Source organism: Blautia sp. HCP3S3_C4 (genome assembly GCF_052064095.1).
Taxonomy (GTDB): Bacteria; Bacillota; Clostridia; order Lachnospirales; family Lachnospiraceae; genus Blautia_A.
This window is the reverse complement of the sequence record NZ_JBQHWF010000003.1, coordinates 229586-312913: the sequence shown is the minus strand read 5'-3', so window position 1 is coordinate 312913 and position 83328 is coordinate 229586. Positions and strand designations below refer to the sequence as shown.

Genomic DNA, 83328 nt, shown 5'->3' with positions numbered 1-83328 from the left:
CATGAAATGCTCACGATTGCAGTCAAGTAAGAGTCTGCCGCCTGGAAACAGGCGGCGAACTCGCTGTTACCGATGACAAGAACTTAAGCAAACCGGTGACAATTCGTGTGAGCAGTCTGGTGACAGCTCATGAGATCAGTAACACTTCATCTCTGATCAGAACATCCCACTCATCAATAATTATAATAAATTTCTGTCCAACAATATTTTTAATACGCGAAAGACTTTCCGACAAACTTATCTCTTCTTCAGGCAGAACACCAGGGTAAATCTCTCTCAATTCAGCCTGTACGGATTTCGTAATAAACGCTACAACATTATCCACATTATCACAATTTGCCAGAAACCACTGAATATCAAGATGAATCACATCATACTTATTAAGATGCGTCTTAAAATCGGATTCCCTGCTTATATCCAGCCCTGAAAACATTTCTTCGGAATTACAGCCTTTACTATAATAAGCGGCCAGCATATTTGCAGCATATGATTTTCCAAACCTGCGTGGTCTGCTGTTACAGATATAAGCTTCTGTTGTATTAAGTACGCTGTTTGTATATTCCAACAATCCGGTTTTATCCACATATATCGGAGAATTCAGTGCCACCTGAAATGCACTGTTATCAGGATTTACAAATCTACCCATTCCTTACACCCCACAATCAAAAAACAGCTTCACGTTACCAAAATTTTTAGTAAAATAATGATAGCATGAAACTATTTTAACGTAAAGCTGAAAAAAGCTGTTATATATCCAGACACCCGGGCTATATCGGGATTCTATAAAATAATCTCAGTTATTTTGCGTAAATAGAACCAACAATCTTTCCCCGTAATGTACATGGCAGAATTTTACATAAGAATCTCAGAATCTTATACTTCACACCCGCCACACAAATTGGTGCGCAGTTCTTTTTTTGTGCAATCCGCGCAATATATGTACCAATAACCTCCGGCGACATCCCACTCAGTTCATCTTTCTCCATCTGACTGACACCGTGTGAAATACGGCCGCCGTATTCATCATCACCCAAAACTGTCTTTTGTCTGGCCTGGGTAAAACCGGTATGAATATCTCCAAGTTCTACTGCTGTTACCCTGACACCATAAGGACTTACTTCATTATCAAGCGCGCAGGAATAAGAAGACACTGCTGCTTTACTGGCAGAATAAAATGCCTGAAACGGAATGTGTGCCACCGCTGCCACAGAACTGATATTGACAATATGTCCACTGTGCTGTCTGCGCATAGATGGAAGAACAGCTCTGCTTACATTGACAGTTCCAAAAAAATTCACATTAAACTGCGCTTTCGCCTGTTCTGATTCTGTAAATTCCACCGCACCTGAGATACCAAAGCCTGCACAGTTTACAAGAATCTCGATCCTTTCTCTTTCCGAAAGGATCTGCTCAACAGCTTCCTGCACGGAAGCCTCATCTGTCACATCTACGCACATATGCTTCACGCCTTCTACCGGAACATCCCGGCGACTGAACTCATAGACTATGTAGCCAGCCTTACTCAATGCTGCTGCAGTACATCGTCCGATTCCGGAACTTCCGCCGGTGACAAGAGCTGTTCTTTTCTGTTTTGATTCCATATTGTCGCTTACCTCATTCCATTTTTTCTTCTTACCACACGGGTAAATTCCTGTCGTATTTCCTCATTCTTGATAACTGCCTGCACCATTCGTCCTGTGCCATAACATCACCACAAATCATATTGTTTCATAGTTTCTGCGTTTCGATATTCATGTTTTTCATAATATCCTATCAGTCTTCCCTCTTCTCTGAGTGCCACCATATAAACATCTTTATTTTGCTTCTCATTATGGAAAGTATAGACAAGGTTATGGCTCTCATCTGCCGCAAACCAGTCCACTACCTTCTGTATTTTATCCCTGGATTCCTGATTATGACAATCTAACAGACTTCTTCCAATAAGTTTATCACCGCCTCGCTTCGCATAGCTGTTAACAGCTGCCGGATTCATGTAGATAATCTCATGCTTAAGATTGCATATAACAATCGAAGCCCTGTCCTGGTCAATAATACTCTTATAAAAACTAATCATATATTTTTTTATGTCCTTTCATTTTTTTTCTTTCGTCTAATAGTTTACTATCCACATCAAATATCTTTAAATATCTGTTGGCATACATACAGACACCATCAATGGTATTTGTAATAAATCATTACAAAATTTTCGAAATAAAATAATCTGCCTCAATAATATGCCTTACATTCTTCTCCCTGGAGTCAACAATACTCACACGTCCATTCTCCGCTGTCAAAGTCACACTGGAACCATCATTCCGATAAACAGTCATATGTTCCACTGGGCGTTCCAATGTCTCTATTGGATCCTTCATCTTTTTTAATCGCCGATACTCATATTCCGGAATAAAAAATTCAAGTTTTGAAATAGCTCTTTTTTTCTTTAATGGTGTTTTTCTTAATGAACCATTTTTATTCATAAAACGATCCGCAAATTCAACATTTTCCGTCATTTTATCAATTACATCCGAAATCCCGTGAATTAAAAACTTTATCCTCACACGACTGAAGTCGCGTGCTTCCAGACGCTTTAGGCGTCAGACTAAATATCGGCGGATACGCCTGTAACTTAGGTCAGCGCAGTTATGCGCATTTTTCCATGCCAGATATGGCAGGTTCCCACATTGCAGGTAGTCCACTGTATATCTGCCTGCATTTATGCTGCCTTTAAGATTTCCATTTGTAAATGAAGTTCTTTCAGATCTGCATAAACACATGAGGTTCTACGCTTTACCGGAGGGACTTTTGCCTCCAGCAAAGACCTTTCCGTTACCGGAAGGGATTTTAAAAGTTCTCTGATAAAATATCTTGCTCCGATATTATACGATGCCGACAGGTCACAGTTATATCTTTTTCCTGTCTGGAATACACAAAGACTGTGATTTTTCAGGTCACGGGACACACTTCCGGAGCCATCGTATGCAAGCCTGCTCGTATTCCATGCGCAGACTCTGGATACCCGCATTCCTTTTCTGTGTGCCTGATGCTCACAGCGTTTCTGGATATCCCGTTTTCTCCACAGATGCAGTTTCTGTTTTTTCTTTCCGGATATCTTTCCCTGCATTTCCAGATACTCGAATACGATCACATCTGCATGGTTCTTTTCTGCATTTTTTACGATCGCACCTGCAATTTTTCTTCCCAGCTCTATGTTCAGGCGTTTCGTATATGCCCATCTTCCCCGTGACTGCGCAGAGCCGTGTTCCCTCTGGAATCTTCGGATCCGGCCCAGTGTGCGGTACATCCGGTCTTTTTCACTGGGATGATTGATAAATTTTCTCCCCAGGACAGTTCCGTCTGCCCGCATAATGGTACAGACCGCATCGGTATTGATTCCCAAGTCCACACTACAGATGATCTGTTCTTTTACCGGTGTTTTCGTAAGTGTCACTTCTTCCGTATAAGAAAAACGCAGGAAATATTTATGGTGCCTTTTCTCCAGTGTCGGGGCTGATGCCTTTTTCCCCGACCAGTTCTTGCGCAGATATTCCATATCTGTGTGATTTAAACGCACACAAAACCATTTCCAGTCATGACCATCATACAGTTTCAGGTATGCTTCGTCTTTTCCTTCTTTTTCCTCTCTGTACATGACATCACGATAAAAAACAGGCATGGCATGATTCTCATACGCCAGTCTGGGTTTCCCTGCTTTTTCTCCTGACTTTTCCCACAGTTCCATCCGTGTTTCGTAAGAAGATACACTTCCCAATGCATGCTGGATTGCGGCTCGCCTCAGGTAGGACGGCATCTTCGGAAAGCGAAGATCAAAATCAAAGCGTGCAGGATTCTTTTTTGTAGTATGCACCAGATGCTCTGCAGCATTAAACCGCCTTTTGGCATCCGGTATCTCTGCCAGTTCTTCCCACACCTGCTCATATATTTCTGTCAGGTAACTGACCACAGACCGGTAGATTTCCAGTGTCTGGCGGACTGGGATATTCTGTTTTCGTAATTCTACGCCATAGCTGGATACGGTCTGCATCTCTTTTCCTCCAACAAATCATTTCTTCTGTCAGGCTTTTTTCTTTTCTTTTTCCTTTTGTCCTTCGATGTAGGCAAGCACCTGGTCTCTGCTCCTGTCACTGACCGTTATGGCACAGTAAGACGGATTCCACAGATGCCCACCCCACAGTTCCTTTTTTAACTCCGGATGCGCAAGAAACATCTGGCGTGCAAGATTTCCTTTCATGATCTTGATCATATCTGAAATATAAAACTGAGGTTTACAGTCCACAAGCAGATGGATATGATCCGGCATCACCTCCATTGCCAGGATCTGAAATTTATATTCTTCTGCAAGATTCTGTAACATTTCTTCGCATTCTGTATCGATTCCGTTTTTTAAAACCTTTTTTCTGTATTTTGTACACCAGACAAGATGATACTGCAAGGAATAGACATATCCCCTACCATATGAAAGTTTGTTTTTATCTATATTAAATATATCTTTTTCCATATAAATATTATACCATATGTATTGGTTTATGTAAACATTTGTTCTGTTGTTTTGCAAAAAAATTTGCGCGTCTAACTCATCACTGGAAGTAACGAGAATGCGACGCGCAGTTATTCAATCTGATCAATCGATCTTTCCTGTAATACTCCTGTTATAATTTTCTTATAGTCTTCTTTTGAAATTTCTACTGACAGCTCATTTCTTCGTCTGTCATAAGTTTCCCCTGATTCATAAGTAATTTTATAGCAATAATTAAAGTTCAAATCTTCCATGCCTCCAATCAAAAATAGCTTCATGCCATCAAAATTTTCAACTAAAATAATGATAGCATGAAACCATTTTAGCGTAAAGCAACATTCTCCATAAAGAATTCAATAATTTTTTAGCCAATTTATTATGAAGACTATTGCTAAATTCATCAATGATCAGCATTCCGGCATTTTCTATTACCCTGATCAGATGAGGCAGCAAATCGGCAAATACCTGGTTTCCCTGCGATTCGCCCTTGTTGCCATAGAGCAATTCCACTTCTTCGTTTCAGGATTAATCCTTAATAACTGACAACTTCTAATATTAATATATTTATGAAAGAATTCTTCCAACGATTCAAGCGATCCACAATATTCGAACTCTATTGCGCTAAACTCCAATGTCACATTACATTTATAGACTTTTCATCAACTTTTTACTAATTCATTATTTTATTTATCGGTTAGTTAGATGGTCAGACCCTCAGTATATTCATAAAAAAGCATCATTGACTGGATTAATTTAAGTCTTAAACTCTTTTTATACAAAAATATTGTTAGTATTGATTTATACCGATTATAGACGCTAACCAAATCTTGTTATCCAATCATTTATTTTTCTATATTATACAATTTCATTTTGCAGTTGGATATCCGAAATTTTGTATTGAATCACCCTGAGGCATATTTCCATCAATTCTGCCACAGCAATATCTATTTTTAAGAGTTTTTCATTTTCTTTTCCAGAGTCACCATGAAAATAGTGATTTCTCAAATCAATTAACTTTTGCATACTTCCTTTATCGATTGCTACTTCATTACCGCACTCCTGAAGATTACATATTTTCAGTCTGTTCAATATATTTGCTAGTTTTTGTGCACGTCCAATATCCGTCATTCTGCTCAAATTTCCCTTTAGTGTACTCAAAATTTGTTTGGATTTATCAGCCTCAGAATGAAGTTTTCCTTTAATTTCCTGTAGCACTTCATTCACATTCTCAACAGAGAGCATTTTATTAGCACCAGCCAATCCAGCATATTCTTTTTCTATGAATTCAATAATAGCAAATAAATGAAAAAATTTGCTGTTCATATTCTCGGAACCAAGTGCAATAAAATATTCCTCAATAAGAAATTTCAATTTTTCATCTATTTCCAAATTTAATAGAGATAAAAACTCATTCTTATCCAAATATCCATATAATATACAGGACGTGCTTACTTTCATTTCTATTTTAGATTGAACCTGAATGCAAATATGTTTCATTCCATTCTGATCTACATATTCCACAGGCTCACTTAACTTATCCAGTAAGCTTTCATATGGTTCATACGGCTTAACACTCCAGTTTATACTATCATTCTCCCATTGCACCTTTGGCTGAAAACTTTGTTTATTGCAATTATGTATATTCAACTGAAGGCTAAGCGTTCTGCATATATCCAATAAACTATTTTCAATTTTTCCCCAGGCTTCCGTTTTTTCATGCGCTACAATATTTTCTACCCTTAAAGAAAAATATTTTTCTGGTAATGTTCTCTCTTCATTCTGCCAGCCACAACTTAAACAAAATTGCATTTCCTCTTGAGCTATTATGCTGTTTCCTGGATAATCTTCCAATGGCTCATTTATAGTGTAAGCTTTCTTCCAAAAAATGTTTTCTTTTACCCCCATTATAAATTCGGAGGAATCTTCTTCGTTACCATTCAAGTCTCTACTGTTATATCGTAAAATAATATCAGCTGAAAAACATCCCAATCTTCCCATTCTTGTATTCCTCAAAGAATCAATTGTGAGCCCGTTATTTATTCACAAAATTGCCACTTTATAAATCCTGCTATTCTTTTGTACTTTCTTCAAAATCTGTAAACTTCAAAAGGTATTCTTCAATTATTTGATACTGAAATTTTCTAATCAACTGTGTTTCATTTTCTTTACAATGCTTCATTGCAAGGCATAATTTTTTTCTTTCTTCGTTATCTTCAATAAAAGCATTTGGATTATATTGTAGTGGATATACTAAACGAAGAACAGAAGCAAATTTTTGCAAATTTTCTCCATTCGAAGTTTCAAGCTTTCTAATAAGTGTCTTCACATCCAAAGCCTTAAGAAATGGAGATAATTTTTTTGTGTAATCCTCCTGTTTTTGGGGATGTTTCACATTTAAACAATAATCATATATTTTTTGTGCCCAATTATCTTCTTTCAAAAAAATATTTAAATCATCTTCTGATTTTTTCTCCATGGATTTATTATAAACTTCCTGTAATTTTCGAATATACTGTTTATACAATTGTTCAGTTTTCTTTGATTCCCAGGACATTGTACCTATACAATCTAAAATTCCAGTGGCACTTTTGGTTTCAATTCCTTCACACATTGCTTTAATTAATCGATCTACATATTCAATATCGAATCCAGCCGTGTAAATTTGTAAAAAAATTTGTAAAATTTTGTCGTAGGAGCCAATATCATACATTCCGTTTCGCGCGTTTTCTATTACAGCATTCATATTATTCACTATAAAATCATCACTATCTGCTCTATACCATTTATCTTGTAATAAATTAACAGGATCATTTTTGAGTAATTTTGTTCTGGTTTCCTCCACATCAAACTTTTTAAAAACTATCTTTCCTTTTTCAACATTCAACCAACTATACTTTATATAATCTTCTATGACTCGAACCCGAAATTTCACTCCTTCTATATATTCAGCATCGTTCCAATCATCCTTTAATTTTCCTGTTTTAAATAAAATGCAGCTATCCCAGCATGACAGGATAACCCGTTTATAGATAAAATCTTTATTTTCGTAATCCTCACCGTCCAATACCTGAAGCAACTTATCCATTTTTTGTAAAAAAAATTGGAAGGTACGGAAATTAACATGTTTCGCTTTTTCCATACTTTCAGCCAGATAATTAATATTTTTTTCAAGCTGTCTTCTGTCATTCGTATTATATGTAAAGTTTTTTTGAATTAAATTGCTCATAACTTTTTTAGTATCAGGATTATAGTGAAATACAGTACCAACAATTTTTTCCCGAATATGCTCATATTCTGATTCCACACCAAATACTCTGGCAACACGCTCTTTTGCCACATTTAAAGATACCTTTTTTATTTTTTCATTTTCAGGCTGTTTATTTTGCATGGACATAAGATATTTTACAAGTTGTCCATTTCCAGGTTCTGTAAAATCAAGTGTTTCATCCTTCCCAATAACTGCACGAATCTGCAATGCTAATGTCTGTGCATCTATCTTTTTTCTGAGTTCTTCTTGATTGGCAATTATAATAACTTTCATTCCAGCCTGTTCAACAAATCCATTAATATATCCGAGAATATCCTGTATGGAACAATCGCATCTTTCCAGATCATCAAATATCAGAACACAATTTTTCATTGGACAAATATGTTTAACGGTATTTTGAACTATGTTTTTAATTTTCTTTTCTTTTATATCAATATCGCCCAGTTTTCCCATAAAGGGAGATCCAATATCAATTATTGTTCCAATTACATTTTCAACCAGTTCTGTATGTTCTGTCACAAGTTTACTTTTATCCTTAAGCAGATAATCTAAATATAGCTTTTTTCCTAGCTCCTGAATATTAGAAATGCCATACAAAGATACATACAGTACTCTCTTCTCGTTAGATTCAATTTTCTTCAATAACACATTCTTCACGAAATATGTTTTTCCACTTCCCCATGCTCCATCAATCATAACAGCATAATTATAGAAATTGGTATCTATATAATACTTAATTTCTTTTAGAATACTGCTCTCACTTAAGTACCGCTCATCCATCTCTTGTCTTCCCCTTCCTATAATCCTCTCACCTACAGCATTAGCATTCTGCACAATACTGTAGCTTATGCCAATCTTCTATTTGAAATTTATTATTTCTTTCTTTTCTATGGAAAAGGAAAAATTCTTTGCCAATTATCATCGGGATTAAAAATATCTTCCGTATCATCTTCATTTTTAGCCCAAGCACCAAAAAAGTCTTCTGCCATTCCCTCTGTAATTGTACTAATAATCGCTTGAGGATATTTACAATGTCTCGCAACCCGATAAAAATCATCCCAGTCAACCACTTCCAAAACCTTATTTTTCTCAGAATTTATAAAATATGTAAAAGTATATTTCATAATATCTTCATCCAATATCATCCAATCACCATTAGAATTTGAAAGAATCTTTTTTTTATATACCTTCTCAATCTGCTCCGACTCTAATTCAGTAAGTTCTGCCAATATTGCACAATATGTCACCACATCTTCATAATCCACTAATTCTTGAAGTCCTGTAGCTGGAAATTTATATGAAAACAATTCTCTTTGTCCCTTAAGTGTGAATAGCATCTTTTCTATTTTTTCTGCCAACTTCTTATTTAAATGATTTTTAATTTCATTGTATGTTGTCTTCAGAACTTTTTCATGAGATGTTACCATCAAGTTGGGAATATCACTTGTATTTCTATATGGACAAACATATAAAAATGCTCTTGCAGCGCAAAACATTGCATAGTATTGAAGATATGGTACAGTAATTAACAGATTTTTTTCTATAGAATACTCTGCCGAATTTAAAAGCAATGTAGCTGCCATTATCATTTTAGATGCACAATACGTTCTCAACATCCACTCAGAATTCAAAAGAGAATTCATTTCAATTATTCCGTCTTCATTTTTACAGAGTTTTACAAATTCTCTATATGTTGCATCTTGGAATTTCTGTATCTCTTCATCCTCTACATACCAATTCGATAAATAAGGAAAATCCATTAATTTACTCTCACCCTTCATATTCCAGCCCCCTATGCTTTTTACAATCATCTATTTTCGTCTATAACTTTTTTCAAGTATTACCCGTTACTAACCTTTTTTATAAGTCTATTATACATTTTAATTATCTTTTTTTCCATAAAAAAGGAACTCCAGCTGTATCACCGTTACTGTTCAAGGGTTAGCTGGACTTGAGAAAACCGATGGTGTAGACTGATAACAGTCAAAGCCATCGGTTTTCTTTATCCAAATATTCTGGACACTCTGTCATATATATTGGCCGGATCTTCAAGGCGCATCAAAACAAGCATGCTCATGCATTGGCAGAGATAATCGATGTTTTCGAAACTTCTGAATGTCACGGCCTGCGCCTGTTTCCGCTTATAATTCCTTAGAAGCCTTTCGGCTTCATTATTCGTGGCAGGTACCCGGATATCATGCAGGAACAACAGATGGTTGTGCATGTATTTCTCCATTCTCAGGAATAAATTGTACCCGTCTTTATAATAATCATTTGCCGGAATGTTTTCATATTCTTTCCGGGCAGTTTCCAGTATCTCACGGTATCGTTTTTCGAATCCGGAGACTATTTCCGGATCTGGTCCGTGTGGCTGCCGGCATCCATTTCGGAAGTGGACCATTTCCTGCACCAATGCATGCATTTTTTTATTCCAGGTACGGTCTGGTTCGTTCTCTATGCTGGCTTTCAGATACCGCAGTACATGGGCAAGGCATTCCTGATGATCTGCTCCATAATTATAAAAGGTAATATCATGGTCATGGACAAGGATCCCCTGATAGTCTTCTGTAACCGTACCCTTTACTCCTTCGTGTCCCTTTTTCTCGCGGGCAAAGTACAGGGCTTTTCCGTCCGGTGTTGCACAGACATATACCTGGCAGCTCTTTCCGTTTTCCCTGGCATTTGTACAATCCGTATGCATAACAGGGGAAAGCAGCATATCTGCATAGGCAGACCTGCGTTCAGGCTCAGTTTTTAAAGCAAACTCCCGGTTTAGTCTGCTTATCATGCCTTTGGAAATATTCAGTTTTCCACCCGTCAGGTCGGACAGAAATGCCCTGCTCTTATCAATGGATGTACAGCAGTCATTGTTCAGAAGGAACAGAAATGCCCGTATGCTGCCATCATAATTCACATCATCGATAACTCCGTCTGGAAATGCTGCATGTGCACGTTCTCCCGTATGACTGTTATAATAAACATCTGCATGATATTCCGTTACATTCAGGACCATACGGATACTTACCATCTGCTTTACGATGGTCCTGGCAGTCTTTTTAAAAGCACAGTCTTCGAGCACTTCTTCAGGTAGAGGAAGAAGAATAACTGGCTGTGTAGGCTCCTGTCTTTTCCGGCAGTGCCCTTTGTGGCCGGGCTGCCCGCCTGGTCTTCTGCCTGTTTTTTTCCTGTTGTTTGTGATCTTTTTACATCGTACTGCTTTTGAAGAAGGAATAGAAGAGTTTTCATAATCACGGTTGATCTGTGCCCGTAGTTTCAGATTCTTTCCCTGTTCTTCTTCCAGTCTGGATGCCGCTTCATAAAACTGATGTCTGAAAACGGCTGCTTTATCCAGTGCATCATCTCTTTGTTTTTCTGCATTCAGTGCACGAATCTCTATTTTTCGGAGTTCCTGCGCGGACCTTTTTTGTGCCTTTTCAAACTCCCGGAGCATATCCTCCAGTACCTGAAACCAGTAATTGCGCACACGGATCGTTTCTTTGTGCGCATCTGCAAGTTCTTTTTTCAGCTTCTCAATCTTATGTTCATAAACGTTGTACTCTTTCTGATGAAGTTCTTCTAACTGGATATATCTTTCACCAGATTCCAGTTCTTTGTTTCTGCGTTGTGCAGCTTTCAGCCGACACATGAGAGTGATATGATCATAAAAGTATCAGGCATACGTTTTCCTCCGGTACAGTCCTGCTAAACACTGCTGACGATATCTGTAATCTTTGAGATATGATTCTCGAGATATTCGATCAGCTCTTTCTGTTTCTGGATGAATTCCTCCTGGATCTCGATCTGCCTGAGATAGCCGTCAAGAAGTTCATCACATTTTTTTAGTTCCTGTATAAAATCAATTTCCATAAAAACAACCTCTCTTTCTTGAAAAAAGTATAGCAGAAATGCAGGAAAAAAGCGAATTTCCGGAAATGACCCATTGGGCAATCTGACTGTGGATAAATCTCCATTATAAGATTGGAAATGAGTAGATATAAGGCCTCTGTCTGAAAGAATGGATAGGATTCGGTGTATAACTTTTGTGAAAAAGAACAGCAGAAAAAACTATAAATACAGTTTTTTCTGCTGAAGATAATTATCCACAAAATAGAGAAAATAATTTCGTCACTTTTTACAATGACTTATACATACCTTTGAACAGTAACCTGGGAGTAACGTTTTAATTCTTTGTCATCAATGATAATGGAATGATTCACAAATAAATCTTCAAATGTACGAAAGAACTCTTTGTAGTTTTCCGGGTCTTTCTGACTGCTGAACCGATAATTCCATTCTATTCCTGAGGTCAGCGCACTTCTGGAAATATTGGAAGAACCGATATAAAGTTCACTGTGATCTGTATAATGGAAAATGTAAGACTTTGGGTGAAAGGAACGTCCTTTTTCGCAATAAAATCTAAGATCAACTCTGTCACCAAGTTTTCTTTTGATCAGATATAGTGCTGATGGCTGTGTAATTCCAAGGTAGTTTCCTGTCAGGATTCGGATTTTGGCTCCACGTTTCAAAGTATGTTCCAGTTCTTTCAGCAGCATTCTCACTCCGGATTCCATAAGAAAAGAAACAATGATATCAACGCTTTCCGCTTTTTTCATACTCCGGATCAGCTGATAATATAGCTGTCTTCTTTTATCCGGTCCGCCGGTCATTGCATCTGTGGAATATTCGTTTTCATACCCGATGTTTACTTTTTCTGCAGAAGTAAATTCAGCCATTTTTCCTCACCTCTTCCCGGTCGGACATCTCCTGTAATCCATTGTTCTTCTATTTTAAGGCCATGCATGTCATGTATGAAATCTTTAAATGTATCTGTCGTAAAATCGGTAAAATATCTTCCGTTCCGTTCACCTTCAAATTCTCCGTATTTAAAAGAGGTATAAATCCATCCTTTCGATTTCAATGCTGCATACATATTTTTCAAAACTTCACGCAGTTGTTTTTTCGGCAAATGGAGAATAGATGCACAAGCCCATATGCCATCATATTTTTCTTTTTCATCCAATTCCTGAAACAACATCTGCCTGACTTTGATTCCCGTATATTCACTTGCAATCCGACACAATTGTTCTGAACCATCAACTGCATCCACCTGATATCCACGACTCAGAAAGTACTTTGTATCTCTACCTGCACCGCAGCCAAAGTCAAGAATATACGCATCTGGGTTAAGTTTCTCCAGAAATTTATCTTGCACTTCTGTAAACTTTACCGAAACAGTCCCAGAGGCAAAAGACTGCGCATTTTCGTTGTAATATTTTAATGTTTTATCTATATCTGCCATATATTCACTCACCAAATGCCATCCAGCACTGATTTCACTCCTGTTTTATCTGCAAAATACCTGTTTTGTTTCTTATGACTTAATTTTTCTGATAAATCTAACTTCTTTGTGACATATTATACAATTTTTTGACATAAACAGCAACAATTTTCGTCAGACATTTTTTATTATATTCACCTATCTATAATACGCAAAAACTGTTGCATATTTCTTTTTTGATATCTTTTCTCTTTCATCAACTTCCATATAAAAAAGAGAACCAGACTGCGCATAGGTTTCTTCCCCTACATACAGTCTGGTTTTCTGATTCCATCATTCATTTCTGGTAATAAGTCAATAAATCAGACATTCTATTACTCTTCCGCATCCATCTCCGCCTTAATCTCATCCTCGCAGTCTGCCATTGCCTGTAATGTCATAGTGAGCAGCTTCTGCAGTTCCCAGCCGAGTTGTTCGGCGCCGCGCTCGATGACTTCTCTGGAGCATCCTGCTGCGAAGCCTTTACTTTTATATTTCTTCTTGAGGGATTTGAGTTCCATGTCTTTTGTACTTTTGGATGGTCTCATAAGTGCTGCTGCCCAGATAAGTCCTGTAAGTTCGTCAGCCGCAAAAAGTACTTTTTCCATTTCGTGTTCCGGTGCTACGTCAATAGTTGCGCCACATCCTACTGTGATGCCATAGCCATGGGATACAACTGAATGGATCAAGTCTTCGCCTACGCCTGCTTCGCGGAGCATTTCCGGAGCTTTCAGACAGTGTTCTTCCGGATACAATTCAAAGTCGATATCGTGGAGGAGTCCTACAATTCCCCAGTATTCTGCATCTTCACCATAGCCAAGTTCACTGGCATACCATTTCATTACTGCTTCTACAGTCAGGGCATGCTGAATGTGGAAGGGATCCTTGTTGTATTTCTTTAATAATGTGAATGCCTCATCTCGTGTAATTGTTTTCATTATTTTGTCACTCCTCATATCTGAATTGTCAAGCGGATAAAATATCTGCTTTGCTGCTTGCTCATAACTGAATAACTGCTCTGCAGTTTATCTGTCAATCTGAATCTGGCATACTTCCATTGCTTTCAGTGCATTCTCATGGCTTTCCGGTGTTACGCCTGCGCAGCATTTAGCGTCTACGATGATCGGAACTTCCGGGAGAGATGCTTTTGCCAGAAGTGCATTGGAAATAACACAGATGTCTGTGCATAAACCTACAAATGTGATACTTTCGATTTCATTATCCTCATTCATTGCCACCAGTTCTCCTGCAAGATCTGTGGAACCAAAGGTTTCTTTATCAATGGGTTCTGTTTTTCTGAGTGCATCTAATTCGCTTCGGATCTGCCATCCTTCGGTGTCACGGATACAGTGCGGTACAGGAAGCTTCTTTCCTTCCTGGGTGTCAAGATAGTAAGTCTCATGGGTGTCTCTGGTAAAAAGAACAACTCCATCAAAGTTTTTGATTTTCTCTTTTACGCCAGGTACAATGGCAACTGCTTCTTTTGTTCCAAGAGCTCCGTCGATGAAGTCATTCTGCATGTCTACAACTACTAATACCTTCTGCATATTTCCTTTCCTTTCGTTCTTTCTGCACATTTTTTCAGATAATCCTATAAAATCTCTGGAAACGTGTGCTGTTATTATTTGTTATTACTATACAACGACAAAGTGTTTTTGTACAGGCAAAAGTGCCTGTTTTACTATAGCAATTCCATAAAATATCAATCATCTATTTTTCAGTATATTTTTCAAATCTGTACTTCTGTTTAATATCCGGATATTTGTCTCTGTCCACTTCACTCATAAACATATCATAGGGTCTGGCGCAGATTTTGAAAGGTGCGTAAAGTGCCTGATAGATCATCAGTTTTTCACCGTTTTCTGTATGATGGGCTACTGCAAGGACTTTATAGAGATATTCAGAAGTATCCGGGGATACCCATTCTCTTTTGAAATGCTGTACAATGTCGCCTGCATGGATATCGTGTTCCGGTGGTTCCGATGTGTTTTCATTTTCTGCACTGTCAGGTTCTTCCGATTCTGTGTTGAGTTCCATATATTCTTCTTTATCAAGGGAAACCGGGATTCCGGAACGGCCATTGATGTGGACGCCGCCATACCAGGTGCCTGTGACCTCACAAATATCACCTACTTCGTATTCCATGCTGCAGTCATTATTTTTCTTTATGATTCTGATCTTTGCCATTTTTTCTCCTCGTTATATATATATCTATTTCTTCCTGCCTGATAATCATGTATGTTTCAAATAAGACCTGCATACACAGGCATTATTATCACCATGATTATCATCATACCACAGTACATTAAAAACACGTCCTGTCATGTATCCATAAAGTCTGTGACTACCAGTAAGTCGTAGTGATATCAGTGATTCTGCTTCAATATATTTTGATGCCAGTCGATCTTGTGCACTCTTATTAAGATCATTTACAATAATCGAATGGTTTTGTTTCTTATCTTTAACCAGAATTTCACTCCACGTCTGACTTTCAAAAGCTCTCAGTCGAGGAATTATTTCTGTCCAAATCGTATTTCCTATATGTTTTTGTGAAAATGACCACATTTCCTGATCTGAACTGGCAAAAGACCAGGCTGGATTTTCCGAATAATATTGCTCAGGGTTTCCGCCCTGAGCAATATTTTTTCCCTTAGGAATTTCTCTCTGTCTGACTTGTTTATATTTCTTAGAGGCCGCCATAATATAATGCCATACTTTCTTTTGTAATTATATTGTTGCATCCCATTCCCGAAGGAACTCCTTTTCTGGCTTTCAACCAGGGATCTTCCATATGTGTTAACTGGCTCAGCCACTGTGCATCATGGCCTCCATAATATTCCAGTACTTTGCCAATTGTATCTTTTTGGTCATCTGTAAGATTCTCTTCCCCACCGGTTTCATCTTTTGCACTGACAGAATACATTCCCTTTGTCTTGAAAAATAATTCCGGACATACCGGTCCATTTGCCCATGCCTGAAAATCTTCATCAAATAAAGGAGCATCATCCCAGACAAGTGCCCATGCCTGAGAATAATAGCATAACTTCTGAAGTTTCATGGTTGACATTTTACCCGACTTCTCCAGAATATATTTTGCTGTATCAAATACATTTGCCATTCTGTTTCCTCCTCTTTTTTTACTAATATAGCACTGTATTTCATTTCTGAACAGTATATATATTATGAAATTTTCATAAACACTCTGACATCCATTTCTTTACCATGAAAAAAATTTATTTCCAATTTTTCCAAATCTCCGGCTGATATCCCACTGTCGCCTGTTTTCCGTTTCTTACCACAGGGACTTTGATGATGCTCTGGTTTTCGAGGATTTTCTCTGCTTTGTCTTCCTCTGCAATATAGGTAATCAATGCCAGCAGGTCTTTATCCTTGCAGTCAGTATCTATCAGCTTGTTATAACCACCAATTGCCTGGCAGACAGATTGGAATTCTCCTTTACTTAATCCTTTTTCTTTCATATCTATAAACTGATATTTAATTCCCCGTTCTTTGAAATAGCGTTCTGCTTTCTTGCTGTCAAAGTTTTTCTTTGTACCAAAAATCTGTATATTCATAGTCTAATGCTTTCTCCCATTTTTTTTAGAATTATTGTTCCTGCTATATTTTCTCTTTTCCTGCCTGTTCATTTTAAATTTCCATCCATTTCACATTTTTTTCAAATTCTCACCACATATTTCTCACATTTTCCGGTTATATTATTACCTGTACAGAGCAAAGAGTAACTGCAAATAAAACTTTTTCTTTTTCATACTTTTGCCGGGAATCAATAAGGTTCCCGGCCTCCTTCTTTTATTCCGTTATTTTTTATTCCGTTAGATTTTCTTTTTAATATGGTTATAGATGTTCAGTCCTTTTGTCTGTCCGTATTTGGAAATGATAGATCTGTAAATCTGCTGCTTTCTGTTTTTGTCTTCTGCATTTTTCTCCACAGTTGTAGAAACATAGTTTACCACTTCCTTTGGCATGCCTGCCTTGTCGAGAACCAATATCAATTCCTGCTGCAATCTCTTTGTTCCGGCTTTCATGTCAATTATCTTTTGTTTTGGCTTTTTTGTATTCTGATTCTCTGATTGTTTGGCCGACTGCTTTTCAGGTTGTTCAATCAACTGTTTTTCTGTTTTCTGATCAGTTTGTTCTGCTACCTGTCTGTCTTTTTCTTTACCGGTCTGTTTTTTTACCTGTTTTCTTGTCTGTACCTGTTTTCCGGAAATCTTTTCGTTTCTGGAGATTTTCACATTTTCTTCTGCTTTCCAGAATTCTATAATATGGTCAAAGCCTGTATCTTTGCTGATTACAACAATTTTGCATTCTTCATCCTGACCTGTGCATTCTTTTCCTATCAGATATCCCAGATAAGAGCCCAGATGCATATCTGCAGACTGATTTCCTGTCGGTACTTTATGTGTGACCAGCTTTGCTTCTCCGTGATCATTAATAATATCAAGATCTATTTTTCTGCTGTTGTCTGTATAAAAAAGATGGATAATATCTGTTTCCCGTAATTTACCACATCCTTTGAAGCCTTCACTTCCTACATTTTCATAATCAATTAAATAATAAGTTTTGATAATCTTCATCCTCTCTTTATTTTTCTCTGCTGTATAATACTCTGTCATTTTTCAGCCGGATAATTCTTTCCTATTTTAACATGCATCTTTCTTCGGCACAACCACATAGTGGCAACTCTCCTGGTTAGTATTTCCTGGTTGTCTTTCCTGCCTGTTCCAGTCAGACAGAATATTATCATATCCACGAATAGTATTCCCATATTGCCACCATAATAAATTTACATACCTTTTGTGAAAAATGACGGTTTTTTCATCAAATTTAAGTTGATAAATCTTTAACAAATTTCAAAAAAAGGCAAAAATCCTGTTGATTTTAAGCGTTAAATATGTATAATAATAAAAGAGAAGCGATACCCATTCGCTTTTATGGTAAGGTATCTTAAGCCTGTTTAAACAGGCGCTTTCATTAACGAAGAAAAGAGGTTAAACGTAAGATGGCAAAAATCGATTTAAGCAAGTATGGCATTACCGGAACTACAGAAATTGTCTACAATCCTTCTTATGAAGTATTATTTGAAGAAGAAACCAAACCGGAACTGGAAGGCTTTGAAAAAGGTCAGGTCAGCGAACTTGGTGCAGTTAACGTTATGACAGGTATCTACACAGGACGTTCTCCTAAAGATAAATACATCGTTATGGATGAGAACTCCAAAGATACAGTATGGTGGACAACAGACGAATACAAAAACGATAACCATCCTGCAACTCAGGAAGCATGGAATGCAGTAAAAGAAATCGCTAAAAAAGAGCTCTCCAACAAGAGACTTTTCGTAGTAGATGCATTCTGCGGTGCTAACAAAGATACTCGTATGGCTATCCGTTTCATCGTTGAAGTTGCTTGGCAGGCACATTTCGTAACAAATATGTTCATCCAGCCAACAGCTGAAGAACTTGAAAACTTCGAGCCAGATTTCGTTGTATACAACGCTTCCAAAGCTAAAGTTGAAAACTATAAAGAATTAGGCCTTAACTCTGAAACAGCTGTAATGTTCAACATCACAACTAAAGAGCAGGTTATCGTAAACACATGGTACGGCGGAGAAATGAAGAAAGGTATGTTCTCTATGATGAACTACTTCCTTCCACTGAAAGGCATGGCTTCCATGCACTGCTCTGCAAACACAGATATGAACGGCGAAAACACAGCTATCTTCTTCGGTCTTTCCGGAACAGGTAAAACAACTCTTTCCACAGACCCGAAACGTCTCCTGATTGGTGATGACGAGCATGGCTGGGATGACAACGGCGTATTCAACTTCGAAGGCGGATGCTACGCTAAAGTTATCAACCTTGACAAAGAATCTGAGCCAGACATCTACAATGCGATCAAACGTAACGCTCTTCTTGAGAACGTAACACTTGATGCTGAAGGCAAGATTGATTTCGCAGATAAGAGCGTAACAGAGAATACTCGTGTATCTTATCCGATCAACCACATTGAAAACATCGTTCGCCCGATTTCTTCTGCACCGGCAGCTAAGAACGTAATCTTCCTGTCCGCAGATGCTTTCGGAGTACTTCCTCCGGTATCTATCCTGACAGAAGCTCAGACTCAGTACTATTTCCTGTCTGGATTCACAGCTAAACTTGCTGGTACAGAGCGTGGAATCACAGAGCCTACACCTACATTCTCTGCTTGCTTCGGACAGGCATTCCTTGAACTGCATCCGACAAAATACGCAGAAGAACTTGTTAAGAAAATGGAAAAGAGCGGAGCAAAAGCTTACCTGGTTAACACAGGATGGAACGGAACAGGAAAACGTATCTCCATCAAAGATACTCGTGGTATCATCGATGCAATCCTTAACGGAGATATCCTTAACGCTCCTACTAAGAAGATTCCATTCTTCGATTTCGAAGTTCCTACAGAGCTTAACGGCGTAGACACAGGTATCCTTGATCCTCGTGACACATATGCTAACGCTTCTGAATGGGAAGAAAAAGCAAAAGATCTTGCCGGAAGATTCATCAAGAACTTTGCTAAATACGAAGGAAACGCTGCTGGTAAAGCACTTGTTGCAGCTGGTCCTCAGTTATAATTTAAATTGTCCAGATAATTATGAAAGGGATGCGAATCATTCGCATCCCTTTTGTTTTTTACTTTTTCACGGATTTTCTTCTCTTCTTCTTCTCTTCATAAAGAGCCTTATCTGCATCCTTAAATGCCTCGGAGATTATCAGATCGCCACCGCAACGGATCACATGATATCCTACAGACAGTTCCACATAATATGGCTTTTCTGATTTCATATTAAATGCAAGATTTTCCTCCTGGATCCGTTCTCTGAGCTTCTGCCCATCCTGCGCATTTCCAGGAATCATTGCGCAGAATTCGTCTCCACCTATTCTTCCGGTGATACTCTGTTTTCCTGCTGCTGATTTCAATACCTCCGCACATCGCCTGATGGCAAAATCCCCTTCTATATGTCCAAAGCAGTCATTAATCTCTTTCAGGTGATCCAGATCTGCAAAAAGAATTACAACCTCTTTCCCCTCGTACTCCCGGTTCATCTGTACTGCTTTTTCCATAAACCCTCTTCTGTTCAGACATCCGGTCAGGGCATCTGATTCAGAAAGGAAATTTAAAACTTCATTCTTCTCCTCAATCTCTCTGACAAGGGTCTCCAGCTTCTGCTGCATCTTTTTCTGTTCTCTGGACATCTGATACATACGAAGCATATTTCCGATCTGTCTGCTGATCAGATAAAACAATGACAGATTTGCAGGATCAATTTCTGTCACCAGAATCCCATATTGCATTTCTCCTGAAAAAAGGCAAAGAACGGTTGCAACATAATTACTGTCATCCTTCTTGTTACATCTAATCTTTCCATCAGCGGAAAACCCACTGAAAACTTCCGAACGTTCTCCCTCTTTATAAGCTATGACCTCGCCGCCAATCTGGCGCGCAACCAAATACATTTTCTCCGGACATTTCCATTCATCATTCCTGTAATGGGCTACAGGTTTCTCAAAAATATAAAGATATGAAGCCTTGGCATTTAATGCATTTAATTTTACAAGTGCCCGCCTGTACATTTCCCGCTCATCATTCATATGAGATAACATATCCTTGGAAATCAACGGTACAAACCAGCTCTCCTGCTGAAAGGTACTGAAACGTTCTTTCTCTTTTTTGATATTATATGCCATAATTTTATCATTCAGCAGCCTTTTCCGCAGAAGCAGATTCCTGATATTTTCCCTGTCCGGTTTTTCTTTGTTTAATTCTATTCGAATACATTCATCAACAAACTGATCCAGAGCTTTCATCAAAGAATGCATGCTGATCAGATTTCCTGTTTTGCTGAGAAATAAACTTTGCAGCCCTCTCTTTAGATTGTCTTCGCTCTCTGTAATTCTGAAATCTACTTTTAAAATAGTTCTCAGATACTCCTGCACTTCATCTTTTAATACCTGGTTCGAATTTTCTGAAAGAATCTCCTTCATTATATCATTCAGGCATCTCTCTGTAATATCTGACCATTGTATTTTTTCTTCAGAAATCAAATTTTTTTTATGAAATTTTTTTCGTGCAGAGCATCCACAGGATTCACGTATCTTCACTTCTGCCGGAATTACGATAGAGTGATTTTTCCCACCTTTACACAATTCTAAGGCATCAAGTACTGCCATATCCCCCATGTCAAAGGCATTCTGTAATACAGTTGTCAGTGGCGGATTCATTGTTTTTGCAAGTTCCCAGTCATCAAAACCGGTAATGGCAATATCTTTTCCTACTACCAAGCCTCTTTTTCCGCATTCCCTGTATGCAGTCTCTGCCATCACATCATTTGCACAGATCATTGCTTCCATGTCCGGATAGGCATCCAAAAGTTGATTGACCTGCCTATGTACACAGGATGAATAATCTCCATAGGCAATCCGCTCCGGTCCGAAAGGAATCTCATATTTTTTCATCACATCATAGACTGCCTGTCTGCGTTCTCTGGCATCTGTATTTCCATGGGGACCTGCAAGATAGGTGAAATTGCTAAAACCATGATCCCTTATCAGATGTTCTGTAATTGTGTACATTCCATTGTAATTATCAGCAATAATAGAAGTGGCTTCTCCGGTCTGGTCTCTTTCTTCAAGAAGAACCCTTGGCTTATCTTTGTATTTTTTCAAAAATATACTGCTCTCATTTTCATCCAGAAAAATACAGAGTGATCCATAGGCAATGATCAGTGCATCTATATCTGCAAATGCCTGATAATCATATACAACATTAAACTGATAATCGTAGTCATCCTCTATATCTTCTCCAAAATAAGATTTATAATAATAACTGCTGTGAATTCCAAGAAAAAATATAATATTAACATCTATAGATTGAGCTGTATGAAAAATCCCCTGCATCAGATCCATCGTATGCGGAGAATTTGCATTTCCCACCATTACACCAATCGTATATCTTTTTTCCACAAATTGCGCTTCCTTTCCAAAAGCTTAACTTTCGTTTTATTTTACAATAATTTTATGTGTACTTCAATATATTTTGTCTATTTTTATTTAGTTATCAAACAATCCTCTTTGGTAGAATCATCATATTATTATATTTTTATTATTAAAAAAGGAACAAGATTGTCGTATATATAATCTAATATACTTTTTATACAATAATCCTGTTTCATTAATCTATTCTTTTTTTCAGACAGATAAGATTCCCCTCTTAAATACTATTCATAACTGAATATCTGATCCAAAAAAACTTCTTTATTCAGTTAAATCTGATACCACTTAATCTCATTTGTCTCCAGATGTAACCGAAAGCTGCTTCCGTCTTCTCTGTAAACAGTAGTATCCTGTGGCTCATAAGTATTATTTACTACGCAATATTTACCATTCTTTACATAAGCATGTACTTCTACATTGTAGTTAGTGGAATACCAACAGTAAAGTTCTTCCTTAGCAGATGCTGACCAGAGAACTGCTCTGTAGAATATACGGCTGTTTTTAAAGCTGTATGGAAGTCCACTGATATAAACGCCTCTTCCTTTTCCGAATTTCTTTACAGCCATCTGTACTTCCTGTTCTTTCTGGATCAGGATTTCTGTCTCCGTCAATGCATAAATATTCTTCTTGCCTTCTCCAAAATCAACATCTCCCTCTGCATCCTGCAGGATAAAATGATCTCTGTGTTCTTCCCAGTTATATTTATCAGTGTTCAGATTGAATCCATGCTCCTCTTCCACACCAAGAATATCATCCAGCTGGAAGAATTTGCCCTGCCACTGATGTTTTTCCCCAACAGTTCAGAACTGCCACACGTTTCACGCAATAGGGAGTTGTTCCCTGAATATTATCATACAGAGTACGGAATTCCTCACATGCTTCTTTGATATACTGTACAAAGTCCGGGAATTCAAGGGCAAGTTTCAGATATCCGCCGTAACCTATTCTCTGGATCGGGCTTCTTAAGATTGCTCTTCTTGCTGTTACCCAGTTCACCTTTGCCTCTTTTACAGGATCTCCTCCTTCATGGAAGGTATCCGGGAAGAAATATGGCGGGAATCTTCCTTCTGTATATTTCACATTCTTAATGTCACTGAATAAACGTAAGGTTGCTCCGTTTCCAACACTTCCCACTACAGCCTCCAGTCTGATAGATGCAAATTCATCCATAAAAGGTTCCATGCCAATCCAGTGATCTCCCATGAACATCATGGCCTCTTTTCCGTATTCATGTACGATATCTACCATCTGTTTGGCAAGTTTCGCAACTTCACGTCTCTGAAATGCCTGGAAATCTTTGAATTCTTTTGAAGGAATCCGATAGGTATTGTTCATATATCCCTGATCAATGATATATTCCGGTCTGAAAGGATAGCCCACTTCTTTCTCAAACTGCTCCAGAATATATGGGCTGACAGATGCAGAATAGCCAAACCAGTCTACATATTTCTCTCTTGCAAGTTCATCAAATACAAGCGTAAACTGATGGAAAAAAGTAGTAAATCTTACAACATTTACATACTCATGAGTATCCAGAAATCTGCGCAGACGTTCCAGAGAGTGTGCTCTTGTTTTCGGCTGACGCACATCAAATGTAATCTGCGGTTCTACGTCTTTCCAGTCATTTACTACTGCATTGTACATATGTACAGGATCCCACATAATATATGTCAGGAAACTTCAGTATATTCATGGAAGCGTTTCGTAGATAAGATCACTACATTTCCTGTCTCTTCTTCATATGACCACTGATCTGTCGGTACCGGCTCTCCTGTGGTACGATCCATTACTTCCCACCATCTGCGGACATCATCTCTTGTGTTGACTGCAAGCATATCCGGATAGAGGTGATCCATCAGATGAATCTCCAGTGTATCTGCAACCGCTGTGTGGAAAGATGTCATAATATACATCTGCTGGATTTCTTCCGGATGTGCTTTCGCCCAGGCATTGTCCTTACGGGTTGTATAGTAGGTTGCATAAATTTTGGCACCTGTGTCTTTTAATTTCTGCGGAAATTCTGTTCCGTCACAGTCACGTATAGCATCAGCGCCCCACTCTTCTATCATTTCCAGTGTCTGTGGAACTACATCCAGGTCAGTTGGTATGGTTACACGACCTTTTCCCATTTTCTGTTACCTCCTTCATTTTGCTGACAAGCGGATAATTACTGTCCGTTCACTTCTGTAATCACATTATTTTCAGTCTATCTGTTTATAAAATACTTTCTTTCAAAATTTTTTTCAATTCACTTTTTGCTTTGTTTTTTAGAAATCTTGCTCTTACAAAAAAATTATGGTATTATAGAAAACACTGTCATTCAGAATCCACAAACAAAATTGCTACAAATATACTCATCTGCCGTAAACCGAAGAAAGGAGAATCTGCCATGAGCTCACAATCATTTCGTTTCAGCCCCGAACACCCAACAGCTCAGAATATTACACTTTTAAATACCTCTTCTTCCCGCTACGAGGGTGACTGGCCCAGTATTCCTCACTCTCATGCCTTTACAGAATTGTTCTATGTACGTGGCGGTCAGGGAGATTTTCTGATCGAGGATCAGATCTTCCCAATCTCAAAGGACGATCTGGTCATCATTAATCCACATATCAATCACACTGAAATCTCCAAAGGGAGTCCTCCTCTGAGTTATTTTACTGTAGGTGTGGACGGACTGTGTTTTTCCTTTAACGGTCATAAAGAGTATCGCATTTTTAACTGTCGTGAAAAGAAAACAGATTTGTTATTTTACTTTAATTCTCTGTTTCAGGAGCTGGACAGACAGTCTGAAGGATATGAAACCATCTGCAGTCATATGCTGGATATTCTGATCCTGCAGCTTCGGCGCATTACGGATTCACCATTTGAACTGATCACCACCCAGCATCCAAGTAAAGAGTGCGCTCATATTAAGCGTTATCTTGACTCCAATTACGGGGAAAATATTACTCTGGATCACCTCTCAGAACTCAGTCATCTTAATAAGTATTATCTGAGTCATGAATTTACAAAATATTATGGGATTTCTCCTATCAATTATCTGAACCGGAAACGCATCGAAGTGTGCAAGGAACTTCTGGAAAATACTGATTATGGGATTTCAGATATTGCACATCTCACAGGATTCTCCTCTCAAAGCTATCTCTCTCAGAGCTTCCGCAAATCCTGTGGAATGACTGCAGGAAATTACCGCAAACTCAAGAAAAAACGAAAGGAAGCAATGTGATACCATGCAATTTACATTTCCAGATTACTATAAAGAATTTTCCTGCATTGCAGGAGCCTGTCCGGATACCTGCTGCGCAGGATGGCAGATCGTGATTGACGATCAGACACTGAAGAAGTACCAGCACTTTAAAGGTCCGTTCCGCAATCGCCTGCACAATGATATTGACTGGAAACATCATGTTTTCCGCCAGTATAACAGACGCTGTGCTTTTCTCAACGAAGAGAACCTGTGTGATATCCACACAGAAGCAGGACCGGAAATGTTCTGCAGAACCTGCAGAAATTATCCTAGACATATTGAAGAATTTGAAGGTCTGCGTGAGATTTCCCTGTCGCTCTCCTGTCCTGAGGCAGCAAGGATTTTACTTTCCCAAAAAGAAAAGGTACACTTTATCACAAAAGAAAAAAAGACAAAAGAAGAAGTCTATGATGACTTTGATTATTTCCTGTTCACTGCACTTATGGACACCCGTGATATGCTTATAGATATCATCCAGGACAGAGCTGTACCCATGCAGAAACGTCTGTGGAAACTTCTGGCTGCTGCACATGATTTCCAGTTATGTGTAAATAAAAATGAACTCTTTAAATGGGAAGAAATGCGAAAACGACATGAAGATTCCGGATACGGAGATAGATTTTGCAGTAAAATTTACTCTCGTATAAATGCAGATAACATAGAAAACAGTTCTGCTGCATCTGCCTGCGTAAATACACCAGAACAATTATTTAAAAAAATGTGGAAAACTGTTGTTCCGGAAATGGAGGTTCTGCGCCCAGGATGGCAGGAATACTTAAAGAATTGTCTGACTCCACTGTATAATGGAAATACAGATCCGCAGTCTGACTCCGGAAATCTTTATTCCTGGCAGAAAAGTGAATTTGATTTCTCCTATCCTGACTGGCAGATTCAGGGGGAACAGCTTCTTGTTTACTGGATCTATACCTATTTCTGTGGTGCAGTTTATGATGATGAGATCTTCGCCAAGGTGAAAATGGCAGTTGTGTGCACCCTGTTTATCCATGAATTAAATGTGGGAACCTATCTGAAAAACAACCGGCAGTTTAAGCTGGATGACCAGATCCGTATCTGTTATCAGTTTTCAAGAGAACTGGAACACTCAGATCTTAACCTGAACAGATTTGAAGAATTAATGTCTGAAAAAGAGATTTTCTCCTTTGAAAATCTACTGAAAATCTGCTGATGCAAATAAAAAATCCAGTTATTATGAGCATTAAATCAATCGGAAGGCCTCTGATGGTCTTCCGATTGATTTTAATAATTAATATTGTCCTCTCATTACTGTGTTTTCAGCATATGCCAGAATTCTATCTGTTTTCATTTAGAGCGTGTTTGAAAAATCATTTCAACAATCTGTACGCTCTAATCTACGGATCATAGATACCAGATGTCCGGCACAATTTCGGATTTCTTCTTCTGTAAGTTTACCTTCTTTATATGCCTGGCGAATATTCTTATCATCATCCGGATTTCCAGGCATGATAATGTCATTGCCTGCTGCCACACATTTCCATGGAATGCTTCCATTTTCCGGAACTGTTGTGTTCCAGTCTGACATAATTGCTCCGTCAAATCCCCATTCTTTTCTGGCAACTGTCATGCACAGATCTTTGCTGTTCGCCGCATGAATACCGTTGATAAGATTATAGGAAGTCATAATAGAAACAGGATTTCCTTCTTTTACTGCAATTTCAAATCCGCGAAGATAGATTTCTCTGAGCGCACGTTCGGATACACAGGAGTCAACACCCATGCGGTTATCTTCCTGATTATTGCATGCAAAATGCTTGATTGTTACGCCACATCCTGACTTGCTCTGAACACCCCGGGTCACTGCTGCTGCCAGCATCCCTGACAGATATGGATCTTCTGAATAATATTCATAATTTCTTCCACATAATGGATTTCTGTGGATATTCATGCCTGGTGCAAGCCACAGATTCACATGAAATTCTTCCATTTCTTCTGCGATTGCTTTTCCAAACTCTGTCATAAGATCTGTATCCCAGGTCTGTGCCAGTGCTGTTCCTACCGGAAAAGCAGTACAGTACTGATAATAAGTATCTGCATTCTCATGATGCACACCAGGTTCCAGAATTCCATTTTCCAGTGAACCAAGAACTCCCATTTCATAGATGCTGTCTGTCTCTTTATCTACTTCATACCACTGTCTGAGGCGGATTCCTGCCGGACCGTCTGCCATAACAAGAGAGGGTATTCCATACTCTTCCAAAGTACCGCAGGTTTCACCTGCTGATCCCGGCACTCGAATCCCTGCTGCACCAAGAGTACTGATATTCTCTGAAATCTTTCCATAAAGCAGAGGAATCAGCTCTTCTGTAGTTCTGTCTTCCAGAACAGAAACAAATCTTTTTTCTTCCTCTGTCAGATTTTCCTGATTTTTTCTGACATCTTCCGATTTTGCCGGTATCATCGCAGGTTTAAAATAATATTCCGGAACCTGCGCTGTTATCAGTTTTTCCTGTCTCTGCACAGATCTTTTATTTTGATTAATCCTGTTCTTTTTTCAGTTCCGACTCTGATGCGACACAAAGTTCTTTTTCTATATCCCAGTGTATCATATAATGTTCATCCCTGTATTTGCCCGGTGTCATTCCCGTAACTTCCCTAAACTGCTGGATGAAATGACTCTGGGAAGAAAAGGAAAGACGGTTTGCAATCTCAATGATCGGATAATCACTGTACTGCAAAAGATTTTTCGCCATTTCTATCTTCTGTCTGCGGATATAGGCACTGACCGATATTCCTGTTTCTTTTTTAAATAATCTGGAGAGATAGCTCGCAGATACTCCAAGTGAATCTGCAAGATCTTCTATTGTAATTCGTTCTTTGATATGAGAATAAATGTATTCTTTACTTGCGTTGATATGTTTAGAATAAGTGTTGTCTTTGAAATATCTGCGCATTTTTTCAGTATAATCCATCACCATCTCATCATGAAGGCTCTGAACCTCTTCTACTGTATGAATGTCATCCAGCTTTTGAATATAAAAATCACTCAAATGAAATGCCTGTTCCATCTCCATTCCATTTTGTTTACAGAGTCTGGTTATCATTGCGGTAGTGATAACAAAATGATATTTCATATTTGTGACCGCATTCTTTGACAGTACTCCCACACCATCACACTCTGTAAATCTCTGCCGTTCACAATTCTTCTTAACAGTTTTTATATCTCCACTTGCAACTGCACGATAGAACAATAATTCCTCTGTCGGTTCTCTGTGCTTAATTTCATCAAACTCATCTTCTGCCTCAAAAAGAAGCCATTCGTTCTGATAACTCATATGTCTCTCCTACGCCAGTGCCAGCAATTCTTTTCCTTCTTTCAGTCTCTCATAAAACTGTATGTAGAAATCCTGATTTTGATCATATGGTTTGAGATAGAATCTGTTCACCACAAAGAGGTTCAGATTTCTGATCAGATCTGGATCCTCAGCATTGTATAGTACTTCCTGCACATCCAGCAGAAAATAATGCCAGTCATTGACAAATTTCTCATAATTTTTCAGATCCGGTGTGTCGATCCATTTTTTTACCTTGATCTTATTTCTGTTTGTTTTGGGACATTCATGGATCTGAAGAATATATTTAAATCCCCCGTCTTCATAAAGTCTTCCCAGAGGAAACAGCCTGCAGAAGCCTGGTCTGACAGCATGAATACTGCAGCGGCCCTCTTTATTCAAAAATACGCATTGTTCCTTCTCACCTGTCATCCGGAGATGAGGCAGGATATTTCCGTCTGATACTCCCAGTTCCAGGCACTCCTGCAGAAGCTGCTCTACAGGCTTCTTAAGTCCCACAGATAATCTGTGTACATCATATGGATCCAGGATCACAGAATCTCCCATTCCCTGACAGCAGTCACAGCATCCCTCACAGTCATGACAGTCTGCCTTTACCATGTCATTGGAATCATATAACTTTCCGTCGGAAATCTCTTCCAGTGTCTGTTCTCTTCGCATCAGAAAGTCTCCAGTCCTGTAACGCCCCAGTCTGAAGCAAGATCTTTCATACCTTCCAGAACTTCCTCCCTGGAATAATCATTATCGTCCAGAAAATCTCCGTCCATATCATTCAGATACAGATAAAAGGTCAGTGCCAGTTCCAGATAATCTGCATCATCTTCTACCATACCCATGTATAATTCGTTTTCTGCTTCATTGATTTTTCCTTCTTCTGCCAGCTTCATAACAGTTGAAAAAAGCTTATCTGCCTCTGTGTAATCTTCCTTGTTCTCAGGAAGTCTGTAATCCGGCTGCTGCTCATGAAGCAGAAGCTTTGCGATCAGTCTTCCTACATCCTGAATATTTCTTATCATATGATCATCCTGTACTGCCATAACTTTTTCTTCCTTTCTAATTTTATCTCATTAGGAAAGTAACTTCCTTACCATCTCACCGTCAAAGACCACACCTGTCAAATGATCAACCTCAATCTGATACAGTGCATTGGCCGCAATATGCTCTGCTGTCTGCTCCAAATCACGAATACCACTTGTGTTTTTGTGTTTTTCAACAACAGCTTCCAGTCCTTCCTCTGTCACTACACATTCCTCTGCCTTCAAGCTCATTCGTTTCAGTACCTTTGGCAGAACATATTCTGAAAAAATAATTTTCTTTTCTTCAGATGTGTAATCTGGAATATCAATGACCGCAAAACGGGACATTAACGGTGCACTGATCTGGTCTTTCTCGTTGGCTGTGGCAATAGGATAAACGCCAACTGTAGGCACCATACATTCCATATAGTTATCTGTAAATCCAAGATTATCAAGAAGTGTCAGAAGCACATCTGCAGGATTTCCGTTTCCTTTTCCGGAAGCTGCTTTGTCCAGCTCATTGATAATAAATACCAGGTTGGACTCTCCTGCTGCCGAAAATGCTTCCATAATAATTCCAGGCTTTGCATTTGCATAGATCCTGGAGCTTCCTGTAAGCTGTTCAGGGTCATTAATAGAACTCATATCCAGAGTTGTCCACGGAAGCTTCAGGATGCGGGCAACTGCATAGGCAATCTGAGACTTACCGGTACCTGCCGGTCCTACAAGAAGCAATCCATAGGCAGGCAGTGTATGGGTACGGTTGATCTGGATGATCGTCTCAATAATACGCTGTTTTACAGATTCCATTCCATAGAGTTCTTCATCAAGAATTCTGCGGGCTTCCTGAGGGTCAATTGCTTCAAAATAATTATTTTTCCATTGAATGTTCATCATAATGGACAATGCTCTCTGTGCATGTCTTCTCTCCTCAGGAGATACTTCATGAGAGCGGGCAACTGCAAGGTTTCTTCGTGCCCACAGACGAATATTATCCGGCAAGGTTCTGCCTGCGCAGGTCATAAAATCAGTAATGCTCTGAATACTTGTCAGCTTCATCTCATCACCGATTTCCTCGTCCTCTTCTTCCTCTGTGGTTTCTATGGGTGCACTGCTTGCCAGAAGTCTCTCAATCATAAACTGGAGAAATCCATCTTCTGCAGAAAGCTTTGTTCCACCTCCAAATGCAGTCTCCCGAATCTTATAAACTGCATAACCATTCTCCTGATTTTCTCCTGAGAGGCGCACATTGATATGATTCTCTCCCAGCCATTTCAGAAGGCTTACAAATCTGGAATCAATACTAAGGATATCTGCGCTGAAAACACCATCCTCTTCTTTAAATTCAAAAGAAGTGCGTTTGATAGGGTTTGTAAAAATGCCGCAGGAATGATGCTTCCACCTGCGTCGGCTGTTATCCAGGACCATAATCGGCTGTTCTGGAGATGTTTCGTTTCTATCAGACTTAAAAGTAGTATAAGTACATTCAGACTGTACATCTGTTTTCTTGTCTGAAGCACCACTGAAATCAAATACTGGCATAATAAATACTCCTTTTATTTTATCTTTCACCTGTATAAAACAGTAACTTTCCGTATTTTTTTATTCTAGCAGAATCTTTCCTTTTAATCAATTCCGGAAATGAAATCCTTTCCCAAAAATGTTGACGGTATCCGTCACAGGCTTTATAATAGTGATAACTTAGAATTTCCAGAACTCTCTGGGAAATCGAAATTCACTTTTAGGAGAGCAAAATGAGCAAAATTATTTTAACCGGTGACCGTCCAACCGGCCGCCTTCATGTTGGACATTATGTTGGTTCATTGTCTGAGCGTGTTCGTTTACAGAACTCTGGCTTATATGATGAAATTTATATTATGATCGCAGATGCGCAGGCATTAACAGATAATGCGGAACACCCTGAGAAAGTTCGTCAGAATATCCTTCAGGTTGCCCTTGATTATCTTTCATGCGGCATTGATCCTGAGAAATCCACTATCTTTATCCAGTCTATGGTTCCGGAGCTTACAGAGCTTACTTTTTATTATATGAACCTTGTTACTGTAGCACGTGTACAGCGTAATCCTACAGTTAAATCCGAAATCAAGATGCGTAATTTCGAAGCAAGTATCCCTGTTGGATTCTTCTGTTATCCCATCAGCCAGGCTGCAGATATTACGGCATTCCGGGCTACTACTGTTCCGGTTGGTGAGGACCAGCTTCCAATGCTTGAGCAGTGCAAGGAGATCGTGCACAAATTCAATACGGTATACGGCGAAACCTTAACAGAGCCGGAGATCATCCTGCCATCCAATAAAGCCTGTTTACGTCTTCCAGGTACCGATGGAAAAGCAAAAATGAGCAAATCTCTTGGAAACTGCATCTATCTTTCAGATGAAGAAGCAGATGTGAAAAAGAAAGTTATGTCTATGTTCACAGACCCTAACCATCTTCGCGTGGAAGACCCGGGTCGTGTAGAAGGAAACCCGGTATTTATTTATCTGGATGCTTTCTGCAAACCGGAATACTTCCCGGAATTCCTGCCTGAATATCAGAATCTGGATGAACTGAAAGCTCACTATACACGCGGCGGTCTTGGTGACGTTAAAGTCAAAAAATTCCTGAACAAAGTGCTTCAGGCAGAGCTTTCTCCGATCCGTGAGAGACGTAAATACTGGGAACAGCATCTGGATGACGTATATGAAATCCTCAAAGAAGGAAGTAAGACAGCCGAAGCAAAGGCTGCACAGACACTTCATGATGTACGTTCTGCAATGCAGATCAATTATTTCGATGACAACAGCCTGATCAAATAATTGAGCAGTAATAATTTTTCATTTAAAACTTCTTGAGACGATAAAGAGCCTGTAAAAAACATCTCTTATTTTTTACAGGCTCTTTTTATCATTTATTTATATGATTTCTCTCTTCTGTCAGCAGATGGCAACTGCCAGGATTATGTATACCAGAATAGAAACCAGACAATACATGGAATTGGTTGTTGATACATAAGCGCTGCCTTCTTCATCCTTCATAAAGGTCTGCATACTAAAGGTAGCCGGTGATGACATATAGGTAATAATGGCCAGATTTACAATCTGAGAATCCCCAACCAGAGAATGTACTGCAAAAAGTACTCCAGCCATCATCACTCCCTGCAGAATCATCCTGATCAGGATGGTGGTAATACAGGGTTTCAGCAAATTGGCATTTAGTTCCATACTATAGCCCACCACAAGAAGAATGATAGCAGTTACAGATGTGGTGAGAATATTCTCCACACTCTGATATACACCGCCAAAAGGGCTGTCCAGAAGTATTATAATAATATTTGACAAACCTGCTATAATTCCCAGAACGCTGGCAATAAATGCAGGCGTTCTTATTGCACTGCTGAAGAGTTTTTTTACATCTATTTTTCCACCGTCTTCTACCTGTCCCAGCATTCCCATATAAATACTGAATCCAAAGAGAAGTCCCGCAATATCCAGCACTGCCACATGTGACAGATTTTCGCTGCCACACAGACTGGTATACAAAGGATATGCCATCAGACCGCCCTCATATACACTTACCATAAAAGGCAGATACCTCTGATATTTTCCCTTGAGAAAGGGCTTCAGCACAAATCCAAGGCTGAAGGAAACAATCAGCATGATCAGCATGATCAGTATGAGAATTCCTGTTTCTTTATTATATTCTGCTGTTGCCAATGCATGAAAAATAGCAACCGGCAGCATAACATTCGTTACCAGGACCTTCATGTTGGCGACTCCCTCACCCGTGAGAATCTTCCATTTACGGCATAGCATACCAAGAATGATCATTACCAGAACCGGCATGACAATTTGCAAAACATCCAATTTTTTCACTCCTTCTGATCAAATTTGAAAAATAACTGCTTTCTGCTTATATTAACTTATCCAGAATAGAGTGTCCAATTGTTCCTTCCGGCATTTTGACATGGAAATTGTCTGCAACAGTTGCACCGATAATCGCAAATGTATTCTCTTCCTCTAAACAGCCTCCCTCAGCCATTGCAGGTGACCAGGAAATAAAAGGAACATATTCTCTGGTATGGTCGGTACCTGTATATGTGGGATCATTGCCGTGATCTGCAGTGATGATCAGCAGGTCATCGGATGTCATCTCTTCCATCAGAACTCCCAGATTCTTATCAAATTTTTCGATTTCCTGTCCATAACCTTCCGGATTTCTGCGGTGTCCCCATAATGCATCAAAATCTACCAGATTCGTAAAACACAATCCATGAAAATCTCTCTTTCCAATTTCAATAGTCTGTTCCATTCCATGTACAGAGCTATTGGAATGCAGAGCCTCTGTCACTCCTTCCCCACAGAAAATATCATTGATCTTTCCTACACTGATCACATCATATCCTGCATCCTTCAATACATTCATAGCTGTCAGTCCAGTAGGTTTCAGCGCATAATCATGTCTGTTACTTGTACGCCTGAACTCCCCTTTTTTCTTGCCCACATATGGACGCGCAATAATACGTCCCACACGCCACTGGTCTTTCATGGTAATCTCACGGGCAATCTCACAGCAGCGATACAGGTTCTGGAGATCAAAGGTCTCCTCATTTCCGCAAATCTGCAGCACTGAATCAGCAGATGTATATACGATCATAGCTCCTGTGTTGATTTCTTCCTCACCCAGCTCCTCAATAATCTCAGTACCGCTGGCACTCTTATTGCCAATCACGCGTTTCCCGCAGCGCTTCTCCAGCTCTGCGATCAGTTCCTGCGGAAACCCTGTTTCTGTGAATGTTTTAAATGGCTTATCTGTCCTGATTCCCATCATTTCCCAGTGTCCGGTCATAGTATCCTTGCCGTTGCTCGCTTCACTGACACGCATAAATCGTCCCATGGGTTTCTCCACAGGAGTCATATTTCCGGCCTGATGAAGATTGATCATTCCCAGTTTCTGCAGATTGGGAATGTCCAGTGTTCCCATACGTTCCAGAATGTGCCCAAAGGTATCTACCCCTTTGTCACCAAATTTCTCAGAATCCGGCATTGCCCCAATTCCCAGTGAATCCAGTACGATCACAAATATTCTTTTATATTTTTCCATATATCATTTCCCCCATTCTTGGTATCATCTTGTTTTTAATCAGTTATTTATTTGTCCCTTTAATCCTGCCAGCGCCTGTGCAAATGCATTGTTCACCGGCTCTTTGGCTTCTTTCTGTTGCTGCCTCATATATTTCTGAACATCACGTTTATTCACTCCTGCCCCTTCTTTGGCTCTTCGCGCCTGAAAAGCAGAAAGTTTTTCTTTATATCCGCAACCGCAGATAAAGGTCTCTTCTTTGCCTTTGACATACATTTCCATTCGTTTATGGCACTTGGGACAACGGGCATTTGTTGTTCTGGATACCGTTTCTCTGTAACCACATTCTCTGTCCTGGCATACCAGCATCTTTGCATTCTTTCCGCTCACTGCCAATAGCTTCTTTCCACAGTTGGGACAAATCTTGTTTGTAAGATTATCATGGCGGAAAGTTCCCTGTCCTGTTTTAATCTCTTCCACAATATCACAGGTATAATTTCGGATTTCTTTGAGAAATACCTCCTGCTTTATCCTGCCTTTGGCGATATTTCCAAGTTTCATCTCCCAGTCTGCTGTCAGTTCCGGCTTGCGCAGTTCCTCCGGTACCAGCTCCAGAAGCTGTTTTGCCTTGGAGGTCAGGTAGATTTCATTTCCTTTCCTTTCCATCAGGAAACTGTTAAAAAGCTTCTCTATGATATCCGCCCTTGTTGCAACTGTTCCAAGTCCGCCTGTTTCCCCAAGCGTCTTGGCCGCTTTCGCATCATGGCTTTCCATATACCGCACCGGATTCTCCATTGCAGCAAGAAGTGTAGCTTCTGTAAATCTTGCAGGCGGTTTTGTCTTACCTGTATTCATAGATACATTTTCAATATACAGCTTCTCACCTTTTTTCATCTTAGGAAGCTTCTGGTCCTTCAAAAGCTTTCCTTCCTCTGCCGGGTCAAGATCTTCCTCCTCTGCATCCGTATTTTCATATACTTCTTTCCAGCCCGCACTTTTCACAACTTTTCCGCTGGCCGCAAACATTTCTCCTGCAGCCATTCCTTCCATGCTTACCTGCTCATAAACAAAGGGTGGATACAGTACACTTAAAAATCTGCGAACTACCATATCATAGATTTTCCGTTCTTCATTTGTCATATGATCAAGCTGGACAAACTGCTCCGTAGGAATAATTGCATGATGGTCACTGACCTTTTTATCATCCACAAAACTTCCATTTGCACGGATTGGCTGATTCATCAAAACACCTGCCAGTTTTCTGTAGGGTCCCACTGCACAGGCCTTCAGGCGTTCTTTGATCGTAGGAACAATATCCTTTCCGATATATCTGGAATCTGTTCTCGGATAAGTGAGAACTTTATGATTTTCATACAAACGCTGCATAATATTCAGTGTCTGCTTTGCCGAATATCCATATCTCTGATTTGCTTCTCTCTGCAGCGTAGTAAGATCATATAATCCCGGTGCAAAAGTTTTCTTTTCTTTACTGGTTACTGAGTTCACTTCCAGAAACTGATTTCTGAGAACATTGGAAAGCTCCTCCGCACGTTCTTTATTAAAGGTTCTGAAGCTCTTACTCTTTGGCTCTTTCCAGGTCCAGGTCGCCTCTCCTGCCTTCAGAGTAAGTCCGTAATATTCCTTTGGCTTAAATGCACGGATCTCTTCTTCCCGTTTCGCGATCATTGCCAGAGTAGGAGTCTGCACACGCCCACAGGAAAGCTGGGCATTATATTTACAGGTAAGTGCTCTGGTACCATTCATCCCTACCAGCCAGTCTGCTTCTGCTCTGGCTACAGCAGCCCTGTACAGGTTATCGTACTCATGTCCGTTTTTCAGATTTGCAAATCCTTCTTTGATGGCCTTATCAGTAACAGAAGATATCCACAGTCTGCGAATAGATTTATGACAATCCGCCTTATCCAGAATCCATCTTGCCACCAGTTCTCCCTCTCTGCCGGCATCTGTGGCAATAATAATGTCTTTGATATCTTTGCGATAAAGCTGGGTTTTGACTGCATTATATTGTTTACCGGTCTGACGGATTACTACCAGCTTCATTTTATCCGGCAGCATAGGGAGAGCTGACATTTCCCACTTTGTATATTTTTTATCGTATTCCTCCGGATCTGCCAGGGTGACCAGATGTCCCAGTGCCCAGGTAACTACGTATTCCTTTCCTTCCAACGTTCCGTTACCTTTTTGTGTACAATGAAGCACTCTGGCTATATCCCTGGCCACAGAAGGTTTCTCTGCGATGACTAATGATTTCATTTTTTCACTCCTTATTCCGCCATTTTCAACTCAAAGTATAGCATAGAACCTGCTTACATTCTACCTTTTATTTTTATGATAAATAAAGTCAGGGACAAAGCAAATTTCATCCCTGACTTCATATATGTAAAGCGGACATTCGCGATCTGCGTTCAATATATTGCTATGCGTGAAGTGCGCAGTAATCAATTTTATATCCAACACCGCGTACTGTCTCTATCAGATCCCCGGCAGTTCCCAGTTTTTGTCGAAGAGTCCGGATATGTACATCCACAGTCCTGCTTTCTCCGTCAAACTCATATCCCCAGACCTGATTCAACAGCTGGGTTCTGGAGAGTACAGTACCACTGTTTTTCAGAAGAAGACACAATACCTCATATTCCTTAAGAGTCAGATTTACATTCTGTCTGTCCACAGTTACCACATGCCTGGAAGGACATACATACAAATTTGCCGCCTGATACTCCTCAGCACCTGCATCCTCACTTCTGCGGAGAAGTGCACGGATCCTGGAAATCAGCTCCATCATACGGAAAGGTTTGGGAATATAATCATCTGCCCCGCTGTCCAGTCCGATCACTGTGTCATACTCACTGCCTCTGGCTGTCAGCATGATAACCGGAAGTCTCCGCGTATTCGGCCGTACACGTAATTTCTTCAGAATGGTAATTCCATCCTCCTCCGGAAGCATCACATCCAAAAGCAGCAGAGACGGCAGCTCTTTTTCCAGTTCTTTCCAAAATAAAGAAGGACGTTCAAAACCCTTTGCTTCATATCCCTGGCTTTTCAAAGTATAAATTACAAGTTCACGGATGCTTTCATCATCTTCTAACAGATATATCATAATAATTCCTTTCTGAATTCATATTTCTTTGATTATTTTTTACTATTCTTTCGAATATATTCAGTATAAAGAAGCTACGTAAATTCTTACCCCTTCTTTGTGTTAAAATTTCGTAAAATCTACCATGTTTTTAAGATTTTTTTTATAAAAATTTTATGTATTGATCCTAAAAATTTATTTGTAAAAGTATTTCAGAAATGTTATGATTGTTTTGAAAAAAACTGTGATGTAAATTTAATCCCATTTGAAGAAGGTGAAATTTTGAAACAATTTTTATCCAAATACCGTCACGGCCTGGTAATCGGGATTTACAGTATTCTGTATATTCTGGCTTTTCATTATCTGGAATCCCGGCCCATTCACAGTTACCATATTGTACATACTGTTTTTGATGATCTGATTCCGTTCTGTGAATTTTTTATTATACCTTATTTGCTATGGTTTCCTTATATGGTCCTGGCAGTGGTATATTTTATCTTTTTCAACAAAAACAGACATGAATATTATCAGCTGATATTTAACCTGATGATGGGGATGACAATTTTCCTTATTGTATCCTATGCTTATCCCAATGCACAGCATCTCCGCCCTGTTGAATTCCCCAGGGACAACATTTTTACAGATGTAGTCAGATGGCTGTATAAAACGGATACACCTACTAATATTCTTCCCAGCATCCATGTTTTTAATTCCCTGGCCATCCATATGTCACTGACCAATTGCCAGGCCCTTCGTGGAAAGAAGAACGTACGAATTGTTTCTTTTATTCTTACAATGCTTATTATTATGTCCACTATGTTCCTGAAGCAGCATTCTGTGATTGATGTCTGTATGGGAGCTACCCTTGCTCTTTTCGGTCATCTTCTTTTCTATCCGGAAAGATTCCTGTCTTTTTCCAGGAACGCCTATTACAACGAAAGAAAACGTAAAAAAAGCGAAAATTAAAAAGTTGTACAGAAATGCAAACACATTTCTGTACAACTTTTTTATTTCTATCCTATAACTGCCTTACAGTTTATCAAATCAAGCGGATATTCGCAATCCGCTTCGCTACTTGCTTGATTCAGTTAAATCCATAAAATTTCTGGCTGATTTTGTAAGCTGCCACAGACATCTTTCTGCCTCCGGGACCCGGCAGATTCATTACCCTTCCAAAAAGGCTGTGTCGAAGTTTATTGTATACAGCCCTATTCTCACTCTTAATATATTCCAGAAGCTCTTTCTTTTTCTGCAGAGATTCCTCTGTATTTGCCCTGATAAGCATGATAGATGAGATTGTTGTAATAATATCCAGATAACTAAACATATATGCTTTCAGACGTCGGTTTGTATTGCCACATTTAATATATGCATCCACCATCAGCTTATTCACACGAATCTGTTGGTCAATACGTTTGATCATTACCTTTTCATTAACTGACTGATCATCTCTGCCTATAAAATAGCGGTAAAAATTCACATCCAGATAATAAAGATTCTTTACATATGGCAACGGTTCAAAAGCAAACAGATTGTCCACATAGAAGGTATGCTTCGGCAGCTCCAGACCGCAGTCATGAAGCAGCTGTGTACGATAGATCATAGAATGCATAAGAAGATATTTGCCCTTTGGCATATGTCTTACTTCATCCCAGCCAAATATTTTGTTCTGAGGAAGGCATCTGCGGTACTGCATGACTTTTTTGCGTGTTGCTCCCTGTTTCTCATATACAAAATTGCTGATAAGAAGGTCTACTGTTTCAGGTCCACGCAACAGCTCATACAAAGTTTTCAAAATGCTGATATAGGCTTCCTTATTTACCCAGTCATCACTGTCCACAACTTTAAAATACAAACCTGTAGCATTCCTGATTCCTGCATTTACGGCCTCTCCATGTCCACCATTCTCCTGATGAATTGCTTTCACAATAGTAGGATATTTTTCCGCATAGGCATCTGCAATCTCTGCAGTTCTATCTGAAGATCCGTCATCCACCACAAGGATTTCTACCTCTTCTCCGCCTACGAGCAGTGATTCAATACACTTTTCCATATAATCCTGAGAATTATAACATGGAATGGTAATACTTAACAGTTTCATCTCTTTTCCTCCTTAATATATCTGGCATACGCCCCAAATGCAGATGGTATGGCGTATCTTTTTCCTGTCTGTTCTTTGTCTGCAAAAATAAGATCTTTATCTTTTGCTTTTTCCAGGGATGATACTCTGATTCTGTATGCCTCCATCCTCCATTCAATGTGGGAAAAAATATGTCTGGAAGAAGGCATTTCTTCTATATAAAGAGGATCCAGTCCCAGTTTTCTCACATACTCCAGAGCCCTCTCCCTGTCTATATGTCCAGGGACATTGGGCAACTCATACAGGCCTGCCAGAAGCCCCTTGGACGGTCGCTTTCGAAGTGCTGTTGCTTCTCCGTCCTGAATGATAAAAACTGTTTTATCCTCTTGTCTTCGTTCCTTTTTCGCTGCTTTTACAGGGAAACGATCCACAGTACCATGGCAATATGCCTGACAGAGCGAAGCTACCGGACATTCCTCACATTTTGCCATTCCATTGGGTATACACACTACAGCTCCCAATTCCATCAGGGCCTGATTGAAATCTCCCGGCTTGTCTTCAGGCATAATTTCAGACAGCTCCTCTTCTATTACTCTGCGGACTGACTGTCTGCTGATATCTCCGTTATTCTCTGTAATTCTGGTGATCACCCTGAGTACATTTCCATCTACTGCAGGAACCGATTTATGATAGGCAATGGATGCGATTGCCCCTGCCGTATAGCTCCCTATACCTTTTAACGATAAAAGTGTCTGATAATCTTCAGGAATTATTCCCTGATGTTCAGAAACCACCTGTCTGGCTGCTTCCTGCATATTCCGTACCCGGTTATAATATCCAAGCCCTTCCCAAAGCTTCAACAACTGTTCCTGAGGGCACTGAGCCAGAGCCTGTACATCCGGAAGCGCTGTGATGAATCTCTGAAAATACGGCTTTACCGCCTCCACCCTGGTCTGCTGCAGCATAATCTCAGACACCCAGGTATAATAAGCATTATTTCTGTCCCTCCAGGGTAGAATACGCTTATTTATATTGTACCATTGAAGTAATGGTATGACAATTTTTTTTAACATTTTCTTTATTTCCTTTATTCTCCCAAGATTTCAACAAAACCTTCCATGCAGCAGATCAGTTCCGTCAGTTCTCTGCACCTACGCTATAAAACGACGAGGGCGGTCAATAAAAACCGCCCTTTCTGCCTTACTGTATTTCTTTTCAATTGTTTTCCTTTTCATGAGAGATACTGTCATTTTTTACATTTTACTCTCAGATAATATACCAGTGCAATTATAATGATCAGAACCGCTACAATATATCCGATCTCTGCTGCCAAGCTTGTCGTAAACATGTCCACTGCAGATACCACTCCGATTGCGATCAGAGCCCATCCACAGCCCTTCTCCATTTTCTTTTCGTCATAAAGCTTTTTACGAACATCTGCATTTCCACCCTTCATGAAAATCTCTCCGTGTCCTGTAAGAAGCATAATTCCCACGATAAATGCAGCAGCTGTTAAAATAAGGCTTAATGAATCCATGTTCATAATTGTTTCTCCTTTGTAAATAATCAGGCTGCCTGACAGACAGCCCTTTTAATCATTCATTTTTTAATAGAAGCATACGATAGGAACACCATACTGAATAATATCATAAAGTTCTCCTGCTTTATCCGGTGGCATATTAATACATCCGTGGGAACCACCCTCAAGATATCTGTCACCGCCAAAATATGGCTGCCATGAAGCATCATGAAATCCGATTCCTCCGTTAAACGGCATCCAGTATGTGACAGGCTGTTCATATTCATATTTTCCATTTGGAAGCTGCTTTCCCCTCAAAACATCCGGACTCTTTTTATAATAGAGTGTAAAAATTCCAGCCGGGGTCTGACGGTCTGCATAGCTCATGTTTCCGGATACAATATCTGATTCAAAGATATCTTCTCCGTTCTGGTAATAATACATATGCTGCTCCGAAAGATCTACCTCAATATAAGTATTTCCAAGGTCATTCACACCATATGAATTGGCAGTCATAGAATAAACCGGATCTCTGACTGTCTGAGTACCGGACTGGATCTCCTGGGTAAGCTGAGCCACCTCAGATGCCTGGTCTATCTGCCAGCCGTAAGCAGAGCCGTATACATAAACGGTTCTTCCACTGGTAGTATGGAATTCACGTTCAGTACCTACTGTATCATGTGATGCAGCAAGCTGCGCTACATAATCTGCAATATGCTGCTGGAAGGATGCATCATCTCTGATCAACTGACCCTTCTCATCAAAATTCAGCCAGTCCTTGATCGTACTGCCATCCAAAGTCACTGTCTCATCTCCAAAAGTATAGGTGATGCTTGCTTTGGTAAAATTATTGCATGCATCCAGAGATGCCTGAAGATCTGCATTATCACTTGTCACTGCAGCCTTTGCATATACATCCGGATCACTGTTAAAATCTACCGCATCCTTATTGTCGGACACAGCTTCCGAAAGAGCATTATATGCTTCCTTTAATATCAGCTGACTTCCCTCAGTCTCAGGAACAATTTCAAACTGAGACTCCCCATAAGCTACATAAGCATCCTCAGGTGCAACCTGATTCTCCTCTTGTGCACAATTCAGTGTTTTCACCTGTGCTTTCAGCTTTTCCTTGTCAAAAGTCGTATTTTCATCTGTACTGTAAATTCTGTTCTCAGTAAACCCGGTAATCCACTCATAGGGCTTCTGAGCCTTCAAAAGCTTAAGGACACTTCCGTCAGATACATATTTATAACCAATCTGGTCTCCTGATATGGTCTGGGGATCCAGGTTTCTGGAATCTACTTCAATAGAGTAATTCTCCACTTTCTTTGCAATCAGCTGCTCTACCTGATAGGCAGTCTTACCGGAACAATCTATTCCATTAATCGTTGTTCCTTCAAAAAATTTATCTGAATAATAATATGATATTCCTGCATAAGCCGTACCTGCTGCAACAAGCAGCATTCCCAACGTAATACCGGTAATTTTTAATACTTTGTGTTTATTCTTAACCGGAGGCTCATAAGGTGCAAGATCCTCATCATTAATAGGCACATAGGCGATCTTGTCCGGTCTTGCAGATTTGCGTGCTTTCATTCTTGCACCGCCGCTGCCGTCATCTGCCCTTTTCTTCTTCTCCTCTTGGTTACCCATTTATTATCTCCTCAAAATAAGTATTACAGTTAAATATACCGAAATATTTTCAGTCTCTTTATTATAACATACTTCTTCTAATTTGCATCTGTTATTCAGATTTTTTTCAAAAAAATGCAAAACCATGCACTTTTTTTACAAGTGCATGGCTGCATATATCATGATCATTCTTTATTTCGAATCTTATTTTTCAATCAGAAGGCTTTTTCCTGTCATCTCTGCAGGCTGTTCCATTCCCATAAGCTGGATCATTGTAGGAACAATATCTGCCAGGCATCCACCCTCGCGGAGAGTATATTTCGGATCTGCATTTACAAGAATAAATGGTACAGGGTTTGTAGTATGAGCAGTCCATGGTTCACCTGTCTCATAATCGATCAGCTGTTCTGCATTACCATGATCCGCACAAATAAACATCTGTCCGTCAACTTCTTTCAGTGCCTTTACAGCTTTACCTACGCATTCATCTACAGTCTCAACAGCCTTGATCGCAGCTGCCTCCACACCTGTATGTCCAACCATATCCGGATTTGCAAAATTGATCACGATCACATCATATTTATCAGCTTTGATGGCCTCAACCAGTTTTTCGCATACCTGAGGAGCACTCATCTCAGGCTGAAGATCATAGGTTGCAACCTTCGGAGATTTCACGAGGATTCTGTCCTCACCTTTGTTTGGCTCTTCTACACCACCGTTAAAGAAGAAGGTTACATGGGCATATTTCTCTGTCTCAGCAATACGGGCCTGAGTCATATTATGTGCTGCCAGATATTCTCCAAATGTGTTCTTCAGCTGAACCTTATGGAAAGCTACCAGCTTGTTCTGGATGGTATCATCATAATCTGTAAAGCATACAAAAGTTACATGAGGTCTTGTTTTTCTCTCAAAGCCTTTAAACTCATCATCACAGAATGCTCTTGTGATCTCACGGGCACGGTCAGGACGGAAATTAAAGAACACTACTGAATCTTTATCAGATATCACTGCAACCGGTTTTCCCTCTTTCTCGATCACTGTAGGAAGAACAAATTCATCTGTCTTATCATTGTCATAAGAAGCCTGAACTGCCTCAGGTGCAGCAGTTCCCTTAACACCTTCTCCAGAAGTAAGAGCATTATATGCAAGCTCTACACGATCCCAGCGATTGTCACGATCCATTGCATAATAACGTCCGGATACAGAAGCAATCTCACCTACACCGATTTTCTTCATCTCAGCTTCCAGCTGTTCTACAAATTCCTTGCCTGATGCAGGAGGTGTATCACGTCCATCCAGGAAGCAGTGTACATAAACTTTGCTGACTCCCTCTCTTTTTGCCATCTCCAAAAGTCCATACAGATGTGTATTATGGCTGTGTACACCACCATCAGAAAGCAGTCCCATAAAATGAACTGCGGAATCATTTTCCCTTGCATTTTTCATTGCTGCCAGAAGAGCTTCATTCTTAAAGAAATCTCCATCCTGAATCTCTTTGGTGATTCTTGTAAGCTCCTGATATACAATACGGCCGGCACCCATATTCATGTGACCTACCTCTGAGTTACCCATCTGTCCGTCCGGAAGGCCGACTGCCAGTCCGGAAGCATTCCCCTTTACAAAAGGATACTCTGCCATCAGCTTGTCCATTACAGGTGTTTTCGCTTCATAAACAGCATTGCCTTCTTTTCTGTCATTTAATCCATAACCATCAAGGATCATTAATACAGTTGGTTTTTTACTCATAATATTCTCCTTTATATTGTGACTTTATAACTGTATCCTGCATTTTAACTTTGTAGGATATACAGTCTATATCTTTTTCATGTTTCCTACTATATAGTATCAAAAATAGAAAATTTTTCAATTCTTTTCTTTATAAAATCTTTCCGGATTTTTTTACATTATTTACCATACACCCGGATAATCGTGGAAATCTTACGAACAGAGTCTCTGTTCCGGATTTCTTCTATAGCAGTACGGAAATCGCCTTCTCTTACCTTTTCCGTAATCACAACAACCTCCGCGCATCCCTCAACTTTGGTATCTTTCTGGATGATCTGGGCTACACTGACCTGATATTTTGCAAAAATCGCTGTCATTTCCGCCAGCACACCACAACGATCCTCTACCTTCAGGCGAAGGAAATAACGGTTATGAGTATCCTCCATCTTCTTCACCGGAATCTGCTTGTAACAGGTACAGCCAATCCGACCACTGCAGCCTGCCAGTATGTTGCGCACAACATCAAAAACATCTCCTACAACAGCACTGGCTGTAGGAAGCTCTCCTGCTCCCCGTCCAAAGAACATAGCATCCTCTACTGCATCTCCGTGTACAAATACGGCATTATAAGAATCGTTTACTGTAGCAAGAGGATGAGTGCTTGGAATCAGCATCGGGCAGACATATGCTTCAATACCGTCTTCCGTATTTCTGGCAACTCCCAAAAGCTTAATAGCCCTGCCCATTTCTTTTGCATAATGGATATCCTTGGATGTGATCTTTGCAATCCCCTCTGTGTAAACATCATTAAACACTACTCTGGAATTAAACGCTACAGAAGCAAGAATAGCGACCTTACGTCCGGCATCCAGTCCCTCAATGTCAGCAGTGGGATCTGCCTCCGCATATCCCAGCTCTGTAGCCAGAGCAAGAGCATCCTTAAACTCCATTCCTTCCTGAGACATCTTGGTCAGAATAAAGTTTGTCGTACCATTTACAATTCCCATAACCTCTGTCATATGGTTTCCTGCAAGACACTGTTTCAGCGGACGGATGATAGGAATTCCTCCGGCAACTGCCGCTTCAAACAGGAAATCAACCTTCTTCGCATGTGCAGCATCCAGAAGCTCATGTCCATGGACAGCAATCAGATCTTTGTTGGCAGTTACCACATGCTTTCCTGCCTTTAATGCCTGAAGAATATATTCTCTGGCAGGATTGATTCCGCCGATCAGTTCTATTACGATTTCAATTTCCGGATCCTCTAAAATACTTTCCCAACTGTTAGTGAGTACGGAAGGATCCTTTACCTTTGCAGCAGCTTTCTCTATATTTCTGACAAGAATTCTGGTGATTTCTACCTTACAGCCAACTTTGGCTGACATTTCCTCTTCCTGGCTTTTTAGTACCTTGTACACACCGGTTCCTACTGTTCCCAGTCCCAACAGTGCGGCTTTGATGACTCTATCACTCATTTTCCGGAGTTCCCCTTTCTGCCTGTATCTTCTTTCATTTTTTTAATGGATATTCTCAATCCGCTTTGATTAAGTAAAGCTGTTTTTTATAGTAGGGCAGAATCCGTCATTTGTCAAGTTCGTCTGCGTTTTTCAGCAATTTATCTGTGCCTCCAATTCCCGGAGTTTTTTCTCCTGCCACCTGATATACATTCCTCCCCCCACAAGCAGTCCTGTCAGGCATAGCACAACCCCCACTGCCAGACCAATATATTGCATCTTCCCTTTCTTCTGAACCGGTGCACCAGTGATCAGACACCGAAGCATGCATCCGTCAAAAAGCGCAGTAATTCCTGCTGTCATTACACATTTCCATTTGTTCATGAATGCCTCTCCTTCCCATAGTGTCTTTAAAAAGACACTATTCTATCTCTTATTTTACCGTGATAATAAGACTATATCAAGAACAAAACGGACGGTTTATACAAATGATAAGCTATGACAGATTTTGGGAAACGCTAAAAAAGCGGGGGCTGACCCAGTATGACCTGTATACCACCTACGGTATACATCGTTCACTTCTGGACAGGCTCCGCCATAATCAGAATATCGAAATCCTTACTCTGGATCATCTGTGTGCTATTCTCGATTGTAATTTCAGTGACATCGTAGAGCACCTTCCAGATGATGATGAAAAAAATAAAACCTATTACACCCTCTGATGGATTTCTTTTTTATATTTTTATTTCATTAAAAGTTTGTTATTCAAAAGAACATTTTGTACTTTACAAACCATCTGCATCGTTCTTTTCATCTGTTTTTGTTTTCTGAAATGCCATCCATCCGTTTTTTCCCTGCATTTCAAAGGTTCCGCAATAACTGAACCCACATTTTTTCAAAAGTCTCTGCATAGGATAATTATCCTTATAAGTATCTATCCTCACATTCGGAAACTGTTGATATGCCCAGTTCAGGCAAAAGGCTGCTGCCCCCTTTACAATTCCTGTGGAAGCAATTCTGTGAACCACTGCATAAGGACTTTCATTCAGCCATTTTCCCTCAATGTTGCTATAGCATTCCTCGTTCTCAACTGCATAATAAAAAACGCAGGCCAGCTGGTCTCCTTCCATGCATAAATAGGTTTTATCCAGCGTTCTTTCTACCAGTTCCCGAGGTGGGTAGGATTCTCCCCACTGATCTCCATTATTATGAGTTCTCATAAATTCTCTGGCATTATTATAAACATCCAATACTTTTTTCAAATCTGCTGAAGTTGCTTTTTGTATTCTCATCTTTTCTATCTATAGCAATCCTCGTAAATAATGCATTATTTTAGAGGATTGCTATAGTACTTGTCCTTTCTGTAAATTGCTTTGTAAGAAGGCAAACGACTTCACAATGTTCTGTGAAGCTGAACATGTCTACCGGCTGTATTTTCCGAGTCACATATCCATGCTTTGTGAGAAATTCCAGATCCCTGGCCAAAGTATCAGGTCCGCAGGAAATATAAACGATCCTGGAAGGTCCCAGTTTTACCATAGATGTCAGGAACTTTTCCGTGCTGCCGGTACGGGGCGGATCCATAAATACCACATCTGCCCTTTCCCCCTCTGACACCATTCCTTCCATAAATTCTCCTGCATCTCCCTGATAGAATCTGGCGTTTGTAATTTTGTTTTCCCTGGCATTTACGATTGCATCCCGAACAGCATTTTTATTCAGCTCTATGCCAATCACTTCCCTGGCTTTTCCTGCTGCCACCAGACCAATAGTTCCAATTCCGCAATAAGCATCGATGACCCGTTCTTTCCTGCCCAGACCAGCATATTCAATAGCTGTTTTATAGAGTAGTTCTGTCTGCACAGGATTTACCTGATAAAAGGATTGGGGTGAAATGCGGAAAGTACAGCCGCAAAGTCTGTCTCTGATAAAACCTTTTCCATAGAGCACGATATCACGTTCCCCCAGAACCATACTGGTTTTTTTATCATTTACATTCAGAACTACTGTAGATATCTGTGGGAACTTCTTACGCAGAGCCTTTACAAAATTATTCTTGGATGGAAAAATCGGAGAGGCCACAACCAGAACCACCATAATTTCATCTGTTGAAAACCCTCTCCTGACCAGTACATGGCGAAGCAACCCATATCCTGTATCCTCATCGTAGGTTTTGATTCTGAAAGATTTCAACATATCTCTGATCGCCCGGATAATTTCCTGGCTGGTTTTATCTTCAATCATGCACTCCTCAACAGGAACCACTCTGTGTGTTCCTGCCTCATAGGTTCCGCAGATGATGTTTCCTTTTTTATCTCTGTCAAATACAGCATGTACTTTATTTCTGTAATAAAAGGGGTTCTCCATTCCAATAATCGGTTTCACATTGCCATATTTCTTCAAAAGCTTATTCATATTTTTCTGTTTGATTTTGATCTGCTCTGTATAGGGGACTCCCTGAAACTGACAGCCGCCGCATTTTTTCCATACCTTACATTTCTCAGGTAACTGTGGTTTTTCTCTCTTTTCTTCCATTTATAACAACCTTTCCTATTTGCAATAAGGCGGACCCAAGCGGATATTCGCCTATAATCTCTGCATCATTATAGCAAGTCCTTCAAATATTCGCAATCCACATTCTCGCTATTTTCCAGATGTTTTCCAGGCATCAAAGTCGAATATTGTATATTTTTGTCGAAATGTTTTTGGAAGAATTATGTTGTAATCCGTAGACCAATGTAGAAAAATATGTTATACTTTGTACATACCAAAGAGAAATATCGTTACTGTTCACTCCGTTCTCAGTAACGTTGCCAAAATTCATTTCAAATTGCCTACGGCAATGGAATTTTGGCTTGTATGTCTCGGGATTTTGGCATATTCATGCCAAAACACCTCGCGGGATAATAGCATGTGAACAGCAACGAAATATCAACAGCGCAAAGGATAAACAGTTCAAATTACAAATGACAGCAACTCACCAGTACAAAGGATAAAATTTTCAGAAATCTGAAAATTACAGAACTGCAGATACACTTTCCAAAATACTAATGATAAAACTTAAGGCTTCCGGCATAATAACCGGAAGCCTTTTTCTGTCATTTTTTATCTCAAAAATGTATCAGTATATTATTTCTCGTTTGGACACATTAGCTAAATCTAGCTATTTATTTATAATTTACGATCTGACCGAATTCTTCTTTCAGAGAAGCACCACCAACAAGACCACCATCAATGTCTGCCTGAGCAAACAGATCTGCTGCTGTCTTGGAGTTTACAGAACCGCCGTACTGGATACGGATAGCTGCTGCTGTAGCATCATCATAGATCTCAGCGATGCATTTACGGATTTCACCGCAAACTTCCTGAGCCTGCTCAGTTGTAGCTGTTTTGCCTGTTCCGATTGCCCAGATTGGCTCATAAGCGATAACTGCTGTCTTAGCCTGATCTGCTGTAACACCCTGGAATCCAACTTTAACCTGCTGACGGATGAAGTCCATTGTCACGCCCTGCTCTCTCTGAGTAAGAGTTTCGCCGCAGCACATGATAGGTGTGATTCCGTGTTCAAAAGCTTTGAGGATTTTCTTGTTAACATCTTCGTTTGTTTCTCCGAAGTATTCTCTTCTTTCGGAATGTCCGAGAACAACATATTTTACACCAGCATCTACCAACATGTTCGGAGAGATTTCTCCTGTATATGCACCTTTCTCTTCAAAGTACATATTCTCAGCACCAACCTGGATGTTTGTTCCTTTAGCAGCTTCTACAACCGGGATAATATCGATTGCAGGTACGCAGAATACTACATCAACTTCTTCGTTAGCTACTAATGGTTTTAATGTTTCTACTAATTTAACTGCCTCGCTTGGTGTCATGTTCATTTTCCAGTTACCAGCGATAATTTTCTTTCTTGCCATGATAATTTATCTCCTTAATTAAACGTTCAATGTTTATTTATCATTTGCTGCTGCAACACCAGGAAGTTCTTTTCCTTCCAGGAATTCAAGAGATGCACCGCCACCTGTGGAGATGTGTGTCATCTTATCGCCATAGCCAAGGATATTAACGGCTGCTGCAGAATCACCACCACCGATGATAGTTGTAGCATCTGTATCAGCAAGTGCTTTGGCAACAGCTTCTGTACCATGAGCAAAATTCGGCATTTCGAAGCAACCCATCGGTCCGTTCCATACAACTGTCTTAGCATCTTTTACAGCATCAGCAAAAAGCTTCTCTGTTTCCGGTCCGATATCCATTCCTTCCCATCCGTCCGGAATCTCGCCACGTTTTACAACCTGAATATTGCAGTCATTGGAGAAGCTGTCACCAATTCTGTTATCTACAGGAAGAAGAAGTTTTACGCCTTTTTCTTCTGCTTTCTTCATCATGTCTAATGCATACTGAAGATAGTCATCCTCACAGAGAGACAAACCGATATGTCCGCCCATAGCTTTGGAGAATGTATAAGACATACCACCACCAATAATAAGAGTATCTACTTTATCAAGAAGGTTATTGATTACAGAGATCTTGCTGGAAACCTTAGCTCCACCAAGGATAGCAACGAATGGTCTCTCAGGATTGTTTACTGCGTTTCCAAGGAAATCGATTTCTTTCTGCATTAAGTAACCAACAACTGCTGTATCAACATATTTAGTTACACCAACGTTAGAGCAGTGTGCTCTGTGTGCTGTACCAAATGCATCATTTACAAATACATCACAAAGAGAAGCGAGTTCTTTGCTGAATTCGTCTCCGTTCTTTGTTTCTTCTGCACGGTAACGTGTATTCTCAAGTAAGATAACGTCTCCGTCTTTCATTTCAGCTACTGCTGCTTTTGCGTTTGGTCCTACTACTTCCGGGTCTGCTGCAAATTTAACTTCCTGTCCTAATAATTCAGAAAGACGTACTGCAACCGGTGCAAGAGATAATTCCGGTTTCGGTTCTCCCTTCGGTTTTCCAAGGTGAGAGCAAAGAATGATCTTTCCACCGTCAGCGATCAGTTTCTTGATTGTAGGAAGAGCTGCAACCAGACGGTTCTCATCTGTAATCTTACCATCCTGAAGTGGAACATTGAAGTCACATCTTACAAGAACTTTTTTACCTTTTACGTTGATATCATCAACAGATTTTTTATTCAGCATTTGTGGTGCCTCCTTAATAATATTCTTTAACTGTTACAACGCGAAAAAGGTCCGGTCCTAATCAGACCGGACCCTTCGTTGGAGTCTATTCCTTTACACTTACTGAAAATTAAGCGTTCAGTAATTTACCAAAATGTTTGATTGTACGAACCATCTGGCTTGTGTAAGAGTTCTCATTGTCATACCAGGAAACTACCTGTACTTCTGTTGTGCCATTCTCAAGTGGAAGAACCATTGTCTGAGTAGCATCGAACAGAGAACCAAATCTCATACCAACGATATCGCTGGATACGATTTCATCTTCGTTGTATCCGAAGGATTCGTTAGAAGCTGCTTTCATAGCTGCGTTGATCTGTTCTTTTGTTACATTACCTTCAACAACTGCTGTTAAGATTGTTGTAGAACCTGTTGGGGTAGGAACACGCTGAGCAGATCCGATTAATTTGCCGTTCAGTTCTGGGATAACAAGACCGATAGCTTTAGCAGCACCTGTGCTGTTAGGAACGATGTTAACTGCAGCTGCACGGGATCTTCTCAGATCGCCTTTTCTCTGTGGTCCATCAAGTGTCATCTGATCGCCTGTGTAAGCGTGGATTGTGCACATGATACCAGATTTGATTGCAGCAAGGTCATTTAATGCTTTAGCCATTGGAGCTAAGCAGTTTGTTGTACAAGAAGCTGCGGAAATGATGTGGTCTTCTTTTGTAAGAGTTTCATGGTTTACATTGTAAACGATTGTCTTAAGGTCGTTTCCAGCCGGAGCGGAAATGATAACGTGTTTAGCACCTGCATCGATATGAGCCTGAGCTTTGTCTTTGGATGTGTAGAATCCTGTACACTCAAGAACTACGTCTACGCCGATTTCTCCCCATGGAAGTTCAGCAGCGTTAGCCTTTGCATAAATTTTGATTTCTTTTCCGTCAACTGTGATGGAATCTTCTCCAGCCTGAACTGTGTCTGCAAGAGCATATCTTCCCTGTGTTGAGTCATATTTTAATAAGTGAGCAAGCATTTTAGGAGATGTTAAGTCGTTGATTGCTACGATTTCAAATCCTTCTGCTCCAAACATCTGACGGAATGCAAGACGTCCAATACGTCCAAAACCATTGATTGCAACTTTTACTGCCATGATAAAATTCCTCCTATGAATTAAGTGGTTAATCATAATAATTCTTTTGTTTGTTAAAGAATCATCAACCTATATTGTATTGTACATAATTCCAAACAAAAATTCAAGGGGATTTTATAAAAAACAATTAAAAATAAGTAAAAATTCCCATAACCTATGTTATACTGAATAATATTTTAATATACTATGGTAGATTTTCTCTACTGTTTAACAGGAGGTACAGCATGAAAAAAGGTATATTATGGGACTGTCATATGCATTCTTCTTTTTCTGCAGATTCTGACACTCCAATGGAAAACATGGTTCTGAAAGCCCTTTCTCTTGGGCTGAAGGGTGTCACTTTTACGGAACATCTGGATCCCGATTATCCTTCCACCCCGGAATCTCTTGATTTTTCTCTGGATCTATTTTCCTATAGGAAAGAGCTGCTCCGGCTGCAGGAAATCTATAAGGATAAAATACAGCTTCGTTTCGGCATTGAGCTTGGGCTCCAGCCCCAGCTTGAAAAATATTTCCGCAAGCTGACAAAGGATACGCCCTTTGACTTTGTGATCGGATCCTCCCATGTAGTCCATGGGTATGACCCTTATTATCCTGATTTTTTTGAAGGCCGCAAAGAATTCCGATGTTATATGGAATATTTTGAATCTATCCTGGAGAATCTGTCTGCTTACGATGGTTTTGATGTCTATGGACACCTTGACTATGTTGTCAGATACGGTCCTAATAAAAACCATGAATATTCCTATGGGCGATACAAGGATATCCTGGATGAAATCCTGAAGAAGCTTGTCTCCATGAATAAAGGAATTGAACTGAATGCCGGCGGATACCATTATGGTCTGGGAGAGCCAAATCCCTGCATCGACGTCATTCGCCGATACAGAGAGCTAGGCGGTGAAATCATCACTGTTGGTGCCGATGCCCACACCCCGGATAAAATCGCCTGGGAATTTGTCAAAGCCGCAAACGTATTAAACGACTGCGGATTCCGTTATTATACAATTTTCAAAAACCGTAGTCCTGAATTTCTTCCTCTGTAATTTATTTTTGTACTCTGTCAAGGAATCTGGCAAAAAAGCCTTTTTCTGCATCTTCCTTATCCAGAGACTTTGCATAAATTTTTCTGATCCATTCAGTGAGCGCATCAATGACGATAGGAGAAAATGTCATCAGCAGAAATACAAGAATGATCATTCCAAATTCCAAGGATCCAAGGGTCAGAAGATTCTGCAGGATGACTGCACTTCCGAAAAATATAAACTGCATTCCATATATAATCGTCTTTCTATAGGTATTCAGCGGAGAATATACCGTACGCAGAGCAGACATATAATTCCATCCGGTTACCAGCACACATGCTGTATTAAGCATTACAGTTGAATGATAAACATTCTGGCAGACCAGCATAATGGTAAATACACACCCTGTAATCGTAACTGCAGCAGGAAATGCATTCATAAATACATGTCTCAGGAAGGTATGATCAATCTTATTGTAATTATTCTCCTGCGTCAGCAAAAAGGTAGGAATTCCCACTGCACAGGCACTGATCAGCGACATCTGTATAGGTTCAAATGGATATGCACTTCCAAAAAAGATAGTAATCAGTGCAAGCATTACAGAGAACATTGTCTTGATCAGAAACATGGACGCTGCACTTCGGATATTATTTACTACCCTGCGTCCCTGATTTACAATATGAGGCATGGCCGCAAAATTGGAATCCAACAGTACCACATTGGCAATATTCTTGGCTGCATCACTTCCTGCTGCCATGGCAATACTGCAGTCTGCTTCCTTCAATGCCAGAACATCATTTACACCATCACCGGTCATGGCAACTGTATGCTTCTGGGATTGTAGTGCCTGTACCATCTGCTTTTTCTGTTGAGGAGTAACACGTCCAAAGACACTGTACTCAGCCACAGCCTTCTGCATTTCCTCCGGAGTAGTGATCGTTGTTGCATCAATATAACGATCCCCATTCTTAAGGCCTGCTCTCTTTGCAATTGCAGCTACCGTAACCGGATCATCACCGGAGATCACTTTCAGATCCACACCCTGGCTGTCAAAAAAGGCAAGAGTATCCGGCGCTTCCTGTCTGATCACATCTGTAATAAGAATGAAAGCTATAGGCTGCAGTCCCTCCGGAAGCTTCATTTCCTGTGCCTGTTGTTCGCTGTGAGCCAGCACAAGTACACGCATTCCAGACTGGGCATAGCCGGCACAGGCTGCTGTAAGCTGTTCATTTCCCTCCGGAAACAGGAACTGGACAGCACCCATCAGATAAGTTCCCTGTCCTTCAAAAACAGCACCACTGTATTTCCTGTCCGATGAAAACGGAATAGCATGTACCGGCTTCATATCCTTTCTGACAGGAAAGCGCTGACGCAGAGCATCCGCTGTAGCATTCTGGTCTGTTAATACATTCATCAGATTTCCCATAACATAATCCACATTTTTCAATGCTGCCTGATCTTCTTCGGAAATCTGTTCTGTATTTTCTGTATTTTCTGCAGCTTCCGTCTCTTCTGAAATCCTCTCAGAATTCTCTTCTGTTTTATATAATTTCACACTGTCCACGCACATGGTACCTTCTGTGATGGTTCCTGTTTTGTCCAGACACAAAGTATCTACCCTGGCCAGAGTCTCAATACAATAAAGCTCCTGAACCAGTGTTTTTTTTGTTGCCAGCACCAGAGATCCCAAAGTCAGAGCCACACTGGTAAGAAGCACCAGTCCTTCCGGTATCATACCCAAAACTGCCGCTACCATATTGACCACTGAATCCTTCAGGCTGTCCCCAACAATATAATATTGCTTATAAAACAGTAATGCACCCAAGGGAACAATAATAATACTGATTACCTTCAGAATCGCATTCAGAGAATTACGAAGTTCTGAATTATGGCGTTTAAATTCCTTGGCTTCACTGGTGATCTTCGATGCATAGTTGTCCTTGCCCACATGAATCACCTGGCAACAGGCCTCTCCTGACGTCACAAAGCTGCCTGAATACAGCTCATCTCCTGTATTTTTTAACAGGTTATCTGACTCCCCGGTAAGAAGTGACTCATTTACCTCCAGAGTTCCTTCCAGCATTTTTGCGTCTGCCGGAATCTGATCTCCTGTTTTTAAAAATATCAGATCATCCTGTACCAGCTTCTCTGTAGAAATACTCCACTTTTTGCCATCACGCAGCACCACCGTTTTACTTTCGGTGAGAATCGCCAGCTTGTCAATGGTTTTCTTTGCACGTACCTCCTGAATAATACCGATTACAGTATTGATCAGAATAATTCCCACAAACATGGAATTTTTATACGACCTTACACACAATACCAGCACCAGAAGCACAAGGTTCAAAAAGTTAAAAAAAGTTAAGGTGTTTTCCCTTATGATCTGTTTATATGTTCTGGTATTAGGATTTTCATTGGCATTGACCAGCCCCTGTTCAATTCTTTCCTGTACCTGTTCACTTGTAAGTCCTGTCATTTTTACCTCCAGCCTTATTCTTATATCTTTTATAATAACACAGGGCAGATGATAATAATCACCCGCCCCACTTTTTTCACTCTATATAACGAACAAAATCCTTTTATGGATTCAGGCTGCCGGAAGTTTATCTGATCAATATTCTTCCTCTTCAGCTTCTTCGCCTTCATGAATATCAGATTTCGGTTTTTTCAGGCCCTCAATCTCAATATGATGCTTCTGTGCATAGTCCCACAGTGCAGCATGAATTGCTTCCTCTGCAAGCAGAGAGCAATGAACTTTTACAGGTGGAAGTCCATCCAGAGCTTCCATAACTGCTTTGTTTGTAACCTGCATAGCTTCTTCGATTGTCTTACCCTTTACCATCTCTGTAGCCATACTGCTGGTTGCAACCGCTGCACCGCATCCAAAGGTTTTGAATTTACAGTCTTTGATAATATGTGTTTCATCATCAATATCAAGAAAAATTCTCATGATATCTCCACATTTTGCATTACCTACTGTACCTACACCACTTGCGTCTTCTATTTCTCCAACATTACGGGGATGCTGGAAATGATCCATTACTTTCTCACTATAAGCCATTGTTCTTCCTCCTGACAAGTACTTTTATAATTATTTATGTTTTTTTACAAAATCTTCATATAATGGAGACATATTTCTCAGATGCTCTACGATTTCTTTCAGTCTGTCAATAACAAAATCCACGTCTTCCATGGTTGTCTCTTCGCTGAGTGTCATACGCAGAGAACCATGTGCAATCTCATGAGGCAGGCCAATTGCCAGCAGTACATGGGATGGATCCAGAGATCCTGATGTACATGCAGAGCCGCTGGATGCACAGATGCCGTAATTATCAAGCATCAGAAGCAGGGATTCCCCCTCTACAAACTGAAAGCTCACATTAACATTATTCGGAAGTCTCTTTACACGATCTCCGTTTACCTTTACATACGGAATTTCCGTTTCAATCCTCTGGATCATATGATCTCTGATCTGAATTTCCTTATCTGTACGTTCTTTCATGGATGCATTTGCTCTGGCAGCAGCTGCACCATAACCTACGATTCCCGGAACATTCTCTGTACCTGCACGACGCTTACGTTCCTGTGCTCCGCCATGTACAAAGGAACGGATTTTCACACCCTTGCGGATATAGAGGAAACCGATTCCTTTTGGTCCGTTGATCTTATGTCCGCTGGAGCTTAACATATCAATGTTACACTCATCCACATTGATCGGAACCTGGCAGAATGCCTGAACTGCATCTGTATGGAAAAGAATTCCGTGTTCCTTTGCAATACGGCCAATCTCTTTGATCGGCTGGATAGTTCCGATCTCGTTGTTTGCAAACATCACAGAAATCAGAATTGTCTCCGGTGTGATTGCTTTTTCAAGCTCATCAAGCTTTACAACACCATTCTCATCAACATCCAGATATGTGATCTTTGCTCCACGTTCTTTTTCCAGATACTCGCAGGTATGCAGGATAGCATGATGCTCAATCTTAGTTGTGATAATGTGATTTCCCTTGGATTTATATGCTTCAAAAGCAGCTTTCAGTGCCCAGTTGTCAGACTCTGAACCTCCTGCCGTAAAATAGATTTCCTCTTTTTTTGCACCAAGAACCTCTGCAATCTGTTCTCTTCCTCTGGTAATAGCTTCTTTACTCTTTCCGGCAAAATCGTAGATGCTGGATGGGTTTCCGTAATATTCTGAAAAATACGGCATCATTGCCTGAACAACTTCAGGCGCTGTCTTTGTTGTCGCAGCATTATCCAGATAGATCATTTTTCCCATTTTCTTATCCTCCTGATTTATTCATAGTATATTCGTAACTGTAAAGTATCTTCACTGTTACGAATCCTTTACCCTTTTTTCTCATGTGCTATTCGGCTTTCTTCGATCAGTTCGCCAAGCATCAGAGTATCTACTGCATTTGTAATACTGTCATTAATTCTCTTCCAGACATTCTTTGCCACACATACATCACTTCCGTGGCAGGTTCCGTCATTCTCAATCCCCGGGCAGACCGCAGCCTCCAGACCACCTTCCAGTACACGAAGAATATCACCTACTGAGATTTCCTCTGCCGGTCTGCCAAGGCGGTAACCTCCATATGCTCCTCTGCTGCTTGTCACAAGCCCCGCTTTTTTCAGCATGGCCATGAGCTGCTCCAGATAGCTTACAGATATGTCCTGTCTTTCTGCAATACTCTGTAATGACACGGTTTCATTTTCACTGTGCAGTCCCAGATCTATTAACGCTTTCAAGCCATATCTGGCTCTTGTTGACAGTTTCATTTTTTCACCTCATTTAATTCCCAGTGTTTCCCTCGGATTTCATGATTACTTTATCAAAAACAAATTGTTCTGTCAAGGCTGTTTTTCACATATATTGACAAAAAAAGGAATTGTTCCTGAATATGTCCAAAAAGCTCTTTATCCGAGGAACCCTGCTACTTACCTTCAGTGGATTACTGAGCAGGCTGGCAGGCTTCTTTTACAGAATATTCCTTTCCCATACCATTGGTGCGCAGGGGCTGGGAATTTTTCAGCTTACAGTTCCCCTGCAGCTTCTGTTTATGTCCCTGTGTGCTTCCGGAATCCAGACAGGAATTTCCCGTCTTACCGCTTCTGCCAAAGCACAAAATCACAGCCATCAAAAAGGAGACTACTTTGTCTGCGGTGCAGTTTTTTCTGTTGTGCTGTCTGTTATTCTGGCCTGTCAGCTCTGTTTCTTCGGAGATTTCTGGGCAAAAGAAATATTAAAAGAACCTGAGACTCTCGGCCTGCTTCGGCTGCTTGCTTTTTCCCTTCCTCCGGCCACTCTTCATGTCTGCATAAACAGCTATTATTTCGGTATTAAAAAAGCCGGGATTCCATCTGCCATCCAGCTCCTGGAACAGTTTTCCAGAATTGGCGGCTGTTATCTCATATATTGGATCCTTCTCTCACAGAACCGTCCTGTAACCCCGCTGATTGCAGCCGGCGGAAACCTGATCGGAGAAGCTGTGGCCGCATTTCTCTCATTATTTCTTATCAGTATGCATTTTCACCTTAATAAATATACTTTTTTCTGCCAATCCCAAAAAGCAGGTCTGCTGTTGAAGAAATTTTTTAATACTTTAAAAAAACTTTTTCCCATATCTGTTCCCCTTACCCTAAACAAAGTTCTGCTCACAGTCCTTGCAGGCATAGAGGTTCTGTTAATTCCTGACAGGCTGCGTTTATCCGGTTTAAGCAGATCCGGTTCTCTTGAAATATATGGAATTTTTACAGGTATGGCACTGCCACTGATTTTATTTCCCTCTACCCTTACAAACTCCGTATCTGTAATGCTGCTGCCCTCCATTGCCGAACTTCAGGCACTGGGCTGTCAAAAGCGGATCCGTTATGTAATCCGCCGTATCCTTGGATGCTGTACAGTACTGGGAATCGGATGTATGTTTCTGTTTTTTATTATGGGGCAATTTTTAGGAATTTTTTTATTTCACAACACCACCGCCGGCATCTGCATTCAGGCTCTGTCCTTTGTCTGCCCTTTTTTGTACCTGAACGCAACGCTCACCAGCATTCTGAACGGTCTGGGAAAATCCGGTCTCTGCCTGCTCTACAGCAGTATCAGTATTTGCATTCGCGTTACCTTTGTTCTGCTTGTCATACCCCTTCTTGGAATCCGGGGATATTTCTGCGGACTTCTTTTAAGTGAAATGCTTCTGACTATTTTACTTTTGGTATCGACATTCCGGACGTAATGGTTTATACTTCTGAATGCCGACAAAAGATTTAAAGGAGATACAAACCATGGGATTCGATTTCATAAAAAAATTACCAACTCCTGAAGAAATCCGCAATCAATTTCCTATTGATGCAGAACTTCAGGCAATCAAAGATGCCCGCGACAAAGAACTTAAAGATGTTTTTACAGGCAAATCTGATAAATTTCTCGCAATCATTGGTCCATGTTCCGCAGACAATGAAGATGCAGTGCTGGACTATCTGACCAGACTTCGCAAAGTCCAGGAGAAAATTGCTGATAAAGTTATCATTGTGCCCCGCGTCTATACCAATAAGCCGCGTACCACAGGCGAAGGATACAAAGGTATGGTACATCAGCCAGATCCGGAAAAACAGCCAAATCTCCTTGCAGGTCTTATTGCGATCCGCAAAATGCATATCCACGCTATTCGGACCAGTGGAATGACCTGCGCAGACGAAATGTTATACCCTGAGAATTACCGTTATCTTTCAGACCTTCTTTCCTATGTTGCTGTAGGTGCACGTTCCGTAGAGGATCAGCAGCACCGCCTGACTGTCAGCGGCATGGAAGTCCCTGCAGGTATGAAAAATCCTACAAGCGGCGATTTATCTGTTATGCTCAACTCTGTGGTAGCAGCACAGGGTGGACATCGTTTTATTTACAGAAGCTGGGAAGTGGAAACCACAGGCAATGAACTTGCTCATACCATTCTCCGGGGTGCAGTCAATAAACACGGAGAAGCTATTCCCAATTATCATTACGAAGACCTCCGACTCCTCCTGGAAAAATATCAGCAGAAAAACCTGAAAAACCCTGCAGTAATCGTAGATACCAATCATTCCAATTCCAACAAGCAGTATGAGCAGCAGGTACGAATTGCAAAAGAGGTTCTTCACAGCCGTCTCGTTGACCCGGAAATCCATACTCTGGTAAAAGGACTTATGATTGAAAGCTATATCGAACCAGGCAACCAGAAGATCGGCTGCAATCACATATATGGCAAATCTATTACCGATCCTTGTCTGGGATGGGAAGAATCAGAAAAACTTCTGTATACTATCGCAGAAATGTGCTGATTCAAAAAAAGATCCACCAGTTAACCTGGCGGATCTTTTTTAATGACGGGGATGAGATTTCATATATACATCCCGCATTTTATTTACACTCATTCCCAGATAAATCTGGGTCGTAGAAATATCCGAATGTCCCAGCATTTCCTGCACACTGCGGATATCAGCACCATTTTGAAGCATATGAACTGCAAAAGAATGTCTCAATGTATGGGGAGTAATATCCCCCCTAATCCCTGCAGCATCTGCATACCCCTTCAGTACCTTCCAGAATCCCTGTCTGCTCATCGTTTTACCTGAACAATTGGTAAACAAAGCTGTTTCTTCTTTGTTCTCAACGAAGGCAGGTCTGGACACTGCCATATATTTCTCCAGTGCCTTTTTGCAGGGAATTCCTATGGGTATAATTCTCTCTTTTTCATGATCATGACAAATCACATAGCCCAGCTGCAGGTTTACATCCGAAATCTGCAAATGAAGCATCTCACTCACTCTCATTCCTGTGGCATATAAAAGTTCCAGCATCGCACTGTCTCTGATGCCTTTTACATTTTCACGGTCAGGCTTCTGCAATAATCTGTCTACTTCCTCCACAGTAAGAATCTCCGGTGCCTTTTTTTCTACCTTTGGAGGTTTCAGATTCTCTGCCGGATCGCTGGTGATCACTCCTTCTTTCCAGAGAAATTGAAAAAATGCCCTGATGGATGCCACACTTCTGGATATAGAGGAGGCTGCAAATTTCTCCCTCTCCATATAGCTTATATATCCTTCCAGTTCCAGCTCTTTTACCTCTGACACAGACATAACGCCACGATTTTTCAGAAAATCCCACATTTTTTTCAGATCACGCTGATAAGACATTTCTGTATTTATTGATGTTTTCTTTATATCATGCAAATATGCAATAAATTCTCTAATTTCCAGTTCCATAGTATGCTACTTCCCGCTCCTGGTTTTGTTTCTCAATATTGCATATGTATTATACTGTTAATTTGACATAAAATCAAACCTTTTTTTATTCCGAAATCCAGTAAAATCAAGGCTTTTCGGGGAATTCTACCACATATCGTATATTTTATGACAACCCGCACAAAATATTGTAATTTTTTTATATCTGACGAATATTGCCTGATTCCTGTGATTATTTCAGATAATCCAGAATTTTTTCTGCGATCCAGGGATTCAGATAACATTCTGCCAGAATTCCTCCGGACAGAAGCAGTACAGATATGCCTGTTTTTCCCAAATAACGTCTTTTGTTCACAGGAAATAATTCTCTGTGTTTCCAGATGTCCATGGACTGTTCCCATATCTGTTCCATCAAAAAAATCCATCCCGGAACATATAAAAGATATTGTGGGAACAGAAGCCCTGTTCCGATCAGACCACCCAGTAATCCAAACTCCAGAATCGAGACAGCAATCACCATCCCCATTCGGCATCCCAGGATCAGAATCCCTGTCACTGCCAATGGTGCCCCAAAAACAGAAAATCCACAAATCATACATAAACCCCAAAGGCTTCCCCTGAGCTTTATAATCTCTTTCAGATATTCTACCTCTGACACACTTCCTGATGCAGTGAATGATGTCAGATAATAGATTGCTTCCAGAGTTCCCTGATGCCACTCTGTTTTCCAGATCAGATTAGGTATAAAACTGCCCAGCAGAAAACCACACATATACAAGACCAGTCCCGGAAATCTCTTTTTTTCTTCCATAACTTCACCCTGTACCAGTCTACTCCCTGCTCAGGAAAATTATGCGTGGCATCTGTTATTTTCCAAACCATCTGTCATCAGATTCACACAGCACAATAAAAGCCCTGCAGACTGTTTTCACACAATCTGCAGGGCTTATATCTGCAAAGAACTATTTATTTAGCGTAGTCTATGGCTCTGCTTTCGCGGATTACATTGACTTTAATCTGACCAGGATATTCAAGCTCTGATTCAATCTGTTTCGCAATATCATGTGCCAAAAGAACCATATCTGCATCGTTTACATGTTCCGGTACAACCATTACACGTATCTCTCTGCCTGCCTGAATAGCAAAAGATTTATCAACGCCCTTGAACTGGTTTGTAATATCCTCCAACTGCTGCAGACGGTTTGTATATGTCTCCAGCGTCTCACGTCTTGCACCAGGTCTGGCTGCTGAAATAGCATCCGCTGCCTGTACAATACATGCAATCAGTGATTCCGGTTCTACATCTCCATGATGGGATGCAACTGTATTGATGACAATGGGGGATTCCTTATATTTCTTACAAAGATCCACACCGATCTGAATATGTGAGCCTTCCACTTCATGGTCAATCGACTTACCGATATCATGAAGAAGACCTGCACGTTTTGCCATCCGGACATCCACTCCAACCTCTCCTGCCAGCATTCCTGACAGCTGTGCTACTTCAATGGAATGCTTAAGTGCATTCTGACCATAGCTTGACCGGAATTTCATTCGTCCCAGAAGCTTCAGCAATTCCGGATGAACACCATGAACTCCCACATCCATTGCAGCAGTTTCACCGTCTTCACGAATCTGGGTTTCTACTTCCTTCTGCGCCTTCTCAACCATTTCCTCGATTCTGGCCGGATGAATTCTGCCATCTACGATCAGCTTCTCTAAAGCTACTCTGGCCACTTCACGCCGAATCGGGTCAAAGGCTGACAACACAACTGCCTCCGGTGTATCATCGATAATAAGATCCACCCCTGTCAAAGTCTCCAGTGTACGGATGTTTCGACCTTCACGTCCGATGATTCTGCCCTTCATCTCATCACTTGGAAGCTGCACTACAGAAATAGTAGTCTCGGAGACATGATCCACTGCACACTTCTGAATGGCATTTACCACATACTCCTTGGCTTTCTTTCCTGCTTCTTCCTTTGCTCTGCCTTCCAATTCTCTGTAAAGCTTGGCTACATCTACTTTTACATCATCTTCAACAGATTTGAGCAGTTCCTCTTTTGCCTGTTCGGAGGTCAGACCTGAAACTCGTTCCAGTTCCTGTACTCCTTTTTGCTCAAGTTCTTCTACTCGTTTCTCTTTTTTCTGCACCTCAGCTGCTCTCGCTGTGCATTCCGCTTCACGCTTCTCCACTGCATCTGCTTTTTTGTCCACCGCAGATTCCTTAGCTAATACACGGTTTTCATACTTCTGCAGTTCGTTTCTTCGTTCCTTGGTTTCTTTCTCCAGTTCATTTTTAGTACGGAGAGATTCTTCCTTCACTTCCAATAAAGCTTCTCTTTTTTTAGTTTCTGCTGTTTTCAGAGCTTCATCTATGATGCTTCTTGCTTTGTCTTCTGCTGTTCCAACTGTTTCAGCATCCTTCTGAATTTTGTTGTTCACAGCAATTTTGCAAGTAACAGGAACCGCAATAAGTAGCGCGACTACCACAGCGACAATTGCAACAATAATTGTTGTTGTCACAGGAGCACCTCCTTATTTAGTTTTCATTGTACAAATACAACAATACAAGTTTATCTTTTTTTGATACTTATGTCAAGTTTTTCAGAAAATTTCTGCTAAATTTTATCTCCAGTTCCTCCAAAACATGCGATATATCAGAACCCTGAAAGCCCCGACGTATAAGATAACCATAAAGGCGGCGCATTTCCCTCTCATTCAGCTCTGAACCAGGGGCAATTTTTTTCTCCACTGTTTTTATTAAAAGCATATGCTCATCCGGTGCATTAAGAGCTGCCTCCGCTTCCCAGGCAGCCACAGCAATGTCTCTGTCTACTCCTTTTCCTATCAGTTCCTGCAGAATCTTCTGACGGCTCTTGCTATCCATCCGATATGCTATATAGGTTCTGGCATAGCGTTCATCGTTAATATATCCATAGGATTTCACATACTCCATAGCAGCCTCAATGGCCGTCTGTGAAAATCCATTCTGCCCCAGCCTGTCCCGCAGCCCCTTTTCTGTACGGTCCATATGCTCCAGAAGCTGCATTGCTTTACGTGTCGCTTTTTTATGTTCCTCTTCCAAAAGCTCCATGCTTATTCCTCAGTTTCCCCAACCGGGTCTGACTGGGCTTCCGCATTTTCCCCCGGAAGCAGATTATAATGGATCCTGACCTGCTTTTCAATTTCATCGCAGATATCTGTATGCTCCTTCAGGAATATCTTGGCATTCTCACGTCCCTGTCCGATCTTGTCACCATTATATGCATACCATGCACCACTTTTATTTACAATTCCGCAGTCAGCTGCCAGATCCAGGATATCTCCCTCTTTAGAAATACCTGTTCCAAACATAATATCAAATTCTGCCTGCTTAAAAGGTGGCGCCACCTTATTCTTCACTACCTTAATCCTGGTATGATTACCAACCATCTCGCCGCCCTGTTTCAGTGTCTCAACTCTGCGGACATCCAGACGGATAGAAGAATAAAATTTCAGCGCGCGACCGCCGGTAGTAGTCTCCGGATTACCGAACATAACCCCAACCTTTTCACGAAGCTGATTAATAAAAATAACCACGCAGTTGGATTTACTGATAACTGCAGTAAGCTTACGGAGAGCCTGTGACATCAGTCTGGCTTGCAGACCTACATGACTGTCACCCATGTCTCCATCTATCTCTGCCTTTGGAACCAGTGCAGCTACAGAATCCACAATTACAATATCCACTGCACCTGATCGTACCATAGTCTCTGTGATCTCCAATGCCTGTTCTCCGTTATCCGGCTGTGATATGTATAAATTGTCAATATCCACACCAATATTCTTGGCATATACCGGGTCCAGAGCATGCTCAGCATCAATAAATCCAGCAATTCCGCCTCTCTTTTGGACCTCTGCCACCATATGCAGGGCAACTGTAGTCTTACCACTGGACTCCGGTCCATAAATCTCTATAATACGTCCCTTAGGCACACCACCTACTCCTAATGCAATATCAAGGCTTAAGGAGCCTGTGGGAACAGTTTCGACCTGCATATTTGCCCCGGATTCTCCCAGCTTCATCACTGATCCCTTACCATACTGCTTTTCAATATGTCCAAGCGCTGCCTCCAGCGCTTTCTGCTTTTCTTCATTAATCATCTATTTGATCTCCTTGAGCGTATTTCGAACCTATGTTCGTATTCCTGTTAATATAGTATTATACTTTTTCCAGTCTGTCAAGCATTTCCTTCTGACAATATCCGATAAAAGAAACAGGAAACATGTTTCTATCCACACATTTCCTGTTTTATCTTTCAGTATCGCTCTTTTTTATTTTTCTCCGATCAGCCAGTTATACATTTCTTCATACTGACATGCAGAATTATTCCATGAGAAATCTGTTGCCATAGCACGGTCAACCATCTTGTTCCATTCCCGCTTTTTGTCGTAGAAAATACGTTCTGCATTCCGGACTGTATTCAACATCTCATGAGCATTATAATTGCGGAAAGAAAATCCTGTTCCAGTTCCCTCATACTCATTGTATGGTTCCACCGTATCTTTCAGGCCGCCGGTCTCACGAACGATAGGAAGCGTACCATATCGAAGACTGATCAGCTGGCTTAAGCCACATGGTTCAAACAATGACGGCATAAGGAACGCATCAGACGCTGCATAAATTCGATGCGAAAGTGCTTCATCATAATAAATCTGTGCAGATACCTTGCCATGATATTTCCAGTCAAAATGACGGAACATGTTTTCATATCTCTCATCACCGGTTCCCAGTGCCACAATCTGAACTGCATCCTGGCAGAGCTCATCCATCACATAAGCGATCAGGTCAAATCCCTTCTGATCTGTAAGACGGGAAACGATTCCGATCATCATTGCTTTCGGATTCTCCTCCAGTCCCAGTTCTCTCTGGAGCTGAATCTTATTCTTCACTTTTTCCTTACGGAAGGTTGTGGCATTATAATTCTGTGCAATACAGGAATCTGTCTCCGGATTGAAAATATCGTAATCAATTCCGTTTACAATACCTCTGAGACTGTTGGCACGGGCACACATCAGTCCGTCCAGACGTTCTCCGTAGAACGGTGTCTTGATTTCCTCAGCATAAGTGTTGCTGACTGTAGTCACCGCATCTGCAAATACAATACCGCCCTTCAGGAAATTGGCATCCTTATAAGCTTCCAGCTTATCTGCTGCAAAGTAATAATCAGAAAGGCCTGTGATATCCTGTACAGTCTTAACATCCCAAACACCCTGGAATTTCAGGTTATGTATGGTCATAACAGTTTTTATATTCCAGAAAAACTCATTCTGCTGGAAGCTGTCATGAAGATATACAGGAACCAGTCCTGTCTGCCAGTCATGACAGTGAATCACATCCGGCCGGAAGCCAATCACCGGAAGAACTGATAAAACTGCCTTGGAGAAAAAAGCAAATTTCTCCAAATCCCACGGTGCACCGTCGTAAGGTTTCGGACCGCTGAAATAGTATTCATTATCTATGAAATAAAACTGAATCCCCTCATATTCCATATGCATAATTCCTACATAGCAGTTCTTATACCCCAGATCCATGTAGAAATGTGTGACATAATCCATTTTATCTTTCCATTCCTGCTTCATACAGGCATATTTCGGTAAAATCACACGTACATCAAAATATTTTTTGTCAAAACATTTCGGCAGCGCACCTGCTACATCGGCAAGTCCTCCCGTTTTAATAAACGGCACTGCTTCAGATGTTGCAAATAAGATATTTTTCATGCGTATACCCCTCCTTGGTAGCCTTTGTTAAAATAATTATACCCCAATTTTTGACTATTGAAAAGAGCGATTTTTATATTCCAGTCTGATTTTATCCGCTATCAGTGCTATAAATTCTGAATTTGTAGGTTTTCCTTTTCCTGTGCTTACCGTATAGCCAAACAGTGCATCTATCGTATCCATTTTTCCTCTGCTCCAGGCCACCTCAATAGCATGACGAATTGCCCGTTCTACCCGGCTGGAAGTAGTCTGATGTTTCTTTGCAATGGTCGGATACAGGATCTTTGTGATAGAATTTAACATTTCCATATCATTTACTGACAAAATAATCGCATCCCGCAGATACTGATACCCCTTAATATGAGCCGGTACGCCAATCTCATGGATAATATTTGTCACATCTGTCTCCAGGTTTCCCATAGCCACACTGCTTTCCTCCTGTTTTGCCGGCTGTCTGTTGATTTCTCTGTATTTCTTTTCTCCTATACTTCGTACATGCTTAATCCGGTTAAGCAGCATTCGGTTATCAAAAGGCTTCAATACATAATAATCCGCCCCCAGACTGAACGCATCCTCTGTGATCCTTTCTTTTCCCACTGCCGAAACCACAATAAACGCCGGGATTTTCTTCAGATTACTGCTATGTACAAATTGCTCCATAACTGCCAGCCCATCCATCTTCGGCATAATAATATCCAATACTACAACATCCGGTTCTTTCTCCCGTATAATCTTGCAGATTTCTTCACCATTGTGAGCTTTTCCCACCAATTCCAGGTCTTTATCTTCTTCTATGATTTGACCAAGTACTTCCACCATTTTCTCATTATCATCCGCAACTGCCACATTTAATTTTTCCATGAGGCCTGTCTCCTCCCTGCTTAAAAATCCTGTCAATTAGTTTCTTTTTTTTGGCACATCAACTATTATAGTGGAATAAGAAGGGAGAAATCAAGCCGAAACAGGGCAGTACAGGCCATTTTCCATCGAGCTGTTTTGCCTTTTTCATACCGAAATCTTCAGGATTCGATATGATAAGTTTACCTTCGACAGCAATTGTATCATCTATGTCATTTTATAGTTTTCATGTTCCATCATAGTCTCAGCAAAAATCCCATATCCGCTGGTAGAATCCTGTACAAACACATGAGTCACCGCTCCTGCCAGCTTTCCATTCTGTATGACCGGAGATCCGCTCATCCCCTGTACTACTCCTCCTGTTTTCTCCAGCAGCTCTTCGTCTGTTACCTGCAGGATAAAGCTTTTATTGGAATCCTCATGATTCAGATCGATCCGTTTGATCTGTGCTTCATATTCTTTTACCTGTCCATCCACACTGCATCTAATTAGTGCCGGTCCGGTCTCTATCTCCTGCTTGTGAGCTACCGGCATCTTCACCAGACTAAGCTTCTGTGCATCAGACAAATCCATCTGTCCATATATTCCGTTTTTACAGTTTTCCTGTATACTTCCCAGCACATTACTGTTATCATAACGGATCATTCCGGCAAGTTCGCCTGGATTTCCCCTGCTGCCTCTGGATACTGCCAGAATCTGGGCTTTATATAAAGTTCCTTCCTGAATATCCAGAAGTCCTGCTGTATCCACATCACTGATTCCATGTCCCAGAGCTCCGTACTTTCCCTGCTCATCCACATAAGTGAGGGTTCCGATTCCCTGAGTATCATCTCTCACCCAAAGTCCCAGCTTATAAGCGCCCTCGGAATCTTTCACCGGAGTTACAGAAACCGGAAGGATTTCTCCCTCTCTGTTTAACTCCAGCTGTACCTGGGTTCCATCCAGTTCATCCAGATCACGGATCAGTTCCTTTTTATCTTTTATCTGCTCTTCATTCATGGACAAAATATAATCTCCCGGTTTGACAATACCTTTGGAGGGTTCTTTCGTCTCTCCACTCTGAGACTGGATTTCTCCGGTATCCACCACAAGAACGCCCCTGGTTCTGAGATAAATTCCCACTGTGCTGCCACTGACATATACAGCTTTATCATCCACAGGAGTGACCTTTATGCTTTTAAAAGGAATATACCCCAGAATTTTACAGGGAAGGGTATAGCTTCCGTCTGCTGATACCTCTATGGCTTCTTCAAAGCTTACCAGCGGATGATCCAGCAACGCAGATACACTCACAGTTTCTCCCCTGGAAATCTGGAGTTCATCGGGAATCTGTCTGTCCAGGTACCTATATCCCAGCCACGCCATAGTCATCAGATCCAAAGCCAGCCAGCACAGGATAAAAATTTTGTATTTTTTTCTTCTGTTCATCTCTATCCATCCTTTCTTTCGGATTTTGGGTACAAAAAATAAGAGAGAATGCCTTTTCTCAAAGGTTATCCTCTCTTAGTATATGGTTTCCTGATTTATTTCAATCTTGTATTTTTTTGTTTCTGTGCCAATTCTTTCATTTCTTTGGCATTTTCAAAAACTGCCGGTGTAATCTCCGCCCCGCCAAGGAGACGAGCCAGTTCCCGGATGGAATCCTCTTCCTGAAGCACATGGATCTGTGTGATGGTCTCTGTTCCTCTTAAATGCTTTTCAATTTCAAAATGACTGTCTGCCATTGCAGCGATCTGGGGCAGATGGGTAATGCAGATTACCTGATGATTTCTTCCGATCACCGCCATTTTCTCAGATACCTTCTGTGCTGTCCTACCACTGATTCCTGTATCAATCTCATCAAAAATCAAGGTCTCGATCTGGTCTCTGTCTGCCAGAATTGCTTTCAGTGCAAGCATAATTCTGGAAAGCTCACCGCCGGATACGATCTGTCCCAAAGGCTTCAGGCTCTCCCCGGGATTAGTGGAGATTAGATACTGGATATCATCCAGTCCGTTATCTGTATAATTCTTTTTTTTCTGAAAATCAATGGCAAAATTTACATCCAGGAAATTAAGATCCTTCAATCCCTGAATAACTGTCTTTTCCAACTGTTCACTATATTCTTTGCGGATTTTGGATAATTCATTCGAATTCTTCAGTAAAACAGCTTCCAGCTTTTCCAGTCTGTTTTTCTGTTCCTGTAAATTTTCTTCATATCTGTGTAATTTTTCCAGTTTTTCCTTCTGTTGATCTCTGTAAACAAAAATATCCTTTATTTCACGTCCATACTTTGCTTTCAGACCATTGATCAGATCCAGACGTCTTTCTGTCTCATAGAACTCACCTTCATCAAAGGTCAGCTCTTCCAGATATGCAGACAACTCCCTGTTAAAATCATTCAGCAGACCATCCACAGAAGTAAGAGTTTCCTCCAGAGTATTCAATTCAGGATCATACTGTTTCACACGGGCAAGCTCACGCAAAGCTTCCCCCACAGTCTCACCGGCTCCCTCCTTCGCCTCGTAGCCTGTGAGATTATGTACAATCTGAATAGAATCTACAATCTGCTTTCCATTATTCATTTTCCGGTATATATGCTCCAGTTCCTCGTCCTCTCCAGGTCTGAGGTTGGCTTTTTCAATCTCTTTGATTTCAAATTCAAGGAAAGCAAGCTCACGGTTTCTCTGCTCTTCATCCATATCCATGGATTTCAGTTCTACCCTGCATGCACTGTATTGACGGAAAGCCTCCTGAACCTTTTCTTTTACCGGTAAAATTTTTTCTCTTCCATAAGCATCCAGAATAGAAAGCTGCTTATCCTGATATAACAGGGACTGATGCTCATGCTGTCCATGAATATCCAAAAGACAGGCTGCTGCTGCCTTCATCTGACTTACTGTACTTGTCTCACCGTTAATTTTATTGATACTTCTTCCCTCCATAATTTTTCTGGAAAGAAGAACCTGTCCATCCTCCGGATAAATATCAAGTGTTTTCAATGCCTGGGCCACTTTCTCATTCTCTATCTGAAAAAGCAGTTCCACCAGTGCATAGGGCGCATTTTCTCTTATCATGTTCTTTGATGTCTTGGCTCCCAGTATTAGCTGCATGGAACCCAGCAGAATGGATTTTCCGGCACCGGTCTCACCTGTAAGGATATTAAGACCCGGACCAAATTCTACTTCTATTTCTTCTATCAGTGCAAGATTTTTTACGTGGAGATGAGATAACATTTCCTGCCTCCTGTTACTGTTCTCATAACTGTTATCGGTAAAAACCTATTATTACATGTTCAGACGCACAAAGCTTCTCAGCTTCTCTGCCGCACCCAGAGCCATATCAGAATTCTTGGCAGCACACATGATGGTATCATCCCCGGCAATACAGCCAAGAATCTCCGGCCAATGCAGTGCATCCAGCGCTGCTGCTACTCCCATGGCCATTCCTGAAACGGTCTTGATCACAATAATATTCTGCCCTACATCAATAGAAAGCAGAGTGTCTTCCAATACTCTTGTATATTTTGCCCCCAAGCTTCCGGAATCATTATTGATAATGGCATATCTGGATCTTCCATCCTTTCCTGCCACCTTTGTAAGCTTCAGTGCGCGGATATCTCTGGACACCGTAGCCTGTGTAACCTTAAATCCGGCTTCATTCAATCTGGAAGCCAGCTCCTCCTGTGTATCTATCTCATATTGATGAATCAGTTCTATAATTTTTTCATGTCTTGCTACCTTCATGACCTTTCCTCCTTAACTGTCACGCATTTTTCTTCGAAGAACTTCCACAAAGCTTAAATGGTTCAGCTTCAGGATTCTGGTTTTCGCATCAGCCCGCCGTATAATGATACAGTCCCCGGTAACCATGGGGATCGTAGTATCACCGTCAAAAGAAGCCAGTCCTTTTTCACAGTCATTGTGTCTTCCCTTGCCGATTTCTACAGTGATCACATCCTCCGCCGGAAAAATGATACTCCTGGTATTCAGTGTATGAGGTGCAACCGGAGTCATAATGGTCATTTCAGCGCTTGGAGACACAATAGGACCTCCCGCCGAAAGGCTGTAGCCTGTAGAACCTGTAGGAGTAGAAATAATGATGCCATCTGCATTGTAGGAATTCAGATAGACATCATTTACATAGTTTTTAAAACGCACTACTCTCAGATGTCCATCTCTGCCGATCACAATATCATTCAGGGCAATATCCCTGCCTATGAGCTTTTGTCCCCGATAGACAGATCCCTCCAGCATCATTCTCTCTTCAATCTCATAATCTCCAGCCATCAGCTTATCCAGTGCGCTGTACAAAGACTGTTGGTCAACCTCTGCCAGAAATCCCAAATGTCCCAGATTAATACCCAGAAGCGGAATGTCTTTGTGCACCATATCTCTGGCAGCCTGAAGCAGTGTTCCGTCTCCTCCCAGAACAATAATGCATTCTGTATCCTCCGGAATTTTAGAGGGATCCGTATAGTGAAAATTTCCCTCCTGCTTTCTGGATGCCCGCTGCACAGTACAGCTTTTATGAAATTTTTCCAGGTATTCTACAATCCTGCCTGTAAACGCAAATTCCGGATCCTTGTCATTGTTTGTAATAATATAAAACCTGTCCATAATATTCGTTCCTGTTAATTCTTTTCTCCGGATTATTATTTATCCAGCTCCCCATGGGCAGCTGCAACAACTTCCTCCACTGATACCTGCAGACTGTCAGTGATCTCACTGCCCTCCGGATGCTTTTTCAAATGGAGCAGATACTCAATATTGCCCTCCGGTCCTTTGATGGGGGAGAATGAAAGATGACAGGGTTCCATGAAAATACTCATGGCATAGTCCCGTACCTTCTCGATCACTTCTCTGTGAACTGCCGGATCCCGAACAACCCCTTTTTTACCTACTTTCTCACGACCTGCCTCAAACTGAGGTTTGATCAGACACACAATTTCTCCCTCTTCTGTGAGAAGATTTCTCACAGGCAGAAGTACTTTGGTAAGAGAAATAAAAGAAACATCAATGGATGAAAAATCTGCCGGACCTTCCAGATTTTCCGGAAGCACATAGCGGATATTGGTTTTCTCCATACAGACTACCCTTGGATCATTGCGAAGTTTCCAGTCCAACTGTCCATATCCTACATCAATAGAATATACCTTCACAGCCCCGTTCTGGAGCATGCAGTCTGTAAATCCCCCTGTGGACGCTCCCACATCCATGCAGACTTTACCATCCAGAGTCACATCAAAATTCTTCATTGCCTTTTCCAGCTTCAGGCCGCCCCTGCTTACATAGGGAAGTGTATTTCCCCTTACTTCTATTTTTACGGTCTCCGGAAACATTGTTCCTGCCTTGTCTTCCTTCTGACCATCTACATATACATCTCCTGCCATGATATACGCTTTTGCCTTTTCCCTGGAAGGTGCAAGGGCGCGGTCCATCATGAGCATATCCAATCGCTTTTTCATTTTTTCTTCAAAACCTCACTGTTTTCTATGGACTCCCGGATATCTTCCACTCCCAGTCCGATTTTTGTACGCAGGCTTTCCACTTTACCTTGAGGTACAAAGTGATCCCACACAGAAGCAGTAAGTACCCGGCTTTTCGGGTGGCATGCCTCCATATAGGCAGCTACATGCTCTCCATATCCACCGCTTTTTACATTCTCCTCAACAGTCACAAACAGACTGTGGTCTCCTGCAAGACAGTCCAGAAGCTCCACATCCAGCGGCTTTACGAACCTTACATTCACTAATGTAGGATCATATCCGTCTTCTCTCAGCCCCTGACAGACCTTTTCGCAATCCGAAAGCATACTTCCCACTCCCAGCACTGCGATTTCTTTTCCCTTGGCAATGATCTCACTTTTTCCAGTCATCACAGGTGCTCTGTAATCTGTCAATCCCTGATAAGCGCAGCCTCTTGGATAGCGAATTGCCACAGGACCTTCACAGGCTACTGCATATTCCAGCATCTGTTCCAGTTCAGCTGCATTCTTTGGTGCCAGTACCTTCATATTGGGCATCATGGATAAATAAGACAGGTCAAAGCATCCCTGATGAGTTTCTCCGTCAGCCCCTACCAGACCTGCACGGTCTATTGCAAAAATCACATGAAGATTCTGCATACAGACATCATGAAGCATCTGATCTACTGCTCTCTGCAAAAACGAAGAATAAATGGCAACAACAGGGATCATCCCTCCTAATGCCAGTCCTGCTGCAAAAGTTACGGCGTGCTCCTCTGCAATTCCTACGTCAAAAAATCTGTCCGGAAATCTTTTTCCAAATTCTACCAGACCTGTACCATCAGGCATGGCAGCTGTAATTGCTGCCAGCTTTTTATTTTTTTCTCCCAGAGAAACAATCTTTTTCGCAAACACATCCGTGTATGTGAGACTTTTTTTCTTCTCCAGCACACGGCCTGTCTTGATGTCAAAAGGACCTGTGCCGTGAAAACGTGCCGGATGGTTACTGGCCGGTGCATAACCTCTTCCTTTCTTTGTGAGGACATGAACCACCACCGGGCCCTCTACCCGTTTTGCCTCATTAAATAGCTTCATCATCTGACGCATATTGTGACCGTCTACCGGTCCCAGATAAGTAAGGCCCATATTCTCAAAAAGCATACCAGGAATAAAAAGCTGTTTGATACTGCTCTTTGTCTTTCTCATGGTATCGACCACGGCTTCTCCTACCCTGGGAATCTTCTTCAGAGTCTTCGTCACCCCAAGCTTCATCCCTGTATAGGCTTCTGCCGTTCTCAGAGCACTGAGGTAAGTGGACATTCCACCTACATTTCTAGAAATAGACATATTATTATCATTAATAATAATAATAAAATTGGTTTTTAAATCTGCCGCATTGTTTAATGCTTCATAGGCCATACCACCTGTAAGAGCACCGTCACCGATCACAGAAACCACGGTATGCTTTTGTCCCAGGATATCCCTGGCACGCACGTACCCCAGACCTGCAGAAATAGAATTAGAACTGTGACCTGCATCAAAAGAATCACAATCACTCTCATTTCTCTTGGGAAATCCGCTCAAGCCACCTTCCTGCCGGAGATTTATAAATTGTTCTTTTCTTCCTGTAAGGATCTTATGTGTATATGCCTGATGTCCCACATCCCAGATCAGCTTGTCTTCCGGAAAATTCAGTACATTATGCAGTGCAAGGGTCATCTCTACCACACCCAGGTTGGAAGCAAGATGTCCTCCAGTCTTACTTACGGACTGAATTAAAAAATCTCTGATTTCATCTGCCAGGAGCGGAAAATCTGCCAAAGGTATCCTGTGGATATCATTGGGTTTTTTGATTTTTTCCAGAATCATTTGTATCCTTCCTTTATTTTCTGCGATTTACCAGCTTTTCCACCAGTAAATACAGAAATTCATTATTCTTATTCAGGCTTTCCAACAGCTCTACTGCCTCTGCCGAAAGTCCGGCAACCTGTGCTGCCGCCTTTTCTGTTCCAAAAAGTGTTACATAAGTAACCTTATGGTTCTTCTCATCACTGTGAACCGGTTTTCCAAGTTCTTCATCTGTACTGGTCACATCCAGGATATCATCCTGAATCTGAAAGGCCAGTCCGATTCTTTTTGCCGCCTGTTCTATCACCGATACCTGCTCTGCATCAGCACCAGCCAGAATAGCACCAGTCATCATGGAGGCTTCAATCAGTGCAGCGGTTTTATTCTCATAGATATAATCCAGCATATCTTTTTCCAAAGCTTTGCCGTCATTCTCCACATCTACACTCTGACCGCCAAGCATACCGTGGATTCCGGTCTTCTCAGCCATTACCTGCAATGCATCTATCACAGCTTCCTTCTGCTGAAGAGTTTCTGCCATGGCAAATGCCTGCAGCATGGTTTCATAGGCGTAATTCAAAAGTGCTACTCCACTTAAGATACCCATAGCCTCTCCATAAACCTTATGTGTGGTCAGCCTGCCTCTCCGGTAATCATCATTATCCAAAGCCGGAAGATCATCATGGATCAGAGAATGGGTATGGATCATCTCCATTCCTGCCATAAAAGGCTTTACCAGCTTCCCGCTGCCTCCAAACAGCCTGAAAGTTTCCTGCATCAGCATGGGGCGAAGGCGCTTGCCTCCTGCCAGCATACTGTAATTCATAGCCTGAGCCATAGTTCTGGAAAAGCCCTCTTCCGCAGGAAGATACTCCCTGATCACAGCTTCTATTTCTTTGGTTTTTTTAGTCAATTCTTCCTGAAAATTCACTGAATGTCCCATCCTCATTTATCTGCAGCATCTTTTTCTCCACAGTATCCAGTTTCTCACTGCAAAATTTCAAAAGCTCCATCCCCTGTCTGTAAAACCGGAAAGAATCCTCCAGTGAGGTTTCTCTGTCCTCCAGCTTTTCTGCCAGTCCGTCAAGCTCTGTAAAAGCCTCCTCCAAAGTCTTTTCTTCCAGTACCTGATCATTGCTCTTATCCTTGGACATGGATACGCTCCTCCTTTTTGATGCTGTTCACCTTTGCTTCTATAGTTCCATCTGTTACAGATATATAAATGGTATCCCCGTTTTTTACCTGTTTTACACTTGTCAGTGTCCTTTTCTCCTGATCTGCCACATAAGAAAAGCCCTGATTCAGCTTGCGCAGCGGAGATAGTCCGGTAAAACGCTCCACATACAGAGAAAGCCTGTGTCTGTTCTCCTTAAGCTTTCCTTCCATTGCATTCTGCAGACTGCTCTCTGCATCTGCCAGACGCTGTCTCTGCTCTCTCAGCCTGTACTCCGGACTCAGATAGCCAAACTTTGTACTAAAATTTGCCAGTCTGCTCCTGTAAAAATCCAGACGTGTACTCATAGCCCGGTACATTCTCTGTCTGTAAACAGAAAACGACTCTACCACACTTCTGTAATCATTCACTGCCAGCTCAGCCGCAGCCGACGGTGTAGGAGCTCTCAGATCTGCCACAAAATCTGCAATTGTAAAATCTGTCTCATGTCCCACTGCAGAAATAACCGGGGTTCTGCATTCAAAAATTGCTCTTGCCACAATTTCCTCATTGAATGCCCAGAGATCCTCAATAGATCCTCCACCTCTGCCGACAATGATCACATCCACATTTAACCTGTCCAGCATACGGATGCCCTTCACAATGCTCTCTGCCGCATCTGCCCCCTGTACAAGAGCAGGATACAGAATAATCTGAAGATAGGGATTTCTGCGATATGAGATGTTTCTGATATCCTGTACAGCAGCACCTGTAGGCGCTGTCACTACACCCAGACGTCTGATAAACTTTGGAATGGGCTGTTTATACTCTCCGGCAAACATTCCCATTTCCTCAAGTTCCTGTTTTAATGCCAGATATCTCTCATACAAAGCTCCTGCTCCCTCCAGGGTTATCTCCTTTGCATAGAGCTGGTATCGTCCGTCCCTCTCATACACATCAACAGAACCGCCAACGATCACCTTATCCCCATCCTTCATGGAAAAAGCCAGTCCTCTTCTGTGTCCTGCAAACATCACACAGCTCATTGTACCGGTTTCATCCTTCAGGGAAAAATAGATGTGCCCGCTTGTATGATATTTACAATTGGACACCTCTCCTTTTACATATATCTTCTGCAGAAAAAAATCTTGGGTAAACATGTTCTTTACATAACGGTTTACCTGGCCTACAGAATATGCATTTTTCATTCTGTTTTCTCTTCACTTTCGACTTTGACATCTTCTTTAGTATCTTCGTCTTTGGCAATCTTGCCAAGGATACCGTTTACAAAGGAGCCTGATGTGTCACCGCCGAAATTCTTGGCAAGCTCCACAGCCTCATTGATAGCCACCCCTGTAGGCACATTTTTATCAAACTTCAGTTCATATACAGCCAGACGCAGGGCGGTAAGATCCACACGGCTCATTCTTTTTGTTTTCCAGCCCTTACTTGTCTCATTTAAAAGTGCATCAATTTCATCCAGATGCTCCAGTACATGATTATATTTTTCCCGCATATATTCCTGATCTTTTTCAGCCAGTTCCTCCAGGCTGTCAAAATAGAGGGAGAGCTGCTCATTCATCTCTTCCTCTGAATTAAATTCTGTCATGAACAGAAGCTTAAATATATGTTCTCTCTGCTCTCTTCTTCGCATAATTCCTCCTAAACAGACATGCCGCCTGACGGCGACAGTACCATGTATGTAACAGAAAAAAGGAAAGGGTTACTTTCCTTTTTCATTCTCCATATCTACACTGGCAATGTGAATATTTACATCTGCAACTTCAAGCCCTGTCATATTCTCAATGGAAGATTTAACCTTCTCCTGAACCTTTTTACTGGTCTCCAGGATATTCTTTCCATATTCAATATTCAGGTTCAGCTCTACTGTCACAACGCCCTCTAATACGGTAACCTTTACACCCTTGGAAAGATTCTTCATTCCAAGCTTGCTTACCAGTTCATTGGTAATATTCCCTGCCATGGAAGCTACTCCTTCCACCTCTGTAGCAGCAAGTCCTGCTATAATAGCAACCACTTCATCTGCAATCTGGACCTCACCAATGCCGCCTAAATCCTGTATTTTATATGTTATTCTTTTTTCTGCCATTGGAAACCCTCCTACGGAATTCATTGATGCCTCCAAAACATAAAAAGCTGGAGACAATAAACCAATATTTTTATATATTATATCAAATTGAAAAACGATTGAAAAGGGTTATTTGCTGAATTCTGTTAATATTAAGCCCGGGTTTCTGTCTTCTGTCATTCCCACACTCCATGCATTGACAAAAAGCAGGAGTGGATTTCCCTTAAGATCCGTTACTTTCTTCATATCGGAGGTTCCTGTGATCTTCTCCACATTGACCTCTTCTTTATTTGCGATCCAACGGATATGTTCATAGGGAAGGTTTTCCAGACGGATGTCCACATTGTATTCGTTTTCCAGACGATATTTCAGCACATCAAACTGCAGTACACCTACTACACCAACTATGATTTCTTCCATACCTGTATTGAACTCCTGGAAAATCTGGATTGCACCCTCCTGGGCAATCTGGTTGATTCCCTTTACAAACTGCTTTCTCTTCATGGTATCAATCTGACGTACCCTGGCAAAATGCTCCGGTGCAAAGGTAGGAATTCCCTCAAAAGCAAACTTTCTGCCCGGTGCACAGATGGTATCACCAATAGAAAAAATACCCGGGTCAAACACACCGATAATATCCCCTGCATAAGCCTCATCTACCACATGACGGGATTCTGCCATCATCTGCTGAGGCTGAAGAAGACGCATTTTCTTCTCTCCCTGCACATGATATACCTCCTGGGAAGCGTCAAACTTACCGGAGCAGATTCGCATAAATGCAATTCTGTCTCTGTGGGCCTTGTTCATATTTGCCTGAATTTTGAACACAAAGGCTGAAAAATCATCATCCATAGGATCAATCAGACCCTCATCTGATGTTCTTGCCAATGGAGAAGTGGTCATCTGAAGGAAATGCTCCAGAAATGTTTCCACACCAAAGTTAGTCAGAGCAGATCCAAAAAATACAGGAGTAAGCTTACCTTTACTCACAAGCTCCTGATCAAAGTCAGCGCTTGCGCCATCCAGAAGCTCAATCTCATCCAGAAGCTGTGCTTTCTGCTCCGGATCCATCACCTCATCTGAACGGCTGTCATTTAAAGGGATTGCCTGGATCACACCTTCCTTGGTTCCCTTCTGAGTATCAGAGAAAGTAAGGATTTCCTTTGTATTGCGGTCATATACACCTCTGAATTTCTTACCGGAACCGATAGGCCAGTTAACAGGACAGGTTGCAATTCCCAGTTCCTTCTCTATTTCGTCCAGAAGATCAAAGGTATCGTTTGCATCCCTGTCCATTTTGTTGATAAAAGTAAAAATTGGAATATGACGCATCACGCATACCTTAAACAGCTTACGTGTCTGAGCCTCCACACCCTTGGAGCCGTCAATAACCATGACAGCAGAATCCGCAGCCATCAAAGTACGGTAGGTATCCTCAGAGAAATCCTGATGTCCCGGGGTATCCAGAATATTAATACAATATCCATCATAATGGAACTGGAGAACAGAAGAGGTAACGGAAATACCTCTCTCCTTCTCGATCTCCATCCAGTCTGATACTGCATGGCGGGCAGTTGCCTTGCCCTTTACACTTCCGGCAAGATTGATTGCTCCGCCATACAGCAGAAATTTTTCAGTCAATGTAGTTTTACCTGCATCCGGGTGGGAAATAATGGCAAATGTTCTTCTCTTTTCTATTTCGTTGGTATATTTAGACACGTTCGGCCTCCTGAACTCTCTTTCTTCTTAATTATCATTATTTTTTTACAGCATTCCTATTCTAGTATATGCTATAGCGGCCTGTCAAGAGCCAATGTACAACATCATTTTCTAGTCATATATGTCTGTAGAATCAACCACCGAATCTTCATAAGGTGAAGCAGCTGTCTCTTCTGTCTGCTGATCGGTTTCTTCTGTCTGTTCTGCCTCATCTTCTTCTACTTCTTCATCCCCTGCATCCTCTTCACTCTGATTCAGAGGTGTGATCACTATATTTTCCGGTGCGATTCCGGTTTTACGTTTTACAATATCTTCAATCTGTGCTCTCTGTGCCTGAGAAAGTTCTTCTTCCGGCACTACCACATCTGCAGTTTCTCCTGTCAGATTGACGATCACATCTTCAAATCCCTTTGCTTCCAGGAGAAGTTCTGCTGCCGCTTCCTTTTCGGTAATATCTGTCATGGAAACCATAGTCTGAATGGCCTCCTGTTTTTTCTCATCATCAATATCCTTATTATTAATGATATCCTGCAGATCTGCCTTATTCTGGGAACGGGTCTGTTCTCTGCTTATCCTTGCCTGTGCTGCAAAGCTGTCAGTTCCTGTAAGAACTGCTTCTCCCGGGGTACTGGTGTCTTCCGAATCTGTCAGATCATACCCTGCATCCTCCAGAATACTGCTGCTGTCCGTACTGGCCTCCTTATCCTTGACCCCAAGATCCACATCTGCGAAATTCAGATATCCGGCCACTGCGATCAGGATTGCAAGGGAGGTGATGATCACCTGATTTTTTTTGATGACTTTTTTCACATTATTCTCCTCATTTCATTTTTACTATTTTTATTTTATGGGCTTCTACCTGAAATAATGCCATTACTGCCTGCTGAATCTTATATACTGTCACCGGATTTTCTCCTCCCTGGGCAGAAATAAGAACTCCTGTAACCTGTACTCCTCCAGACTCCATAAAGCTTTCCCCACTGTTTCTCTCATCTGTCATCAACATCACCTGCACCTTTCCCACCCCTTCCATATTCTCAAGAATACTCTCCAGTTTTTTCTCCAGCTGATTTTTTTCTTCACTGTCAGAATCTTTTGCGAGAGAAATGGCAGACTTTTGTTGTCCTTCAGCCACAGGCAGGGCTGCCACTGCCAGCAGTAACCCCAGCAGAAGCAGAATGATCCACTGCCCGGGAGTCATATTCTTCAGTCTGGATACTATATTCCCCTTCCCTGAGTCCCCATTTTTCCCTGAGATCATCTGCAATCCTTCCTTTCTGTTCCCCGGTGGTCTCTTTGTCCACTGTGATTACTGCCTTGAATTTCTCTCCTTCTATATTTACTTCCACATCTTGTACTTCTATGCCACAGTTTTTTAAAGATTCCATAATTTTTTTCTGAAGCTCTGCAGCATATCCTTTCCGAAGATATATCATCTGAAGATTTTCCACTTCCCTTTCTTCTCTTTTTTCATTCTCCTGATTGAAATTCATCTGAAAGCTCTCTATAATCTTCCCACTTTTACCCAAAAGCATAAACACCGGTGCACTCATCATAACAATCAGCAACAGCCCCATAAAATGACGCACATATCTGTCATATTTCTTATCCGGTATCAGGTGAAGAACTACTGTCAGCAAAATATAGAAAACTGCCAGATTTTTCACCCACTGATAAACAATTTCTTTCATAATTCCCCCGATTCAACTGTTTTCATTTTTTCTCACAGCAATTCTGTTCAGCCTCCTGCCAGCAGGATCAAAAACGCAAGCATGCACAGCAATTCCGCTGTAAAAAAAATCTTCAAAAGCATAGCACAGCCTTCCCCCATAGAACTTAATGCCCCGACGATCCTTTTATCTGAAACCGGCTGAGCCAGAGCTGCCAGAAATCGATAAGACAAGGAAAGAAATCCATAATGCAAAATCGGTCCCAGCCCTGCTGTTGCAAGCAGTACCAGACTCACTCCTCCCAGACTATTCCTTACCAGTACTGCACTAGTAAGCACCAATTCTGTAATCGTATTCACAGCATTTCCGATTCCCGGTATTGCTGCAGCCGTCTTTCCAATCACAGAACGTTTCAGCGAATCCATCACAGGAGCTACCAGATTTCTTATAACCTGCAGTCCTACAGCTGTACCTGACAGAGTTTTCAATCCCCAGTTTATCATTATCTCCAAAAGCTCCGCCATTTTTCCCAACATTTCTTCTCTGGACAGATGGTTCACCAGCTTCAATAGAACACATATCTTTGCTCCCGGTAAAAGTATATAGACCAGGAACCACTGAATTGTCCAGATAAGTAACATCGCAACCTCATAAAAAACAGTTGCTGTGGAAGCTCCCGCAGAAGCAGCTGTGGCAATAAAATATGCAGGGGCCAGAACCCTCATAAGTTCTGTCAGAGAAACAAGATATTCTGTCAGAGAGTTTCCAAGATTTGCAAAATTCTCCATAAGAGTCATAAACAACACCAGATACACAATATAAAAACTTACATTTCCTGCATATCCATTTTCAAATACATCTGCAAAATTCGACAGCACTGCAGCCAGAAGTATCAAAAGTAAAATGCGAAAAAGCATTCCT

At 41.0% G+C, this 83328-nt stretch carries 76 protein-coding genes and 4 pseudogenes (1 of these 80 running past the window's edge); 9 read left to right on the top strand and 71 right to left on the bottom strand.

Annotated features, from left to right (window positions below; genetic code table 11):
• Positions 1-145: 145 nt before the first annotated feature.
• The 21 genes and pseudogenes from ACTNC6_RS05095 to ACTNC6_RS04995 form a co-directional block, all read right to left on the bottom strand.
• A pseudogene (locus tag ACTNC6_RS05095) lies at positions 146-646 on the bottom strand (AAA family ATPase); the annotation flags it as partial.
• A gap of 151 nt (positions 647-797) precedes the next feature.
• Entirely contained in the window at positions 798-1601 is an 804-nt protein-coding gene (locus ACTNC6_RS05090) for an SDR family oxidoreductase (RefSeq protein WP_441043363.1), read from the bottom strand.
• A gap of 107 nt (positions 1602-1708) precedes the next feature.
• Complete coding sequence (locus tag ACTNC6_RS05085) at positions 1709-2074, bottom strand: PAS domain-containing protein (RefSeq protein ID WP_441043362.1); 366 nt, start codon at positions 2072-2074, stop codon at positions 1709-1711.
• 121 nt (positions 2075-2195) lie between these two features.
• Positions 2196-2510: a hypothetical protein gene (locus ACTNC6_RS05080; RefSeq protein ID WP_441043361.1), complete on the bottom strand. Its 315-nt coding sequence runs from the start codon at positions 2508-2510 to the stop codon at positions 2196-2198.
• A 203-nt stretch (positions 2511-2713) separates the two neighbouring features.
• Complete coding sequence (locus tag ACTNC6_RS05075) at positions 2714-4042, bottom strand: IS200/IS605 family accessory protein TnpB-related protein (protein ID WP_441043360.1); 1329 nt, start codon at positions 4040-4042, stop codon at positions 2714-2716.
• Positions 4043-4072: 30 nt separating this feature from the next.
• Complete coding sequence (gene tnpA / locus ACTNC6_RS05070; protein ID WP_020994059.1) at positions 4073-4516, bottom strand: IS200/IS605 family transposase; 444 nt, start codon at positions 4514-4516, stop codon at positions 4073-4075.
• Positions 4517-4626: 110 nt separating this feature from the next.
• The gene (locus ACTNC6_RS05065) at positions 4627-4779 is read right to left on the bottom strand and encodes a hypothetical protein (RefSeq protein WP_281217605.1); all 153 of its coding nucleotides are present in this window, start codon (positions 4777-4779) and stop codon (positions 4627-4629) included.
• Positions 4780-5389: 610 nt separating this feature from the next.
• Positions 5390-6532, bottom strand: coding sequence for a hypothetical protein (locus ACTNC6_RS05060; protein ID WP_441043359.1), 1143 nt, complete (start codon positions 6530-6532; stop codon positions 5390-5392).
• Positions 6533-6602: 70 nt separating this feature from the next.
• Entirely contained in the window at positions 6603-8582 is a 1980-nt protein-coding gene (locus tag ACTNC6_RS05055; protein ID WP_173742889.1) for a P-loop NTPase fold protein, read from the bottom strand.
• A gap of 107 nt (positions 8583-8689) precedes the next feature.
• On the bottom strand, positions 8690-9583 hold the full coding sequence (locus ACTNC6_RS05050; protein WP_441043358.1) for a hypothetical protein: 894 nt from the start codon (positions 9581-9583) through the stop codon (positions 8690-8692).
• A gap of 221 nt (positions 9584-9804) precedes the next feature.
• Positions 9805-11448, bottom strand: coding sequence for an IS66 family transposase (locus tag ACTNC6_RS05045; protein ID WP_441043357.1), 1644 nt, complete (start codon positions 11446-11448; stop codon positions 9805-9807).
• Positions 11449-11504: 56 nt separating this feature from the next.
• Positions 11505-11669: a hypothetical protein gene (locus ACTNC6_RS05040; RefSeq protein WP_441043356.1), complete on the bottom strand. Its 165-nt coding sequence runs from the start codon at positions 11667-11669 to the stop codon at positions 11505-11507.
• Positions 11670-11968: 299 nt separating this feature from the next.
• A pseudogene (locus ACTNC6_RS05035) lies at positions 11969-12535 on the bottom strand (phospholipase D-like domain-containing protein); the annotation flags it as partial.
• On the bottom strand, positions 12505-13101 hold the full coding sequence (locus ACTNC6_RS05030; RefSeq protein WP_055149465.1) for a class I SAM-dependent methyltransferase: 597 nt from the start codon (positions 13099-13101) through the stop codon (positions 12505-12507). The pseudogene ACTNC6_RS05035 and the gene ACTNC6_RS05030, both read right to left, overlap by 31 nt.
• Before the next feature lie 353 nt (positions 13102-13454).
• Complete coding sequence (locus ACTNC6_RS05025) at positions 13455-14057, bottom strand: HDIG domain-containing metalloprotein (protein ID WP_441043355.1); 603 nt, start codon at positions 14055-14057, stop codon at positions 13455-13457.
• An 87-nt stretch (positions 14058-14144) separates the two neighbouring features.
• Positions 14145-14666: a cysteine hydrolase family protein gene (locus ACTNC6_RS05020; protein WP_120062444.1), complete on the bottom strand. Its 522-nt coding sequence runs from the start codon at positions 14664-14666 to the stop codon at positions 14145-14147.
• Between the two features lie 163 nt (positions 14667-14829).
• The gene (locus ACTNC6_RS05015) at positions 14830-15306 is read right to left on the bottom strand and encodes a DUF1653 domain-containing protein (RefSeq protein WP_441043354.1); all 477 of its coding nucleotides are present in this window, start codon (positions 15304-15306) and stop codon (positions 14830-14832) included.
• A gap of 45 nt (positions 15307-15351) precedes the next feature.
• A complete protein-coding gene (locus tag ACTNC6_RS05010) occupies positions 15352-15819 on the bottom strand; it encodes a hypothetical protein (protein ID WP_441043353.1) in 468 nt (155 codons plus the stop codon).
• A complete protein-coding gene (locus ACTNC6_RS05005; protein ID WP_441033107.1) occupies positions 15806-16237 on the bottom strand; it encodes a Panacea domain-containing protein in 432 nt (143 codons plus the stop codon). Before ACTNC6_RS05005 ends, ACTNC6_RS05010 begins: the two co-directional genes overlap by 14 nt.
• Positions 16238-16352: 115 nt before the next feature.
• Positions 16353-16694: an arsenate reductase family protein gene (locus ACTNC6_RS05000; RefSeq protein ID WP_441043352.1), complete on the bottom strand. Its 342-nt coding sequence runs from the start codon at positions 16692-16694 to the stop codon at positions 16353-16355.
• Between the two features lie 258 nt (positions 16695-16952).
• A complete protein-coding gene (locus tag ACTNC6_RS04995; RefSeq protein ID WP_441043351.1) occupies positions 16953-17717 on the bottom strand; it encodes a PIN domain-containing protein in 765 nt (254 codons plus the stop codon).
• A 425-nt stretch (positions 17718-18142) separates the two neighbouring features.
• Between ACTNC6_RS04995 and pckA the strand changes: the two genes are divergently transcribed.
• The gene (pckA, locus tag ACTNC6_RS04990; protein WP_055149436.1) at positions 18143-19747 is read left to right on the top strand and encodes a phosphoenolpyruvate carboxykinase (ATP); all 1605 of its coding nucleotides are present in this window, start codon (positions 18143-18145) and stop codon (positions 19745-19747) included.
• Positions 19748-19805: 58 nt separating this feature from the next.
• Here pckA and ACTNC6_RS04985 read toward each other — a convergent pair whose 3' ends face one another.
• A complete protein-coding gene (locus ACTNC6_RS04985) occupies positions 19806-22136 on the bottom strand; it encodes a diguanylate cyclase (RefSeq protein ID WP_441043350.1) in 2331 nt (776 codons plus the stop codon).
• A 299-nt stretch (positions 22137-22435) separates the two neighbouring features.
• Positions 22436-24295 (bottom strand): annotated as a pseudogene (gnpA, locus tag ACTNC6_RS04980) (1,3-beta-galactosyl-N-acetylhexosamine phosphorylase).
• A gap of 260 nt (positions 24296-24555) precedes the next feature.
• Between gnpA and ACTNC6_RS04975 the strand changes: the two are divergent.
• Positions 24556-25395 (top strand): AraC family transcriptional regulator, encoded by an 840-nt coding sequence (locus tag ACTNC6_RS04975; RefSeq protein ID WP_441043349.1) that lies wholly within the window; start codon positions 24556-24558, stop codon positions 25393-25395.
• Between the two features lie 4 nt (positions 25396-25399).
• Positions 25400-26602 carry a flagellin lysine-N-methylase gene (gene fliB, locus ACTNC6_RS04970; protein ID WP_441043347.1) on the top strand — a complete coding sequence of 401 codons (1203 nt, stop codon included), beginning with the start codon at positions 25400-25402 and terminating at the stop codon, positions 26600-26602.
• A 162-nt stretch (positions 26603-26764) separates the two neighbouring features.
• On the opposite strand, the pseudogene ACTNC6_RS04965 reads toward fliB, so the two are convergent.
• From ACTNC6_RS04965 to ACTNC6_RS04945, 5 genes and pseudogenes are all read right to left on the bottom strand, one after another.
• Positions 26765-27802 (bottom strand): annotated as a pseudogene (locus ACTNC6_RS04965) (glycoside hydrolase family 3 protein); the annotation flags it as partial.
• A 127-nt stretch (positions 27803-27929) separates the two neighbouring features.
• The gene (locus ACTNC6_RS04960) at positions 27930-28727 is read right to left on the bottom strand and encodes a helix-turn-helix transcriptional regulator (RefSeq protein WP_441043346.1); all 798 of its coding nucleotides are present in this window, start codon (positions 28725-28727) and stop codon (positions 27930-27932) included.
• Between the two features lie 9 nt (positions 28728-28736).
• Positions 28737-29405 carry a YkgJ family cysteine cluster protein gene (locus ACTNC6_RS04955; RefSeq protein WP_441043345.1) on the bottom strand — a complete coding sequence of 223 codons (669 nt, stop codon included), beginning with the start codon at positions 29403-29405 and terminating at the stop codon, positions 28737-28739.
• A complete protein-coding gene (locus ACTNC6_RS04950) occupies positions 29405-29782 on the bottom strand; it encodes a DUF6483 family protein (RefSeq protein WP_441043344.1) in 378 nt (125 codons plus the stop codon). Before ACTNC6_RS04950 ends, ACTNC6_RS04955 begins: the two co-directional genes overlap by 1 nt.
• A gap of 30 nt (positions 29783-29812) precedes the next feature.
• Positions 29813-31303 carry an AAA family ATPase gene (locus ACTNC6_RS04945; protein WP_441043343.1) on the bottom strand — a complete coding sequence of 497 codons (1491 nt, stop codon included), beginning with the start codon at positions 31301-31303 and terminating at the stop codon, positions 29813-29815.
• Between the two features lie 212 nt (positions 31304-31515).
• On the opposite strand from ACTNC6_RS04945, the gene trpS reads away from it, so the two are divergent.
• Positions 31516-32577, top strand: coding sequence for a tryptophan--tRNA ligase (trpS, locus tag ACTNC6_RS04940; RefSeq protein ID WP_441033070.1), 1062 nt, complete (start codon positions 31516-31518; stop codon positions 32575-32577).
• A 117-nt stretch (positions 32578-32694) separates the two neighbouring features.
• Here the strand turns inward: trpS and ACTNC6_RS04935 are convergent, their stop codons facing one another.
• From ACTNC6_RS04935 to ACTNC6_RS04920, 4 genes are all read right to left on the bottom strand, one after another.
• On the bottom strand, positions 32695-33624 hold the full coding sequence (locus tag ACTNC6_RS04935; protein WP_441033067.1) for an AEC family transporter: 930 nt from the start codon (positions 33622-33624) through the stop codon (positions 32695-32697).
• 46 nt (positions 33625-33670) lie between these two features.
• Positions 33671-34861, bottom strand: coding sequence for a phosphopentomutase (locus tag ACTNC6_RS04930; protein WP_173742918.1), 1191 nt, complete (start codon positions 34859-34861; stop codon positions 33671-33673).
• Positions 34862-34900: 39 nt separating this feature from the next.
• Positions 34901-37114, bottom strand: a complete 2214-nt coding sequence (locus ACTNC6_RS04925; protein WP_441043342.1) for a DNA topoisomerase III — start codon at positions 37112-37114, stop codon at positions 34901-34903.
• Between the two features lie 163 nt (positions 37115-37277).
• Entirely contained in the window at positions 37278-37958 is a 681-nt protein-coding gene (locus ACTNC6_RS04920; protein WP_441043341.1) for a response regulator transcription factor, read from the bottom strand.
• 261 nt (positions 37959-38219) lie between these two features.
• Here ACTNC6_RS04920 and ACTNC6_RS04915 point away from each other — a divergent pair, with 261 nt between their 5' ends.
• Positions 38220-38903, top strand: a complete 684-nt coding sequence (locus ACTNC6_RS04915; protein WP_441043340.1) for a phosphatase PAP2 family protein — start codon at positions 38220-38222, stop codon at positions 38901-38903.
• A 118-nt stretch (positions 38904-39021) separates the two neighbouring features.
• On the opposite strand, the gene ACTNC6_RS04910 is transcribed toward ACTNC6_RS04915, so the two are convergent.
• From ACTNC6_RS04910 to ACTNC6_RS04880, 7 genes are all read right to left on the bottom strand, one after another.
• Positions 39022-40038, bottom strand: coding sequence for a glycosyltransferase family 2 protein (locus ACTNC6_RS04910; RefSeq protein WP_441043339.1), 1017 nt, complete (start codon positions 40036-40038; stop codon positions 39022-39024).
• Entirely contained in the window at positions 40035-41090 is a 1056-nt protein-coding gene (gene mutY / locus ACTNC6_RS04905) for an A/G-specific adenine glycosylase (protein ID WP_441033052.1), read from the bottom strand. The genes ACTNC6_RS04910 and mutY overlap by 4 nt, the downstream gene beginning before the upstream one ends.
• A gap of 173 nt (positions 41091-41263) precedes the next feature.
• On the bottom strand, positions 41264-41560 hold the full coding sequence (locus ACTNC6_RS04900; RefSeq protein ID WP_303242042.1) for a DUF3784 domain-containing protein: 297 nt from the start codon (positions 41558-41560) through the stop codon (positions 41264-41266).
• A 63-nt stretch (positions 41561-41623) separates the two neighbouring features.
• On the bottom strand, positions 41624-43189 hold the full coding sequence (locus tag ACTNC6_RS04895) for a L,D-transpeptidase family protein (protein ID WP_303242041.1): 1566 nt from the start codon (positions 43187-43189) through the stop codon (positions 41624-41626).
• Positions 43190-43372: 183 nt separating this feature from the next.
• Positions 43373-44914 (bottom strand): 2,3-bisphosphoglycerate-independent phosphoglycerate mutase, encoded by a 1542-nt coding sequence (gpmI, locus tag ACTNC6_RS04890; protein ID WP_173742926.1) that lies wholly within the window; start codon positions 44912-44914, stop codon positions 43373-43375.
• A gap of 158 nt (positions 44915-45072) precedes the next feature.
• Positions 45073-46368: a homoserine dehydrogenase gene (locus ACTNC6_RS04885; protein ID WP_441033048.1), complete on the bottom strand. Its 1296-nt coding sequence runs from the start codon at positions 46366-46368 to the stop codon at positions 45073-45075.
• Between the two features lie 132 nt (positions 46369-46500).
• Positions 46501-46731: a hypothetical protein gene (locus tag ACTNC6_RS04880; protein ID WP_441043338.1), complete on the bottom strand. Its 231-nt coding sequence runs from the start codon at positions 46729-46731 to the stop codon at positions 46501-46503.
• Between the two features lie 104 nt (positions 46732-46835).
• On the opposite strand from ACTNC6_RS04880, the gene ACTNC6_RS04875 reads away from it, so the two are divergent.
• The gene (locus ACTNC6_RS04875; RefSeq protein WP_019162302.1) at positions 46836-47069 is read left to right on the top strand and encodes a helix-turn-helix domain-containing protein; all 234 of its coding nucleotides are present in this window, start codon (positions 46836-46838) and stop codon (positions 47067-47069) included.
• Between the two features lie 63 nt (positions 47070-47132).
• Here the strand turns inward: ACTNC6_RS04875 and ACTNC6_RS04870 are convergent, their stop codons facing one another.
• The 5 genes from ACTNC6_RS04870 to gap all read right to left on the bottom strand — a co-directional run bounded on the left by ACTNC6_RS04870 (position 47133) and on the right by gap (position 52620).
• Complete coding sequence (locus ACTNC6_RS04870; protein ID WP_433844955.1) at positions 47133-47639, bottom strand: GNAT family N-acetyltransferase; 507 nt, start codon at positions 47637-47639, stop codon at positions 47133-47135.
• A gap of 40 nt (positions 47640-47679) precedes the next feature.
• Entirely contained in the window at positions 47680-48882 is a 1203-nt protein-coding gene (rlmD, locus tag ACTNC6_RS04865) for a 23S rRNA (uracil(1939)-C(5))-methyltransferase RlmD (protein WP_303242037.1), read from the bottom strand.
• Between the two features lie 632 nt (positions 48883-49514).
• Positions 49515-50264: a triose-phosphate isomerase gene (tpiA, locus tag ACTNC6_RS04860; RefSeq protein ID WP_441033040.1), complete on the bottom strand. Its 750-nt coding sequence runs from the start codon at positions 50262-50264 to the stop codon at positions 49515-49517.
• A 33-nt stretch (positions 50265-50297) separates the two neighbouring features.
• The gene (locus tag ACTNC6_RS04855; protein WP_441043337.1) at positions 50298-51491 is read right to left on the bottom strand and encodes a phosphoglycerate kinase; all 1194 of its coding nucleotides are present in this window, start codon (positions 51489-51491) and stop codon (positions 50298-50300) included.
• A gap of 109 nt (positions 51492-51600) precedes the next feature.
• Positions 51601-52620 (bottom strand): type I glyceraldehyde-3-phosphate dehydrogenase, encoded by a 1020-nt coding sequence (gap, locus tag ACTNC6_RS04850; RefSeq protein ID WP_441033035.1) that lies wholly within the window; start codon positions 52618-52620, stop codon positions 51601-51603.
• Positions 52621-52844: 224 nt separating this feature from the next.
• On the opposite strand from gap, the gene ACTNC6_RS04845 reads away from it, so the two are divergent.
• On the top strand, positions 52845-53663 hold the full coding sequence (locus ACTNC6_RS04845) for a histidinol-phosphatase HisJ family protein (RefSeq protein ID WP_441033032.1): 819 nt from the start codon (positions 52845-52847) through the stop codon (positions 53661-53663).
• Position 53664: 1 nt separating this feature from the next.
• Here ACTNC6_RS04845 and ACTNC6_RS04840 read toward each other — a convergent pair whose 3' ends face one another.
• From ACTNC6_RS04840 to ACTNC6_RS04825, 4 genes are all read right to left on the bottom strand, one after another.
• Positions 53665-56118 carry a cation-translocating P-type ATPase gene (locus tag ACTNC6_RS04840; protein ID WP_441043336.1) on the bottom strand — a complete coding sequence of 818 codons (2454 nt, stop codon included), beginning with the start codon at positions 56116-56118 and terminating at the stop codon, positions 53665-53667.
• A gap of 135 nt (positions 56119-56253) precedes the next feature.
• Positions 56254-56703, bottom strand: a complete 450-nt coding sequence (nifU, locus tag ACTNC6_RS04835) for a Fe-S cluster assembly scaffold protein NifU (protein WP_019162310.1) — start codon at positions 56701-56703, stop codon at positions 56254-56256.
• Positions 56704-56733: 30 nt separating this feature from the next.
• Positions 56734-57918 carry a cysteine desulfurase NifS gene (nifS, locus tag ACTNC6_RS04830; RefSeq protein WP_441033025.1) on the bottom strand — a complete coding sequence of 395 codons (1185 nt, stop codon included), beginning with the start codon at positions 57916-57918 and terminating at the stop codon, positions 56734-56736.
• Positions 57919-57986: 68 nt separating this feature from the next.
• Positions 57987-58421 carry an RrF2 family transcriptional regulator gene (locus ACTNC6_RS04825; RefSeq protein ID WP_173742937.1) on the bottom strand — a complete coding sequence of 145 codons (435 nt, stop codon included), beginning with the start codon at positions 58419-58421 and terminating at the stop codon, positions 57987-57989.
• Between the two features lie 122 nt (positions 58422-58543).
• Between ACTNC6_RS04825 and ACTNC6_RS04820 the strand changes: the two genes are divergently transcribed.
• Both ACTNC6_RS04820 and ACTNC6_RS04815 read left to right on the top strand, forming a co-directional pair.
• Positions 58544-59875 (top strand): oligosaccharide flippase family protein, encoded by a 1332-nt coding sequence (locus ACTNC6_RS04820; protein WP_441043335.1) that lies wholly within the window; start codon positions 58544-58546, stop codon positions 59873-59875.
• Positions 59876-59891: 16 nt separating this feature from the next.
• Positions 59892-60956 carry a 3-deoxy-7-phosphoheptulonate synthase gene (locus ACTNC6_RS04815; RefSeq protein WP_433844951.1) on the top strand — a complete coding sequence of 355 codons (1065 nt, stop codon included), beginning with the start codon at positions 59892-59894 and terminating at the stop codon, positions 60954-60956.
• Between the two features lie 39 nt (positions 60957-60995).
• Here the strand turns inward: ACTNC6_RS04815 and xerD are convergent, their stop codons facing one another.
• The 23 genes from xerD to ACTNC6_RS04700 form a co-directional block, all read right to left on the bottom strand.
• Positions 60996-61880 (bottom strand): site-specific tyrosine recombinase XerD, encoded by an 885-nt coding sequence (gene xerD, locus ACTNC6_RS04810; protein WP_441033018.1) that lies wholly within the window; start codon positions 61878-61880, stop codon positions 60996-60998.
• Between the two features lie 211 nt (positions 61881-62091).
• The gene (locus ACTNC6_RS04805; protein ID WP_441043334.1) at positions 62092-62670 is read right to left on the bottom strand and encodes a hypothetical protein; all 579 of its coding nucleotides are present in this window, start codon (positions 62668-62670) and stop codon (positions 62092-62094) included.
• A gap of 155 nt (positions 62671-62825) precedes the next feature.
• A complete protein-coding gene (rny, locus tag ACTNC6_RS04800) occupies positions 62826-64385 on the bottom strand; it encodes a ribonuclease Y (protein ID WP_441033013.1) in 1560 nt (519 codons plus the stop codon).
• Positions 64386-64452: 67 nt separating this feature from the next.
• Entirely contained in the window at positions 64453-64956 is a 504-nt protein-coding gene (locus tag ACTNC6_RS04795; RefSeq protein ID WP_441033010.1) for a regulatory protein RecX, read from the bottom strand.
• Between the two features lie 2 nt (positions 64957-64958).
• Positions 64959-66005 (bottom strand): recombinase RecA, encoded by a 1047-nt coding sequence (gene recA, locus ACTNC6_RS04790; RefSeq protein WP_303242028.1) that lies wholly within the window; start codon positions 66003-66005, stop codon positions 64959-64961.
• Positions 66006-66176: 171 nt separating this feature from the next.
• On the bottom strand, positions 66177-67625 hold the full coding sequence (gene glgA, locus ACTNC6_RS04785) for a glycogen synthase GlgA (protein ID WP_441043333.1): 1449 nt from the start codon (positions 67623-67625) through the stop codon (positions 66177-66179).
• Between the two features lie 54 nt (positions 67626-67679).
• Positions 67680-68486 carry a sporulation transcription factor Spo0A gene (gene spo0A / locus ACTNC6_RS04780; RefSeq protein WP_441033004.1) on the bottom strand — a complete coding sequence of 269 codons (807 nt, stop codon included), beginning with the start codon at positions 68484-68486 and terminating at the stop codon, positions 67680-67682.
• 204 nt (positions 68487-68690) lie between these two features.
• Positions 68691-69911 carry a SpoIVB peptidase gene (gene spoIVB / locus ACTNC6_RS04775; RefSeq protein WP_441043332.1) on the bottom strand — a complete coding sequence of 407 codons (1221 nt, stop codon included), beginning with the start codon at positions 69909-69911 and terminating at the stop codon, positions 68691-68693.
• A gap of 95 nt (positions 69912-70006) precedes the next feature.
• Positions 70007-71698 carry a DNA repair protein RecN gene (gene recN / locus ACTNC6_RS04770; protein WP_441043331.1) on the bottom strand — a complete coding sequence of 564 codons (1692 nt, stop codon included), beginning with the start codon at positions 71696-71698 and terminating at the stop codon, positions 70007-70009.
• A 51-nt stretch (positions 71699-71749) separates the two neighbouring features.
• Positions 71750-72208, bottom strand: a complete 459-nt coding sequence (gene argR, locus ACTNC6_RS04765) for an arginine repressor (RefSeq protein WP_173743216.1) — start codon at positions 72206-72208, stop codon at positions 71750-71752.
• 12 nt (positions 72209-72220) lie between these two features.
• Positions 72221-73081 carry an NAD(+)/NADH kinase gene (locus ACTNC6_RS04760; protein WP_441043330.1) on the bottom strand — a complete coding sequence of 287 codons (861 nt, stop codon included), beginning with the start codon at positions 73079-73081 and terminating at the stop codon, positions 72221-72223.
• A gap of 35 nt (positions 73082-73116) precedes the next feature.
• Positions 73117-73929, bottom strand: coding sequence for a TlyA family RNA methyltransferase (locus ACTNC6_RS04755; protein WP_303242022.1), 813 nt, complete (start codon positions 73927-73929; stop codon positions 73117-73119).
• Positions 73926-75797, bottom strand: coding sequence for a 1-deoxy-D-xylulose-5-phosphate synthase (dxs, locus tag ACTNC6_RS04750; protein WP_441043329.1), 1872 nt, complete (start codon positions 75795-75797; stop codon positions 73926-73928). Before dxs ends, ACTNC6_RS04755 begins: the two co-directional genes overlap by 4 nt.
• 13 nt (positions 75798-75810) lie before the next feature.
• Positions 75811-76707, bottom strand: a complete 897-nt coding sequence (locus tag ACTNC6_RS04745; protein WP_441032988.1) for a polyprenyl synthetase family protein — start codon at positions 76705-76707, stop codon at positions 75811-75813.
• A complete protein-coding gene (xseB, locus tag ACTNC6_RS04740; RefSeq protein WP_173743221.1) occupies positions 76682-76930 on the bottom strand; it encodes an exodeoxyribonuclease VII small subunit in 249 nt (82 codons plus the stop codon). The genes ACTNC6_RS04745 and xseB overlap by 26 nt, the downstream gene beginning before the upstream one ends.
• Positions 76917-78137, bottom strand: coding sequence for an exodeoxyribonuclease VII large subunit (xseA, locus tag ACTNC6_RS04735; protein ID WP_441043328.1), 1221 nt, complete (start codon positions 78135-78137; stop codon positions 76917-76919). The genes xseB and xseA overlap by 14 nt, the downstream gene beginning before the upstream one ends.
• A complete protein-coding gene (gene nusB, locus ACTNC6_RS04730; RefSeq protein WP_441043327.1) occupies positions 78134-78583 on the bottom strand; it encodes a transcription antitermination factor NusB in 450 nt (149 codons plus the stop codon). The genes xseA and nusB overlap by 4 nt, the downstream gene beginning before the upstream one ends.
• A gap of 69 nt (positions 78584-78652) precedes the next feature.
• Positions 78653-79039 carry an Asp23/Gls24 family envelope stress response protein gene (locus tag ACTNC6_RS04725; RefSeq protein ID WP_173743224.1) on the bottom strand — a complete coding sequence of 129 codons (387 nt, stop codon included), beginning with the start codon at positions 79037-79039 and terminating at the stop codon, positions 78653-78655.
• A gap of 108 nt (positions 79040-79147) precedes the next feature.
• Positions 79148-80737 (bottom strand): peptide chain release factor 3, encoded by a 1590-nt coding sequence (locus ACTNC6_RS04720; RefSeq protein WP_441032981.1) that lies wholly within the window; start codon positions 80735-80737, stop codon positions 79148-79150.
• Positions 80738-80848: 111 nt separating this feature from the next.
• Positions 80849-81547: a SpoIIIAH-like family protein gene (locus ACTNC6_RS04715; RefSeq protein ID WP_441032979.1), complete on the bottom strand. Its 699-nt coding sequence runs from the start codon at positions 81545-81547 to the stop codon at positions 80849-80851.
• Positions 81548-81557: 10 nt separating this feature from the next.
• Positions 81558-81872, bottom strand: a complete 315-nt coding sequence (locus ACTNC6_RS04710; protein WP_441032976.1) for a hypothetical protein — start codon at positions 81870-81872, stop codon at positions 81558-81560.
• Positions 81865-82428 carry a stage III sporulation protein AF gene (locus tag ACTNC6_RS04705; protein ID WP_173743228.1) on the bottom strand — a complete coding sequence of 188 codons (564 nt, stop codon included), beginning with the start codon at positions 82426-82428 and terminating at the stop codon, positions 81865-81867. Before ACTNC6_RS04705 ends, ACTNC6_RS04710 begins: the two co-directional genes overlap by 8 nt.
• A gap of 47 nt (positions 82429-82475) precedes the next feature.
• A protein-coding gene (locus ACTNC6_RS04700; RefSeq protein WP_441032973.1) for a stage III sporulation protein AE crosses the window boundary here: on the bottom strand, positions 82476-83328 show its 3' portion. 311 nt of this gene lie beyond the right edge of the window; the window shows 853 of its 1164 coding nt (coding positions 312-1164); its start codon lies off the right edge, out of view — the gene reads right to left on this strand; its stop codon occupies positions 82476-82478.

What these genes read in the sequence shown, in the direction of transcription:
- ACTNC6_RS04755 (WP_303242022.1), bottom strand. Translation starts at nt 73,929, where the DNA reads ATGAAAAAGCGATTGGATATGCTCATGATGGACCGCGCCCTTGCACCT.
- ACTNC6_RS04725 (WP_173743224.1), bottom strand. Translation starts at nt 79,039, where the DNA reads ATGGCAGAAAAAAGAATAACATATAAAATACAGGATTTAGGCGGCATT.
- ACTNC6_RS05005 (WP_441033107.1), bottom strand. Translation starts at nt 16,237, where the DNA reads ATGGCAAATGTATTTGATACAGCAAAATATATTCTGGAGAAGTCGGGT.
- ACTNC6_RS04795 (WP_441033010.1), bottom strand. Translation starts at nt 64,956, where the DNA reads ATGGAGCTTTTGGAAGAGGAACATAAAAAAGCGACACGTAAAGCAATG.
- ACTNC6_RS05000 (WP_441043352.1), bottom strand. Translation starts at nt 16,694, where the DNA reads ATGAATATACAGATTTTTGGTACAAAGAAAAACTTTGACAGCAAGAAA.
- fliB (WP_441043347.1), top strand. Translation starts at nt 25,400, where the DNA reads ATGCAATTTACATTTCCAGATTACTATAAAGAATTTTCCTGCATTGCA.
- recN (WP_441043331.1), bottom strand. Translation starts at nt 71,698, where the DNA reads ATGTTATCTCATCTCCACGTAAAAAATCTTGCACTGATAGAAGAAATA.
- tnpA (WP_020994059.1), bottom strand. Translation starts at nt 4,516, where the DNA reads ATGGAAAAAGATATATTTAATATAGATAAAAACAAACTTTCATATGGT.
- ACTNC6_RS05030 (WP_055149465.1), bottom strand. Translation starts at nt 13,101, where the DNA reads ATGGCAGATATAGATAAAACATTAAAATATTACAACGAAAATGCGCAG.
- ACTNC6_RS05045 (WP_441043357.1), bottom strand. Translation starts at nt 11,448, where the DNA reads ATGTGTCGGCTGAAAGCTGCACAACGCAGAAACAAAGAACTGGAATCT.
- recA (WP_303242028.1), bottom strand. Translation starts at nt 66,005, where the DNA reads ATGATTAATGAAGAAAAGCAGAAAGCGCTGGAGGCAGCGCTTGGACAT.
- ACTNC6_RS05060 (WP_441043359.1), bottom strand. Translation starts at nt 6,532, where the DNA reads ATGGGAAGATTGGGATGTTTTTCAGCTGATATTATTTTACGATATAAC.
- ACTNC6_RS04875 (WP_019162302.1), top strand. Translation starts at nt 46,836, where the DNA reads ATGATAAGCTATGACAGATTTTGGGAAACGCTAAAAAAGCGGGGGCTG.
- ACTNC6_RS04815 (WP_433844951.1), top strand. Translation starts at nt 59,892, where the DNA reads ATGCCGACAAAAGATTTAAAGGAGATACAAACCATGGGATTCGATTTC.
- ACTNC6_RS04995 (WP_441043351.1), bottom strand. Translation starts at nt 17,717, where the DNA reads ATGAAGATTATCAAAACTTATTATTTAATTGATTATGAAAATGTAGGA.
- nifU (WP_019162310.1), bottom strand. Translation starts at nt 56,703, where the DNA reads ATGGCTTATAGTGAGAAAGTAATGGATCATTTCCAGCATCCCCGTAAT.
- mutY (WP_441033052.1), bottom strand. Translation starts at nt 41,090, where the DNA reads ATGTTAAAAAAAATTGTCATACCATTACTTCAATGGTACAATATAAAT.
- trpS (WP_441033070.1), top strand. Translation starts at nt 31,516, where the DNA reads ATGAGCAAAATTATTTTAACCGGTGACCGTCCAACCGGCCGCCTTCAT.
- ACTNC6_RS05020 (WP_120062444.1), bottom strand. Translation starts at nt 14,666, where the DNA reads ATGCAGAAGGTATTAGTAGTTGTAGACATGCAGAATGACTTCATCGAC.
- ACTNC6_RS05015 (WP_441043354.1), bottom strand. Translation starts at nt 15,306, where the DNA reads ATGGCAAAGATCAGAATCATAAAGAAAAATAATGACTGCAGCATGGAA.
- ACTNC6_RS04950 (WP_441043344.1), bottom strand. Translation starts at nt 29,782, where the DNA reads ATGGCAGTACAGGATGATCATATGATAAGAAATATTCAGGATGTAGGA.
- ACTNC6_RS04880 (WP_441043338.1), bottom strand. Translation starts at nt 46,731, where the DNA reads ATGAACAAATGGAAATGTGTAATGACAGCAGGAATTACTGCGCTTTTT.
- glgA (WP_441043333.1), bottom strand. Translation starts at nt 67,625, where the DNA reads ATGAAAAATATCTTATTTGCAACATCTGAAGCAGTGCCGTTTATTAAA.
- spoIVB (WP_441043332.1), bottom strand. Translation starts at nt 69,911, where the DNA reads ATGAACAGAAGAAAAAAATACAAAATTTTTATCCTGTGCTGGCTGGCT.
- ACTNC6_RS05010 (WP_441043353.1), bottom strand. Translation starts at nt 15,819, where the DNA reads ATGGCGGCCTCTAAGAAATATAAACAAGTCAGACAGAGAGAAATTCCT.
- ACTNC6_RS04855 (WP_441043337.1), bottom strand. Translation starts at nt 51,491, where the DNA reads ATGCTGAATAAAAAATCTGTTGATGATATCAACGTAAAAGGTAAAAAA.
- ACTNC6_RS04920 (WP_441043341.1), bottom strand. Translation starts at nt 37,958, where the DNA reads ATGATATATCTGTTAGAAGATGATGAAAGCATCCGTGAACTTGTAATT.
- dxs (WP_441043329.1), bottom strand. Translation starts at nt 75,797, where the DNA reads ATGATTCTGGAAAAAATCAAAAAACCCAATGATATCCACAGGATACCT.
- xerD (WP_441033018.1), bottom strand. Translation starts at nt 61,880, where the DNA reads ATGGAACTGGAAATTAGAGAATTTATTGCATATTTGCATGATATAAAG.
- ACTNC6_RS05080 (WP_441043361.1), bottom strand. Translation starts at nt 2,510, where the DNA reads ATGACGGAAAATGTTGAATTTGCGGATCGTTTTATGAATAAAAATGGT.
- ACTNC6_RS05050 (WP_441043358.1), bottom strand. Translation starts at nt 9,583, where the DNA reads ATGAAGGGTGAGAGTAAATTAATGGATTTTCCTTATTTATCGAATTGG.
- gpmI (WP_173742926.1), bottom strand. Translation starts at nt 44,914, where the DNA reads ATGAGTAAAAAACCAACTGTATTAATGATCCTTGATGGTTATGGATTA.
- ACTNC6_RS04805 (WP_441043334.1), bottom strand. Translation starts at nt 62,670, where the DNA reads ATGGAAGAAAAAAAGAGATTTCCGGGACTGGTCTTGTATATGTGTGGT.
- xseA (WP_441043328.1), bottom strand. Translation starts at nt 78,137, where the DNA reads ATGAAAAATGCATATTCTGTAGGCCAGGTAAACCGTTATGTAAAGAAC.
- ACTNC6_RS04760 (WP_441043330.1), bottom strand. Translation starts at nt 73,081, where the DNA reads ATGGACAGGTTTTATATTATTACAAACAATGACAAGGATCCGGAATTT.
- ACTNC6_RS05090 (WP_441043363.1), bottom strand. Translation starts at nt 1,601, where the DNA reads ATGGAATCAAAACAGAAAAGAACAGCTCTTGTCACCGGCGGAAGTTCC.
- ACTNC6_RS04845 (WP_441033032.1), top strand. Translation starts at nt 52,845, where the DNA reads ATGAAAAAAGGTATATTATGGGACTGTCATATGCATTCTTCTTTTTCT.
- rlmD (WP_303242037.1), bottom strand. Translation starts at nt 48,882, where the DNA reads ATGGAAGAAAAGAGAGAAAAACCACAGTTACCTGAGAAATGTAAGGTA.
- xseB (WP_173743221.1), bottom strand. Translation starts at nt 76,930, where the DNA reads ATGTCCAAGGATAAGAGCAATGATCAGGTACTGGAAGAAAAGACTTTG.
- ACTNC6_RS04900 (WP_303242042.1), bottom strand. Translation starts at nt 41,560, where the DNA reads ATGAACATGGATTCATTAAGCCTTATTTTAACAGCTGCTGCATTTATC.
- spo0A (WP_441033004.1), bottom strand. Translation starts at nt 68,486, where the DNA reads ATGGAAAAATTAAATGTGGCAGTTGCGGATGATAATGAGAAAATGGTG.
- ACTNC6_RS04955 (WP_441043345.1), bottom strand. Translation starts at nt 29,405, where the DNA reads ATGCGAAGAGAACAGACACTGGAAGAGATTTCCGACGGAAAGTTATAT.
- ACTNC6_RS04840 (WP_441043336.1), bottom strand. Translation starts at nt 56,118, where the DNA reads ATGACAGGACTTACAAGTGAACAGGTACAGGAAAGAATTGAACAGGGG.
- ACTNC6_RS05055 (WP_173742889.1), bottom strand. Translation starts at nt 8,582, where the DNA reads ATGGATGAGCGGTACTTAAGTGAGAGCAGTATTCTAAAAGAAATTAAG.
- ACTNC6_RS04945 (WP_441043343.1), bottom strand. Translation starts at nt 31,303, where the DNA reads ATGCCAGTATTTGATTTCAGTGGTGCTTCAGACAAGAAAACAGATGTA.
- tpiA (WP_441033040.1), bottom strand. Translation starts at nt 50,264, where the DNA reads ATGGCAAGAAAGAAAATTATCGCTGGTAACTGGAAAATGAACATGACA.
- ACTNC6_RS04925 (WP_441043342.1), bottom strand. Translation starts at nt 37,114, where the DNA reads ATGAAATCATTAGTCATCGCAGAGAAACCTTCTGTGGCCAGGGATATA.
- ACTNC6_RS04930 (WP_173742918.1), bottom strand. Translation starts at nt 34,861, where the DNA reads ATGGAAAAATATAAAAGAATATTTGTGATCGTACTGGATTCACTGGGA.
- ACTNC6_RS04910 (WP_441043339.1), bottom strand. Translation starts at nt 40,038, where the DNA reads ATGAAACTGTTAAGTATTACCATTCCATGTTATAATTCTCAGGATTAT.
- ACTNC6_RS04960 (WP_441043346.1), bottom strand. Translation starts at nt 28,727, where the DNA reads ATGAGTTATCAGAACGAATGGCTTCTTTTTGAGGCAGAAGATGAGTTT.
- ACTNC6_RS05075 (WP_441043360.1), bottom strand. Translation starts at nt 4,042, where the DNA reads ATGCAGACCGTATCCAGCTATGGCGTAGAATTACGAAAACAGAATATC.
- ACTNC6_RS04820 (WP_441043335.1), top strand. Translation starts at nt 58,544, where the DNA reads ATGTCCAAAAAGCTCTTTATCCGAGGAACCCTGCTACTTACCTTCAGT.
- pckA (WP_055149436.1), top strand. Translation starts at nt 18,143, where the DNA reads ATGGCAAAAATCGATTTAAGCAAGTATGGCATTACCGGAACTACAGAA.
- ACTNC6_RS04885 (WP_441033048.1), bottom strand. Translation starts at nt 46,368, where the DNA reads ATGAGTGATAGAGTCATCAAAGCCGCACTGTTGGGACTGGGAACAGTA.
- nifS (WP_441033025.1), bottom strand. Translation starts at nt 57,918, where the DNA reads ATGGGAAAAATGATCTATCTGGATAATGCTGCGACAACAAAGACAGCG.
- ACTNC6_RS04870 (WP_433844955.1), bottom strand. Translation starts at nt 47,639, where the DNA reads ATGAGAATACAAAAAGCAACTTCAGCAGATTTGAAAAAAGTATTGGAT.
- ACTNC6_RS05040 (WP_441043356.1), bottom strand. Translation starts at nt 11,669, where the DNA reads ATGGAAATTGATTTTATACAGGAACTAAAAAAATGTGATGAACTTCTT.
- nusB (WP_441043327.1), bottom strand. Translation starts at nt 78,583, where the DNA reads ATGCGAAGAAGAGAGCAGAGAGAACATATATTTAAGCTTCTGTTCATG.
- gap (WP_441033035.1), bottom strand. Translation starts at nt 52,620, where the DNA reads ATGGCAGTAAAAGTTGCAATCAATGGTTTTGGACGTATTGGACGTCTT.
- argR (WP_173743216.1), bottom strand. Translation starts at nt 72,208, where the DNA reads ATGAAGGTAGCAAGACATGAAAAAATTATAGAACTGATTCATCAATAT.
- ACTNC6_RS04895 (WP_303242041.1), bottom strand. Translation starts at nt 43,189, where the DNA reads ATGGGTAACCAAGAGGAGAAGAAGAAAAGGGCAGATGACGGCAGCGGC.
- ACTNC6_RS04705 (WP_173743228.1), bottom strand. Translation starts at nt 82,428, where the DNA reads ATGAAAGAAATTGTTTATCAGTGGGTGAAAAATCTGGCAGTTTTCTAT.
- ACTNC6_RS05025 (WP_441043355.1), bottom strand. Translation starts at nt 14,057, where the DNA reads ATGAAAACAATTACACGAGATGAGGCATTCACATTATTAAAGAAATAC.
- ACTNC6_RS05085 (WP_441043362.1), bottom strand. Translation starts at nt 2,074, where the DNA reads ATGATTAGTTTTTATAAGAGTATTATTGACCAGGACAGGGCTTCGATT.
- ACTNC6_RS04975 (WP_441043349.1), top strand. Translation starts at nt 24,556, where the DNA reads ATGAGCTCACAATCATTTCGTTTCAGCCCCGAACACCCAACAGCTCAG.
- ACTNC6_RS04825 (WP_173742937.1), bottom strand. Translation starts at nt 58,421, where the DNA reads ATGAAACTGTCAACAAGAGCCAGATATGGCTTGAAAGCGTTAATAGAT.